General features: G+C 64.2%; 116 protein-coding genes and 3 tRNA genes (1 of these 119 cut by a window edge). 83 read left to right on the top strand and 36 right to left on the bottom strand.

Annotated elements, in window-relative coordinates:
• The 13 genes in view from rplF to rplQ are tightly spaced (at most 54 nt apart) and all read left to right on the top strand, a layout consistent with a single transcriptional unit that may run on beyond the window.
• A protein-coding gene (gene rplF, locus H607_RS0107830) for a 50S ribosomal protein L6 (protein ID WP_028874983.1) crosses the window boundary here: on the top strand, positions 1 to 156 show its end. It extends 378 nt beyond the left edge of the window; the window shows 156 of its 534 coding nt (coding positions 379–534); its start codon lies off the left edge, out of view; the stop codon is at positions 154 to 156.
• Between the two features lie 12 nt (positions 157 to 168).
• Positions 169 to 522, top strand: a complete 354-nt coding sequence (gene rplR / locus H607_RS0107825) for a 50S ribosomal protein L18 (RefSeq protein ID WP_028874982.1) — start codon at positions 169 to 171, stop codon at positions 520 to 522.
• Between the two features lie 13 nt (positions 523 to 535).
• Positions 536 to 1,060 (top strand): 30S ribosomal protein S5, encoded by a 525-nt coding sequence (rpsE, locus tag H607_RS0107820; RefSeq protein WP_028874981.1) that lies wholly within the window; start codon positions 536 to 538, stop codon positions 1,058 to 1,060.
• Positions 1,061 to 1,063: 3 nt separating this feature from the next.
• On the top strand, positions 1,064 to 1,246 hold the full coding sequence (gene rpmD / locus H607_RS0107815) for a 50S ribosomal protein L30 (RefSeq protein ID WP_028874980.1): 183 nt from the start codon (positions 1,064 to 1,066) through the stop codon (positions 1,244 to 1,246).
• 3 nt (positions 1,247 to 1,249) lie between these two features.
• Positions 1,250 to 1,687, top strand: a complete 438-nt coding sequence (gene rplO, locus H607_RS0107810) for a 50S ribosomal protein L15 (protein ID WP_028874979.1) — start codon at positions 1,250 to 1,252, stop codon at positions 1,685 to 1,687.
• 16 nt (positions 1,688 to 1,703) lie between these two features.
• Complete coding sequence (gene secY, locus H607_RS0107805; protein ID WP_028874978.1) at positions 1,704 to 3,026, top strand: preprotein translocase subunit SecY; 1,323 nt, start codon at positions 1,704 to 1,706, stop codon at positions 3,024 to 3,026.
• 3 nt (positions 3,027 to 3,029) lie between these two features.
• Complete coding sequence (infA, locus tag H607_RS0107800; protein WP_028874977.1) at positions 3,030 to 3,248, top strand: translation initiation factor IF-1; 219 nt, start codon at positions 3,030 to 3,032, stop codon at positions 3,246 to 3,248.
• Positions 3,249 to 3,267: 19 nt separating this feature from the next.
• Positions 3,268 to 3,381 carry a 50S ribosomal protein L36 gene (gene rpmJ / locus H607_RS0107795; protein ID WP_028874976.1) on the top strand — a complete coding sequence of 38 codons (114 nt, stop codon included), beginning with the start codon at positions 3,268 to 3,270 and terminating at the stop codon, positions 3,379 to 3,381.
• 54 nt (positions 3,382 to 3,435) lie between these two features.
• Positions 3,436 to 3,801, top strand: a complete 366-nt coding sequence (rpsM, locus tag H607_RS0107790) for a 30S ribosomal protein S13 (RefSeq protein WP_028874975.1) — start codon at positions 3,436 to 3,438, stop codon at positions 3,799 to 3,801.
• 12 nt (positions 3,802 to 3,813) lie between these two features.
• Positions 3,814 to 4,203, top strand: a complete 390-nt coding sequence (gene rpsK, locus H607_RS0107785; RefSeq protein WP_028874974.1) for a 30S ribosomal protein S11 — start codon at positions 3,814 to 3,816, stop codon at positions 4,201 to 4,203.
• A gap of 12 nt (positions 4,204 to 4,215) precedes the next feature.
• Positions 4,216 to 4,845: a 30S ribosomal protein S4 gene (gene rpsD, locus H607_RS0107780; protein ID WP_028874973.1), complete on the top strand. Its 630-nt coding sequence runs from the start codon at positions 4,216 to 4,218 to the stop codon at positions 4,843 to 4,845.
• A 38-nt stretch (positions 4,846 to 4,883) separates the two neighbouring features.
• Complete coding sequence (locus H607_RS0107775) at positions 4,884 to 5,861, top strand: DNA-directed RNA polymerase subunit alpha (RefSeq protein WP_028874972.1); 978 nt, start codon at positions 4,884 to 4,886, stop codon at positions 5,859 to 5,861.
• A gap of 24 nt (positions 5,862 to 5,885) precedes the next feature.
• The gene (gene rplQ, locus H607_RS0107770; RefSeq protein ID WP_028874971.1) at positions 5,886 to 6,281 is read left to right on the top strand and encodes a 50S ribosomal protein L17; all 396 of its coding nucleotides are present in this window, start codon (positions 5,886 to 5,888) and stop codon (positions 6,279 to 6,281) included.
• Between the two features lie 66 nt (positions 6,282 to 6,347).
• Here the strand turns inward: rplQ and uvrA are convergent, their stop codons facing one another.
• Both uvrA and H607_RS0107760 read right to left on the bottom strand, forming a co-directional pair.
• Positions 6,348 to 9,155, bottom strand: a complete 2,808-nt coding sequence (uvrA, locus tag H607_RS0107765; RefSeq protein WP_028874970.1) for an excinuclease ABC subunit UvrA — start codon at positions 9,153 to 9,155, stop codon at positions 6,348 to 6,350.
• A gap of 51 nt (positions 9,156 to 9,206) precedes the next feature.
• A tRNA-Lys gene (locus tag H607_RS0107760) sits at positions 9,207 to 9,279 on the bottom strand.
• 157 nt (positions 9,280 to 9,436) lie between these two features.
• Between H607_RS0107760 and H607_RS12205 the strand changes: the two genes are divergently transcribed.
• Together H607_RS12205 and coq7 are read left to right on the top strand one after the other, a co-directional pair.
• Positions 9,437 to 10,006 (top strand): RNA pyrophosphohydrolase, encoded by a 570-nt coding sequence (locus H607_RS12205; RefSeq protein ID WP_051240759.1) that lies wholly within the window; start codon positions 9,437 to 9,439, stop codon positions 10,004 to 10,006.
• Positions 9,996 to 10,637 (top strand): 2-polyprenyl-3-methyl-6-methoxy-1,4-benzoquinone monooxygenase, encoded by a 642-nt coding sequence (gene coq7 / locus H607_RS0107750; protein ID WP_028874969.1) that lies wholly within the window; start codon positions 9,996 to 9,998, stop codon positions 10,635 to 10,637. The genes H607_RS12205 and coq7 overlap by 11 nt, the downstream gene beginning before the upstream one ends.
• A 19-nt stretch (positions 10,638 to 10,656) precedes the next feature.
• Here the strand turns inward: coq7 and H607_RS0107745 are convergent, their stop codons facing one another.
• Positions 10,657 to 11,076 carry an OsmC family protein gene (locus H607_RS0107745; protein WP_028874968.1) on the bottom strand — a complete coding sequence of 140 codons (420 nt, stop codon included), beginning with the start codon at positions 11,074 to 11,076 and terminating at the stop codon, positions 10,657 to 10,659.
• 341 nt (positions 11,077 to 11,417) lie between these two features.
• On the opposite strand from H607_RS0107745, the gene rplM reads away from it, so the two are divergent.
• The 14 genes from rplM (at position 11,418) to H607_RS13130 (ending at position 23,121) form a co-directional block, all read left to right on the top strand.
• Positions 11,418 to 11,846: a 50S ribosomal protein L13 gene (rplM, locus tag H607_RS0107740; protein WP_028874967.1), complete on the top strand. Its 429-nt coding sequence runs from the start codon at positions 11,418 to 11,420 to the stop codon at positions 11,844 to 11,846.
• 10 nt (positions 11,847 to 11,856) lie between these two features.
• Positions 11,857 to 12,249: a 30S ribosomal protein S9 gene (gene rpsI / locus H607_RS0107735; protein WP_028874966.1), complete on the top strand. Its 393-nt coding sequence runs from the start codon at positions 11,857 to 11,859 to the stop codon at positions 12,247 to 12,249.
• 127 nt (positions 12,250 to 12,376) lie between these two features.
• Positions 12,377 to 13,411 (top strand): N-acetyl-gamma-glutamyl-phosphate reductase, encoded by a 1,035-nt coding sequence (gene argC, locus H607_RS0107730; RefSeq protein ID WP_028874965.1) that lies wholly within the window; start codon positions 12,377 to 12,379, stop codon positions 13,409 to 13,411.
• 78 nt (positions 13,412 to 13,489) lie between these two features.
• Positions 13,490 to 13,840, top strand: a complete 351-nt coding sequence (gene erpA / locus H607_RS0107725; RefSeq protein ID WP_028874964.1) for an iron-sulfur cluster insertion protein ErpA — start codon at positions 13,490 to 13,492, stop codon at positions 13,838 to 13,840.
• A 42-nt stretch (positions 13,841 to 13,882) separates the two neighbouring features.
• Positions 13,883 to 14,650, top strand: coding sequence for a 3-hydroxyacyl-CoA dehydrogenase (locus H607_RS0107720; RefSeq protein ID WP_028874963.1), 768 nt, complete (start codon positions 13,883 to 13,885; stop codon positions 14,648 to 14,650).
• A 40-nt stretch (positions 14,651 to 14,690) separates the two neighbouring features.
• Positions 14,691 to 17,153 (top strand): heavy metal translocating P-type ATPase, encoded by a 2,463-nt coding sequence (locus H607_RS0107715; protein ID WP_028874962.1) that lies wholly within the window; start codon positions 14,691 to 14,693, stop codon positions 17,151 to 17,153.
• Positions 17,154 to 17,157: 4 nt separating this feature from the next.
• Positions 17,158 to 17,370, top strand: coding sequence for a cbb3-type cytochrome oxidase assembly protein CcoS (gene ccoS, locus H607_RS0107710; protein ID WP_028874961.1), 213 nt, complete (start codon positions 17,158 to 17,160; stop codon positions 17,368 to 17,370).
• Between the two features lie 284 nt (positions 17,371 to 17,654).
• Entirely contained in the window at positions 17,655 to 19,097 is a 1,443-nt protein-coding gene (gene ccoN / locus H607_RS0107705) for a cytochrome-c oxidase, cbb3-type subunit I (RefSeq protein ID WP_028874960.1), read from the top strand.
• Between the two features lie 13 nt (positions 19,098 to 19,110).
• On the top strand, positions 19,111 to 19,752 hold the full coding sequence (gene ccoO / locus H607_RS0107700; RefSeq protein ID WP_028874959.1) for a cytochrome-c oxidase, cbb3-type subunit II: 642 nt from the start codon (positions 19,111 to 19,113) through the stop codon (positions 19,750 to 19,752).
• Positions 19,753 to 19,768: 16 nt separating this feature from the next.
• Positions 19,769 to 19,948, top strand: a complete 180-nt coding sequence (locus H607_RS0107695; RefSeq protein WP_028874958.1) for a CcoQ/FixQ family Cbb3-type cytochrome c oxidase assembly chaperone — start codon at positions 19,769 to 19,771, stop codon at positions 19,946 to 19,948.
• Position 19,949: 1 nt separating this feature from the next.
• Positions 19,950 to 20,849 carry a cytochrome-c oxidase, cbb3-type subunit III gene (gene ccoP / locus H607_RS0107690; RefSeq protein ID WP_028874957.1) on the top strand — a complete coding sequence of 300 codons (900 nt, stop codon included), beginning with the start codon at positions 19,950 to 19,952 and terminating at the stop codon, positions 20,847 to 20,849.
• Between the two features lie 111 nt (positions 20,850 to 20,960).
• On the top strand, positions 20,961 to 22,394 hold the full coding sequence (gene ccoG / locus H607_RS0107685; protein WP_028874956.1) for a cytochrome c oxidase accessory protein CcoG: 1,434 nt from the start codon (positions 20,961 to 20,963) through the stop codon (positions 22,392 to 22,394).
• 16 nt (positions 22,395 to 22,410) lie between these two features.
• On the top strand, positions 22,411 to 22,929 hold the full coding sequence (locus H607_RS0107680) for a FixH family protein (RefSeq protein ID WP_028874955.1): 519 nt from the start codon (positions 22,411 to 22,413) through the stop codon (positions 22,927 to 22,929).
• A 15-nt stretch (positions 22,930 to 22,944) separates the two neighbouring features.
• A complete protein-coding gene (locus H607_RS13130) occupies positions 22,945 to 23,121 on the top strand; it encodes a DUF3149 domain-containing protein (protein ID WP_083961985.1) in 177 nt (58 codons plus the stop codon).
• 57 nt (positions 23,122 to 23,178) lie between these two features.
• Here H607_RS13130 and H607_RS12200 read toward each other — a convergent pair whose 3' ends face one another.
• On the bottom strand, positions 23,179 to 23,622 hold the full coding sequence (locus tag H607_RS12200) for a universal stress protein (protein ID WP_037990020.1): 444 nt from the start codon (positions 23,620 to 23,622) through the stop codon (positions 23,179 to 23,181).
• 186 nt (positions 23,623 to 23,808) lie between these two features.
• Here H607_RS12200 and H607_RS0107665 point away from each other — a divergent pair, with 186 nt between their 5' ends.
• Positions 23,809 to 25,233, top strand: coding sequence for an MBL fold metallo-hydrolase RNA specificity domain-containing protein (locus H607_RS0107665; protein WP_245563177.1), 1,425 nt, complete (start codon positions 23,809 to 23,811; stop codon positions 25,231 to 25,233).
• Positions 25,226 to 26,992 (top strand): PHA/PHB synthase family protein, encoded by a 1,767-nt coding sequence (locus H607_RS0107660; RefSeq protein ID WP_211218511.1) that lies wholly within the window; start codon positions 25,226 to 25,228, stop codon positions 26,990 to 26,992. Before H607_RS0107665 ends, H607_RS0107660 begins: the two co-directional genes overlap by 8 nt.
• 18 nt (positions 26,993 to 27,010) lie before the next feature.
• Here the strand turns inward: H607_RS0107660 and fnr are convergent, their stop codons facing one another.
• Positions 27,011 to 27,748: a fumarate/nitrate reduction transcriptional regulator Fnr gene (fnr, locus tag H607_RS0107655; protein WP_028874952.1), complete on the bottom strand. Its 738-nt coding sequence runs from the start codon at positions 27,746 to 27,748 to the stop codon at positions 27,011 to 27,013.
• A 115-nt stretch (positions 27,749 to 27,863) separates the two neighbouring features.
• On the opposite strand from fnr, the gene hemN reads away from it, so the two are divergent.
• The 5 genes from hemN to H607_RS0107630 all read left to right on the top strand — a co-directional run bounded on the left by hemN (position 27,864) and on the right by H607_RS0107630 (position 32,583).
• Complete coding sequence (gene hemN / locus H607_RS0107650) at positions 27,864 to 29,267, top strand: oxygen-independent coproporphyrinogen III oxidase (protein ID WP_211218510.1); 1,404 nt, start codon at positions 27,864 to 27,866, stop codon at positions 29,265 to 29,267.
• 9 nt (positions 29,268 to 29,276) lie between these two features.
• Positions 29,277 to 29,978 (top strand): sulfite exporter TauE/SafE family protein, encoded by a 702-nt coding sequence (locus tag H607_RS0107645; protein ID WP_028874950.1) that lies wholly within the window; start codon positions 29,277 to 29,279, stop codon positions 29,976 to 29,978.
• Between the two features lie 84 nt (positions 29,979 to 30,062).
• Positions 30,063 to 30,596: an inorganic diphosphatase gene (gene ppa, locus H607_RS0107640; protein WP_028874949.1), complete on the top strand. Its 534-nt coding sequence runs from the start codon at positions 30,063 to 30,065 to the stop codon at positions 30,594 to 30,596.
• Between the two features lie 14 nt (positions 30,597 to 30,610).
• Positions 30,611 to 32,248, top strand: a complete 1,638-nt coding sequence (locus H607_RS0107635) for an NAD+ synthase (protein WP_028874948.1) — start codon at positions 30,611 to 30,613, stop codon at positions 32,246 to 32,248.
• On the top strand, positions 32,245 to 32,583 hold the full coding sequence (locus H607_RS0107630) for a P-II family nitrogen regulator (protein ID WP_028874947.1): 339 nt from the start codon (positions 32,245 to 32,247) through the stop codon (positions 32,581 to 32,583). Before H607_RS0107635 ends, H607_RS0107630 begins: the two co-directional genes overlap by 4 nt.
• 6 nt (positions 32,584 to 32,589) lie before the next feature.
• Here H607_RS0107630 and H607_RS0107625 read toward each other — a convergent pair whose 3' ends face one another.
• Positions 32,590 to 33,204 carry a Smr/MutS family protein gene (locus tag H607_RS0107625; protein ID WP_051240758.1) on the bottom strand — a complete coding sequence of 205 codons (615 nt, stop codon included), beginning with the start codon at positions 33,202 to 33,204 and terminating at the stop codon, positions 32,590 to 32,592.
• 5 nt (positions 33,205 to 33,209) lie between these two features.
• On the bottom strand, positions 33,210 to 34,163 hold the full coding sequence (gene trxB / locus H607_RS0107620) for a thioredoxin-disulfide reductase (RefSeq protein ID WP_028874945.1): 954 nt from the start codon (positions 34,161 to 34,163) through the stop codon (positions 33,210 to 33,212).
• A gap of 155 nt (positions 34,164 to 34,318) precedes the next feature.
• Here trxB and H607_RS13700 point away from each other — a divergent pair, with 155 nt between their 5' ends.
• From H607_RS13700 to H607_RS0107605, 3 genes are read left to right on the top strand one after another with little or no spacing between them, the layout of a single operon-like run.
• Complete coding sequence (locus H607_RS13700) at positions 34,319 to 36,772, top strand: DNA translocase FtsK (protein ID WP_028874944.1); 2,454 nt, start codon at positions 34,319 to 34,321, stop codon at positions 36,770 to 36,772.
• A complete protein-coding gene (lolA, locus tag H607_RS12195; RefSeq protein WP_051240757.1) occupies positions 36,769 to 37,425 on the top strand; it encodes an outer membrane lipoprotein periplasmic chaperone LolA in 657 nt (218 codons plus the stop codon). Before H607_RS13700 ends, lolA begins: the two co-directional genes overlap by 4 nt.
• Entirely contained in the window at positions 37,422 to 38,723 is a 1,302-nt protein-coding gene (locus tag H607_RS0107605) for a replication-associated recombination protein A (RefSeq protein ID WP_028874943.1), read from the top strand. The genes lolA and H607_RS0107605 overlap by 4 nt, the downstream gene beginning before the upstream one ends.
• On the opposite strand, the gene H607_RS0107600 is transcribed toward H607_RS0107605, so the two are convergent.
• Positions 38,718 to 38,999: a hypothetical protein gene (locus H607_RS0107600; RefSeq protein ID WP_028874942.1), complete on the bottom strand. Its 282-nt coding sequence runs from the start codon at positions 38,997 to 38,999 to the stop codon at positions 38,718 to 38,720. The two genes, H607_RS0107605 and H607_RS0107600, sit on opposite strands and share 6 nt — an antisense overlap.
• 267 nt (positions 39,000 to 39,266) lie before the next feature.
• Between H607_RS0107600 and H607_RS0107595 the strand changes: the two genes are divergently transcribed.
• The 9 genes from H607_RS0107595 to H607_RS12190 all read left to right on the top strand — a co-directional run bounded on the left by H607_RS0107595 (position 39,267) and on the right by H607_RS12190 (position 47,962).
• Positions 39,267 to 40,421 carry a polyamine ABC transporter substrate-binding protein gene (locus H607_RS0107595; protein ID WP_051240756.1) on the top strand — a complete coding sequence of 385 codons (1,155 nt, stop codon included), beginning with the start codon at positions 39,267 to 39,269 and terminating at the stop codon, positions 40,419 to 40,421.
• 94 nt (positions 40,422 to 40,515) lie between these two features.
• Positions 40,516 to 41,637 carry an ABC transporter ATP-binding protein gene (locus H607_RS0107590; RefSeq protein WP_051240755.1) on the top strand — a complete coding sequence of 374 codons (1,122 nt, stop codon included), beginning with the start codon at positions 40,516 to 40,518 and terminating at the stop codon, positions 41,635 to 41,637.
• Positions 41,638 to 41,660: 23 nt separating this feature from the next.
• A complete protein-coding gene (locus H607_RS0107585; protein ID WP_088178702.1) occupies positions 41,661 to 42,563 on the top strand; it encodes an ABC transporter permease in 903 nt (300 codons plus the stop codon).
• The gene (locus H607_RS0107580; RefSeq protein ID WP_028874938.1) at positions 42,560 to 43,426 is read left to right on the top strand and encodes an ABC transporter permease; all 867 of its coding nucleotides are present in this window, start codon (positions 42,560 to 42,562) and stop codon (positions 43,424 to 43,426) included. Before H607_RS0107585 ends, H607_RS0107580 begins: the two co-directional genes overlap by 4 nt.
• Positions 43,427 to 43,501: 75 nt before the next feature.
• On the top strand, positions 43,502 to 44,788 hold the full coding sequence (serS, locus tag H607_RS0107575) for a serine--tRNA ligase (protein ID WP_028874937.1): 1,287 nt from the start codon (positions 43,502 to 43,504) through the stop codon (positions 44,786 to 44,788).
• 22 nt (positions 44,789 to 44,810) lie between these two features.
• The gene (locus H607_RS0107570) at positions 44,811 to 45,935 is read left to right on the top strand and encodes an NAD(P) transhydrogenase subunit alpha (RefSeq protein WP_028874936.1); all 1,125 of its coding nucleotides are present in this window, start codon (positions 44,811 to 44,813) and stop codon (positions 45,933 to 45,935) included.
• A gap of 13 nt (positions 45,936 to 45,948) precedes the next feature.
• On the top strand, positions 45,949 to 46,254 hold the full coding sequence (locus H607_RS0107565) for an NAD(P) transhydrogenase subunit alpha part 2 (protein WP_028874935.1): 306 nt from the start codon (positions 45,949 to 45,951) through the stop codon (positions 46,252 to 46,254).
• Positions 46,251 to 47,627 carry an NAD(P)(+) transhydrogenase (Re/Si-specific) subunit beta gene (locus H607_RS0107560; RefSeq protein ID WP_028874934.1) on the top strand — a complete coding sequence of 459 codons (1,377 nt, stop codon included), beginning with the start codon at positions 46,251 to 46,253 and terminating at the stop codon, positions 47,625 to 47,627. The genes H607_RS0107565 and H607_RS0107560 overlap by 4 nt, the downstream gene beginning before the upstream one ends.
• An 11-nt stretch (positions 47,628 to 47,638) precedes the next feature.
• A complete protein-coding gene (locus tag H607_RS12190) occupies positions 47,639 to 47,962 on the top strand; it encodes a hypothetical protein (RefSeq protein ID WP_037990016.1) in 324 nt (107 codons plus the stop codon).
• A gap of 24 nt (positions 47,963 to 47,986) precedes the next feature.
• Here H607_RS12190 and H607_RS13330 read toward each other — a convergent pair whose 3' ends face one another.
• Complete coding sequence (locus H607_RS13330; protein ID WP_028874933.1) at positions 47,987 to 49,468, bottom strand: EAL domain-containing protein; 1,482 nt, start codon at positions 49,466 to 49,468, stop codon at positions 47,987 to 47,989.
• A gap of 204 nt (positions 49,469 to 49,672) precedes the next feature.
• On the opposite strand from H607_RS13330, the gene H607_RS0107545 reads away from it, so the two are divergent.
• Complete coding sequence (locus H607_RS0107545) at positions 49,673 to 50,110, top strand: MaoC family dehydratase (protein ID WP_028874932.1); 438 nt, start codon at positions 49,673 to 49,675, stop codon at positions 50,108 to 50,110.
• 57 nt (positions 50,111 to 50,167) lie between these two features.
• On the opposite strand, the gene folE2 is transcribed toward H607_RS0107545, so the two are convergent.
• The 11 genes from folE2 to tsaE form a co-directional block, all read right to left on the bottom strand.
• Positions 50,168 to 50,974 carry a GTP cyclohydrolase FolE2 gene (gene folE2, locus H607_RS0107540; RefSeq protein WP_028874931.1) on the bottom strand — a complete coding sequence of 269 codons (807 nt, stop codon included), beginning with the start codon at positions 50,972 to 50,974 and terminating at the stop codon, positions 50,168 to 50,170.
• Positions 50,975 to 51,036: 62 nt separating this feature from the next.
• Positions 51,037 to 52,905, bottom strand: a complete 1,869-nt coding sequence (gene dxs, locus H607_RS0107535; protein ID WP_028874930.1) for a 1-deoxy-D-xylulose-5-phosphate synthase — start codon at positions 52,903 to 52,905, stop codon at positions 51,037 to 51,039.
• 6 nt (positions 52,906 to 52,911) lie between these two features.
• Positions 52,912 to 53,814 (bottom strand): polyprenyl synthetase family protein, encoded by a 903-nt coding sequence (locus H607_RS0107530; protein WP_028874929.1) that lies wholly within the window; start codon positions 53,812 to 53,814, stop codon positions 52,912 to 52,914.
• Entirely contained in the window at positions 53,811 to 54,050 is a 240-nt protein-coding gene (xseB, locus tag H607_RS0107525; RefSeq protein ID WP_028874928.1) for an exodeoxyribonuclease VII small subunit, read from the bottom strand. Before xseB ends, H607_RS0107530 begins: the two co-directional genes overlap by 4 nt.
• Entirely contained in the window at positions 54,047 to 54,985 is a 939-nt protein-coding gene (gene ispH / locus H607_RS0107520; RefSeq protein WP_028874927.1) for a 4-hydroxy-3-methylbut-2-enyl diphosphate reductase, read from the bottom strand. The genes xseB and ispH overlap by 4 nt, the downstream gene beginning before the upstream one ends.
• Before the next feature lie 3 nt (positions 54,986 to 54,988).
• A complete protein-coding gene (locus tag H607_RS0107515; protein ID WP_028874926.1) occupies positions 54,989 to 55,417 on the bottom strand; it encodes an FKBP-type peptidyl-prolyl cis-trans isomerase in 429 nt (142 codons plus the stop codon).
• Between the two features lie 5 nt (positions 55,418 to 55,422).
• Complete coding sequence (lspA, locus tag H607_RS0107510) at positions 55,423 to 55,920, bottom strand: signal peptidase II (protein WP_028874925.1); 498 nt, start codon at positions 55,918 to 55,920, stop codon at positions 55,423 to 55,425.
• The gene (gene ileS, locus H607_RS0107505) at positions 55,917 to 58,730 is read right to left on the bottom strand and encodes an isoleucine--tRNA ligase (RefSeq protein WP_028874924.1); all 2,814 of its coding nucleotides are present in this window, start codon (positions 58,728 to 58,730) and stop codon (positions 55,917 to 55,919) included. The genes lspA and ileS overlap by 4 nt, the downstream gene beginning before the upstream one ends.
• Complete coding sequence (locus tag H607_RS0107500) at positions 58,727 to 59,680, bottom strand: bifunctional riboflavin kinase/FAD synthetase (protein ID WP_028874923.1); 954 nt, start codon at positions 59,678 to 59,680, stop codon at positions 58,727 to 58,729. Before H607_RS0107500 ends, ileS begins: the two co-directional genes overlap by 4 nt.
• A gap of 59 nt (positions 59,681 to 59,739) precedes the next feature.
• Positions 59,740 to 61,101, bottom strand: a complete 1,362-nt coding sequence (locus H607_RS12180; protein WP_037990012.1) for an N-acetylmuramoyl-L-alanine amidase — start codon at positions 61,099 to 61,101, stop codon at positions 59,740 to 59,742.
• Positions 61,071 to 61,550: a tRNA (adenosine(37)-N6)-threonylcarbamoyltransferase complex ATPase subunit type 1 TsaE gene (tsaE, locus tag H607_RS0107490; RefSeq protein ID WP_037990009.1), complete on the bottom strand. Its 480-nt coding sequence runs from the start codon at positions 61,548 to 61,550 to the stop codon at positions 61,071 to 61,073. Before tsaE ends, H607_RS12180 begins: the two co-directional genes overlap by 31 nt.
• Here tsaE and queG point away from each other — a divergent pair.
• Both queG and murI read left to right on the top strand, forming a co-directional pair.
• Positions 61,539 to 62,666 carry a tRNA epoxyqueuosine(34) reductase QueG gene (gene queG, locus H607_RS12175; protein WP_088178701.1) on the top strand — a complete coding sequence of 376 codons (1,128 nt, stop codon included), beginning with the start codon at positions 61,539 to 61,541 and terminating at the stop codon, positions 62,664 to 62,666. The genes tsaE and queG overlap by 12 nt on opposite strands.
• Positions 62,663 to 63,481: a glutamate racemase gene (gene murI, locus H607_RS0107480; RefSeq protein ID WP_028874921.1), complete on the top strand. Its 819-nt coding sequence runs from the start codon at positions 62,663 to 62,665 to the stop codon at positions 63,479 to 63,481. The genes queG and murI overlap by 4 nt, the downstream gene beginning before the upstream one ends.
• Before the next feature lie 3 nt (positions 63,482 to 63,484).
• Here the strand turns inward: murI and H607_RS0107475 are convergent, their stop codons facing one another.
• The 4 genes from H607_RS0107475 to H607_RS0107460 are packed head-to-tail and all read right to left on the bottom strand — an operon-like array spanning position 63,485 to position 66,831.
• Positions 63,485 to 64,360, bottom strand: a complete 876-nt coding sequence (locus tag H607_RS0107475) for a sulfurtransferase (protein ID WP_037990006.1) — start codon at positions 64,358 to 64,360, stop codon at positions 63,485 to 63,487.
• On the bottom strand, positions 64,341 to 64,709 hold the full coding sequence (locus H607_RS0107470; protein WP_028874919.1) for a SpoIIAA family protein: 369 nt from the start codon (positions 64,707 to 64,709) through the stop codon (positions 64,341 to 64,343). The genes H607_RS0107475 and H607_RS0107470 overlap by 20 nt, the downstream gene beginning before the upstream one ends.
• 38 nt (positions 64,710 to 64,747) lie before the next feature.
• The gene (locus tag H607_RS12170; RefSeq protein WP_037990003.1) at positions 64,748 to 66,106 is read right to left on the bottom strand and encodes a sensor histidine kinase; all 1,359 of its coding nucleotides are present in this window, start codon (positions 66,104 to 66,106) and stop codon (positions 64,748 to 64,750) included.
• Positions 66,103 to 66,831: a response regulator gene (locus H607_RS0107460; RefSeq protein ID WP_028874918.1), complete on the bottom strand. Its 729-nt coding sequence runs from the start codon at positions 66,829 to 66,831 to the stop codon at positions 66,103 to 66,105. The genes H607_RS12170 and H607_RS0107460 overlap by 4 nt, the downstream gene beginning before the upstream one ends.
• Before the next feature lie 178 nt (positions 66,832 to 67,009).
• On the opposite strand from H607_RS0107460, the gene H607_RS0107455 reads away from it, so the two are divergent.
• From H607_RS0107455 to H607_RS12155, 24 genes are all read left to right on the top strand, one after another.
• The gene (locus H607_RS0107455) at positions 67,010 to 67,552 is read left to right on the top strand and encodes a Spy/CpxP family protein refolding chaperone (protein ID WP_083961982.1); all 543 of its coding nucleotides are present in this window, start codon (positions 67,010 to 67,012) and stop codon (positions 67,550 to 67,552) included.
• Between the two features lie 162 nt (positions 67,553 to 67,714).
• On the top strand, positions 67,715 to 69,634 hold the full coding sequence (ftsH, locus tag H607_RS12165) for an ATP-dependent zinc metalloprotease FtsH (protein ID WP_083961981.1): 1,920 nt from the start codon (positions 67,715 to 67,717) through the stop codon (positions 69,632 to 69,634).
• Positions 69,634 to 70,494: a dihydropteroate synthase gene (gene folP / locus H607_RS12160; protein ID WP_051240753.1), complete on the top strand. Its 861-nt coding sequence runs from the start codon at positions 69,634 to 69,636 to the stop codon at positions 70,492 to 70,494. Before ftsH ends, folP begins: the two co-directional genes overlap by 1 nt.
• 43 nt (positions 70,495 to 70,537) lie before the next feature.
• Positions 70,538 to 71,923 (top strand): phosphoglucosamine mutase, encoded by a 1,386-nt coding sequence (gene glmM, locus H607_RS0107440; protein WP_028874916.1) that lies wholly within the window; start codon positions 70,538 to 70,540, stop codon positions 71,921 to 71,923.
• Positions 71,920 to 72,681, top strand: a complete 762-nt coding sequence (tpiA, locus tag H607_RS0107435) for a triose-phosphate isomerase (RefSeq protein WP_028874915.1) — start codon at positions 71,920 to 71,922, stop codon at positions 72,679 to 72,681. Before glmM ends, tpiA begins: the two co-directional genes overlap by 4 nt.
• Positions 72,682 to 72,692: 11 nt before the next feature.
• Positions 72,693 to 73,046, top strand: coding sequence for a preprotein translocase subunit SecG (gene secG, locus H607_RS0107430; RefSeq protein WP_028874914.1), 354 nt, complete (start codon positions 72,693 to 72,695; stop codon positions 73,044 to 73,046).
• Between the two features lie 52 nt (positions 73,047 to 73,098).
• Positions 73,099 to 73,183 (top strand) — tRNA-Leu (locus H607_RS0107425).
• A 161-nt stretch (positions 73,184 to 73,344) separates the two neighbouring features.
• On the top strand, positions 73,345 to 73,719 hold the full coding sequence (locus H607_RS0107420) for an NADH-quinone oxidoreductase subunit A (protein ID WP_028874913.1): 375 nt from the start codon (positions 73,345 to 73,347) through the stop codon (positions 73,717 to 73,719).
• Between the two features lie 4 nt (positions 73,720 to 73,723).
• The gene (locus H607_RS0107415; protein ID WP_028874912.1) at positions 73,724 to 74,200 is read left to right on the top strand and encodes a NuoB/complex I 20 kDa subunit family protein; all 477 of its coding nucleotides are present in this window, start codon (positions 73,724 to 73,726) and stop codon (positions 74,198 to 74,200) included.
• 15 nt (positions 74,201 to 74,215) lie between these two features.
• Positions 74,216 to 74,818 carry an NADH-quinone oxidoreductase subunit C gene (locus H607_RS0107410; RefSeq protein WP_028874911.1) on the top strand — a complete coding sequence of 201 codons (603 nt, stop codon included), beginning with the start codon at positions 74,216 to 74,218 and terminating at the stop codon, positions 74,816 to 74,818.
• Positions 74,811 to 76,064: an NADH-quinone oxidoreductase subunit D gene (locus H607_RS0107405; protein WP_028874910.1), complete on the top strand. Its 1,254-nt coding sequence runs from the start codon at positions 74,811 to 74,813 to the stop codon at positions 76,062 to 76,064. The genes H607_RS0107410 and H607_RS0107405 overlap by 8 nt, the downstream gene beginning before the upstream one ends.
• Positions 76,065 to 76,084: 20 nt before the next feature.
• The gene (gene nuoE, locus H607_RS0107400) at positions 76,085 to 76,564 is read left to right on the top strand and encodes an NADH-quinone oxidoreductase subunit NuoE (protein WP_028874909.1); all 480 of its coding nucleotides are present in this window, start codon (positions 76,085 to 76,087) and stop codon (positions 76,562 to 76,564) included.
• Positions 76,561 to 77,880: an NADH-quinone oxidoreductase subunit NuoF gene (gene nuoF, locus H607_RS0107395; RefSeq protein ID WP_028874908.1), complete on the top strand. Its 1,320-nt coding sequence runs from the start codon at positions 76,561 to 76,563 to the stop codon at positions 77,878 to 77,880. The genes nuoE and nuoF overlap by 4 nt, the downstream gene beginning before the upstream one ends.
• Positions 77,874 to 80,186, top strand: a complete 2,313-nt coding sequence (gene nuoG / locus H607_RS0107390; protein WP_028874907.1) for an NADH-quinone oxidoreductase subunit NuoG — start codon at positions 77,874 to 77,876, stop codon at positions 80,184 to 80,186. The genes nuoF and nuoG overlap by 7 nt, the downstream gene beginning before the upstream one ends.
• On the top strand, positions 80,186 to 81,235 hold the full coding sequence (gene nuoH, locus H607_RS0107385; RefSeq protein ID WP_028874906.1) for an NADH-quinone oxidoreductase subunit NuoH: 1,050 nt from the start codon (positions 80,186 to 80,188) through the stop codon (positions 81,233 to 81,235). Before nuoG ends, nuoH begins: the two co-directional genes overlap by 1 nt.
• Before the next feature lie 13 nt (positions 81,236 to 81,248).
• On the top strand, positions 81,249 to 81,734 hold the full coding sequence (gene nuoI / locus H607_RS0107380; protein ID WP_028874905.1) for an NADH-quinone oxidoreductase subunit NuoI: 486 nt from the start codon (positions 81,249 to 81,251) through the stop codon (positions 81,732 to 81,734).
• 19 nt (positions 81,735 to 81,753) lie between these two features.
• Entirely contained in the window at positions 81,754 to 82,350 is a 597-nt protein-coding gene (locus H607_RS0107375) for an NADH-quinone oxidoreductase subunit J (RefSeq protein WP_028874904.1), read from the top strand.
• A gap of 13 nt (positions 82,351 to 82,363) precedes the next feature.
• Positions 82,364 to 82,669 carry an NADH-quinone oxidoreductase subunit NuoK gene (gene nuoK / locus H607_RS0107370; protein WP_028874903.1) on the top strand — a complete coding sequence of 102 codons (306 nt, stop codon included), beginning with the start codon at positions 82,364 to 82,366 and terminating at the stop codon, positions 82,667 to 82,669.
• 13 nt (positions 82,670 to 82,682) lie between these two features.
• Complete coding sequence (nuoL, locus tag H607_RS0107365; protein ID WP_028874902.1) at positions 82,683 to 84,683, top strand: NADH-quinone oxidoreductase subunit L; 2,001 nt, start codon at positions 82,683 to 82,685, stop codon at positions 84,681 to 84,683.
• A 61-nt stretch (positions 84,684 to 84,744) separates the two neighbouring features.
• On the top strand, positions 84,745 to 86,232 hold the full coding sequence (locus tag H607_RS0107360; RefSeq protein ID WP_028874901.1) for an NADH-quinone oxidoreductase subunit M: 1,488 nt from the start codon (positions 84,745 to 84,747) through the stop codon (positions 86,230 to 86,232).
• Positions 86,233 to 86,264: 32 nt separating this feature from the next.
• Positions 86,265 to 87,737 (top strand): NADH-quinone oxidoreductase subunit NuoN, encoded by a 1,473-nt coding sequence (gene nuoN, locus H607_RS0107355; RefSeq protein WP_028874900.1) that lies wholly within the window; start codon positions 86,265 to 86,267, stop codon positions 87,735 to 87,737.
• Between the two features lie 15 nt (positions 87,738 to 87,752).
• A complete protein-coding gene (locus H607_RS0107350) occupies positions 87,753 to 88,322 on the top strand; it encodes an NUDIX domain-containing protein (protein ID WP_028874899.1) in 570 nt (189 codons plus the stop codon).
• On the top strand, positions 88,319 to 89,566 hold the full coding sequence (locus H607_RS0107345; protein ID WP_028874898.1) for a 6-phosphofructokinase: 1,248 nt from the start codon (positions 88,319 to 88,321) through the stop codon (positions 89,564 to 89,566). The genes H607_RS0107350 and H607_RS0107345 overlap by 4 nt, the downstream gene beginning before the upstream one ends.
• Before the next feature lie 53 nt (positions 89,567 to 89,619).
• Positions 89,620 to 90,117 (top strand): hypothetical protein, encoded by a 498-nt coding sequence (locus H607_RS12155; protein WP_051240752.1) that lies wholly within the window; start codon positions 89,620 to 89,622, stop codon positions 90,115 to 90,117.
• 14 nt (positions 90,118 to 90,131) lie between these two features.
• Here the strand turns inward: H607_RS12155 and murJ are convergent, their stop codons facing one another.
• Positions 90,132 to 91,682: a murein biosynthesis integral membrane protein MurJ gene (murJ, locus tag H607_RS0107335; protein ID WP_028874897.1), complete on the bottom strand. Its 1,551-nt coding sequence runs from the start codon at positions 91,680 to 91,682 to the stop codon at positions 90,132 to 90,134.
• A gap of 72 nt (positions 91,683 to 91,754) precedes the next feature.
• On the opposite strand from murJ, the gene rpsT reads away from it, so the two are divergent.
• Positions 91,755 to 92,018 carry a 30S ribosomal protein S20 gene (rpsT, locus tag H607_RS0107330; RefSeq protein WP_028874896.1) on the top strand — a complete coding sequence of 88 codons (264 nt, stop codon included), beginning with the start codon at positions 91,755 to 91,757 and terminating at the stop codon, positions 92,016 to 92,018.
• Between the two features lie 53 nt (positions 92,019 to 92,071).
• Here rpsT and H607_RS12150 read toward each other — a convergent pair whose 3' ends face one another.
• A complete protein-coding gene (locus H607_RS12150) occupies positions 92,072 to 92,413 on the bottom strand; it encodes a DUF3579 domain-containing protein (RefSeq protein WP_051240751.1) in 342 nt (113 codons plus the stop codon).
• Positions 92,414 to 92,592: 179 nt separating this feature from the next.
• Between H607_RS12150 and H607_RS0107320 the strand changes: the two genes are divergently transcribed.
• Positions 92,593 to 94,182: a peptidylprolyl isomerase gene (locus H607_RS0107320; RefSeq protein ID WP_028874895.1), complete on the top strand. Its 1,590-nt coding sequence runs from the start codon at positions 92,593 to 92,595 to the stop codon at positions 94,180 to 94,182.
• A 37-nt stretch (positions 94,183 to 94,219) separates the two neighbouring features.
• Here the strand turns inward: H607_RS0107320 and H607_RS0107315 are convergent, their stop codons facing one another.
• Together H607_RS0107315 and smpB are read right to left on the bottom strand one after the other, a co-directional pair.
• Positions 94,220 to 95,011, bottom strand: a complete 792-nt coding sequence (locus H607_RS0107315; RefSeq protein WP_028874894.1) for an enoyl-ACP reductase FabI — start codon at positions 95,009 to 95,011, stop codon at positions 94,220 to 94,222.
• Positions 95,012 to 95,077: 66 nt separating this feature from the next.
• Positions 95,078 to 95,524, bottom strand: coding sequence for an SsrA-binding protein SmpB (gene smpB, locus H607_RS0107310; RefSeq protein WP_028874893.1), 447 nt, complete (start codon positions 95,522 to 95,524; stop codon positions 95,078 to 95,080).
• Positions 95,525 to 95,593: 69 nt separating this feature from the next.
• Between smpB and H607_RS0107305 the strand changes: the two genes are divergently transcribed.
• Genes H607_RS0107305 through guaA form a run of 4 tightly spaced genes read left to right on the top strand, consistent with a single transcriptional unit; the run spans position 95,594 to position 99,429 of the window.
• Positions 95,594 to 96,037, top strand: a complete 444-nt coding sequence (locus H607_RS0107305) for a type II toxin-antitoxin system RatA family toxin (protein WP_028874892.1) — start codon at positions 95,594 to 95,596, stop codon at positions 96,035 to 96,037.
• A complete protein-coding gene (locus H607_RS12145) occupies positions 96,030 to 96,347 on the top strand; it encodes an RnfH family protein (RefSeq protein WP_051240750.1) in 318 nt (105 codons plus the stop codon). The genes H607_RS0107305 and H607_RS12145 overlap by 8 nt, the downstream gene beginning before the upstream one ends.
• A 45-nt stretch (positions 96,348 to 96,392) precedes the next feature.
• Positions 96,393 to 97,853: an IMP dehydrogenase gene (guaB, locus tag H607_RS0107295; RefSeq protein WP_028874891.1), complete on the top strand. Its 1,461-nt coding sequence runs from the start codon at positions 96,393 to 96,395 to the stop codon at positions 97,851 to 97,853.
• A gap of 7 nt (positions 97,854 to 97,860) precedes the next feature.
• Entirely contained in the window at positions 97,861 to 99,429 is a 1,569-nt protein-coding gene (gene guaA / locus H607_RS0107290; protein WP_028874890.1) for a glutamine-hydrolyzing GMP synthase, read from the top strand.
• Positions 99,430 to 99,583: 154 nt separating this feature from the next.
• Here guaA and H607_RS0107285 read toward each other — a convergent pair whose 3' ends face one another.
• From H607_RS0107285 to rlmM, 7 genes are all read right to left on the bottom strand, one after another.
• On the bottom strand, positions 99,584 to 100,336 hold the full coding sequence (locus tag H607_RS0107285) for an ABC transporter permease (protein WP_028874889.1): 753 nt from the start codon (positions 100,334 to 100,336) through the stop codon (positions 99,584 to 99,586).
• Positions 100,333 to 101,568: an ABC transporter substrate-binding protein gene (locus H607_RS0107280; RefSeq protein ID WP_028874888.1), complete on the bottom strand. Its 1,236-nt coding sequence runs from the start codon at positions 101,566 to 101,568 to the stop codon at positions 100,333 to 100,335. The genes H607_RS0107285 and H607_RS0107280 overlap by 4 nt, the downstream gene beginning before the upstream one ends.
• Complete coding sequence (locus tag H607_RS12140) at positions 101,558 to 102,385, bottom strand: ABC transporter ATP-binding protein (protein WP_051240749.1); 828 nt, start codon at positions 102,383 to 102,385, stop codon at positions 101,558 to 101,560. Before H607_RS12140 ends, H607_RS0107280 begins: the two co-directional genes overlap by 11 nt.
• A 13-nt stretch (positions 102,386 to 102,398) precedes the next feature.
• Positions 102,399 to 103,466 carry an acyl-CoA dehydrogenase family protein gene (locus tag H607_RS0107270; RefSeq protein WP_028874887.1) on the bottom strand — a complete coding sequence of 356 codons (1,068 nt, stop codon included), beginning with the start codon at positions 103,464 to 103,466 and terminating at the stop codon, positions 102,399 to 102,401.
• Positions 103,463 to 104,023 carry a carboxymuconolactone decarboxylase family protein gene (locus tag H607_RS0107265; protein WP_028874886.1) on the bottom strand — a complete coding sequence of 187 codons (561 nt, stop codon included), beginning with the start codon at positions 104,021 to 104,023 and terminating at the stop codon, positions 103,463 to 103,465. The genes H607_RS0107270 and H607_RS0107265 overlap by 4 nt, the downstream gene beginning before the upstream one ends.
• Before the next feature lie 144 nt (positions 104,024 to 104,167).
• On the bottom strand, positions 104,168 to 105,508 hold the full coding sequence (locus H607_RS0107260; protein ID WP_028874885.1) for a DEAD/DEAH box helicase: 1,341 nt from the start codon (positions 105,506 to 105,508) through the stop codon (positions 104,168 to 104,170).
• An 81-nt stretch (positions 105,509 to 105,589) separates the two neighbouring features.
• Positions 105,590 to 106,654 carry a 23S rRNA (cytidine(2498)-2'-O)-methyltransferase RlmM gene (rlmM, locus tag H607_RS0107255; protein WP_028874884.1) on the bottom strand — a complete coding sequence of 355 codons (1,065 nt, stop codon included), beginning with the start codon at positions 106,652 to 106,654 and terminating at the stop codon, positions 105,590 to 105,592.
• 80 nt (positions 106,655 to 106,734) lie between these two features.
• Between rlmM and H607_RS0107250 the strand changes: the two genes are divergently transcribed.
• On the top strand, positions 106,735 to 107,772 hold the full coding sequence (locus tag H607_RS0107250) for an aldo/keto reductase (RefSeq protein WP_028874883.1): 1,038 nt from the start codon (positions 106,735 to 106,737) through the stop codon (positions 107,770 to 107,772).
• Positions 107,773 to 107,821: 49 nt separating this feature from the next.
• On the opposite strand, the gene H607_RS13230 is transcribed toward H607_RS0107250, so the two are convergent.
• Positions 107,822 to 108,199, bottom strand: a complete 378-nt coding sequence (locus tag H607_RS13230) for a hypothetical protein (protein WP_072247987.1) — start codon at positions 108,197 to 108,199, stop codon at positions 107,822 to 107,824.
• 126 nt (positions 108,200 to 108,325) lie between these two features.
• Between H607_RS13230 and H607_RS0107240 the strand changes: the two genes are divergently transcribed.
• Positions 108,326 to 108,418 (top strand) — tRNA-Ser (locus H607_RS0107240).
• Positions 108,419 to 108,559 lie beyond the last annotated feature (141 nt).

Genomic DNA, 108,559 nt, shown 5'->3' with positions numbered 1-108,559 from the left:
CAGCCCACCGAGATCATTCTCAAGGGGGCCGACAAGCAGCAGATCGGTCAGCAGGCCGCCAAGATCCGCGGTTACCGTCCGCCGGAGCCTTACAAGGGCAAGGGTGTACGCTATGCGGATGAAATCGTGGTCTTGAAAGAGACCAAGAAGAAATAAGGGCATTCGATCATGAACAAGAAACTTGCACGTCTGCGTCGCGCCCGCAAAACCCGGGCGAAGATCGCGCAGCTGAAAGTGCCGAGCCTGACGGTCTACCGTTCGAACTCGCACATCTACGCGCAGATCATTTCCCCTTGCCGTTCCCGCGTGCTCGCTGCGGCGTCTACGCTGGACAAAGAGCTGCGCGACAAAGTGAGCAATGGCGGCAACAAAGCCGCTGCGGCGCTCGTTGGCCGTGCCATTGCCGAGAAGGCCAAGGCGATCGGCATCGAGACGGTCGCGTTCGATCGCTCGGGATATCTCTATCATGGTCGCGTGCAAGCCTTGGCTGAGGCCGCGCGCGAAGCCGGGCTCAAATTCTGATACGGGAAAAGCGATGGCCAGGAATCAGCAAGACAAGCGGCGGCCTGCAGAGGAGCGGCAGGACGAGCTCAACGAGAAGATGGTGTCGATCAACCGCGTCAGCAAGACCGTCAAGGGCGGCCGCATTTTGAGTTTTGCGGCGCTGACGGTCGTCGGTGACGGCGATGGTGGCATCGGCATGGGCAAAGGCAAGGCGCGCGAGGTGCCGGTGGCGGTGCAAAAGGCAATGCAGTCAGCCCGGCGCGGCATGGTCAAGGTGCCCTTGAAGAATGGCACCATCCAGCACACCGTGATCGCCAAGCATGGTGCCTCCACAGTGATGATGAAATCCGCCCCTCCGGGGACCGGCATCATCGCCGGCGGCGCGATGCGCGCGGTGTTCGAGGTGATGGGAGTAAAGGACGTCATCTGCAAGATCATCGGCTCGCCCAATCCGTACAACGTGGTGCGTGCCACGATCAAGGGGTTGATGGCCACTCGCCGTCCTTCCGAGCTTGCCGCCAAGCGCGGAAAGTCCATCGAAGAGATCACGGAGTGAGTCATGGCGAACGACAAAGTCAAAGTGACGCTGGTCAGATCCCTGATCGGCACGCGTAAGGATCATCGCGCTACCGTGCGTGGGCTCGGCCTGCGTCGGCTCAACCATACGGTCGAGCTTACTGACACGCCCCAAGTGCGCGGAATGATCGCCAAGGTCTCTTATCTCCTGAAGGTCGAGGGCTGACATATGCAACTCAACACCATCCAACCGGCCGAGGGGGCCAAGAAGGCGAAGAAACGCGTCGGACGAGGCATTGGCTCTGGACTCGGCAAAACCTGTGGCCGCGGTCATAAAGGGCAGAAATCGCGCTCGGGGGGTTTTCACAAGGTCGGCTTCGAAGGCGGCCAGATGCCGCTGCAGCGCCGCCTGCCCAAGCGCGGTTTCGTCTCGCTCACGGCGGGGGACGTCGCCGAAGTCCGCCTCTCCGACCTCGAACACATCCCGGTCGACGACATCGACCTGCTCGTGCTCAAGCAGGCGGGCGTGGTGCCTCGCAGTGCCAAAGCGGCCAAGGTGATCCTGTCCGGAACGATCACGCGTAAACTCACGCTGCGCGGTATCGCCGCCACCAAGGGTGCAAGAAACGCGATCGAGGCGGCCGGCGGCACCCTCGTCGAAGCCTGAAAGCGGGTAGGCCGTCGTGACCAAAACGACCCAACACGCCACGGTCGGAAAATTCGCCGATCTGAAACGTCGCCTCTGGTTTCTCTTGGGGGCGATCGTGGTCTATCGGATCGGCGCACACATTCCCGTGCCGGGTATCGATCCTGCCAAGCTCGCCCAACTCTTCCAGACTCAGGGCGGAGGCATTCTCGGCGTCTTCAACCTCTTCTCGGGTGGGGCGCTGTCGCGCTTCACGATTTTCGCGCTCGGGATCATGCCCTATATCTCGGCCTCGATCATCGTGCAGCTCATGTCCTATGCCTTTCCGGCGCTCGAGGCCCTGAAGAAAGAAGGTGAGGCAGGGCGACGCAAGATCACCCAATATACCCGCTACGGCACGGTGGTGCTGGCGCTGATGCAGGGCTTGGGGATCGCTGTTGCGCTCGAATCCCAGCCGGGGCTGGTGCTCGAACCGGGTCTGATGTTCCGCTTCGTCACGGTGGTGACGCTGGTCACGGGGACCATGTTCCTTATGTGGCTGGGCGAGCAGATCACCGAGCGTGGCATCGGCAACGGTATCTCGCTCATCATCTTCGCTGGGATCGCCGCCGGTCTGCCGCGGGCGTTGGGCGGACTCTTCGAGCTCGTGGCCAGCGGCGCGATGCACCCGCTCTCGGCGCTCTTCGTCTGTGCCTTGGTGGTGCTGGTGACGGCTTTCGTCGTCTTCGTCGAAAGAGGACAGCGGAAAATCTTGGTCAATTATGCGAAGCGGCAGGTGGGTAACAAGATCTATGGCGGTCAGAGTTCACATCTGCCCCTGAAGCTCAACATGGCCGGGGTCATTCCGCCGATCTTCGCCTCGTCGATCATTCTCTTCCCGGCCACGCTCGCACAGTGGTTCGGGGCGGGCGATCGCTTCGTTTGGCTCAAGGATCTCGCGGCGGCGCTCTCACCGGGGCAGCCGGTCTATATCCTGCTTTACGCTTTGGCCATCGTCTTTTTCTGTTTCTTCTACACCGCCCTCGTCTTCAATGCCAAAGAGACGGCGGAGAACCTGAAGAAGAGCGGCGCGTTCGTGCCGGGTATCCGGCCGGGTGAGCAGACGGCGAAGTACCTCGATCGCGTGTTGATGCGACTCACGCTCGCGGGGGCGATCTACATCACCCTCGTGTGCCTGATCCCCGAATTCCTCATCCTCAAATGGAACGTTCCGTTCTATTTCGGGGGGACGTCGCTTCTCATCATCGTGGTCGTGACGATGGATTTCATGACGCAAGTGCAGTCGTACGTGATGTCGCACCAGTATGAAGGTTTGCTCAAAAAGGCGAACTTCAAGACCGGCGCGCTGCGGAGGAAGTGAGAGATGGCCAAGGAAGACGTCATCGAAATGCAGGGTGAAGTGATCGAGACGTTGCCGAACGCCACGTTCCGCGTGCGTCTGGAGAATGGTCACGTGATCCTCGGCTATATTTCGGGCAAGATGCGCATGCACTATATCCGCATCCTCCCCGGAGACAAGGTCACGGTGCAACTCACGCCGTACGACCTCACGCGCGGTCGCATCGTATTCCGTTCCAAGTGAAGAATCCAAGGAGAACTCCATGAAAGTCCAAGCCTCCGTGAAGCGGATCTGCCGCAACTGCCGCATCGTTCGGCGTAAGGGCGTGGTGCGGGTCATTTGCAAGGAAGCACGCCACAAGCAACGTCAAGGTTGAAGCCGGGGCGCGAATCTTTTATACTTGAGAATTTCGTTTTTGGGGTGATTGCAGATGGCCCGTATCGCTGGGGTGAATATCCCGAATCACAAGCACACCGAGATCGCCCTCACGGCGATCTACGGTATCGGTCGTTCCCGTGCCCGCAAGATTTGCGAGGCGGCGAACGTACAGCCGACGGCCAAGGTCAAGGATTTGACCGAAGCCGAGCTCGAGCGCTTGCGCGAAGAAGTTGCGAAGTACAAGGTCGAGGGTGACCTGCGCCGTGAGATCACGATGAACATCAAGCGGCTGATGGATCTCGGCTGCTATCGCGGCATGCGCCATCGTCGCGGTCTGCCCGTGCGCGGGCAGCGTACCCGCACCAACGCGCGTACCCGCAAGGGGCCGCGCAAGACCATCGCTGGCAAGAAGAAATGATGAGGTCGTTCCATGGCTAAGACTACGACGAAGGTGCGCCGCAAGGTCAAAAAGAATGTCGCGGAAGGTATCGCCCATATTCACGCGAGCTTCAACAATACGATCATCACGATCACCGATCGCCAAGGGAATGCGCTGTCCTGGGCATCGTCCGGTTCGGCGGGTTTCAAAGGTTCGCGCAAGAGCACGCCGTTTGCTGCCCAGGTGGCGGCCGACGCCGCCGGCAAGGCAGCCCAGGAGTGCGGCATCAAGAGCCTGGAAGTGCGCGTGCAGGGGCCCGGTCCGGGGCGCGAATCGTCGGTGCGGGCGCTTGCCGCGCTCGGGATCCGTATCGCCAGCATCCAGGATGTGACGCCGATCCCGCACAACGGCTGCCGCCCGCCCAAGAAACGTCGGATCTAACAGGAGTCGAACGTGGCACGTAATCTCGATCCCAAGTGCCGGCAGTGCCGGCGGGAAGGCGAAAAGCTCTTCCTCAAAGGGGAAAAATGCTTCACGGACAAGTGCGCGATCGAGCGTCGCAGCTATGCCCCCGGTCAGCACGGTCAAACCTCTGGGCAGCGCCTGTCCGAATACGGTCAGCAGCTCCGTGAGAAACAAAAGATCCGCCGTCTCTATGGCGTGCTGGAAACCCAATTCCGTCGCGTCTATGCCGAGGCGGCCCGCCGCCGTGGCCAGACCGGTGAGAACCTGCTGCAGCTGCTCGAAGGACGGCTCGACAACGTGGCCTACCGTATGGGCTTCGGGGCTTCGCGCGCCGAGGCGCGCCAAGTCGTGCGCCACAATGGCGTGATGGTCAACGGTCGCCGGGTGAACATTCCCTCCTACCTGGTGCGTCCGGGCGACGTGGTCGAACTCACCGAGAAGGCTCGTGCTCAGCTCCGCGTCAAGGCGGCGCTGGAGGCGGCCGCGCAGCGGGGTTTCCCCGAGTGGCTCGAAGTCGACGTGCAGGCGGGCAAAGGGGTGTTCAAGGCCTATCCGCAGCGCGCCGAGCTCTCGCCCACGCTCAACGAAAACCTCGTGGTCGAACTCTACTCGCGATAAGCTCCCCTCGCAGGGCGAGAAACTGAGGATACGCATCGATGTCTTTGGATAGCCTGCTGAAACCGCGCAGCATCGACGTGGAAAATCTGTCGCCGGTGTTGGCGCGCGTCACGATGGAACCGTTCGAGCGCGGGTTCGGCCATACGCTGGGCAACGCGCTGCGGCGCGTGCTGCTGGCGGCCCTTCCGGGGTGCGCGCCCACCGAGGTGCGCATCACCGGCCTGCTGCACGAGTATTCGACGATCGAAGGAGTGCGGGAAGACGCCGTCGATCTGCTGCTCAATCTCAAAGGCGTCGTGTTCCGCTTGCATGAGCGCGACGACGCGACCGTTCGTCTCGAGGCCGTGGGCCCCAAGGTGGTTCGCGCCGCTGACATCCAACTCGGCCATGGGGTCGAGGTGATCAATGGAGACCACGTGATCGCCCACGTCGAAGAGGGCGGTCGCCTGGAGATGGAGATCCGTGTCCAGCGCGGCCGGGGTTATGTCCCGGCCTCCGCACGCAAGACGGAGGGCGATCGTGCCATCGGTCACATCCTGATGGATGCCTCCTTCAGCCCGGTGCGCCGCGTCGCCTATACCGTCGAGAGTGCCCGGGTCGAGCAGCGTACCGACCTCGACCGTCTGGTGCTCGAGCTGGAAACGAATGGCTCGATCGATCCGGAAGAGGCGATCCGCTATGCCGCACGGGTGTTAGTCGATCAGCTCTCCGTGTTTGCCGATCTCGAAGGGCGTCAGCCCGTTGCCCGTACCGAAAGCGGTGCGGCGATCGATCCGCTGTTGCTGCGCCCGGTCGACGATCTCGAGCTCACGGTGCGCTCGGCCAATTGCCTCAAGGCCGAGAACATCTACTACATCGGTGACCTGATCCAGCGCACCGAACAGGAACTCCTGAAAACCCCCAATCTCGGTCGCAAGTCGCTCAACGAGATCAAGGAAGTGCTCGCGGCGCATGGCCTGACGCTGGGGATGAAATTGGAAAACTGGCCTCCGCCCGGTTTGGAAAAACTCGGCTGACGGACAACGCACGAGGAAAGAAAAATGCGTCACGGAAACGGATATCGCAAACTCAACCGCACGACGAGCCACCGCCAGGCGTTGATGCGCAATCTCGCCAACGCCCTGCTGCGCGAGGAAGTCATCAAGACCACTCTGCCCAAAGCCAAGGAGCTGCGCCGCTTCGTCGAGCCGCTCATCACGCTGGCGAAGAAACCGACGCTCGCCAACCATCGCTTGGCCTTTGCCCGCCTGCGCGATCGGGAAATCGTGCTCAAGCTCTTCAACGAGATCGGCCCGCGCGTGCAGAATCGCCCCGGCGGGTATACCCGCGTGCTGAAATTCGGCTACCGCGACGGTGACAACGCCCCGATGGCGATCATCGAACTGGTCGACCGGGCGCCTGCCGAAACGCCAGCCGCCGCCCAAAGCGCGAGCTGATCGCCCTTCCCTGGCGGGGAGGAATGCCGGGCGCCGCATCCTTTCGAGGGTGCGGCGTTCGTTTTTCTACGCTGAACCGATCCGCCGCTCGGCGAGGTAGCGTCCGGTCACGGAGTCGGGATGCCGGGCGATCGCCTCGGGCGTGCCGCAGGCAACGATCCGGCCGCCTTCTTCCCCCGCTCCGGGGCCCAGATCGATCACCCAATCCGCATGGGCGATCACGTCGAGCTGATGTTCGATCACCACCACGGTGTTACCCCGATCGCGCAGGGCGAAGAGGGCGGTGAGGAGTTTCTCGACATCGACCCAGTGTAGCCCGGTGGTCGGCTCGTCGAGCACATACAGGGTGTGCCCCGTGTCGCGACGCATCAGCTCCGCGGCGAGTTTCAGCCGTTGGGCTTCGCCGCCGGAAAGGGTCGTGGCCGATTGGTCGAGCGGCAGATAGCCCAGTCCCAGTGCGTGCAGGGTCTCCAGTTTGCGCCGTAGCGCCGGGTGCGAGCCGAAGGGATGCAGAGCCTCTTCCACCGTGAGCGAAAGCGCCTCGGCAATGTTCAGTCCCCGATAACGGATCTCCAGCGTTTCGCGGTTGTAGCGTTTTCCACCGCAGGATTCGCAGGGCAGATAGACGTCGGGGAGGAACTGCAAGTCGACGCGCCGATAGCCTTCACCTTCGCACACTTCGCAGCGTCCCCCTTTGAGGTTGAAGGAAAAGCGGGCAGCCCGGTAGCCGCGGGCGCGCGCTTCGGGCGTGGCGGCGAAAAGCTCGCGCATCCCGTCCATGATGCCCGTGTAGGTGGCGGGATTCGAGCGCGGCGTGCGTCCGATGGGCGTCTGGTCGACCAGGACGAGCTTGTCGATCGTCTCCAACCCCGCAGCGCTGCGGCAAGGAGCGCGGCTGGGGCGTCCCGCGAGGTGATCGTGCACGACGGGGACCAGCGTTTCTTCGACGAGGGAGGACTTCCCCGAACCGGAGACCCCAGTGACGACGACGAGGCGCCCAAGAGGGATCTCGACGTCGATCCCCTGCAGATTATGGGCGTGGCAGCCTTCCAGCCGCAGCGCCGGCCCGTCTTCGCTGGGAGGCCGAGGCCGATGCGGCACGTGCAAGGGCCGCTGCAGATAAGGCGCGGTTCGGGAACGCGGAGAGGCGAGTAGCGCCGACAACGGCCCCGAGACGAGGATCTCACCCCCCTCGCGTCCGGCGCCCGGGCCGACTTCCACCACGTGGTCGGCGCGGCGAATCGTCGCTTCGTCGTGTTCGACCACGACCACGGTGTTACCCAGATCGCGCAATTCCTCCAGGGTGCGCAGCAAGTCGTCCTGATTGCGCGGATGCAGTCCGATGGAAGGTTCATCGAGCACGTAGAGTACCCCTGTGAGTCCCGAGCCCACCTGGCTGGCGAGCCGGATGCGCTGCGCTTCCCCGCCGGAGAGCGTGTGCGAGGCGCGATCGAGCGTCAGGTAGGAGAGCCCGACGTGCAGGAGGAAGCGCAGGCGTGACCGGATCGCCTCCAGCGTCAGCTCGGCCACCGGATGCGCCCCGCAGGTGGAGGCGATGCTTTCGATCGCGACCGAGCAGGCCGACAAGGGCAGCGCCGTGAGCTGCGGCAGGCTCATGCCCGCCACGCGCACCGCACGGGCAAAAGGCTGCAAACGGCTGCCGCCGCAGGCGGGGCAGGGTAGTTCCTGCCACGGCAACTCCGGTCCTTTCCCTTTGCGACCCCCTTCCTCGTCGGGGCGATGGTGCCGTTCCAGATACGAAATCCATCCTTCGAAAGGGTGGGACTGCAAAACCGTCCGTCCCCGATCGAGGGGATAGCGGAAAGGGATCGCTTCGCCATTCGAACCGTACAGCAGGAACCGACGGACCTCTTCCGGTAGCTCTTCCCAAGGCGTATCCAGGGAAAAACCACGATGCGCCGCCAGATCCTCCAAGAGCCGCGCCGCGAAAGGGTTGGCGGGGTCGAGGCCAGGCAGAGCCCCCTCGCGCAAGCTGCGCCTGCCGGATGCCAGGCGCTCGGCGTCCAGCGTCCATTGCCGTCCTGTCCCTTCGCACACCGGACAGGCGCCGGCCGGATGATTGAAGGAGAAGAGCTGGGGTTCGAGCGCAGGGGCGGTGAAACCGCAGCGAGGGCAGGAAGGCGTGGCGCTGAAGACTGTCTCTTCGTCCGCGTCGAGGTCGCGCACGAGGCAGCGCCCGTGCCCCATCTTGAGCGCCAGTTCGAGCGAATCGGCCAGCCGGGCTCTTGCCTCGTCGCGCACGCGCAGCCGATCGATGACCAGTCGCACCGGCTCGGCAGGGAGTTCCTTCAGGCCATCGAGTTCGACGAATTCGCCCTCGACTTCGAGCCGCGTGAACCCCTGCGCCCGCAATGCGGCGAGCGCGGCGGCGGCTTCTCCCTCTATCGCGAGCGGCGAGAGTAGGGCGATACGCCGCTGCGGCAAGGTACGCAGCAATGCTTCGGCGAAATCGCTCACCGAGCGGTGCGTCAGCGCCACCTCGGGATGTTCCGGGCAGTGGGGAGTACCCAGGCGAGCAAAGAGCAGCCGCAGGTAATCGTGGATTTCGGTGAGCGTTCCCACCGTCGAGCGGGGGCTGGGCGTGAGCGTCTTCTGCTCGATGGCGATCGCGGGCGAGAGCCCTTCGATCGCATCGACGTCGGGCCGTGGCAACTGGTCGAGGAACTTGCGCGCCTGGGTGGAGAGCGATTCGACGTAGCGTCGCTGTCCCTCGGCATAGAGCGTGTCGAAAGCAAGCGAAGATTTTCCGGAGCCCGACACACCCGTGATGACGATCAGCCGATGTTTGGGAAGATCGAGATCGACGTTCTTGAGATTGTGGGTGCGCGCGCCGCGAATACGGATGAAAGCCATGGAGAGGCGGCTAGGCGATGCGAATGCATCGGGAAATTCGTGCGCTGGAGATGGGTCGTGCAGGATTCGAACCTGCGACCAACGGATTAAAAGTCCGCTGCTCTACCGGCTGAGCTAACGACCCGTCGAAGAAGGCGAAATTATAGGTAATCCCGCGGAGAACTGTCAAGCAGTTTTTACGTCTCGTCGTTTTGAGTGAGGAATCAAGGAGATGAGCCATCGCTTTTCTTTGGCGCCTCATTATGGAACAATAGCAGCAACGAAGAATCGAGGAAACGACCATGCTCGACCGGGAAGGATACCGCCCGAATGTCGGCATCGTGCTCGTCAACGCGCGCAACGAGGTGTTCTGGGGCAAACGCATACGCGAACATTCCTGGCAGTTTCCGCAAGGAGGCATCAAGAAAGGGGAAACGCCGGAAGAGGCGATGTACCGCGAGCTGCATGAGGAGGTCGGTCTGCTGCCGCAGCACGTCCGCATCCTCGGGCGCACGCGCGATTGGCTGCGCTATGATGTGCCGCGGCGCTGGGTGAAGCGCCAGTGGCGTAACGTCTATCGCGGGCAGAAGCAGATCTGGTTCCTTCTGCGCCTCGTGGGGCGGGACTCCGACGTCTGTCTGCGTGCGACGTCACATCCCGAGTTCGATGCCTGGCGTTGGGCGCACTACTGGGTGCCGCTCGATGCGGTGATCGCCTTCAAGCGCCGCGTCTACCAGCTTGCTCTCATCGAACTTTCGCGCTATCTCGACGTGCCGCCGCCGCACACCCAGCCGCAGTATCGTGAACTGATCGAAGAGATCCCCCCCGATTTTCCCGTGGTTTCGGCACTGGAGGAACGACATGGACGCTGAGCGACTCGATGCGCTCGACCGGGCGATCGTCGAATTCGATCGCGCCCTGCGCACGGTTTTTGCCCCAGCAAGAGGCGCCCGGCCGATGCCCGGTGCCGATTTGCCTGGCGGTCCACTCGACGAGGCGCAGCGTCGGCACGTGGAAGGGCTGTTGCGGGTGGATCACACCGGCGAGATCTGTGCCCAGGCACTCTACCAGGGGCAGGCGCTCACCAGTCGCGACCCCTCGATTCGCGAGGCGCTGCGCCGCGCTTCCGGCGAGGAGGTCGACCACCTTGCCTGGACCGAGGCGCGTCTGCGCGAGCTCGGCGGACGGACCAGCCTGCTCGATCCCTTTTGGTATCTGGGTTCTCTGGCGATCGGTGTGGCGGCAGGGGCGGCGGGGGACGATTGGAATCTCGGTTTTCTCGCCGAGACCGAGCGCCAGGTCGAACGCCATCTCGAAGGGCATCTGCAGGCGCTGCCGACAGAGGATCGGCGCAGCCGCGCCATTCTCGAACAGATGAAGGAGGATGAGGCGGGGCATGCCCAACTCGCCGAGTCGCTCGGTGCACGTCCACTGCCGGCGCCGATCCGCGGTGCCATGCGCTTGGCCTCCAGGGTGATGACGATGCTCGCCTACCGCATTTGAATCGCCGCCTGCGGCGGGGTCACTCTTCCTCGACGATTTCCCAGGTGTGCTCGAGTTCGGCGGTCTTGCCGAGCATGATCGAGGCCGAGCAGTATTTTTCCGCCGAGAGCTTCACCGCCCGCTCGACGCGGTTCGCATCCAGTCCTCGGCCGCGCACGACGTAATGGAAACGGATGCGGGTGAATACCTTGGGGTCGCTCGGGGCGCGTTCGGCTTCGAGCCGTACTTCACAGCCTTTCACGACCTGACGCCCTTTTTCCAGGATCATCACGATGTCGAAGGCGGTACAACCGCCGGCGCCGGCGAGCAGCAGCTCCATGGGGCGTGGCGCGAGATTGCGGCCGCCTGCCTCCGGGGCTCCATCCATCGCCACCAAATGTCCCGACCCTGTTTCTGCCAGAAAAGTGCGGCCCTCGATCCAGCGAACCGTGCATTCCATGTCGATCTTCCCTCGTGGTTTGCGCAATGCAGAATTGTAGGGGATTTGCGGATAAGCTGGGTTGATTTTGTGATCGAAAAGTTTATTGTGCAGTGCGCCATTTTTTTCTTGCTTTTTTCGTCGGAGGTCACTAGTATACGCACCAACGGATCACGACTTGTGTGGTTCGACCGGTGTCTCCTCCACCCTCCTCCTTTGGTGTGGATTGAACGCCGCCTCCATGAGGCGGCGTTTTTTTTTGCTTGCTGCTCGCTTGCAATTGACAAGGACGCCGTCCTTGCGCTAACATCACCTGCTTTCCAGAAGGGCCAGACTCAGGCCTGAGATGATCGAGGATACGCATGAAAACGTTTTCCGCCAAGCCGCACGAAGTCAAGCGTGACTGGTTCGTCGTCGATGCGTCGGGCAAGGTGCTGGGTCGGCTCGCGGCCGAGATCGCCCGCCGCCTGCGTGGCAAGCACAAGGCGATCTATACCCCCCACGTCGATACCGGCGATTACATCGTCGTCGTCAACGTCGACAAGATCCGTGTCACGGGCAACAAGGCTACCGACAAAAAATATTACCGCCACTCCGGTTATCCCGGCGGTATCTATGAGACGACGTTCGAGAAGTTGCTGCAGCGTCATCCCGAGCGCGTGCTCGAGAAGGCGGTCAAGGGCATGCTGCCCAAGGGGCCGCTTGGCTATGCGATGCTGAAAAAGCTCAAGTGCTACGCCGGCGCCGAGCATCCGCACGCCGCGCAGCAGCCCAAAGTGCTGGAAATCTGAGGAGTCAGCGATGGCGGTTTCGTACAATTACGGCACGGGGCGGCGCAAGGAAGCCGTCGCTCGCGTGTTCATCAAGCCGGGTTCGGGCAACATCGTCGTGAATGGCAAGCCGCTCGACGAGTTCTTCTCGCGCGAGACGGGGCGCATGATCGTGCGTCAGCCGCTGAGCCTGCTCGAAGTCGAAAATCGGTTCGACATCATGGTCAACGTCGATGGCGGCGGTGAATCCGGTCAGGCCGGCGCGGTGCGCCACGGCATCACCCGGGCGCTCATCGACTACAACCCCGAGTGGAAGGCGCAGCTGCGGGCGGCCGGCTTCGTGACCCGCGACGCGCGCGAAGTGGAGCGTAAGAAAGTCGGTCTGCACAAGGCTCGTCGCGCCAAGCAGTTCTCCAAGCGCTGATCTTCGCCGTTGCGGCAACATCCAGAAAGCCACCTTTGCGGTGGCTTTCGTCGTTTTCAGGCCAGGCTCTCGATTTTTGACCGTACCCGGGCGATAATCGTGCCTTGGGATCTTTGGAGGTCGAACGATGATCAAGGTGGGAGTCGTTGGCGGCACGGGCTATACGGGCGTGGAATTGCTGCGTCTGCTCAGCCGCCATCCCGAGGTGTCGCTCGAGGCGATCACTTCGCGTACCGAGGCCGGCATGCCAGTGGCCGAGATGTTTCCCAGCCTGCGGGGGTATGTGAACTTGCGTTTCTCGACTCCGGACGAGGCAAGACTCGATCGTTGCGACCTCGTCTTCTTTGCCACCCCGAATGGCGTGGCCATGAAAGAGGCGCGGCGGCTGCTGGACGCAGGGGTGCGCCTCATCGACCTCTCGGCCGATTTTCGCCTGACTGACGTCGACCAATGGGAGCGCTGGTATGGCATGGCGCATGCCGCGCCTGAGCTCCTCGAAGAAGCCGTCTACGGTTTGCCGGAAGTCGAGCGCGAGGCCATCGCCCGGGCGCGTCTGGTGGCCAACCCCGGTTGTTATCCCACGGCGGTGCAACTCGGCTTTCTGCCGCTGCTCGAGGCGAATGCCGTGGCACGTGACTGGCTGGTGGCCGATTGCAAGTCCGGCGTCTCCGGCGCCGGGCGCAAGGCCGAAGTCCATACGCTCTTTGCCGAAGCGGCGGACAACTTCAAGGCCTATGGGGTGGCCGGGCATCGCCATCTGCCCGAGATCCGCCAGGGGCTGCAGCGCATCGCCCGCGGCCTGCCGGTGGAATTGACCTTCGTGCCGCACCTCACGCCCATGATCCGCGGCATCCATGCCACTCTCTATGCGCGGCTCACGGACCCGTCACTCGACCTGCAGTCGCTTTTCGCCGAGCGTTATGCCGGAGAGCCCTTCGTGGACGTGCTGCCGACCGGTTCGCATCCGGAGACGCGGTCGGTGCGCGCGAGCAACGTGTGCCGCATCGCCGTCCATCGGCCGCAAGGAGGCGAGATCGTCGTCGTCCTTTCCGTGATCGACAACCTCGTGAAAGGCGCGGCGGGGCAGGCGGTGCAGAACATGAACCTGATGTTCGGTTTCCCGGAGACGGTGGGACTGGACCTCGTGCCGGTAAGCCCTTGAACTCACGGGAACGGCAAGCGCCGTTTCCGGTCCATAATCGCGTCGCCTCTGCGACGATCCTGACGAGGAGCCCATATCATGACGACCGAAACCCAGACCGACGACGTGCTCATCTTTACCGACAGCGCCGCCGCCAAAGTGCGTGAGCTGATCGAAGAAGAAGGTAATCCGGAACTCAAACTGCGCGTGTTCGTGACCGGCGGTGGCTGCTCCGGTTTTCAGTACGGTTTCACTTTCGACGAGGAAGTGGCCGAAGACGATGCCGTGATCGAGAAGGGCGGGGTGACGCTGCTCATCGACCCCATGAGTTACCAATATCTCGTCGGCGCCGAGATCGACTACGTGGAAGGGATCGAAGGAGCACAATTCGTGATCCGCAATCCCAATGCGACCACGACCTGCGGCTGCGGGCAGTCTTTCTCCGTGTGATGCGAGCGACCGAAATCGACGAACGATAAAAAGGAGGGAACGATGCAGATCGAAGGAGGAGTGTTTCTCATCACCGGCGGCGCCTCCGGGCTGGGGGCAGCTACGGCTCGCATGGTCGTGGCTGGTGGTGGTAGGGCCGTGCTTGCAGATCAAGACGAGGCGAAGGGTACGGCGCTGGCTGCCGAGTTGGGCAGCAACGCGCATTTCGTGCGCACCGACGTCACCGACGAAGCGAGCGCCAAGGCGGCCGTCGCGGCGGCAGATGAGCGCTTCGGCCGGCTCGACGTGCTGGTCAATTGCGCCGGCGTCGCTCCGGCCGAGAAGATCGTCGGCAAGGAGGGGCCTCATCGGCTGGAATCCTTCGCCCGAACGATCCAGATCAACCTCATCGGCACCTTCAACCTGATGCGCTTGGCCGCTGCCCGCATGAGTGCCAACGAACCCAACGCCGAGGGCGAGCGCGGTGTCATCGTCAATACGGCCTCCGTGGCCGCTTTCGACGGTCAGATCGGCCAGGCGGCCTATGCCGCTTCCAAGGGGGGAGTGGTGTCGCTCACCTTGCCTGCGGCACGTGAACTGGCCCGGTGGGGGATCAGAGTAATGACCATCGCTCCAGGGATCATGGAAACGCCCATGCTGTTGGGGATGCCGGCCGACGTGCAGGCGTCCCTGGGCAAGATGGTACCCTTTCCGCCGCGCATGGGACGTCCGGCCGAATATGCCGCTTTGGTGCGGCACATCGTCGAGAACGTCTATCTCAACGGTGAGGTGATCCGACTCGACGGTGCCATTCGCATGGGGGCAAAGTGAGTCGCGACGGTAGGGGTGCCCGACATGTACGAAGGCTGTAATGAACGAGACCCTTCTCGAGCGGGCGGAGATCGCCGCGGACGCTGATCCAAACTGTTACCACTGCGGTCTGCCGATTCCGCCGCAGACGCATTTTTCCGTGGTGATCGACGGGCGGGCGCGGCGCATGTGCTGCGCCGGCTGCGCTGCCGTGGCCCAGGCCATCGTCGACAATGGCCTGGGCGATTACTATCGCCACCGCGATGCCCTGCCCGAACCCGTGCGCGAGGCTCTGCCCGATGTGGTGCGTGAGCTTGAATCCTTCGATCTGCCCGAGCTCACCGAACAAGTCTCGCGGGCGGTGGGCGAGCACGAACGCGAGGTGACGCTCATCCTCGAAGGCATCACTTGTGCCGCCTGTGTCTGGCTCAATGAGCAGCATCTGCGCCGTCAGCCCGGCGTCACCCACGTCGAGATCAACTACGCCACCCGCCGCGCGCTGGTGCGCTGGGATTCCGGGCGCACCAGCCTGTCGCGTATCCTCAAGGCGATCGCCGAAATCGGTTACCGCGCTTATCCCTTCGACCCGAAGACGGCCGAGGAAGTCGCTCAGCGCGAGCGGCGATCCATGCTGTGGCGTGTGTTCGTGGCCGGCTTTGCCTCGATGCAGGTGATGATGTATGCCATCCCCACGTACCTGGCGGGGGATGGGGACATGCCGGCGGACATCGAGCGTTTGCTGCATTGGGCGAGCCTCGTGCTGACGCTGCCGGCGGTGTTCTATTCCTGCGGACCGTTCTTCGCCAACGCCTGGCGCGATGTGAAAGTGGGACGCATCGGCATGGACGTGCCGGTGGCCTTGGGCATCGGCGTGGCCTTCCTCGCCAGCCTTTGGGCCACCCTCCGCGGGCGGGGCGAGGTCTATTTCGATTCGGTGTCGATGTTCGCCTTCTTCCTGCTGGGGGGGCGTTTCCTCGAGATGCTTGCGCGTCAGCGGGCCGTGCGCGGTCTGGAAGAGGTTGCCCGGGTCATTCCCGCCGTGGCCGAACGCCTGGAGGAGAGTGGCTGGGAACGGGTGCCGGTGGCGCGGCTCGCACCGGGCGACCGGATCCGGGTGCGTCCCGGACAGACCATCCCGGTCGATGGGCGCGTGTGTTTGGGACACAGCGAGGTGAGCGAGGCCATTCTCACTGGGGAGAGCCGTCCCATTCCCAAGAGCGAAGGAGATCGGGTGCTCGGCGGCAGTCTCAATGGGGGTGGGGTGCTGGAGATCACCGTGGAGCGCGTCGGCGAGGAGACGCGGCTCGCCACCATCCGCCGGGCGATGGAGCGGGCCCAGAGCGAAAAACCGGCGCTTGCCTCGCTTGCCGATCGCTATGCCAGCCGTTTCATCATCGCGGTGTTGGGCTTGGCCGTCCTCACCATCGGGTTGTGGGCAGCGATCGACCCGTCGCGCATCGTTCCCATCGTCGTCTCGGTGCTCGTCGTCGCCTGTCCTTGTGCGCTGTCGCTGGCCACTCCCGTGGCCTTGACGGCGGCCACCGACGCCTTGATGCGTTCGGGGGTGCTGGTGACGCGTACCCACGCGCTCGAGACGCTGGCACGGCTCACCGATATCGCTTTCGACAAAACCGGCACGTTGACTCAGGGGCGACTCGCGGTGGTGACGGTTCTGCCGGCTTCCGGCCATGAGAAACAGGAAGCGTTGGCGCTGGCGGCGGCGCTGGAATCCGCGAGCGAACATCCCATCGCGCGCGCCTTCGCCGGGACGACGCCGGCGGATGTGCCATTGGCAGGGTTCGAGGCTGTGACCGGCCAGGGTTTGAGTGCCCGGCTCGCCGGCAAGCGGACCTGCATCGGCCGTTCCGAATGGGTGGCGTCAACGCTGGGGCTTTCCCTCGAGGCGCTGCCACGCGTGCCGGACGATCGCGCCCTCACGCGCGTGGCGCTAGGGGACGAAAGCGGCTGGATCGCCGTCTTTGGCCTGTCCGATGTCCTGCGCGAGGAAGCCCCGGCGCTGTTGCGTGAGCTCCACGGACTCGGTCTGCGCACCCATCTCCTCTCGGGCGATGCGCCGGAGATCGCGGAAGCAGTGGCACGCACGCTCGCCATCGACGAGGTCCGGGCCGGCCTCACGCCCGAGGGCAAGATCGAGGCTCTGCGTGAGGTGATGGCGCGGCCGGGGCGGGTGGTCGCCATGGTCGGCGACGGCGTCAATGATGCCCCCGTGCTCGCCGGGGCGCATGTCTCATTGGCCATGGGCGGAGGGGCGGATCTTGCCCGGCTCAATGCCGATGTCGTGCTACTTGGGGACGATCTCACCGGGATTGCCCGGGCGTTGCGCCATGCTCGGCGCACGCTCACCGTCGTGGCGCAGAACCACCGCTGGGCTTTTGCCTACAACCTGTTCGCCATCCCTTTTGCCATGGCCGGTTGGGTGACACCGTGGATGGCGGGGCTCGGCATGGCGGCCAGTTCCCTGGGTGTGGTACTCAATGCGCTGCGCCTGCAGCGCGTGAGGTGAAGCGATGGAAAGCCTCTACATCCTTATCCCCTTGTCCGTGGTGCTGGTGTTCGTCATCGGGCTCGTCTTCTGGTGGTCGGTCAAGAGCGGTCAGTTCGACGATCTGCAGGGGCCGGCTTACCGTATCCTCTTCGACGATCGCGACGAAGCGGCCACTGACGATACGCCACCTTCGACGGGCAAACCGTCGGGCAAAGAAAAAAGTGATGTTGTTTGACTTGTGTCAAAAACCTCTATGAAGACAAGGAATAGAATCTTCCTCGGTTTGGGTGCGATACCAAGCCGTTTTGGGTTCCTTGTCTCTCTGTTGGGGTTGGGGCACGCTGGGGCGTGCCCTTTTTTTTGCTCCCTCCTCAAGCCTTTCTCTGCCTTCCCTCGAGCGATCGACTAAAATGTTGACTGAAGTCAACACGACTTTACACATGCGGCGTATCCTACCGCCTGTCGCAGTCGGCGGACGCGCCGGGGTGATTTCGGTAAGTTCTCATTGGAGAGGTGACCATGCAAACGGAAACGACTTATAACTACAAGGTCGTACGCCAGTTCGCCATCATGGCGGTGGTGTGGGGCATCGTAGGCATGCTGGTCGGGGTCTTGATCGCCGCCCAGCTGGTCTGGCCGCAGCTGAATTTTCCCCAGCTCGGCGAGTGGTTCCACTTCGGGCGGCTGCGTCCGCTGCACACGAACGCGGTGATCTTCGCCTTCGGTGGTTCGGCGTTGTTTGCCACGTCTTACTACGTGGTACAACGTACCTGTCACACGCGGCTCTTCGCGCCGGGGCTGGCAGCCTTCACTTTCTGGGGCTGGCAGCTCGTGATCGTGCTCGCTGCCTTGTCGTTGCCGTTGGGCTTTACGACGGCCAAGGAATATGCCGAACTCGAATGGCCGATCGACATCCTCATTACCTTGGTGTGGGTGTCGTACGCCGTGGTGTTCTTCGGCACCATCGCCAAGCGCCAGGTGAGCCACATCTACGTCGCCAACTGGTTCTACGGCGCCTTCATCATCGCCGTGGCGCTGCTGCATGTGGTCAATAGCGCCGAAGTTCCCGTGCTCGCCGCCGGCATCCTCACGCCGAAGTCCTACTCGGCCTATGCCGGAGCACAGGATGCCATGGTGCAGTGGTGGTATGGCCACAACGCGGTGGGATTCTTCCTTACCGCCGGGTTCCTGGGGATGATGTACTACTTCGTTCCCAAGCAAGCCGGTCGGCCGGTGTATTCCTATCGGCTCTCCGTGGTGCACTTCTGGGCCCTCATCTTTACCTACATGTGGGCCGGCCCGCACCATCTGCACTACACGGCGCTGCCCGACTGGACCCAATCGCTCGGCATGATCTTCTCGCTGATCCTGCTCGCGCCGTCCTGGGGGGGAATGATCAACGGCATCATGACGCTCTCCGGTGCCTGGCACAAACTGCGTGACGACCCGATCCTGAAATTCCTCATCGTGTCGCTCTCCTTCTACGGCATGTCGACCTTCGAAGGGCCGATGATGTCGGTGAAGACGGTCAATGCCCTGTCGCACTACACCGACTGGACGGTGGGGCACGTGCATTCCGGGGCACTCGGCTGGGTGGCCATGGTGACGATCGGCTCGCTCTACTACCTGATCCCGCGGCTCTACGGCAAGACCGAGATGTATTCGCGTGATCTGGTCACGGCGCACTTCTGGATCGCGACCATCGGTATCGTGCTCTACATCGCTTCCATGTGGATCTCGGGCGTGATGCAAGGTCTGATGTGGCGTGCCACCAACCCCGATGGTACGCTCACCTATGCCTTCGTCGAGGCGGTGAAAGCTTCCTATCCGTTCTGGACGATCCGGGTGCTCGGCGGGCTGCTCTTCCTGACCGGCATGCTGGTGATGGCCTACAACGTGTTCAAGACCGTCGCGGGTTCCAAGCCCGTCGATGCGCCGGTGCTGGCTCCGGCCCATGCGTGAGGGAGAATGAGTCATGGCGAATTCCAAACACGAAATCATCGAGCGTAGCGTCACTTTGCTCATCATCGCCACCCTGATCACGGTCAGTATCGGTGGTCTGGTCGAGATCGTGCCACTGTTCTTCCAGAACTCGACGACGAAACCGATCGACCGTCAGGGTAACCCGCTCGACGTCAAACCCTACGACGCCCTGCGCCTCACGGGCCGTGACATCTACATCCGCGAGGGGTGCTACAACTGCCATTCGCAGATGGTCCGTCCCTTCCGGGCCGAAACGGAGCGCTATGGTCACTACTCGGTAGCCGGCGAGTACATCTACGACCGTCCCTTCCAGTGGGGCTCCAAGCGCACGGGTCCCGACCTGCACCGTGTCGGGGGGCGTTATTCGGACAACTGGCACTTCGCGCATCTGCGCAATCCGCGCGACGTGGTGCCGGAGTCCAACATGCCGGCTTTTCCGTGGTTGGATCGGCCCATCAGCCAGCGCGACATCAACTCCATCCAGGACAAGATGAAAGTGCTGCGCACGCTGGGGCATCCCTATACCGATGAAGAGATCGCGCAGGCGCCGTCGATGCTGCAAGGCAAGACGGAGATGGAGGCCTTGGTGGCCTACCTGCAAGGCCTCGGTCGCGCCTTGTCGAACTTCCAGTAAGCGAAAGGAGGGCGTGATGGACATCGTGGACCAAGTGCGCATTGCGGTGACCGTGGCCGGATTCCTCTGTTTCATCGGAATCTGCGCCTGGGCCTATAGCCGCTCCGCCAAGCCAGGGTTCGAAGAGGCCTCGCGCCTGCCGTTCCTCGAGGACGACGACCCGGTGCTCGCCAACGATCACAAGGAAGGGAACTAAAATGGCAGACTTCGTCAATGGGTTCTGGAACGCGTACGTGATGGTGCTCGTGGCGCTGAGTATCGCGTTCTGCGTCTTCATCATCGCCTTCAACATGCGGGCGAGCGGCAAGGTCGGAGAGCTGCAGCCGCACAAGTGGGACGAGACACTGCAGGAATGGAACAACCCCTTGCCGCGCTGGTGGATGTACCTCTACTGGCTGACGATTTTCTTCGGCATCGCTTATCTCATCATCTACCCCGGTTTCGGGTCGTTCCCCGGTATCGCCCACTGGACTTCGGTGGGGCAGTGGGAACAGGAGATGAAAAAGGCCGATGAGCAGTATGGTCCGAAGTTCGCCAAGTATCGCAACATGGACGTCAAGGCGGTGGCAGCCGATCCCGAGGCGATGGCCATGGGCAAACGACTCTTTCAGACCTACTGCATGCAATGTCACGGGGCGGATGCGCGCGGTGCGAAGGGCTTCCCCAACCTCACCGACAATGACTGGCTCGGCGGGGATGGTTCGCCCGAATACATCAAGGCGACCATCACCAATGGCCGGATGGGCGTGATGACTCCGTTCAAGGACGTGCTCAATCCGGAGCAGATCAAGGACGTGGCCAACTATGTGCGCTCGCTCTCGGGTCTGTCGCACGACGCCCAGCGTGCCGAGCGTGGCGCACAGGTCTTTGCCGAGAACTGCGCGGTTTGCCACGGACCAGATGCCAAGGGTAACCCCCTCATCGGGGCGCCCAACCTCACCGACGACATCTGGCTGTGGGGTTCGTCCGAGGCCCAGATCATCTCCAACGTGACCAACGGTATCCAGAACCGCATGCCAGCGTTCGGCGAATTTCTGGGCGAGGACAAGGTCCATATCCTGACCGCCTACGTGTGGGGACTGAGCCACAAGCAGTAAAGTTTGCAGTCAGTACGACGGGCGGCGAGGCGTAGCTGCGTCTCGCTGCCGCTTTCCACCCGGAAGTGTTCTATAAAGAGGGTGGTTTCCTGACAACGAGATGTTTCCCCCATGAATGAACCGCTGAAAACCGTTGAGACGCGTTCTGCAAAGACGGCTTCCGAGGAAGCGCCTTCCACGCTTTATGCCAAACGCAAGAAGCTCTATGTCCGTTCCACCTCCGGCCCGTTCCAGCGGCTGCGGTGGTTCTTCGTCTTCCTCACGCAGGCGATTTTCTACGGTTTTCCGTGGCTCACCTGGAACGACCGCCAGGCCGTGCTCTTTCACCTGGTCGAGCGCAAGTTCTACCTCTTCGGATGGGTGTTCTGGCCGCAGGACGTCTTCTACCTCTCGCTCATTCTGATCCTTTCGGCCTACGCACTCTTTTTCTTTAGTGCCGTGGCGGGGCGGGTGTGGTGCGGCTATACTTGTCCGCAAACCGTCTATACCGAGATCTTCATGTGGTTCGAAGAGAAGATCGAGGGCGATCACATCAAGCGGCGTAAACTCGACGCCTCGCCTTGGACGATGGAGAAAATCCTCAAGCGCGGCACCAAATATGCGGTATGGATCCTTTTCTCCCTGATCACGGGTTTTACTCTGGTGAGCTATTTCACGCCGCAAAGGGAATTGTGGCATGAGCTGCTTTCCTGGAGCTTCGGCCCGTGGGAGACTTTCTGGATTTTCTTCTACGCCGGGTTTACCTTTCTGCTTGCCGGGGTGCTGCGTGAGCAGGTTTGCAAGTACATGTGTCCTTACGCCCGCTTCCAGGGCGTGATGTTCGACCCGGACACCCTCATCATCACGTACGATGCCGAGCGCGGCGAGCCGCGCGGGCCGCGCAAGAAAGGGGTCGATCCCCGTTCGCTGGGTCTGGGGGATTGCATCGACTGCGGCATCTGCGTGCAGGTCTGCCCCACGGGGATCGACATCCGTAATGGGTTGCAGTACGAATGTATCGCCTGTGCCGCCTGTATCGATGCCTGCAACCAGGTGATGGACAAGATGGGCTACCCTCGCGGACTCATCCGTTACACCACCGAAAACGCGATGGCGAATCATTGGGACCGCGCCCAGACCATCCGCCGTGCGCTGCGTCCGCGAGTGCTCATCTACGGCGTCATCCTCATCGTGGTGGCTTCGGTGCTCTTCTGGAAAATCGCCACGCGTCCCGACGTGCGCGTCGACGTGATGCGTGACCGGGCCTCGCTCGCGCGCGAGATCCGCGGCGGCTGGATCGAGAACGTCTATACGCTCAACATCATGAACATGGTCGAGCGTCCCCGGCGCTTCACCCTGACGGTAGGCGGTTTGCCCAACCTCAAACTCGAAGGTCCTGCGGAGTTCGACGTTCCTCCGGCCACGACCTTGCCGCTGACGGTGCAGGTGCAGGCGCCGGCAGGGACGGCGCCTGCCGGAACGCACAAAATCTATTTCGAGGTCAAGGTGGTGGGCGAGCCTGAAAACGTGACTCGAGAGCTGGCAACCTTCATCATTCCGGAGTAAGGCAATGGAAGCTCGGATGGATGCGCGCAATACATCTCGGTCGTTACCTTGGTATCGGCAGAAATGGCCGTGGCTGTTGATGTTGCCGCCGGCAGCTGCCGTGGTGGGTGGTTTCATCACCTTGTGGCTGGCGATCAAGACCTGGGATGGTTTGGTGGTCGACGATTATTACAAGGAAGGCTTGGCGATTCGCAAGACGATGGATCGTTCGCTCAAGGCGGGGGAACTCGGTCTCGTCGCGTACGTGAGTCTCGATGCCGAACGTCTGCGCCTGCATTTCGATGAGACGAGTGCCAAGACGAAACCTCCTTTCCTCATCGTAACCTTGAGCCACCCCACCCGGGCCGGTATGGACCAGGTGGTACATCTGGTGCGCGACGAGGGGCGCTACGTCGCACCGATTGCGCCGCTCATGCCTGGGCGGTGGTTGGTCCAGATAGAAGATGAGTCCCGCGAATGGCGTTTGAACGGGGCCGTGCATGTTCCCACAGAGAGCGAGGTGAAGATCGTACCGTTCGTACCTACGGAAGACTGAAAGGAGGGACGTGCCATGTCGGACGCACTGCGTGAATTGTTTTCTTCGGGGATCGGCTTGCTGAGCCTGTTCACCATCGCCTTCATCATCGTGATGGCTTTTTACATCTATCGCTACGTCAAGCAGCAGATCCAGCAGGAAGAGAAAACCGGCGCTACCTCTGCGGGGCAAGAGCAACACCGCTTGTCCTAGATGAGAAAAGGGCCGCCTTGAGGGCGGCCTTTTTCTCCCTCTAGAGGGGTGCAGGGGTCAGCGATAGACCAGTACCGGCAGCTTGCTGTGGGTGAGTACCTTTTGTGTCTCGCTGCCGAGCAGCAGGCTGGCGATGCCGCGGCGGCCGTGCGAGGCCATGAAGATGAGATCGCAGCCGTGGCGCTGGGCGCAATCGATGATCGCCTCCCACGGCGTGTCGCTCACCACGGTGTCGGTGTCGCACGGCACGTTTTCCTTTTCCGCCATCGCTTTGGCTTCGGCGAGGATCCGGTCGGCTTCTTCTTTGGCAGCGCGGCGGAATTGATCCGGCGTGGTCGGATCGATCAGGGCGCCTTCTCCATAGACGGGGAGCGGGAAATCCGGTTGGGCATAGAAAAAGGTGATTTTCGCGCCGATGCTTTTGGCAAAGGCGACGGCGCGCTCACAGGCACTGCGCGATAGATCCGAGCCGTCCGTCGGCACCAGAATGTGCTTGAACATCGTGCTCCCTCCTCGAGTAGGTTAACATCGGCTCATTATAACCACGCTCGGCCGAGGTGCAAGATGACGAAGAAAGGGCGGCGACCGGAGCAGGGTCGCGGAGACCATGGAGGACACGAGGCCGGAAGGGGACGTCGTCGCGAACCTCCCCATTTTTTGCGTCGCGCTCTCCCTTCCTTGCCCGAGGTGCGTTTCCTCGGAGGCGTGCAGGAAGTCACAGGGTCGTGTTACCACGTGGCGCTACCTAGTGGCGAATTTCTCGTCGAGTGCGGTATGTTCCAGGGGGGGCGCGAAGCGACGCGCAAGAATTTGGAAGCATTTGCGTTCGATCCGTGGGCGCTGCAGGCGGTGATCGTCACCCATGGGCATCTGGATCATTCCGGTTTGTTGCCGCGCCTGGTGGCTTTAGGCGCAAGGGCGCCGATCCATGTGACGGAAGCGACTGCCGACTTGTTGCGGGTGATGTTGCTCGACAGTGCCCACATCCAGGAAAAGGAATGGGAGTGGCTCTCGAAACAGTCGCACCGTACTCGCCGCCGTCTGATGGTCACCGATGCGCCGCTCTACACGGTGGCGCAGGCACAGGAGAGTTTGCGCTGGCTGCAGCGGCACGACTACGGCCGTTGGTTCCCGGTATTGCCGGGCGTGCGCGCGAGGTTTCATGAAGCAGGTCACATCCTGGGTTCGGCCATCGTCGAGCTGGAGCTCGAGCGCGGCGACGGGGCGCTGCGCCGCTGGGTCTTCAGCGGAGATCTGGGCATGCCCGGACGGCCCTTGGTACGCGACCCGGCGCTGATTCCGCAGGCCGATGTCGTCTGGGTCGAATCGACTTACGGCGATCGCGAGCATCGTCCGTGGGACGAGTCGGTCTCCGAGCTGGAGACGGTGCTGCGCGAGACTTTGCCGCGGGGCAACGTCGTAATCCCGGCCTTCGCCGTCGGCCGTACCCAGGAGATGATCCTCGTGCTCGCCGACTTGGTGCGCCGTGGTCGTTTGGGTTCGCTCAACGTGGTGGTCGACTCTCCCATGGCGGCCGAGGCGAGCGAGATTTCGGCGCGGCATCTCGAGTTGTGGAATGAGCCCAGCCGTGAACTCTTTTCTTGGATGCAGCGGCACCGTGACCGTTTTCGCCTGCGTTTCACGGCCAGCGTGGAGGAATCGATGGCGCTCAACAACGTGCGCTCGGGGCTGGTGATCGTTTCGGCCAGTGGCATGTGTGAGGCAGGTCGCATCAAATATCACCTAAAATACAATTTGCCCCGCCCTGAATGCGCCATCGTCATCGCCGGCTTCCAGGCGGCGGGCACCTTGGGGCGGCGTCTCGTCGATGGGGCGCAACAGGTGACGATCTTCGGGGAACGAATCGCGGTGCGCGCTAGTCTGCATACGATAGGGAGCATGTCGGCGCATGCCGACCGGCGCGGTCTGCTTGCTTGGTTGCGCGGTTTCCGGCATCCGCCGCAGCAGTGTTTCGTCACGCATGGTGAATCGGGGCAATCGCAAGCCTTCGCCCATACGATCCGCAGCGAGCTTGGGTGGTCCGAGGTCGAGATCCCGGTTCGCGGTCAGACGTGGCAGGATTTCTGGCAACGAGGAGGTCGTCATGGCTAGAAGTAGGGCACGCAATCCGCGGCAGGAGCCGCACGAGGAAGTGGAACGACGCATCGAGGAGATGCCTGAACAGGTGGCCGAGATCGTGCACCGGGCGATGGAGGGCAGTTTCGATCCTTTGGGTAACGTCGCCCCCATCCTGCATGCTCAGGTGCTGTGGGCCTTGCACCCGGTAGCACTGTGGTCGAAAGAGATCGAGCTGGGCAAGCGCAACGTGGCCTTGATGCGCTATGTCGCGCAGCGGCTCTCGGGGCAGGAGGCCGAGCCGCCCTTCGTGCCCGAACCTTACGACATTCGTTGGGACCATCCCGTATGGACTGAATCGGCCTGGTGGTCGGCGTTGCAGCAGGGCTATCTCGGCTGGGGGCAGTCTCTAGTCGAGATGATGCGCCAGACACCGGCGCTTGATGAGCGCGAGCGGCGCCGTGCCGTCTTCTGGACGGGAGAGCTCGTCAATGCCCTTGCGCCGACCAATTTTTTTTGGACCAACCCCAAGGCGCGTGAGTTGGCGGTCAAGACCTCTGGGTTGAGCCTCTTAGAGGGGCTCAAGAATTTCTTCGCCGACATGGCGGCAGGTTCCGTGCGCATGACACGTCCGGACGATTTCCACGTCGGCGTGAACCTCGCCACGACTCCAGGCGACGTAGTACACCGCAATTGGCTCGTGGAGGTCATCCGTTATGCGCCCACGAGGCCACAGGTGCATCGCCGTCCGGTGGTGATCGTGCCGCCGTGGATCAACAAGTTCTACGTGCTCGACCTCACGCCCGACAAGAGCTTGGTGAAGTATCTGTGCGACCAGGGGTTCGAAGTCTTCATCATTAGTTGGAAAAACCCCACACGCGAGATGGCCAACACGACCTTCGACGATTACCTCATGCAGGGAGTGGATGTGCTCGTCGAGACGGCGCGTTCGATCACCGGTGCCGACAAGGTCAATGCCGTGGGTTACTGCATCGGTGGTACGGCCTTGGCGAGCTACCTCGCGGTGATGAACCGCAAGGTGGGGGCAGAGGCTTGTCCCGTGGCGGATGCAACCTTCTTTACGACTCTCGTCGATTTCTCCGCCCCGGGCGACATCGAGGTCTTCATCGATCCGGCCACGGTCGATTTTCTCTGCCGCAAGATGCAGATCGACGGCTACTTGCGTGGCGAGGACATGGCCGAGGCGTTCCGTTTGTTGCGCTCCAACAGCCTCATCTGGCGCTACATCGTGCACGGTTGGCTCTATGGCGAGGAGCCGGCGCCCTTCGACGTGCTCTACTGGAACATGGATCCGACGCGTATGCCGGCGAAGATGCACTGCTGGTATCTGCGCGAATTTTATCTCAACAACCGCCTCATACAGCCCGACGCACTGACCCTGGCGGGCGTTCCCGTGGATCTGCGTCAGATCGTGCAGCCGGTCTATGCCGTAGGCACCGAAGACGATCACATCGCGCCGTGGCAGCAGACCTTCAAGCTGATGCGACATGTTCGTGGCCCGCGGCGCTATGTGCTGTCGAGCTCGGGGCACATCCTGGGTATCATCAACCCACCGAAGAATCCACCCAAACGCAAATATTGGGCGAGCGATCTCTCCGATCCGGTACCGAGGGCCGATTCCTGGCTCAAGTCGGCACCCGAGCATCCCAACAGCTGGTGGGAGGATTGGGTCGCCTGGCTCAGGCCGCAGGCGGGCGAGATGGTGGCACCGAAGGACCCGGCGAGCGTGCCTTCGCTCGGCAAGGCGCCGGGAAGCTACGTGCTCGAACGCTGACGGCGCGCCGGTTCGTGTTTAGTGAGACAGGGGCGCCTGGATGAGACCGCGCAGGCGCTCCCGGTCGCACAGGCGGATGTTTTTGTGCTGCACCTCGATGAGCCCTTCTTCCTGGAAGTGCGACAGGGTGCGGGAGACCGTCTCGAGTTTGAGCCCGAGGTAAGAGCCGATTTCTTCGCGCGTCATCCGTAGCCGGAATTCCGTGCCCGAGAAACCGCGGGCGGCGAAGCGCTGCGCCAGGTTGAGCAGGAAGGCAGCGAGCCGCTCTTCGGCACGCATGGTGCCGAGCAGCATCATGACGCTTTGTTCGCGCACGATCTCGCGCGAGAGTACTTTGTGAAACTGCGCTTGAAGTCCGTGGATCTCGCGTGCGAGTGCTTCGAGTCGGGCGTATTCGATCACGCAGACTTCGCTGTCTTCGAGTGCGATGGCGCTGACGACGTGCTGCCCCGTGCTGATGCCGTCCAGCCCCAGCAGCTCGCCGGTCATCTGGAATCCGGTGACCTGCTCCCGGCCATCCTCGAGCACGATGGTGGTCTTGAACGAACCGGCGCGGATGGCATAGAGCGCCTGAAACGGCATACGCGTCTCGTAGAGGGCCTGATGGCGCCGCAGCTTGCGGCGCGTGCCAACGAGCTCTTCGATGCGGGCGACGTCTTCTTCGCTCAACCCGACCGGCAGGCACAGTTCCATCAGGTTGCACTGGGAGCAAGCCACGCGCAACTGGCGCAGAGTGGGCGGAAGTTGGAGGTCCATTGTGCTTCTCTGGGGGAAAAGGAAACGTTTTCGTTGATGACGGTCAACCTGTCGTCGGCCGTTTCGTGCCATATTATGAGAATCTAACGCAGGAAAACCAGGTGGGCGTCCGTCCATGAATGCCACGATGCAAGAAATCCATCGCCTCGTCGTCGATCCGGAGCTGATCCGCCGATTCGACATCAGCGGGCCGCGCTATACTTCCTATCCAACGGCGGATCGCTTCGTCGAAGCCTTCGGGCCGGCCCAGTACGCGCGCTGGCTCGGCAGCCGCGAAGTGGGGGGTTTGAACCGGCCGCTGTCATTATACGTGCACATTCCCTTCTGCAATACGATTTGTTACTATTGCGCTTGCAACAAGATCATCACCAAGGATCATTCCCGCAGCGCCCGCTATCTCGATTTCCTCGAGCGCGAGATCGGACTCGTCGATCGCCATCTGGCCGGCGGCCGTGAAGTCACCCAGCTGCATCTGGGAGGTGGTACGCCCACTTTCCTTGCCGAAGACGAGATGCGCCGATTGATGGCGGCGATCCGGTCGCGTTTCCAGCTCGCCGAGCACGGTGAATTTTCCATCGAAGTCGACCCGCGCAAAGTCGATGCGGCGCAGGTAGCTCTGCTCGCCGAGCTCGGGTTCAATCGCATGAGCATCGGGGTACAGGACTTCGACCCGCTGGTCCAGGCGGCGGTCAATCGTATCCAGAGTTTCGACGAAACGGCGGCGGTGCTGGAGGCGGCGCGCGAAAACGGCTTCAAGTCGGTGAGCATGGATCTCATCTATGGCTTGCCGCACCAGACGGTGGAGCGCTTTGCCGCCACGCTCGAACGGGTGATCGAACTCTCGCCCGATCGCCTCTCGCTCTACAGCTATGCCCACCTGCCGCGGCTCTTCAAGCCGCAGCGGCGCATCGAGGAGTCGGCGCTGCCCACGGCGGCCGACAAGCTCGGCATCATGAAGTACGCCATCGAGCGTCTGGTCGATGCCGGTTACGTCTATATCGGGATGGATCACTTCGCCAAGCCCGACGACGAGCTGACGATCGCCCAGCAGCAGGGGCGGTTGCACCGCAATTTCCAAGGATATTCGACCCAGGCCGAGTGCGACATGATCGCTTTCGGCATTTCCTCCATCAGCAAACTGGGGGCGATCTACGCGCAGAATCACAAGACGGAGGAAGATTACTACGACGCCCTCGAGCGGGGTGAGCTGCCGGTGCTGCGCGGGGTGGAACTGACTGCCGACGACGTGCTGCGTCGCTCCATCATTCAGGCGTTGATGTGCCATTTCGAGCTGTCGATCGAGTCGATCGAGATCGCGCATCTCATCGAGTTTCGCCGCTACTTCGCCCCGGAATTGCACGACTTGGAGCGCATGGCCGAGGCGGGGCTGGTGGAGATCGGGGATCGCTGGATCACGGTGCTGCCGCCGGGGCGGCTGCTGGTGCGGGCGATCGCCATGGTGTTCGACCGTTATCTGCGCCACGATCGCGAGCGGGCGCGCTATTCGCGCGTGATCTGAGGCGGCGGCGTGGCTTGGAACGGTTTTCTCGCGGTCTTCCTCATCGGGCTCCTGGGCGGGGTGCACTGCCTCGGCATGTGCGGCGGTATCGTCGGCGCCTTGTCGCTGCAGACGGCGCAGGGGGCGAAGTGGCCGCTGCATCTGGCCTACAACTTCGGCCGCATCACCACCTACACGCTGCTCGGCGCGGTGCTGGGCTGGCTGGGGGCCATCGGCGGAATGCTGGAAGGGGTGCTGCCGGTACAGCTTACGCTCTACGTGCTCGCCAATCTCATGTTGGTGGCCATGGGGCTCTATTTTCTCGGCCAGACGCGCTGGCTCGCTCCCTTCGAGCGCGCCGGGCATCGGCTGTGGCGGTGGGTGCAGCCGGCCACACGCCGTTTCCTGCCGGTGCGTTCGGTGGCGCAGGCGTTTCCGCTCGGTCTGTTGTGGGGATTCCTGCCCTGTGGACTCGTCTATAGCGTGCTCGCGACGGCGCTGCTTGCGGGTGACGGGGTGCGCGGTGCCGGGGTGATGCTCGCGTTCGGTTTGGGCACGTTGCCGAATCTGCTCGCCGCGGGGCTGCTGTTGCGGCGCTTTCGCGACCTGGCAGGACGCCCCTGGGTGCGCAGCGCTGCGGGCCTGCTGGTGGTCGCTTTCGGGCTGCTCGGTCTGTGGCGCGCGCCGCAGCTCGGTGGAATGATCTGGCAGGGCGTGGTCTGTCACCCCTGAAGCCGCGAAGGGGCGTTATATAATCCTCCTCCAGTCGAGCCGGTCGCGCCGGCCAGGGTTTTTTTGTACGAGGGAGGAGTTTCCATGGCTTTCGAACGCGTTTCCGCCGGCAAGGACGTGCCCAACGACATCAACGTCATCATCGAGATCCCGGCACAGTCCGATCCGATCAAATTCGAGGTGGACAAGGATAGCGGCGCCATTTTCGTCGACCGTTTCATGGGCACGACGATGCGCTATCCGCTCAATTATGGCTACGTGCCGCACACGGTGGCCGGGGATGGCGATCCGGTCGACGTGCTCGTGGTCACACCGTTTCCGCTGCAGCCGGGGGTGGTGATCCGCTGCCGTCCGGTGGGTTTGCTGAAGATGGAAGACGAATCGGGCGTCGATGCCAAGGTGGTGGCGGTGCCGGTGTCCAAGCTCACGCCGCTCTACGACAAGGTGCACTCGCTCGAGGATCTGCCGGAGCTCCTGCTGAAACAGACCGTGCATTTCTTCGAGCACTACAAGGATCTGGAGCCGGGCAAGTGGGTCAAGGTGCTCGGCTGGGCGGGCGTGGAGGAGGCCAAGCAGGAGATCCTCGCCGGCGTGAAGAACGCCTCGTCGGCCAAGTAGGCAGTGCGTAGAGGATGAGCGCACTGCGCCTGGGCTTGGCCCAGATCGATCCGGTGGTGGGCGATTTTGCCTACAATGAATCCCTCATTGCCGGAGCATTCACGCGGCTCGCCGCCCAGGGCGCGGAGCTCGTCCTCACCCCCGAGCTCGCCCTGAGCGGTTATCCGCCCGAAGATCTGCTGTTGCGCCCCGACTTTTATCGCGCAGCGCGGCGCCATCTGGAATCTTTGGCGGTGCATACGGCTGCTGGGCCGGCGCTGCTCGTCGGCGTGCCCTGGGTCGACGAGGGCGGGCGATTCAATGCGGCGGCGCTGCTGCGCGGCGGCCGTATCGAGGGGATCTATCGCAAGCGCCGCTTGCCGAACTACGCCGTCTTCGACGAGAAACGTTACTTCTGCGCTGGCAATGAGCCCTTCGTCTTCACCCACCAAGGCGTGCGGGTGGGGGTGGTGATCTGCGAGGATGCCTGGTCGGCAGGGCCGGTAGAAGAGACGGTGGCGCAGGGCGCAGAGCTCGTCGTGGCGCTCAACGCTTCGCCCTACCACCAGCAGAAGTGGCGTGAGCGGCAAGCCGTGATCGCCGAGCGGGTCCGGGCTTCCGGCCGGGCGCTGCTCTACGCCAATCTGGTGGGGGGGCAGGATGAGCTCGTCTTCGACGGCGCTTCCTTCGCGATCGACGCGCAAGGCGCCTTGGCTTGGCAGGGACCGTTCTTCGCCGAGAACGAGGCGGTGATCGAGTGGCGTGAGGGGTATTGGCGGCCGCATGCGCCTTCCTTCGAGCCCTTGCCGCCGGAAGAGGAGCTTTATCGGGCGCTGGTGTCGGGGGTGCGCGATTACCTCGGCAAGAACGGTTTCCCCGGCGCGATCATCGGGCTCTCCGGTGGTATCGATTCGGCGCTCACGCTGTGCCTCGCGGTCGACGCCTTGGGGCCGGAGCGCGTGCGCGCCGTGATGCTGCCTTCGCCCTATACGGCGGCGATGAGCCTGGAAGACGCCGCGACGCTCGCTGCCCGGCTCGGAGTGCGCTACGACGTCATTCCCATCGAGCCAGCGATGAACACGTTCGCAGCGATGCTGGAGCCTTTCTTCGCCGGCTTGCCGCCGGATACCACCGAAGAGAACCTGCAGTCGCGCATCCGCGGGGTGCTTCTGATGGCGCTTTCCAACAAGACCGGGGCGTTGGTGCTCACCACCGGCAACAAGAGCGAGATGGCCACCGGCTACGCCACGCTCTACGGCGACATGGCAGGCGGCTTTGCCGTGCTCAAGGACGTGTATAAGACTCAGGTGTATCGGCTCGCGCGTTGGTGCAACCGCCATGGTGAGGTGATCCCCGAGCGTATCATTACGCGCCCTCCTTCGGCCGAGCTCAAGCCCGATCAATGCGACCAGGATTCCTTGCCGCCTTATGAAGTGCTCGATCAGATCATCGAGCGCTACATGGAGTGGGAATGCTCGCCCCGTGAGATCATCGCTGCTGGGTTCGACGCTGCGGCGGTGCGGCGCACCGTGACGCTGTTGAAACGTAGCGAATACAAACGGCGCCAGGCGCCGATCGGCGTACGGGTGAGCCGCCGTGCTTTCGGGCGCGACTGGCGCTATCCCATCACGGCGCGCTATGCCGACGAATACGACGAGGAGAGCGGATCATGAAGAAGATCGAAGCGATCATCAAGCCGTTCAAGCTCGACGAGGTGCGCGAGGCGCTCTCCGAGATCGGAGTGAGTGGTCTGACCGTCACCGAGGTCAAGGGATTCGGCCGCCAGAAAGGGCATACGGAACTCTACCGCGGTGCCGAATACGTGGTCGATTTCCTGCCGAAGATCAAAGTGGAGGTGGTCGTCACCGACGACCGCGTCGCCCAGGTGGTCGACGTCATCATGGAGACGGCGCGCACCGGCAAGATCGGCGACGGCAAGATCTTCGTGCTGCCGGTCGAACAGGTGATCCGCATTCGCACCGGTGAGACCGACGGCAACGCCATTTGAGGCGGGTCATTCCCGCGGGGCGCGCAGCAGCACGATGAGCGCGCCGCTGCCGCCGCGCGCCGGCGGAGCTTCGCAGAAAGCGAGGATCTCGTCGCGCTGCGCGAGCCAGCGCCGCGACAGGTGGCGCAGCACGGAAAAGCCGCCCGGCGAGCGCAGCCCCTTGCCGTGGATGACGCGGATGCAGCGCAGCCCTTGGCGCCGGGCGCGGGCGAGGTAGGCCGAGAGCGCCTCGCGTGCTTCGAGCCGCGTGAGGCCATGCAGGTCGACTTCGCCTTGCAGGGCCCAGCGGCTGCGCCGCAGGTCGATGAGCACTCGCCGCGGCACGCCGGGGCGCAGGAAGTGGGTGCTCTCGTCGGCTTCCAGCCAATCTTCGAGTTCCAGCGGGGCGAGCAGCTCCTCGGCGAGGATGGTGCGCTCGTCGGCGAGCTTTTGCCGCGGCACCGGCGCCGGGCGCGGGCGCTCGGGCTCCACCCGCGGGGGGAACGTAAGCGGGCGAACGCCCTCGCGCCAATCCGCTTCTTCGGGGATCGACTTCGAGGGCGCGGCGCCGACCCGGGGCGAGCCCTGTTTTTTGAGCTCGACCAAAGGTGCCGCCCAGGCCGGAGGACGCGGGCGGGCCATCGGACTTAGCTTCCCAGACCGTCGAGGTAGCGCTCGGCATCGAGCGCCGCCATGCAGCCCGTGCCGGCGCTGGTCACGGCCTGGCGATAGACTTGATCTTGCACGTCGCCGGCGGCGAAAACTCCTTCGATCGAGGTGGCCGTGGCGTTGCCATGGCGACCGCCACGCGTGACGATGTAGCCATTTTCCATGTCGAGCTGGCCGACGAAGAGCTCCGTGTTGGGCTTGTGTCCGATGGCGATGAATACGCCCTTGACGGGAATCTCTCGCGTGCTGCCGTCGACCACGTGCTTGACACGGATGCCGGTCACGCCGGAGTCGTCGCCCAGGATTTCATCCACCACGCTGTCGAGTACCAATTCGATCTTGCCGGCGGCGACTTTCTCCATGAGTTTGTCGACCATGATCTTCTCGGCACGGAACTGCTGACGGCGATGCACGACGGTGACCTTGCGCGCGATGTTGGCGAGATAGAGCGCTTCTTCGACGGCGGTGTTGCCGCCACCGATCACGGCGACGTCCTCATTCTTGTAGAAGAACCCGTCGCAGGTGGCGCAGGCCGACACGCCCCGGCCCATGAACTTTTCCTCGGACGGCAAGCCGAGGTACTTGGCGGTGGCGCCGGTGGCGATGATGAGTGCGTCGCACGTGTAGCTGCCGGCATCGCCTTCGAGACGGAATGGGCGTTGCGTGAGGTCGGCCGTGTGGATGTGGTCGAACACGATGTCGGTACCGAAGCGGCGGGCGTGTTTCTCGAAACGTTCCATGAGTTCCGGCCCTTGAACGCCCTCGGGCTCGGCTGGCCAGTTGTCCACCTCGGTAGTGGTCATGAGCTGGCCGCCTTGCGCGAGCCCGGTGATGAGAACGGGCTCGAGGTTGGCGCGTGCGGCGTAGATGGCGGCGGTGTAGCCGGCGGGGCCGGAACCGAGGATGAGAAGGCGGCAGTGACGGGTACTCATGCGAAGGCTCCGAAAAAATGAACGAGCAGGGTACAGGGATGCGGCGCTCGTGGCTGATTATAGAATGCTTACGCTTGCACTTGTCCGTGACCATCGAGGGGGGATGAGGGCTGGCGTATAATTTTCCTTCCTTTTCCTGCGGTACGGCCTCGCTGATGAACTGGACCGCCTCGTTGCGTTCTTCCCGTCGCCTGCGGGAACTCGTCTGGGTGCTGCTCGCCGCACTCGGCGTCTATTTCGCCTTGATCCTCATCGGGTATTCGCCTGCCGATCCGGGATGGTCCCGCGATGCGGCGGTGGAGTCCATCGCCAACCCCGGAGGGCGGGTCGGGGCCTGGCTGGCGGACCTCTTCTTGTCGCTGTTCGGTATCTCCGCCTGGTGGATGCTCGCTTTTGCGGTACGAGGGTTGTGGTCCGCCTGGCGCTTGTGGCACGGGCTCGAGGGGCCCAAACGGGGCTGGAGGGCGTCTTTTGCAGTGGCATCCGCTGGCTTGTTCCTCTTGTTGCTGTCCAGTAGCGCGCTGGAAGCCTTGCGCTTTCATACCCACACTTTCTCTTTGCCTCAGGGTTCGGGCCCGGGAGGAGTGATCGGGATGACGCTCGCCGAGACGATTGCCCGCGAATTCGGTTTTACCGGCGGCACCTTGCTTTTGCTCGCGCTGTGGATGGCCGGCATCAGCTTGGCCTTCGGGATGTCCTGGCTCGATGCCTGTGAGCGCGTTGGTGGAGGGGTGGAAGGGCTCATCACTCGATTGCAGCGGCATTGGGAACGGCAACGGGCCGCGGCGCCCGGCGGAGGGGGCGGATTCGTTTCAGCGCCGGTCAACGAGGAGGGAATGGGTCAGTCCTGGCGTCGGCAATGGGGGCGGTTCCTTTCGTGGACCAGCGCATGGCGCGAGCGCTGGGCTGCGCGGCGTACTTCCTCGGTGCGAAGCAGCGTACCGCCGCGGGTCGAACCGAGCTTGGGGGTAGGAACAGACCGATCGGCGGAGGGGCTGGGCGTTTCCGTGCCGAAAATGCCCGTTCGCACCGCGGAGCGCCGATCCGAAGTGGAGCGGAAGGCTTCGACGAGCAAGCGTGCCGAGCGTGCGCGGAGCCGCCCTGCCGAGGTGTCTGAGTCTGGGGTGGCGCTTGCGCCACAGCCTCCGCTCGATTTACTCGATGCGCCGACACCGGCGGCGGTGTCGGTGAGCGCCGAGACGATGGCGGCCACGGCCCAGCTCATCGAGAGCAAGCTCGCCGAGTTCGGCGTACGCGTGCAGGTGGTCGGAACGATTCCCGGTCCGGTGGTGACGCGCTACGAAATCGAGCCGGCCACGGGGGTGAAGGGGGCGCAGATCGTCAATCTGGCCAAGGATCTGGCGCGGGCGCTGTCGCTCGTGTCGATCCGCGTGGTCGAGATCGTCCCGGGGAAATCGTGCATGGCGCTCGAAGTACCCAACCCGAAACGCCAGATCGTGCGTCTGAGCGAAGTGCTCGATTCGCGCGCCTATCGCGAGATGGCCTCGCCCCTGACGCTGTGTCTGGGCAAGGACATCGCGGGACAGCCGGTGGTGGCGGATCTGGCCAAGATGCCGCACCTGCTGGTGGCTGGGACCACCGGCTCGGGCAAGTCGGTCGGCATCAACGCGATGATCCTGTCGCTCATCTACAAATCGACGCCGGAACGGGTGCGCCTCATCATGGTCGACCCGAAGATGCTGGAACTGTCGATCTACGAAGGGATCCCGCACCTGCTCGCGCCGGTGGTCACCGACATGCGGCTCGCGGCCCAGGCGCTCGACTGGTGCGTGGGCGAGATGGAGCGGCGCTACAAGCTGATGGCCGCGCTGGGGGTGCGCAACATCGCTGGCTACAACGCCTTGCTCGAGCGGGCGCGGCATGACGGCGAATACCTCGGCAATCCCTTCTCGCTCACGCCGGACGCGCCCGAACCGCTGGAAAGCATGCCCTATATCGTCGTCGTGGTCGACGAGCTCGCCGATCTGATGATGGTGGTGGGCAAGCGCATCGAGGAGCTCATCGCCCGGCTCGCGCAGAAGGCTCGAGCGGCCGGCATCCACCTCATCCTCGCGACGCAGCGCCCTTCGGTGGATGTGATCACCGGCCTCATCAAGGCCAACGTGCCCACGCGCATCGCTTTTCAGGTTTCTTCCAAAGTGGATTCGCGCACCATCCTCGACCAGATGGGGGCCGAGACTTTGCTCGGTATGGGGGATATGCTCTATCTTGCACCCGGAACTGGTCTGCCGCGCCGGGTGCATGGGGCTTTCGTCGCCGACGACGAGGTGCATCGGGTGGTCGAATACCTCAAGCGGCTCGGACCGCCCCAGTACATCGAGGCGGTGCTTGCTGAACCCGAGGAGGGGGAAGAGAACCTCGAAGGTTCGGATGGAGGGGAAGAGGACGATCCCTTGTACGATCAGGCAGTAGAGGTGGTGCTGCGCACGCGCCGGCCTTCGATCTCGCTGGTGCAGCGGCATCTGCGCATCGGGTACAACCGGGCGGCGCGGCTCATCGAGGCGATGGAACGCGCAGGGCTGGTGTCGCCGCCGGAGCACAACGGCAACCGCCAGGTGCTGGTGCCGGCGCGGGGAGAAGAGGTGTGAAAAAAGTTTTCGCAGGATGGGCGCTCGCGCTGTGGGCGATATGCCATATCGAAATGACCGCCGCGCAACCGAATGTGGCCGGGGAGGCGGTGCGGCGGCTCGAATCCTTCGTGACGCAGACGAGTGCGGCCCAGGGACGTTTCCGTCAGGAGGTGCTCGACCCGCAGGGGAGGGTGGTGCAACGCGCCGAAGGGCGTTTCGTCTATGAGCGGCCGAGCCGTTTCCGCTGGGAGGTAACGGCACCGGCACGCCAGCTGGTGGTGAGCGACGGCAAGACCGTGCAGGTGTGGGACGCAGATCTGGAGCAAGTGGTGGTGACGCCGCTCGCGCAGGCGCTCTCCGGCTCACCGGTGGCAATCCTGGCGGACGCCCAGGCCGTGCACCGCGAGTTCGCCCCGGAAGGGGGGCAAGTGGAAGGGGATCACTGGGCGGTGCGCCTGCGGGCGCGCTCGGGGGAGGCCGGCATCGTGCGCGTCGTGGTCGAAGGCATGGGAGAGCGGCTGCTGCGCATGCGCCTCGAGGATCATTTCGGCCAGACGAGTGAGATCACGTTCACCGAATTCCAGCGGGCCTGGTCGGTGCCGCCGGCCGAGTTCGCTTTCACTGCGCCGCCCGGCACCAAGGTGCTGGAAAACCATCCGGGGCGGCGATGAGCGGGGAGGCGCGCGCGCCGCTCGCCGAGCGCATGCGTCCGCAGCACCTCGACGAGGTGGTGGGGCAGGAGCATCTGCTCGGTCCGGGCAAGCCGCTGCGGGTTGCCTGGGAGCAGGGGCGGCTTTTTTCCATGATCCTGTGGGGACCGCCCGGGGTGGGGAAGACGACGCTCGCGCGCTTGCTCGCGCAGGCGGTGGGCGCACGCTTCATTGCCCTGTCGGCCGTCATGGCGGGGGTGAAAGAGATCCGCGCGGCGATCGACGAAGCCCGTGCCGAGCGCGAGCGCGGCGGCACGACAGTGCTCTTCGTCGATGAAGTGCACCGCTTCAACAAGGCGCAGCAGGACGCATTCCTGCATCAGGTCGAAGAAGGCTTGGTGACCTTCATCGGGGCCACCACCGAGAACCCTTCCTTCGAGGTCAATTCGGCGCTGCTGTCGCGCACCACCGTGTTGCGGCTCGAACCCCTGGATGCAACGGCACTCACGACGCTGCTCGCGCGTGCCGAGGCGCGTTTTCCCGAGGAGGCGGTGCCTTTGGACGAGGCGGCGCGCGCCATGCTAGTCGAACTCGCCGATGGGGATGCGCGGCGGCTGTTGAACGACGTGGAGTGGCTGTGGCAGGCGGCCCGGGCCCGGGGGCAGGCGGTGATCGACGTGCCGTTCGCGCGTTCGGTGATGGGCGAGCGGCTGCGGCGCTTCGACAAGGGGGGCGACGCCTTCTACGACCAGATTTCGGCCCTGCACAAGGCGGTGCGCGGCTCCGACCCCGACGCCGCGCTCTACTGGTTCGTGCGCATGCTCGACGGCGGTGCCGATCCGCTCTATCTGGGGCGGCGCATCGTGCGCATGGCGAGCGAAGACGTGGGCCTTGCCGATCCGCGCTCGCTCACGCTCGCGCTCGATGCCTGCGCTGCTTACGAACGGTTGGGGTCGCCCGAAGGGGAACTGGCGCTTGCCGAGGCGGTGGTGTACCTGGCCTGCGCGCCGAAATCGAACGCCGTGTACCTTGCCTACAACGCGGCGCGTGCCTTCGTGCGTCAGGACGGCTCGCGCCCGGTACCGCTGCATCTGCGCAACGCCCCGACCCGGCTCATGAAAGAACTCGGTTTCGGCAAAACCTACCGCTATCCCCACGACGAGCCCGAAGGCTACGCCGCCGGCGAGCGCTATTTTCCCGACGGCATGACGCCGCAGCGCTGGTACCGCCCGGTCGATCGGGGGCTGGAGGCGAAGATCCTCGCCAAACTGGAGCACCTGCGCGAACTGGATGCGCAGGCGCAACGGCGCCGCTCATGAACCGGCGTTGGCAGGGGTGTGCAAGGGGTGATCGGCGAGCAGCCGCTTGCAGGCCTGATGGGCGCGTTGGGCTTTGGTGGCGTCACCTTGCGCCAAGGCGCGCTCGGCGATCTCGAGCAGCCAGTTGGTCAGCACGACGATGCCTTCGTCGGATTGGGTGAGGCTGCAGGCGATGAGGCCGGCGGCTTCGGCGGGAAGATCATGGTGCTCGGCCAGCAGCCCGATTTCTTCTTCGGTGAGGCTGCAGTAGTCGAGGCAGTCGCGTAAGGTCAGCATGGCGCTATCCTGCCCAAATTCAGCATTTTCAGCATAGGTTGGCTTCAGGCCGTTGTCCAATCGAATTTTCTTTTTGTTTTCAGTCCGTTCCGTTGGTCTAGGCTATCGAGGAAATTTTTTACGGATCATGTCGTGGATGCCCCGCTGGGGCTTGGGGTTTGCTACACTTCGCGCTTGTCCGCGTCGGCCGCATCGAGTAGGCTGACGAGGCGAGCGCAGGCCGTGGGGGCACGGCTTTTTTCCTTTTTCAGTGAAGGAGGCGACGAGATGGTGCAGACCCTGTGGGGGCGGTTGCCGTTCGTGAAAGCTGCTGCAGTGTCGTGGCGGCGTGCGGCAGCAGCGGCAGCGTTGACGTGTTGCGCAGCAGTGGGCGCGGTGCAGGCGGCTTCGGACGACAAGCAGCTCAACATCTATAATTGGTCGGATTACATCGCCCCGACCACCATCCCCAATTTCGAGAAGGAAACGGGGATCAAGGTGCGCTACGACACCTTCGATTCGAACGAGACGCTGTTCGCCAAGCTCGCCGCGGGGAATTCCGGCTACGATATCGTCGTCCCTTCGGCCAACTGGGGGGCGATCGAGATCAAGGCAGGGTTCTTCAAGCCGATCGACAAGTCGAAAATCCCCAATTACAAGAACCTCGATCCCGAGCTCATGAAACTGCTCGCGACGATGGATCCCGGCAACCAGTACCTCATTCCCTGGATGTGGGGATATACCACGGTGGGGATCAACGTCGACAAGGTGCAAAAGGCGCTCGAAGGCATGCCCATGCCCGAGAACCCCTGGGATCTGCTCTTCAAGCCCGAGTATGCGAGCAAGCTGAAGAGTTGCGGCATTTCACTGCTCGATTCCGGCGGCGACATCATGGAGGCGGCGTTCAATTACCTGAACATCCCCGTGGATAGCCACGATCGCGAGGATTTCCGCCGCGCCTGGGAGATGATCGACAAGATCCGCCCCTACGTGACACAGCTCTCTTCGAGCGGCTACATCAATGATCTGGCCGGCGGCAATCTCTGCCTGTCCTTCGGCTGGTCCGGCGACATCGGCATTGCCGCCAACCGGGCCAAGGAGGCGAAGAACGGGGTGAACATCAAGGTGTTCCCGCCCACGCATGGCGGGGTACTGCTCGTTGACACGGTGGCAATCCCCGCCGATGCGAAGCACGTCGACAATGCCTACAAATTTCTCGACTACCGCCTGCGACCCGATGTGATCGCGGCCGACACCAATACCGTTTTCTATGCCAATCCGGTGCCGGCGTCCTTGCCCTATGTCGATGCTGCGATCAAGAACAACGACTATGTCTTCCTCAAGCCGGAATTGATGCGCAAGCTGCGTCCGCCGAAAGTCTATAGCAATGAAGAAAGACGGTTGGTGACGCAGTACTATACGAAATTCCGCACCAATCGCTGAATGAAGTATTGCGTTGAATGAGTCGCCTGCGCCCTGGTCTCGGCCGGGGCGCAAATCTTTTTCTCTTCGTTTTTCAAGGAGTTTCGGCACCGTCATGAACCAGACCGTTGCTGCTCGCGCGGAGATCGCCGCAGGGGCGCCCGATTTCCTGAAGATCGAGTCGATCCGAAAGGAATATGACGAAGTCGTTGCCGTCAACAATGTCAATCTGGCCATCGAACAGGGAGAGATCTTTGCCCTGCTCGGTTCGTCCGGCTGTGGCAAGACGACGTTGCTGCGGATGTTGGCCGGTTTCGAAGTCCCGACGGCGGGGCGTATCGTCCTCGACGGGCAGGACATCACGGATCTGCCGCCTTACGAGCGACCGATCAACATGATGTTCCAGTCCTATGCCCTTTTTCCCCATCTGACGGTGTATGACAACATCGCGTTTGGTCTCAAACGCGAGGGAATGCCCAAGGCGCAGATCGCCGAGCGCGTCGAGCAGATGCTGGATCTGGTTCAGCTCAAACCCTATGCCAAGCGCAAGCCGCATCAGCTCTCGGGCGGACAGCAGCAGCGCGTGGCGTTGGCGCGCAGCCTGGCCAAGCGTCCCAAGCTGCTGCTGCTCGACGAGCCCATGGGCGCGCTGGATCGCAAACTGCGCGAGCGTACCCAGATCGAACTCGTGCATATCTTGCGCCAGGTGGGCCTGACCTGTGTCATCGTCACCCATGATCAGGAAGAGGCCATGACGATGGCCGATCGCCTCGCGGTGATGCGCGAAGGGCGTTTCTTGCAGATTGGTACCCCTGGCGAGGTCTACGAGAATCCGAAGAACCGCTTCGTGGCCGATTTCATCGGCAGCGTCAATCTCTTCGACGGGGAGCTCGTGGTCGATGAACCGCATTATTGCGAGATTCAGACGCCGGAGTGTCTGTTCCACGTCGGGCACGGTGTGGAGGGCAAGCAGGGGATGAGCCTCACCGTGGCCTTGCGTCCCGAGAAGATCTCGCTCGAACCGGGGTGGCAGGATTATCCCTACAACGCCGTACAAGGAACGGTGACGGCGCGCAGCTACATGGGCAGCTATACCGCCTATGAGATCGAATTGCCCACGGGGCGACGCGTGCGGGTTACCGTGACCAACGTCGATCGCTACGAGGAGCCTCATGAACTCGGGGCGCGCGTGACGGCGCATTGGATGCCGTCGGCGCCGGTGGTCATTGTCGAATGAAACGCTCGCTGCGGGAGAGTGCCATGATGCGTCGTTCCTGGATGCCGTCGGGGCGCTGGTTCGTGATCGGCGTGCCGGAGTTGTTCCTCTTCGTCTTTCTGCTGTTGCCCTTCCTGATCCTGCTCAAGATCAGTTTTTCCCATGCCGACGCTGTAGGCGTGGGGTTCGAGCCCCTGATCTCGTGGCTGGAGGAGGGCACGCTCAGCATCAAGCTGCATTTCGATGCCTACCTGAGCGTGATGCAGGACGACGTCTATCTGCTCACCTATCTCTCGTCGGTGGGATATGCGCTGCTGACGACCGTGCTGTGCCTCATCATCGGCTATCCCTTCGCCTATTTCCTGGCCCAGGGTTTCCCTACGCTGCGACCGGTGATGTTGATGCTCATCATGCTTCCGTTCTGGACGCCCTTCCTCATCCGCATTTATGCCTGGAAGAACATTCTGGACGTCAACGGCCTGCTCAACCAGTTCCTGCTGTGGGCGGGGATCGTGGATGAGCCGCTGCAGCTGATGTTTACCAAGTTTTCCTTCATGGTGGGCATGGTCTATGGCTACATCCCCTTCATGATCTTGCCGCTGTATGCCAACCTCGTCAAACTCGACCGACGCTTGCTGGAGGCGGCCGCAGACCTGGGAGCGCGGCCATGGCAGCGCTTCTGGCTGGTGACCATCCCCTTGTCGCGCGAAGGGATCCTCGCCGGGTCGCTCCTCGTCTTCATTCCGGCGGTGGGGGAATACGTGATTCCCGAGTTGCTCGGCGGCATCTCGATCCTGAACATCGGCCGCATGATGTGGAACGAGTTCTTCATCAATCTCGACTGGCAGCGGGCCGCGGCGGTGACGATGTTGATGGTACTGATCATTCTTTTCCCGATCTGGCTCTTCAACCGTTATCAGATGCGTCTGATGGAGGCCCGGCGATGAGACGTTTCCCCTGGCTGGCAACGTCATGGACGATGCTCGTCTATGGCTTTCTCTACCTGCCGATCGTGGTGCTGGTGATCTATTCCTTCAACGATTCGCGCATGGTCACGGTCTGGGGTGGCTGGACCTTGCGCTGGTATGCCGAGGCGGCAGCCGATCAGGTGGTGATCGACGCCCTGGTGTTGTCGCTGGAGATCGCCGTGGCCACCGCCACCGCTTCCGTGGTGCTGGGCACCTGTGCCGCCTATGCCTTGACGCGCTATCGGCGCTTCCCCGGCAAGGGACTTTTCACCTTGCTCCTCAACGTGCCGCTGGTGCTGCCGACCGTGGTGCTGGCGATGGTGTTGCTGCTCTTCTTCGTCAGCCTGGAGCACGTCTTCGGCTTTCCGCAAAAGGGGTTCACGACGCTTTTCATCGGCCATACCGTGATGTGCGTCTCTTATGCGGCGATCACCATCATGTCGCGGCTGCGGGAAGTGGATCCGGCACTGGAAGAGGCAGCGATGGATCTGGGGGCGCGTCCTTCACAAGTGTTCTTTCTCGTGACCTTGCCGGCCATTTTTCAAGCGGTGGCCTCTGCCTGGTTGCTGACGCTGTCGCTGTCGCTCGACGAAGTGGTGATCTCGGCCTTTCTCTCGGGGCCGGGAACGTCGCCGCTGCCGGTGGTGATCTTCTCGCGGGCCCGTCTCGGACTCAATCCCGAGATCAACGTCATCGGCGCCGTCACCGTGTATCTGGTGCTGGCCGGCTTACTTTTGTCGAGCGTCTGGCTGGCCCGCCGGGCCAAGCAGCGGGCGCGTGAAAACGCGGCCTTGCTGCGCCAGGCCAAGGTAGATGCCTTGGCCACGTCTGCGGCGTCCTGAGGAGGCGGCGTTGCCGGGCGGGCGGGGTTGCTGGTATCGTTGCGTCTTCTTTTTCGTGACGTTCAGGATGGTGTGATGCTCGATGTTCAGTGGTTGCGCACCCGGCTCGACGAGGTGAAAGCGGCGCTCGCGCGGCGCGGCGCGAAGATCGACTGGTCCCGGTTCGAGGCGCTGGAGGCCGAACGCAAAGACCTGCAGACCCGCACGCAGGAGCTGCAGGCGCAGAGAAATGCCCTCTCGAAGGAAGTAGGTCGGCGCAAGGGACGGGGCGAGGACGCCTCCGAGGTGCTTGCCCAGCTTGCCCTGATCACCGCGGAGCTCGACACCTGCGAAGAGCGCCTCTCGGCCTTGCTCACCGAGTTGGAATCCTTCCTCGCCACCCTACCCAACATCCCCCATCCTTCCGTTCCCGACGGAACGAGCGAGGCCGACAACGTGGAAGTGGCGCGTTGGGGTTCGCAGCGGGCATTCGATTTCCCGGTGCGCGACCACGTCGACGTAGGCACGCCCCTGGGGCTGGATTTCGAGGCGGCGGCGAAAATCGCCGGGGCGCGTTTTTCCGTGATGCGCGGGGACGTGGCGCGGCTACATCGGGCGCTGGGGCAGTTCATGCTCGATCTGCACACCCGCGAGCATGGGTACCTCGAAGTCTATGTTCCCTATCTCGTCAATGCGCGCAGCCTCTTCGGGACGGGGCAGCTGCCCAAGTTCGCCGAGGATCTCTTCGCCGTGCCGCGCGATCCAGAAAACTTCTACCTCATTCCGACGGCTGAGGTACCGGTGACCAACCTCGTGCGCGACGAGATCCTCGAGGAGCGCGATTTGCCCCTCAAGTTCGTCGCGCACACGCCGTGCTTTCGCTCGGAGGCCGGCGCCTATGGGCGCGACACGCGGGGCATGATCCGTCAGCATCAATTCGACAAGGTGGAGCTGGTGCGCATCGAGCATCCGGATCGTTCTTGGGAGGCGCTCGAGGAGCTTACCGGACATGCGGAGGCGGTACTGCAGCGCCTGAATCTGCCTTACCGCAAAGTGATCTTGTGCGCCGGGGATCTTGGGTTTTCGTCGGCGAAGACCTATGATTTGGAAGTATGGCTGCCGGGGCAGAATACCTATCGCGAGATTTCTTCGTGCTCGAATTTCGAGGCGTTCCAGGCCCGTCGTTTGCAGGCGCGCTTCCGTCCTACTGGCGGCAAGGGTAAGCCCCAGCCGGTGCATACGCTGAACGGCTCCGGGTTGGCGGTGGGGCGAACGCTGGTGGCGGTGCTGGAGAACTACCAGCAGCGCGACGGTTCGGTGGTGGTGCCCGAGGCGCTGCGGCCGTGGATGGGGGGGCAGAAGGTGATCGAGCCTCATCGGTGATCGGGTAGAGAGGAGGGGGAGGATGGGCGTGATCGTGGGGGTGGCGAGCGCACCGCAGCCGCAGGAGCGGCGGGTGGCGCTGGTGCCGGATCTGGTGAAGAAATACGAGGCGCTGGGGGCCAAGGTCGTGATGGCCAGCGGTGCGGCCAAGCGGGCGCATTGGGCTGACGAAGCCTTTGCCGGCGTGGAAATCCTGTCCGAGCCGGAGGAGGTGTTTCGCCGCGCGCAGCTCGTGCTGTGCGTGCAGCCGCCGCGCGACGAGGAGCTCGCGCTCATGCCCGAAGGCTCGATCCTGGTGGGGGCGCTGCAGCCTTGGGCAAGCCGCGAGAGGGTCGAGCAGCTGCTCGAGCGGCGCATCACCTCTTTCGCCCTGGAGCTCTTGCCGCGCATCTCGCGCGCGCAGAGCATGGACATCCTTTCTTCCCAGGCGACGGTGGCGGGTTACGAGGCGGCGCTGATCGCGGCCGACCACAGCCCGAAGTTCTTCCCCATGCTCACCTATGCCGCCGGCACCATCCGTCCGGCCAAGGTGCTGGTGATCGGCGCCGGCGTGGCGGGGCTGCAGGCGATCGCCACCGCCCGGCGGCTGGGGGCGGCGGTGGAGGCCTACGATGTGCGCCCCGAGACGCGTGAGCAGGTGGAGTCGCTCGGGGCGAAGTTCCTCGACACGGGGGTGCGTGCCGTGGGCGAGGGCGGCTATGCCCGCGAGCTCACCGAAGAGGAGAAAGCACTGCAGGCGGAGAAACTCGGCAAGGCCGTGGGGCAGGCCGATGCGCTCATCACCACCGCTTCCATTCCGGGGCGGCCGGCGCCGCGCATCATCACTGCCGGGATGATCGCGCGCATGCGTCCCGGCGCCGTGGTGGTGGATCTGGCCGCGGAGACGGGAGGCAACGTCGAGGGCACGGTGCCGGGCGAGAAGACCTGGATCGGGGAAGTGCTGGTGATTGGTCCGACTTTCGTGCCGAGCCGCATGCCGGTGCACGCTTCCGAGATGTTCGCCAAGAACGTGTTCAATTTCGTCTCGCTCTTTTTGCGCGAGGGGGCGTCGTCGCTGTCGTGGGACGACGAGGTGCTCGCCGGCACCTGCATGACGCACGCCGGCGAGCTCAAGAGTGAGCGGGTACGTCAATGGCTGGGTTTGTGAGGAGGGGGCGGCGATGGATGGCATGAGCGCGTTGTTCATTTTCATGTTGGCGGCGTTTACGGGCTACGAGGTGATCGCGCGGGTGCCGGTCATCCTGCACACGCCCTTGATGTCCGGTTCCAATTTCATCCACGGCGTGGTGCTGATCGGGGCGATGGTGGCGCTGGGGCAGGTACCGGACGACGACCCGGCCGCGCTTGCGCTCGGTTTCGTCGCCGTGCTGCTGGGGGCGGCCAATGCTGCCGGTGGGTACGTCGTCACCGAGCGGATGTTGGCGATGTTCCGCTCGAACAAGGGTACCGGGGAGGGCGGACGATGAGTACGTTCATCCAGTTCGTCTATTTCCTCGTGGCCATCGTCTTCATACTGGGGTTGAAGGCGATGAGCTCGCCGGCCACGGCGCGCCGTGGCGTGCAGTGGGCGGGTTACGCCATGGTCGCGGCGGTCCTGGTCACCTTCTATGTGCCGGGGCTGCATCACTTCGGTCTCATGATCACGGCGATCGTGATCGGTGCGGCGATCGCGTGGTATCTCGGCAAGACGGTGAAGATGACCGACATGCCGCAGATGGTGGCGATCTACAACGGCATGGGCGGCGGCGCGGCGGCGGCGATCGCGGCGGTGGCCTTCCTTCTGGGCGAGACGGTGCACGCGGCTTCGGTGGGCGTACTCGCCGCGCTCGGGGCGATCATCGGGGCCGTGGCTTTCGCTGGTAGTTGTGTGGCTTTTGCCAAGCTGCAGGGGCTCTTGAAGAAGACGTACCGGGTGCCGCAGCAGAACAACGTCGTGTTCTTCCTCGCGCTCTTCACCGTCGGGATCGGGCTGACGATCGGGTTTTCTTCCCATCCGGGCGGGTTCGAGCTCACGGTTTTCTTCCTGCTTGCCCTGGCGCTGGGGGCACTGCTGACTTTGCCCATCGGCGGGGCGGACATGCCGGTGGTGATTTCGCTGCTCAACGCCTTCACGGGCCTGGCGGTCGGTTTCGAAGGGTACGTGCTCGCCAATCCCTTGCTGATCGTGGCGGGAACGGTGGTCGGGGCTTCGGGAACCTTGCTCACGCTCCTCATGGCCAAGGCGATGAACCGCTCGATCCGCACCGTGATCTTTGCGCCGATCACCGGCGAGGCGCAGGAGGCAGGGGGCGAAGTGACGGGTTCGCTCAAAGAGTATTCGCCCGACGACGCGGCGGCCACCCTGCGCTACGCGCAGAAGGTGATCATCGTGCCGGGTTACGGCATGGCAGTGGCCGGCGCCCAGCACAAGGTGTGGGAGATGGCGCAGCTCCTGGAAGAGGCGGGGGTGGAAGTGAAGTTCGCCATCCATCCCGTGGCCGGGCGCATGCCGGGACACATGAACGTGTTGCTGGCCGAGGCCGGGGTGCCCTACGACAAGATCTTCGATCTGGAGGAGATCAATGCCGAGTTCGCCCAGACCGACGTCGCCCTGGTGATCGGCGCGAACGACGTGGTCAACCCAGCGGCGCGTACCAACAAGGCGAGCCCCATCTACGGCATGCCCATCCTCAACGTGGATCAGGCGCGTGAGGTGCTGGTGATCAAGCGCGGCAAGGGCACGGGGTACTCGGGCATCGAGAACGAGCTCTTCTACCGCGACAACTGCCACATGGTCTATGGCAGCGCGCAGGAGGTGGTCGCCCGCATCATCCAGCGCCTCAAGGAGCTGGAAGCCTGAAGCGGGCGGCGATGCGATATGTCGTGGCCGCGGCGTGTGTGCTCTCCGGTGGCGTGTTTGCGCAGGGCACCACGCCGCCGCAGGCGGTGCCGCCACTTGCCGCTCCGGAAGTACGGCGAGATTTGCCGACTCCGCCGCTGCGCGAAGGGCCGGATCCGGGCTTTGCCGGTGTTTGGGCGACTTCCATCGACTTGCAGACGCTCGCCCTGATGCTGCAGCTGCGCGACTGGTGCCTGAACCGCAGCATTCCGGACGAAGTGCTGGAGCGTCAGCTCGGGCGGCTCGGCGCGCTCACCGGCCGCAAGGAGGATTGCCGGACGGTGTTGTCGCGGTGATTTCTTTCCCGGTTCCGGGTCCGCTCAATCCATCCCTCTGACATGCAAGGGTTCGCCCGAGGTGACGGCCGGGCCGAACCAGGGGCCTTGCTGTAGTCGAACGCCCAGCGCGGCGAGGAAATCGCGTTGTCCTGCCGTGGCCACGCCTTGGGCGCGGACTTCGAGACGCATGGCCTGCGCGAGCGATACCGTTCCCCCGACGAGGGCTTCGAGCCGTTCGTCCCGGCCGAGTCCCGCGACCCACGCAGCAGGCAGCATCACCCCGCTCCAAGGAAGGCGGGCGAGCTGCTCGAGCGGCAAGGCGGCCTCGTCGAGACCGGCGGCGATCCAGCGGATGCCGCGTCGGGAGAGGGCGAGCAGCGTCGCGGCCGCCTCGGTGTCGAGTGCGGCACAGGCAGGCAGATCGAGCGCGAATTCGAGCGCCTCGGGGCGGATGCCGGCGGCGAGCGCCGTCTCCAGCGCTGCGGTCAGGCCGGAATCGCGGAGTGCCTCGGCGGCCAGTGTAAGCGTGAGGCGTCCCGGAATGCGGGCCGCGAGTTCGGGCAGTCTGGCGAAGGCGATGCGGGTGAGCCGGGGCACGGCCTGGGCGCGGCGAGCGAGTTCGGTGAGCCGTTCGGGGGCGAGGCCAGCAACGGCAGGGTGATTCCACACGAGTCGGGCATGGGCACCGGCAAGCCGCCGCTGCTGGAGATCGACGAGCGGCTCCAGCTGCAAGGCGAAGGATTCCACCGGGCTTTCTCTCAGGGCGACGGCGAGCGGATCGGGTGGCGGGGCCGACGGGGCGGGAGAGATGGCAGCCGGGGCGAATCGCGGTAGCCGCTCGAAGACGAGGACGCGCCATCCCAGCTGTGGCCCCTGGAGCACGCGGGCGCGTACCGGGGCTTCGCCCAGTCCCTCGATACGGGCGAGCGGTGCTTCGCCTTCTTCCGGCCAGGAGACGGCGGCGAAGTGCGTGAGCGGTTGCAGCAGCCATTCTTGCCGTGCGGCGGGAAAGAACGCCCGGGCGGCATCGTTGAGCGCGGCGATGCGCCCCGCCTCGTCGAGCACCACCACCGGTTGGGGCACGGCGGCGGCGAGCCGGGGCCAGAAGGCATCGGTGTGTGCGACGTCGCGATATACCTCTCCGATCAGATCGGGCGAGAAAAGGATCGCGTGCAGGCCGGGGCGCAGGCGGGCGGCGGCGATGAAGCGAAAGAGGCGCGAGCGGCCACCGGGTAGCGCGATGCGGATGCTGCCGCGGCTTTGACCCTGGATGAACCAGCGGGCCCGGGCATGGAGGAATTCCTTGTCCGAGGGGAAGAGGGTGGCGAGCGGCTGCCGGATCAGGTCACGGTAGTCGCGCTCGAGCAGTCGACAAGCGGCGGTGTTCGCCTCCAGGATGGTCTCGTCGCTGGTGAGGATGAGCCCTTCGTCGATGAGCTCGAGGAGGGCGAGATACAGGCCCGTTTCCGCGCCCTCGGAAAAGTCGGGCCGGAAGGGTTCGGCAGGCGGGGGCTGGATTCCCATGGTGGCGAAGGCTCGGGCGCAATGGCTGATGCAGACACGATAACACCGCCCTATCGCCTTTGGGGGCGGGATAAGACGGCAGGAAAGGGCTTTTTTCGTTGATTGGGACGTGTGGTGGGGGTCGGGGTTCCTGCAGGATTTTTTTGCACTGCAACATACGCGTGGTACACTGTATTTCCCAATTCAGAGCAAAGGAGAAGAAAAATGGCAAGGGACTTCAATGCGATCATGGGCTATCGCTTCGAAGATCTGCACGTCGGGATGACGGCAGAGACCAGCCGCACCGTCACCGACGCCGACATCCTCATGTTCGCCGGCGTCTCGGGCGATATGAACCCGGTGCACATGGACGACGAGTTCGCCTCGCAGACCATGTTCAAAGGGCGCATCGCCCACGGCTTTCTCACGGTGAGTTTCGTCTCGTCGGTGCTGGGCACGAAGATGCCCGGACCGGGAGCGGTCTATGTGTCGCAGACGGTGCGCTTTCTCGCCCCGGTGCATTCGGGGGATACGGTGGTGTCGCGGGCGACCGTCATTGGTCTGCTGCCGGAAAAGCGCCGCGTCACGCTCGATACGCGTTGCATCGTGCGCGACAAGGTGGTGCTGGAGGGCGAAGCGGTGGTGTTCATCCCGCCGCGCTGAGGCCGCACAGCAGGGCTGAAAAGGCGCCGGGGGCAGGTCGACCGGCGCCTTTTCGCGTCAACGGGGTTTGGTCTTGTCGCGCTCGATCAGTGCATAGGCCGAATGATTGTGGATGGATTCGAAATTTTCCGATTCGGCAACGTAGTGCACGATGCGTGGATCGGCATCGAGCCGGGCGGCGACGTCGCGTACCATGTCTTCGACGAACTTCGGGTTGTCGTAGGCGTGCTCGGTGACGTACTTCTCGTCGGGGCGTTTCAAGAGCCCGTAGAGTTCGCTGGAAGCCTCTTTCTCGGCCAGTTGCACGAGCTCTTCGATCCAGACGTGATCAATCGTGCGCGCGGTGATGGTGACGTGTGAGCGCTGGTTGTGCGCGCCGTAAGCCGAGATCTTCTTCGAGCAGGGGCACAGGCTCGTGACCGGGACCACCACTTTCATGGTGAAGCGGTATTCGCCGCCGGAGAGGATCTCGCCGATGAAGGTGACGTCGTAGTCCATCAGGCTCGGCACCCCGGTGACGGGGGCGCGTTTCTCGATGAAGTAAGGAAAACTCATCTCGATGTGGCCGGTCTCGGCTTCGAGCCGCTCGACCATCTGCCGCAGCATGGGTTCGAAATTTTCGACCGAGATCTCACGCTCGTGGGCATTGAGGATCTCGACGAAGCGCGACATGTGCGTGCCCTTGAAGTTGTGCGGCAGCCCCACGTACATGTTGAAAGTGGCCACCGTGTGCTGCACGCCGCCGCTACGATCGCTCACGCGGATGGGGTGACGGATGCTCTTGATGCCGACCTTGTCGATGGCCATGTGGCGGTGATCGGCGAAGGATTGCACGTCGGGGATGGCTTGGAGGGGTTCGTTCATCGTCGGGTTCTCTCGTCTCGTTCTTGGTGGGCTATCGTATCGTAGCCCGCCATGGGTTCTCGTCAAGCATCGCCGTCATCGAAGCGCTCTATCGCCGCCAGGATACCGTCGACGTCGAGCCCCAGCAGGTGCAGGAGTTGCCCTTGGTCGCCGTGCTCGATGAATCGGTCCGGCAGACCCAGGCGCAGGAGACGGGGTGGGGTGTCCATGGTTTGGCTGATGCGGGCGATCTCACTGCCGGCACCACCGATGACGGCGTTTTCTTCCAGCGTCACGAGCACTTCGTGCGTGGCGGCCACGGCGCGTATCGTGGCCTCGTCGAGCGGTTTGACGAAACGCAGGTTGACCACCGTGGCGTCGAGCCGCTCGCCGACCTCGCGCGCTGGCGCCACCAGCGACCCGAGGGCGAGTAGTGCGATGCGCCGGCCCTGGCGCAGCAGTTCGGCCTTGCCGATCGGCAAAGGCTCCAACCCCGGATCAATGGGGATGCCGGGGCCGTGGCCGCGGGGATAACGCACCGCCGCCGGGCCGTCGTGCAGGAAGGCGGTGGTGAGCATGCGGCGGCATTCGTTCTCGTCGGCCGGTGCCATTACCACGAGATTGGGGATGCAGGCAAGGAAGCTCAGATCGAAAGCCCCATGGTGCGTGGGCCCGTCGGCGCCCACCAGCCCGCCGCGGTCGATGGCGAAGACCACGGGCAGCTTTTGTAGGGCGATGTCGTGGATGAGCTGATCGTAGGCACGCTGCAGGAAGGTGGAGTAGATCGCCACCACCGGTTTGAATCCCTCGCAGGCAAGCCCCGCGGCGAAGGTGAGGGCATGTTGTTCGGCAATGCCGACGTCGAAGTAACGTTCGGGGTATTCCTGAGCGAAGCGCACCAGGCCCGAGCCCTCGCGCATGGCGGGGGTGATGCCGATGAGGCGCGGATCGCGCGCGGCCATGTCGCAGATCCAGTCGCCGAAGATCTGGGTGTAAGTGGGGCGAGTGCCCTTGGTCGGCTCCAGCCCCCGGGCATGATCGAAACGCGACACGCCGTGGTAGAGCACCGGGTCGGCCTCGGCGAGTTTGTAACCGCGCCCTTTTTTCGTGACGACATGCACGAAGCGCAAGCCGCCGAGTTTGCGGATGTTGGCGAGCGTCGGCACCAGCACGTCGAGGTCATGCCCGTCGATGGGGCCGTAATAGTGGAAGCCGAATTCCTCGAAGAGCGTACCAGGAGGGGAGATCATGCCTTTGACGTGCTCTTCGACGCGTCGGGCGAGCGCCTTGATCGGCGGGGCGGCGGAGAGCACCGTCTCGCCCACCCGGCGTGCGGTATTGTAAGGTTCGCCGCTCAGAAGCCGCGCGAATATCTGGGTGAGCGCCCCTACGGGGGGTGAGATCGACATCTCGTTGTCGTTGAGGATCACCGTGAGATCGATCCCGTCGAGGTCGCCGGCATGGTTGAGCGCCTCGAAGGCCATTCCGGCCGACATCGCCCCATCGCCGATCACCGCCACGCATTGGCGTTTCTCGCCGCGGGCCCGGGCGGCGACCGCCATGCCGAGCGCCGCGGAGATGGAGGTGGAAGAGTGCCCCGTGCCGAAGGTGTCGTAAGGACTTTCCTCACGCTTGGGGAAACCGGACAATCCTCCGAGTTGGCGCAGTGTGGCCATGCGGTCGCGCCGACCGGTGAGGATCTTGTGGCCGTAAGTCTGGTGCCCCACGTCCCAGACGATGCGATCGTACGGGGTGTCGTAGACGTAGTGCAGCGCGAGGGTGAGCTCGACGGAGCCGAGGTTGGAAGCCAGGTGCCCACCGGTACGGGCCACCGTTTCGAGGATGAACTGGCGCAACTCGGCGGCGAGCCGCTTGAGTTCGGGCAGCGACAGTCGGCGCAGATCGGCCGGGTCGTCGATGCGGGTGAGCAGGGGAAAACGTTCGGTCGTCATGATGGATCAGCGCCGACGCTCGGCGACGAAACGGGCGAGCTCGCACAGGCGTTCGGCGGCCGGCCCCAGGGAGGAGAATTCGGTGAGGGATTCTTCCAGGGTACGTCGCGCCGCCTCGATCGCCCCTTCCAGGCCGAGGAGCGTGACATAGGTGGCCTTGGCGTGGCGTTCGTCCTTGCCGGCGGTCTTGCCGAGGGTGGCACTGTCGGCGGTGGCGTCCAGGATGTCGTCGGTGATCTGGAAGAGCAGCCCGAGGGCGTTCGCGCCGCGCTCGAGCGTGGCATAGGTTTGTGCATCGGGTTCGTCGCAGTAAGCGCCGGCGAGCACGGCGTAGCGGATGAGCGCCCCCGTCTTGCACCGATGCAGAGTTTGCAGCTCTTCGAGGGGAATCTTGCGGCCAGTGGCAGCGAGATCGAGTGCCTGACCGCCCGCCATGCCGTGCGAGCCGCTGGCGCGGGCGAGGCCGCGCACGAGGCCGAGCTGGCGATCGGGTGACAGACCGGGAAGCGGCGTAGCGAGAAGCTGGAAGGCAAGCGTCTGCAGCGCATCCCCCGTGAGCAGTGCCGTCGCCTCGTCGAACGCCACATGGACGGTGGGACGACCATGGCGCAGTGCGTCGTCGTCCATCGCGGGCAGGTCGTCGTGCACCAGCGAATAGACGTGGATGAGCTCGACCGCCGCGGCGACGGGCAAGAGGGTTTCGATGGGGGCACCGAATCCCTCGCCGGAGGCGAAGACGAGCAGCGGCCGGACGCGTTTTCCGCCGCCGAGTACGGCGTAGCGCATCGCTTCGTGCAGGAGCCGAGGTTCCGTGTCGGCCGGCGGGAGGATTTGCTCGAGGAAGTGCTCGACGAGGGCGCGGCGGCGCTCGCACCACGTCTCGAACGGTTCGCGTTCGGAGAAAGTCATCGTTCGGTGGAGGGGTCGAGGGGGACCAGGGTGCCGTTTTCGATGGCGAGCAGCCGCTGCTCGGCTTCGTCGAGCACCTGACGGCAACGCCGTACCAGGGCGACCCCGTGCTGATAGCGCTGCAGTGCCGTCTCGAGCGGCAAACGGCCGGTCTCGAGCGCCTGGACGATGCGCTCGAGTTCGGTGAGCGCGGCTTCGAAGTCGAGGTTCTCGGGTGCGGCAGCGGATTCGCTCATGTCGCCTCCGTGAGGGTTTTGGGAAGGGTGAAGCGGACGTTTTCTGCCACCCCCGGGAGTTCAGCGATTTCGGCGGCGCCCAGTTCCTGCAGCCGGGCGAGGACGCGCCGTACGAGTTCTTCCGGGGCCGAAGCACCGGCGGTCAAGCCGATGCGCCGCGCATTCCTGATCGTTTCGGCGGTGAGCGCCGTTTCGTCCTCGATGAGGTGCGCCGGAATCCCCAGCGCCGCGGCGACTTCCCGCAGGCGGTTGGAGTTGGAGCTGTTGGGAGAGCCGATCACTAGCACGAGGTCGCATTGGGCGGCAAGCTGCTTGACGGCATCCTGACGGTTTTGCGTGGCGTAGCAGATGTCGTCTTTCTTGGGACCGAGAATGCGAGGATAGCGCGCGGTGAGCCGTTCGATGATGTGCCGGGCGTCATCGACCGAGAGCGTCGTCTGGGTGACGTAGGCACAACGTTCGGGATCGAGCGTGAGTCGGGCGACGTCTTCTTCGGTCTCGACGAGGTGGATGCGATCGGGCACCTGTCCCATCGTACCCTCCACCTCGGGATGCCCGCGGTGGCCGATCATCACGATGTCGTAGCCTTGGCGATGCAAGCGCTGCACCTCGTGGTGTACCTTGGTGACTAGGGGGCAGGTGGCGTCGAGCACGGTGAGGCCACGAGCCCGGGCGCGCTCGTGGATCGCCTGAGCCACGCCGTGGGCACTGAAGACGACCACGGCACCGTCGGGCACTTCGTCGAGCTCTTCGACGAAGATCGCACCGCGCGCGCGCAAGGTTTCGACCACGTGGCGGTTGTGCACGATCTCGTGGCGCACGTAAATCGGGGCCCCGAAACGTTCGATCGCCCGTTCGACGATCTCGATGGCGCGATCGACCCCGGCGCAGAAGCCGCGGGGGTTGGCGAGGAGCACGGTGGGGGTGGTGTTCATGGGTCAGCTGATGCCGATGATGTGCACTTCGAGCCGGACGGTTTTGCCGGCAAGAGGATGGTTGAAGTCCACGACGCCATACTCGTCGGTGAGTTCCCGTACCAGCCCCGTATAGCGCGAGCCGTCGGGAGCGGCGAACTCCATGAGCGTCATGGCCTCGGTGACTTCCGGCGGAAAATCGGCACGCGCCACCCGCTCGACGAGCTCGGGGCGATGCGGGCCGAAGGCTTCTTCGGGCGGCAGCGTGAAGACGCGGTGCTCGCCCACGCTCAGTCCCACCAAACAGCGCTCTAGCGCCGGCAAGACCTCGCCCGTGCCCAGCTGCAAGGTGGCGGGGGTGGCCTCGAAGGTACTCACCACGGCGGTGCCGTCTTCGAGGAGAAACCGGTAGTGCAGGGTGACGAGGCTGTCGGGGCGGACGGTGTCGGTCATGTCGCTCATTCCTGGGAGGCGGGGCGATGGGTATCATGGGGGCGGCGGTACTGCCACAGCAGCAACGCCACGCCGACGGTGATGGCACTGTCGGCGAGGTTGAAGGCGGGCCAAGCCCAACGGCCGGCGTGAAAGAGCAGAAAATCGTAAACGGCGCCGTGCACCAGCCGGTCGACGGCATTGCTCAACGCCCCCCCGACGATCAGGCCGTAGGCGAGGCGCTCCATTCGTTTCGCCTCCGAGTTCGCGGCGAGCCACAGCAGCCATGCGCTCACGGCGAGCGCGAGCAGGAGAAAAAACCCGCGCTGCCAGCCTCCGGCGTGCGCGAGAAAGCTGAAGGCTGCGCCGGTATTGTATACCGAGACGAGCTGCAGGAAAGGCGCGAGCACCAGGCGCTCGCCCTCGGGGATCCAACGCGAGAGAGCGAGCTTGCTGCCCTGGTCGAGCGCCATCACCGCCAGGGCGATGGCGAGCGTCGGCTGCAGGCGGGCGAAGGCGCTCATGCCCAGCGGCGCGTCTCGCCCGCGCCGTGCAGATTGTCGACGCAGCGTGCACACAAGGTGGGGTGCTCGGGGTCGCGACCCACGTCGGCTTCATAGTGCCAGCAGCGCTCGCATTTGGCGTGTGGGCTCGGCTCGACCTCGATGCCCTCGTCTGCAGGCGAGTCGACTTCGACCAGGCGCGCTTGCGAGGTGATGAGGGCGAACTTGAGCTCTTCGCCCAAGGCCGCGAGCGCGGCGTAGCGTTCGCCGTGGGCACGGATCGTGACTTCGGCCTGCAGGGAGGGGCCGACGCGGCCTTGCATGCGCACCGCCTCGATCGCCTTGTTGACCGCCTCGCGCGTCTCGAGCACGAGCGTCCAGCGACGTTCGATCGTTTCGGCGTCAGCGACTTCCGGAATCTCGTGCCAGGTGTGCAGCATCACGCTGTCGTCGTCGCTGCCGGTGAGGTAGGTCCAGATCTCTTCGGCGGTGAAAGCGAGCACTGGCGCCATCAGGCGCACGAAGGCGTGCAAGATGTGGTGGAGTGCCGTCTGCGCCGAGCGCCGCGGCAGGCCATTGGCAGGCGTCGTGTAGAGGCGATCCTTGAGGACGTCGAGGTAGAAGGCGCCCAGTTCCTCGGCGGCGTAGTTCTGCAGCGCCTGCACCACCTTGTGGAATTCGAAACGCTCGTAATCGGCGCAGACCTGCGCCTGCAGGTGCGCCAGCCGCAGCAGGGCGTAGCGGTCGAGCTCCACCATGTCTTCCACTGGAACCGCATCCCGCGCGTACTCGAAGTCGGCCACGTTGGCGAGCATGAAGCGCAGCGTGTTGCGCAGTCGCCGGTAGACCTCGACGACGCGGTCGAGGATCTCCTTGGAGATGGTGAGCTCGCCGGAATAATCCGTGGCGGCGACCCACAGACGCAGGATTTCGGCGCCGAGCGTGTCGGCGACCTGCTGCGGTGCGACGACGTTGCCGCGCGATTTCGACATCTTCAGCCCTTGGCCGTCGACGACGAATCCGTGCGTGAGCAGCCCCCGGTAGGGCGGATGCCCGTCGATGGCACAGCCGGTGAGCAGCGACGAATGGAACCAGCCGCGGTGCTGGTCGGACCCCTCGAGGTACAGGTCGGCCGGATGCCCCAGCTCGGGATGCGAGCCGCGCAGCACGTGCACGTGGGTGGTGCCGGAGTCGAACCACACGTCCAGCGTGTCGAGCACTTTCTCGTAGCGATCCGCTTCCTCGCCGAGCAGTTCGCGGGGATCGAGCCGGAACCAAGCCTCGATCCCCTCGCGCTCGACGCGCCGGGCGACTTCCTCGATGAGCTGCGCCGTAGCGGGGTGCGGTTCGCCCGTGGTCTTGTCGACGAAGAAGGCGATCGGTACGCCCCAGTTGCGTTGGCGCGAGATGCACCAGTCGGGACGATTGGCGATCATGGCATGCAGCCGCGCCTGACCCCAGGCCGGATAGAAACGCGTGGCTTCCACGCCGCGCAAGGCTTTGTCGCGCAGGGTCTCGCCGTCGGGCAGGGTGCGACCGGGGATCGTGTCCATGGCGATGAACCACTGGCCGGTGGCGCGGTAGATCGTCGGGCTCTTGTGGCGCCAGCAGTGGGGGTAGCTGTGGCGGATCGGCGCGTGGGCGAAGAGCGATCCGACCTCCTCGAGCTTGGCGACGATCTTTGGGTTCGCGTCCCAGATCGAAAGCCCGCCGAAGAAGGGGAGCGCAGGATCATAGGTCCCGTCGCCGCGCACGGGCATGAGGATGTCTTCCTGGCGTATGCCCGCCTTGAGACAAGTGACAAAGTCGTCGACCCCGTAGGCCGGCGCCGAATGCACCAGACCCGTGCCGGTGGAGGTATCGACGTAATCCGCCGCGATCACCAGGCTGTCGCGGGAATGGAAAGGGTGGCGGAAACGCAGCCGGTCGAGCGCCGCGCCGTGCGCCGCCCCCAGCACGCGCCCCTCGAGTCCGTAGCGCGCGAGCGCCTGTTCGCGCAGCGCCGCGGCGAGGATGAGCGCGCCGCGGGGTGTGGCCACCAGTTCATAGACGACTTCGGGGTGCACGTTGATCGCCTGGTTGGCGGGGATGGTCCACGGCGTGGTGGTCCAGATCACGGCGTAGATCGGCCCTTGCGGCGGCTCGCTCAGGCCGAAGGCGTGGGCGAGGCGCGTGCGTTCGGCGGGGGCTTCGAGGGGGAAACCGACGTCGATCGCCGGCGAGGTGCGCTCGGCGTATTCGATTTCGGCTTCTGCCAGGGCCGAGCCGCAGTCGAAACACCAGTTGACGGGTTTGAGCCCCTTGTAGAGGTAACCCCGCTCATAGATTTTGCCCAGCGCCCGGATTTCGTTCGCCTCGTTGGCGAAGTTCATCGTGAGGTAAGGGTTGTCCCAGTCGCCCAGCACACCCAGTCGGATGAAATCTTTCATCTGGCGCTGGATCTGCTCGGCGGCGTATTCGCGGCAGCGGCGGCGGGCCTCGTCCGGCGGCAGGTGTTTGCCGTGGAGTTTTTCGATCTGGTGCTCGATCGGCAGACCGTGGCAGTCCCAGCCCGGGACGTAGGGGGCGTCGAACCCGGCCAGCGTCTTCGAGCGTACGATGATGTCCTTGAGGATCTTATTGACCGCGTGTCCGATGTGAATGTCGCCGTTGGCGTAGGGCGGGCCGTCGTGCAGTACGAATTTGGGTCGACCGCGACAGACCTCGCGGATCTTGCGGTAGAGTTTTTTCTGCTGCCATTGGGCGATCCAGCCCGGCTCGCGTTTGGCGAGGTTGGCGCGCATGGGGAAGGGTGTATCGGGAAGGTTGAGCGTGGCACGATAGTCGGTCATGGATGATCCTCGGTCAGGGGGAACGCCGCACCGTGATGTCGATGCCATTGGCGGGCATGGACGACGTCTTCGGCGATCTGGGCTCGAAGGGCGTCCAGGTCGGCGAATTTGCGTTCCTCGCGCAGTTTGTGGAAGAAGGCGATGCACAGGCGACGGCCATAGCATTCGCCGTGCCAGTCGAGCAGGTGGACCTCGAGCCGTGGCAAGAGTCCGCCCACCGTCGGGCGCAGGCCGATGTTGGCCACCGCGGGCAGCGGCGCGGCGGCAAGCCCTGCGACGCTGCAGACATAAACGCCCGGCGGGGCGAGCCGTCGGGGTGACAAGGGAATGTTGGCGGTGGGAAAACCGAGTGCGCGCCCGAGCTTCTCGCCGTGCATCACTCGGCCCTCGATGCTGTACGGGCGGCCGAGCAGACGCGCGGCCTGGGCGAGCTTGCCCTCGGCCACCAGGGTACGGATGAGGCTGCTGGAGACGCGCAGTCCGTCGATGCGCACTTCCGGGACCGGCTCGACGGTGAAACCGAAACGCTCACCGGATTCGAGCAGTTCGGCGAGCCCCCCGCTGCGACGGGCGCCAAAGCGGAAATCGTCGCCGATGACGAGGTGCCGGACGTTCATGCCGCGCACGAGCAGCGTTTCGATGAATTCCGCGGCTCCGAGCCGGGCAAGGCGCAGGTCGAATCGTAGCACGTGCAGGCGATCGAGCGCCGAGTCGGCGAGCGCGAGGAGTTTTTCGCGCAAAGTGCTCAGCCGCGGCGGGGCGGATTGGGGGGCGAAGAATTCACGCGGGTGGGGCTCGAAAGTGAGGGCGGCGGCCTGAATTCCGGCTTCGTCGGCGCGCTCGCGCACCAGACGCAGCAAGACCTGGTGTCCGCGATGGACGCCGTCGAAGTTGCCGATCGTCAGCACGGTAGGCGGATGAGGTCCGCCGATGCCTCGGATGACGCGCATGATGGCCGTGGCCCGGGAAAAACTTCGATTATATCGACTGTGCGGCGAAAAGCGCCGCTTCAGCCTTTACCGTCTCGGGCCGCCATCAAAAGGCGTGGTGTCGGTGAGGTCGCTTCGAGATAGCGCTGCAGCCCCTTGTAGATCGCCTGGGCCAACCGCTCCTGATAGTCGGGATCGGTGAGGCGGCGTTCTTCGAGCGGATTGCTGATGAATGCGGTCTCGATGAGGACGGCGGGCACGTCCGGGTTGCGCAGCACGGCGAAGTTGGCGTATTCGATGTCGCGTTTGTGCAGGGGGTTGATCTCGCCGAGCGAGGAGAGGAGGTAACGACCGAGCTTGGCGGAATCCTGCATGGTCGCCGTGAGGGAGAGATCGAGCAGGGTCTTGGCGACGTGCTCGTTCTTGCTGCCGAGATTGACTCCGCCGATCAGGTCGGCTTCGTTTTCCTTGTTGGCGAGCCAGCGGGCGGTGGTACTCGAGGCGCCGCGATCGCTCAGCACGTAGACCGAACTGCCGCGTGCATCCGAACCGACGACGGCATCGGCGTGGATCGACACGAAAAGATCCGCTTGGGCGGCGCGGGCACGGCGTACCCGCTCACCCAAGGGGACGAAATAATCGTCATTGCGCGTGAGGGCACAGCGCAGGTTGGGCTGGGCATCGAGAATGCGTTTGAGCCGGCGGGCGACTGCCAGCGTCACGTCTTTTTCGCGCGAGCCGAAGCGGCCGATGGCGCCCGGATCTTCGCCGCCGTGGCCGGGATCGATCACGACCACGTAGGGGGCGCTAGCCGATGCCCGAGCCTTGGCCGGAGTGCCCTTGGCCCGGGGCGGGGGAGAGGTTGCAGGGGGGAGATCGGGTGTTTCGCTCAGTTGGGGCGCTGCGGCCACGGGTGGCGAAGGAGCCCGTTTGTTGCCAAGGTCGGCGAGCAGGGCCTGGATGGGATCACGCGGTGTGGTGGGATAGACGTCGATCACCAGGCGGTAGCGGTACTGGGCCACCGGATCGAGCGTGAAGATCTGCGGCTCGGCCTTTTGCTTGAGATCGATGACCACGCGCACGACGTCGGGACGGAACTGCCCCACCCGCACGCCCTGGATGTAGGGGTCTTCCGGCGTGATCTTGCTAGGCAAGCCTTTGAGGACGGCATCGACGCTCATGCCCGGAAGATCGATCACGAGGCGGTCGGGATCGGGAACGAATTGGTATTCGAAATGTAGCGGTTGGTTCGCCTCCAGCGTGATTCGCGTATAGTCTTCGGCCGGCCAGGCGCGTACGGCGACGAAGGCCGCACCCTGCGCCCAGCCCAGACGGGGCGTGAGGGTGAAAGCGGCCAAAAGCGCGCCGGCCTGGCCGAGAAAGCGCCGCCTGCGGGGGGCGACGGCATCAGTCAGCGCGATGAGGCGAGACGGTCGAGGCATTCACTGGCCCTCGGGGTCGAAGCAGTGAGTCGGGCTTCGCGGCTGCCGTCGGGGCGCGGCGTGAGCGCGAGCGTCAGATCCGGCGCCGGCGTGTGCGGGATGGCCTTTTCCGGCCATTCGATCAGGCACACACCCGTGCCGTCGAAGTATTCGTCGAGCCCGGCGCCGAAGAATTCCTCGGGCGTCGCGAAGCGGTAGAAGTCGAAATGATACAAGTTTAGACCGGAAACGGTGTACGGTTCGACGAGCCCGTAGCTTGGGCTCTTGACGGGGCCGGTATGTCCCAAGGCTTTGAGCAAGGCACGCACGAAGGTCGTTTTGCCGGCGCCGAGCGGTCCGACGAGATGGATGACCCAGCCGGGAGCGAGGCAGCCGGTGAGGCGCTGGGCGAGCGACGCCGTGGCGGATTCGTCGGCAAGGGTGAGAAGGAGTTCTCGATGCAAGGACATGAGGAACCTCGGACGGCGGGGCCGATGGACTGGGCGGCGCGCAAGCGCGCGATCGCTGGGGCGGCGGCCCGGCTGGGGTTTTCGGCGATGCAGGTGGCCGAGCCGGACTTGTCGGAGCGCGAGGCGGGCTTGCTCGCCTGGTTGGAGGCCGACTTTCATGGTGAGATGGATTATATGCGCCGGCATGGCCTTTTGCGTGCGCGCCCCGCGGAATTGGTGCCGGGCACGGTGCGGGTGATCTCTTTACGCTTCCCTTATTGGCCTGCGGGTGCGGCCCCGGCGCAGGACGTGCTCGCCGACCCGAGGCTCGGTTATGTGTCGCGCTATGCCCTGGGGCGGGATTACCACAAAGTCGTGCGCGCGCGCCTGGCAAAGCTCCTTGCGTTCATGGAAACGCTGGGGCCGCACCGGGGGCGGGTCTTCGTCGATTCGGCGCCGGTGATGGAAGTGGCCCTTGCCGAGCACGCGGGGCTCGGCTGGCGCGGCAAGCACACGCTCTTGTTGAATCGCGAGGAAGGGTCTTTTTTCTTTCTCGGCGAGATCTTCACCGATTGGCCCTTGCCGGTCGACGAACCGGTTGCGCCGCACTGCGGGCGCTGCACGCGCTGCCTCGATCTCTGCCCGACCCGGGCGATCGTGGCTCCCTATCGTCTGGACGCGCGCCGATGTATTTCTTATTTGACCATCGAGCATCCGGGGCCGATTCCCGAATCCCTGCGCCCGATGATCGGCAATCGCGTCTATGGCTGCGACGATTGCCAACTCGTCTGCCCGTGGAATCGCTTCGCGCGGCGCGTCGAGCTGCCGGAATTCGTGCCACGCCATGGGTTGGATGCGCCGGCGCTCACTTCGCTCTTTGCCTGGAGCGAGACCGAGTTCCTGGAGCGCTTCGCCGGCAGTCCCATCCGGCGCATCGGCTGGGAACGGTGGCTGCGCAACCTGGCCGTGGCCCTGGGCAACGCGCCCACGAGTCCGGACGTGGTGGCGGCGCTCATGGCGCGGCGCGAGCATCCCTCCCTCCTGGTGCGCGAGCACGTCGCCTGGGCGCTCGCACGGCATGGAGCGTCTCGAGGGGTGGTGCTACACTCGCGCTTTTGCGGGGATGGCACGGGATGACGAAGGCGGAGCGCCCCATCGGGGTGTTCGATTCCGGGGTGGGCGGTTTGACGGTGGTGCGCGCCCTCATGGAGCGGCTGCCGTTCGAATCCATCGTTTACTTCGGCGACACGGCGCGCGTGCCCTACGGGATCAAGTCGCCCGACACCATCGCGCGTTACGCGGCCCAGCTCACCCGTTTCCTGCTCGCGCAGGACGTGAAGATGCTGATCGTGGCGTGCAACACCATGGCGGCGGTGGCGCAGGAGGTGGTGCGCGCGCTCGCCGGACCGAACGTGCCGGTGCTCGACGTGATCGAGGCCGGCGCCCGGGCGGCGGTGGCGGCCACGCGCAACGCCACGGTGGGCGTGATCGGCACACCGACCACCATCAACAGCAATGCCTATGCGCTTCGCATTCACGCGCTGCGCGGCGACGTGCGGGTGCATTCACAAGCCTGTGCCCTCTTCGTGCCGTTGGTGGAGGAGGGCTGGCTCGACCATCCGGTGACGCGGCTCACCGCCGAGGAGTACCTCAAGCCGGTGCTCGCCGAAGGGGTGGACACCCTCGTGCTCGGCTGTACTCATTATCCCTTGCTCAAGCCGGTGCTCGCCGAGATCGCCGGGCCGCGGGTGCGTATCGTCGATTCGGCCGTGACCACGGCCGAGCAGGCGGCCCGGGTGCTCGATCGGGAAGAGGGGCTGCGCGCCGGCGCCGGTGCCGCTCCTCGCCATCGTTTCTATGTGACCGACGTCCCTTTGCGCTTCCAGACGATTGCTGAACGATTCCTGGGGCGGTCCTTGCCGGAAGTGGTGCGCGTCGACGTGCCGGAGTAAGGTTCAGGGCTCGGGACCCCTTTTGACAGGGCGACGCGGATCGGCGCTCCATTCGCTCCATGAGCCGGGATAGAGGCGCGAGCCGCTCAGTCTCGCCCATTCCATGACGAGCAGGTTGTGGCAGGCGGTGACGCCGGAGCCGCATTGATGTACCACTTCCGACGGATCGCGGCCGGCAAGGAGCGCTGCGAATTCGGCGCGCAGAACCTCGGGCGGACGGAATCGGCCGTGCTCGTCGAGGTTGAGACGATAGAATCGGTTGATCGCGCCGGGGATATGCCCGGCTCGAGGGTCGAGTGCCTCGTTCTCGCCGCGATAGCGATCAGGACTGCGGGCATCGAGGATGAGGAACCGGCCTGTTCCGAGGTGGGCGAGGAGTTCGTCGGCGGTGACGGTGGGCATGCACGGCTCGGGTGCGGCCGGGTAGGTACATGGCGCAGCTTGCCGCACGCTGCGGTCGAACGGCAGATTGTCGCTGCGCCAGGCGTTCCAGCCCCCGTCGAGCACGGCCACGCGCCGATGCCCGATCCAGCGCAGCATCCACCACGCGCGCGCCGCGAACATTCCTCCGTCGTCATCATAGACGACGACTTGCGTTTCGGGCGTGATACCGCAGTTCCCTACGAAACGGACGAAATCGCCATACGGCGGAAGGGGGTGGCGCCCATTCGTGCCGGTGCGGAGACCGGAGAGATCTTCGTCCAGATGCCAGAAGATCGCTCCAGGAACGTGGGCCTCTGCCCAGGCCCGGCGGCCGATCGCAGGATCGCTGAGGTCGTGTCGACAGTCGATTACCCGCCAGGAAGGGTCGTCCAGGTACTCGGCGAGCGTTCGCGTCGAGACGATGGGAGCGACGGAGTCAGGGGTTGTGATGCGCATTTCGTCCCTCCTTGAGCCAGGCGACGGCTTCTTCTTCCGAATCGAAGACCTTGATCTCCGCTTCGAGGAAGAGGCTCTCGAGCCAGGTGAGCAGGGTGAGCCAGTCGTCTTCGGCGACGATGGCGATGCGGCGAAAGTCGCCCGGATGCTGGCGGGCGAAACGAAATTCTTCCCAGGCGGCATCGATGGTGAACCCCAGCATGCCGCGCAAGTCGAGCAAGACGTCTACCGGGCCACTAAAGCGGTTGCGGTACTCGACCGCATCTTCGAATTGGCGAAAATCCTCGAGCGTGAATTCGCCGAAGACGGCGGCGGAAATGAAGTCGTCGCGAACCTCGATGGTGATCACGGCGGCGGGCTCCCTACGGGCGTAACGGTCGTTGCACACTATAACGGCACAGTGCCGCTGCCGCAAGTCGCATCCGGGTACAAAGGCAGACGCAAGACCACTCGCAACCCATGCGGTTGCACCGATTCCAGGCAAAGACTGCCACGCAGGGCGCGGGCGAGGTTGGCGGCGATCGACAACCCCAGTCCGGTGCCGCCGGTACGGGGGTTGCGCGAGGGCTCCAGCCGCACGAAGGGTTCCAGCACGGTTTCGCGCGCTTCGGGCGGAATGCCCGGTCCATCGTCCTCGACGATGAATTCGCAGAATTTGCCGGCAACGGACCGTAATCCCAGCTTGGCCCGCGTTCCGTAGCGCAGGGCATTGTCGAGCAGGTTGGCGAGGATGCGTCCGAGGGCAGTCGGATCGAGGTGCGCCGTCAGCGCGGAGGTAGGCAAGTCGGCCTCGATCGCGGCGCCCCCCTCGTGGTAGAGATCGAGGAGATCGGTGGTGAAGGCAACGAGGTCCACTTCCTGGTATTCGAGGCGTGGAGTGAGGCTGCGGGCATAGTCGAGGCTGAGCTCGATGAGCCGCTGCATCTCGCTCAGGTCGCGTTCGATGCCGGCGCGGGTCTCGTCTTCGGGCAGCGATTCCAGGCGCAGACGGATGCGCGCGAGCGGCGTGCGCAGATCGTGCGCGATGCCGGCAAGCAGGGCCGTGCGGGCGGTGAGGAGCTGTTCGAGCCGCTCCCGCAGGGCGTTGAGGGTGCGGGCGGTGAGTGCGACCTCATAGGGGCCGTGCTCGGGAAGGGGAGCGGCCGGGGCCTGAGGGGTGGCAAAGGTTTCGAGCGCACGGATGAGACGCTCGAGCGGTGCAGTGACACGACGCAGGGCCCAGAGCGCGATGATCCAAGTGCCGATTCCGGCAAGGGCGAGGGCGGCGACGATGCGCCATGGCAGGCCGGGGGGACGATGCGGGGCGGGTGGCAACATCGCACTCAGAGGGGTTCCGTCCTCGAGTACGACGGTGAGACCTTGTCGTGGCCCGGCTTCGGTGTCGATCTCCCAAAAAGCGATGTCTTCCAGGGAGAGGAAATCGGCGAGCGCTTCATGCCAGGCCGGCGGCAGCGGCAGGAGACGAGCCTGGGGGGGTGGCTCGGCAGGCGCGACGAGCAAGGGGGCGAATTCCCAGCGTTGCACGGCCTGCAGCCGCTCGTTCCAGGGCAGGGCCTCCATCACGGCGACGGCGCGCGCGAGCGCCTGAGCGGCGTCGCGTTGCACTCTCGCTTCGGCCGCGACCCGGCTCTGATGGGCGAGCAACCCCAAGGTGAGGGCAAAGAGCGCCACGACGGCGGCGCTCACGACCCATGCGAGCCGGGTGCTCAGGCGCCGGCCGAAGGAAAGCAGAGGCAGCAGGCTCATTCGATCGCTTCGACCGGGGCGGCAAGCACGTATCCTTGGCCGCGTACCGAGCGAATCGCTCGCGGTGCCTGGGGATCGACCTCGAGTTTGGCGCGCAGGCGGCTGACGGCGATGTCGATGGCGCGGTCGAACACGTCGGCGCCGCGCCCGCGCGTGGCACGCATGAGGTAGTCGCGCGTGAGCACTTCGTTGGGATGCTGGACGAAGAGCGACAAGAGGGCGAACTCGCTGCCGGTGAGCGGCAGTGAGGTGTCGTCGGGCAAGACGATGGTACGTGCCACGGAGTCGAATTCGATCCGACCGATGCGCCAGCGGCGTGGCGCGAGCGAGGGTTGGGCGCCAGGGCCACGCGTGCGCCGCAAGATCGCCTTGATGCGCGCTTCGAGTTCGCGCGGCAGAAAAGGCTTGGTGAGATAGTCGTCGGCACCGACCTCGAGACCGAAGACGCGGTCGAAGTCGTCACTGCGCGCGGTGAGCATCAGCACCGGTACCGCCTGAGTACGCGGATTCGCCCGCAGTCGACGCAGCACACTGGGGCCGTCTTCTGCGGGCAGCATCCAGTCGAGCACGATGAGATCGGGCAGGCGCTGCGCCAGCACCCCATCGAGCGCCGCGGCATCGGCCACCGCATCGACCGAAAATCCCCGCCGTCGCAGATCCTCGGCCAGCAGCCGGCGGAATTCGTGATCATCGTCCACCAGGACGAGGTGATAGGGGGTTTCCATCGGGGCGTCCCGGATCCAGGAAATGTCGCTTCCATTATCGCGCAGTCGCCAAGAAAGAAAAATGCGCGATCGTCGTCGAAAACAAACGTTACACGCTGCAACGCTGTGGAGGGGCGCAGGCTGCCTCCCCATGCTCTAATGACGGTGTCCGAAAGGGACATCATGAGACCAGGAGGAAATGATGATGAATGCACGGATGACGAACAACGGTCGTGCCCGCCATTGGCGGCAGGGTCTCGTTGCCCTGGCCCTGATCGGGGCGGCAGGGGTTGGGTTTGCGCAACAGCCTCCGGCGCCTCCGGGACCCATGGGGCCGGGAGCGGGCTCGGCGGCGCGCCAGCAGATGACGCCGGAGCAATGGCGCGAACGCATGCAGCAGCGCCACGAGGCCGAAGTGAAACGCCTGGAAGGTCTGCTGCACCTGCGCCCCGAGCAGCGTGCCGCTTGGGAAGAATTCGTCGCTGCCTGGGACAAGCACCGCGAGCAATTCTTTTCCTATCGTTGGGACCAGGAGGATCAGCGCACCGTCACGGCGCTGGGACGGCTGCAGCAGCGTGAAGAGATGCTTTCGGCGCACCTCGAGGCGGTGCGTGGCCTGCGCGAGGCGGTGCAGAAGTTCTACATCCAGCTCGACGACGCGCAGCGCGACGTATTCGATCGTGAGTTCATGCGTACGCACCGGGACAAAGGGCCGCGTCACGAGCCGCCCAAGCCCCGCTGATTTCCCCGCATTCGCCCTTGAATGAGCCGATCGCGGCGCGTGATTGCCTGATCACGTCGCCGTGATCGTTTTTTTCGATCGGTTTCCCCCTTGGCGCACGGAACAAACGCCTCTAGAATGGCCTCTGAAGCAGCATAGGCAGTATTTTCAGGAGTCCGCCCCTTGAACAACGTCGTCAAGAATCTCGCGATCTGGATCGTCATCGGCATGGTGCTGATGACGGTCTTCAACCAGTTCAACGAACGCCCCGCCCCGACCAACACCATGGAGTACTCTCAATTCATGGAGGAGGCCAAGTCGGGCCGCATCACCAAGGCCGTCATCGACGGGCGCGTGGTCAAGGCGCTCACCGTCGATGGGCGTCAGGTCACGGTCTATACGCCGGGCGTTCAGGATATCTGGATGGTGTCCGACTTGATGAAAGCCGGGGTGCGCATCTCGGCGAGCAAGCCGGATGAGGGGCCGTCGCTGCTCACCAACATCTTCGTGTCCTGGTTCCCCATGATCCTGCTCATCGGCGTGTGGGTCTTCTTCATGCGCCAGATGCAGGGCGGCGGCAAGGGTGGCGCCTTTTCGTTCGGTAAATCGCGGGCGCGTCTGCTCGACGAGTCGAGCAACACCGTCACCTTTGCCGACGTCGCCGGCTGCGACGAGGCCAAGGAAGAAGTGCAGGAGCTCGTCGATTTCCTGCGCGATCCGTCCAAATTCCAGAAACTCGGCGGACGCATCCCCAAAGGCGTGCTGATGGTGGGCCCTCCGGGTACGGGTAAGACGCTGCTCGCCAAGGCGATCGCCGGCGAGGCCAAGGTGCCCTTCTTCAGCATTTCGGGTTCCGACTTCGTCGAGATGTTCGTCGGCGTGGGCGCGGCGCGCGTGCGCGACATGTTCGAGCAGGCGAAGAAACACGCCCCCTGCATCATCTTCATCGACGAGATCGACGCCGTGGGCCGCCAGCGCGGCGCCGGCTTGGGTGGTGGCAACGACGAGCGCGAGCAGACGCTCAACCAGCTGCTCGTCGAAATGGACGGGTTCGAGGGTGCGAGCGGCATCATCGTGATCGCCGCCACCAACCGTCCCGACGTGCTCGACCCCGCGCTGTTGCGCCCGGGGCGTTTCGACCGGCAGGTGGTGGTCTCGCTGCCCGACGTGCGCGGCCGCGAACAGATCCTCAAGGTGCACATGCGCAAGGTTCCGATCGCACCCGACGTCGACGTCTCCATCCTCGCGCGCGGCACGCCGGGCTTCTCCGGTGCGGATCTCGCCAACCTCGTCAATGAGGCGGCGCTATTCGCCGCGCGCAGCAACAAGCGTCTGGTGGACATGGACGACTTCGAGCGGGCCAAGGACAAGATCATGATGGGGGCCGAGCGGCGCTCGCTCATCATGTCCGAGGAAGAGCGGCGCAACACCGCCTATCACGAAGCCGGGCATGCGGTGGTGGCCAAGCTCCTCGACAAGACCGATCCGGTGCACAAGGTCACCATCATCCCGCGCGGCCGCGCCCTGGGCGTGACCATGCAGCTGCCCGAGGGCGATCGCTACAGCCAGGACAAGGAGCGCTTGCTGCAGATGATTGCCGTGCTCTTCGGCGGGCGTATCTGCGAAGAGATCTTCATGCACCAGATGACCACCGGGGCCTCCAACGACTTCCAGCGCGCCACCGACATCGCACGCAAGATGGTGACGCAGTGGGGCATGTCCGACGTACTCGGACCGATGGTCTATGGCGAAGAGGAGGGCGAGATCTTCCTGGGCCGTTCGGTGACCACGCACCGCAATCTTTCCGAGGCGACCATGCAGAAAGTCGATGCCGAGATCCGGCGCATCATCGACGAGCAGTATGCATTGGCGCGTCGCCTCATCGAAGAGAACCGCGACAAGGTCGAGGCGCTCGCCCAGGCCCTTCTGGAATACGAAACGCTGGATGCCGAGCAGATCGACGACATCATGGCCGGTCGTCCACCCCGTCCGCCCAAGGATCAGGGCAATGGCGGTGCCTCACGCCGGGGCGGCAGTGCTGCCGGCCGGGCGAGCGAGCCCAAGCCCGGCGCTGCACCCGACTCACCCGAGCCGGTGGTGTGATGCGGTGGTTGCAGGCGGGGCGCTTTCGGCTCGATCTCTCCGAGCCGAAAGTGATGGGCATCGTCAATCTCACCGAGGATTCCTTCTCCGGCGACGGGCTCGGCGCGCAGCGTGATCGGGCGCTGCGCCAGGCTGAGGCCTTCATCGCGGCTGGGGTCGATCTGCTCGATTTCGGCGCGGAATCGACGCGCCCCGGGGCCGAACCCGTGCCGGCCGAGCGCGAGCTCGAGCGCTTGCTGCCGGTGCTGGAAGCCCTGAAAGGGGCGCCGGTGCCGCTGTCGGTCGACACGATGAAACCCGAAGTGATGCGCGAGGTGCTGCGCGCGGGGGCCGATCTCATCAACGACGTGGCCGGATTCCGCCTGCCCGGCGCCATCGAGGCGGTGGCCGCCAGCGACTGCGCTTTGTGTGTCATGCACATGAAAGGCGAGCCGCGCACCATGCAGCAGTCTCCCGTCTATACGGACGTGCTCGCCGAAGTCGAGGAATTTCTCGAAGAACGAACCGCGGCGCTGCAGGCGGCGGGCGTGGCGCGCGAGCGCATCCTTTGGGACCCGGGGTTTGGTTTCGGCAAGACGCTGGAGCACAATGCGGCGCTCTTTCGCGCCCTGCCGCGGTTGGCGGCGCGTCAGCCGCTCCTGGTGGGCGTGTCGCGTAAAACCATGATCGGCCAGATCACGGGCCGGCCCGTGGGCGAGCGGCTTGCCGGCAGCCTTGCGGCCGCCGTGCTCGCCTGGGTTCATGGCGCCGCCATCGTGCGGGTGCACGACGTGACGGCCACCATCGATGCCTGCGAGATCGTGCGTGCACTGGGGCCGTTTTCTGGCGACACCATGCCAGCCCAGGCTTTTCGCCCCTGATTTCGTGCGACAATTCGCACCCTGCGCAGCATAGGGTGTAAGAATGGGTCGTTATTTCGGTACCGACGGGATCCGCGCGCGCGTCGGTGAGCCGCTGATGTCGCCGGAATTCGTTCTCAAACTGGGGCATGCTGCCGGACGGGTGCTCGCCCGTCAGGGACAAGGCGGCGCCAAACGCCCGGCGGTGCTCATCGGCAAGGATACGCGTATCTCCGGCTACATGATCGAGTCGGCGCTGGAGGCCGGTTTGTCGGCGGCCGGAGTCGACGTGGTGCTGTGTGGCCCTTTACCCACGCCGGGGGTAGCTTATCTCACCCGCGCCCTGCGGTTGGAGGCCGGGATCGTGGTGAGCGCCTCGCACAATCCCTATCCCGACAACGGGATCAAATTTTTTGGCCCGAATGGCGAGAAATTGCCCGACGCATTGGAGGCCGAAATCGAATCGGCGCTCGAGGCGCCCCTCGTCTGCCGCGAGGCGCACGAGCTGGGGCGGGCCCGACGGCTGGACGACGCCGCGGGCCGTTACATCGAATTTTGCAAGAGCACTTTTCCTTCCTCGATGTCGCTCGAGGGTTTGAGGCTGGTGCTCGATTGCGCCCATGGCGCCGCCTATCAGGTCGCTCCGGCGGTGTTCCACGAATTGGGCGCCGAGGTGGTGGCGCTCGCCAATCAGCCCAATGGATTCAACATCAACGAGGGTGTCGGGGCGACTCATCCCGAATACCTGCAGGCCATGGTCCGCACGCACGAGGCAGACTTGGGCATCGCGCTCGATGGTGACGGCGATCGGGTGATCATGGCCGATGCCTCTGGGCGTCTCTACGATGGCGATGCGCTCCTTTATGTGATCGTGCGTGACCGCGTACTCGGCGGGACTTCCATCGAAGGTGTGGTCGGAACGCTGATGACGAATCTTGGGCTCGAACACGCCCTGCTGCGGCTCGGCGTGCGGCTCGTGCGCGCCAAGGTCGGTGACCGCTACGTTGCCGAGGCGCTGCGTGAGCGGGGATGGGCCTACGGGGGTGAGAGTTCGGGGCATCTGTTGTGCCGTGAGGTCCACACCACGGGCGATGGCATCGTCAGCGCCCTGCAGGTGCTCGCTGCCTTGCGTCGGCGAGGCGAGACCCTGGCGCAAGCCTGTGCCGACCTCGTGCGCTATCCTCAAGTGTTGCGCAACGTTCCCGTGCCGCGCGGCTACGATTGGCAGACTCATCCCGGCGTGCTTGCCGCTTGTCGCGCAGCCGAGGACGAACTGGCCGCGGAAGGGCGCATCCTCTTGCGTCCCTCAGGAACGGAGCCGCTGTTGCGCGTCATGGTGGAAGGGCGCGATGCATCGCTCGTGCAGCATTGGGCCGAGATGCTCGTGGCCGCGGTCGAGGATTCGCTGGCCGCCGGGCGTACGCCGATACGTCATGAGGAGAGGACATGAAGAAAATCGTGCTCGGCAACTGGAAATCGTTGGGGGATACGGCAAGCAATGCCGTTCTGCTCGCCGCGCTTGCCGCTCATCCGCCGGCAAAGGGCGTCGAGGCGGGCATTTGTGTCCCTTTCCCTTTTCTCGCCCAGGCAAGGGCGGTCCTGGACGGTACGGCGATCGGCTGGGGAGCGCAAAACGTCAGCCCCTTCGGTGCCGGGGCCTATACGGGAGAAGTGCACGCCGGCATGCTTGCCGAATTCGGCTGCCGTTATACCCTCGTCGGGCATTCGGAGCGACGCCAGTATTTCGCCGAGACCGACGAGCAGATTGCTGATAAAATCGAGCGTTTGTTGGCTGCGAACATCCGGCCCGTGGTCTGTGTCGGCGAAACGCTCGCCGAACGTGAGGCGGGCGGCTGGTGTGAGATACTCGGCCGGCAAGTGGCGGTGCTCGCTGCCCGGCTCGGTCCGGAGAAGCTTTCCCGTGCCTGGTTCGCCTACGAACCGGTGTGGGCGATCGGCACGGGGCGTGTCGCCGCCGCGGCGGACATCGCCGAGGCGCACGCTTTCTTGCGTGAACGGCTCACGGCGTTGGGCCTGCCGCCTGAAGACATCACGATTCTCTACGGCGGCAGCGTCAAGTCGGACAACGCCGAAGGAGTCTTTGCCGTGTCGGGATGCGATGGCGCGCTCGTCGGGGCGGCCTCGCGTGTCGTCGAAGAATTCATCGCCATCGTCGCGGCGGCCGGCGCCGCGGTGGCTCGAGGATAAGGGAACGAATCATGTCTGGACTCTGGTTTTCCGTCGTGCTGACGATCCATGTCATCATCGCCGTGGCGCTCATCGCGCTGGTGTTGCTGCAACGGGGCAAAGGGGCCGACGCGGGCGCCGCCTTTGGCGGAGGATCCTCGGCAAGCCTCTTCGGGGCAAGTGGCGGGGCGAATTTCCTCAGCCGCACCACCGCGGTGCTTGCCACGCTCTTCTTTTTGACGAGCCTCACGCTCACTTATCTCGCGAGCCACCGTACCGTCGAAGGGCAGGGGAGCATCATGCAGAGCGCCCCCGTGGAAGCAGTGCCGCAACCGTCGGCTCCTTCTGTTCCTGCCCCTTCCCAGGCGCCGGCCGTGCCGCAGTAAAGAGAGGGCTTGCAAAAAGGCGGGCTTCCGCTATAATTCGCGAACTACGCAAGCCGACGTGGTGGAATTGGTAGACACGCCATCTTGAGGGGGTGGTGGCGCAAGCCGTGTGAGTTCGAGTCTCACCGTCGGCACCAGGAAAAAGCAGCTGATTCCGCTGCTTTTTTTTCGCCGAATCTATGATAAATAAATAACGACAACGGCACCGGGTTTCGTTTGCCGAGCTTCTGACGGGTGGTGCGTTTTTGCGCTATCATGAGGCCGTGTTTCTGGCGAACGGGGCAGCCAAGGGGTCATCATGATCGAGAATTATTTCCCGGTTTTCGTGTTTCTCATCGTTGCCTTGCTCTTTAGCATGGTGCCGGTGCTGCTTGGTTGGCTGCTCGGTCCCCGGCGGCCCGATCCGGAAAAACTCTCGCCCTATGAGTGCGGCTTCGAGCCTTTCGAAGACGCACGTATCCGCTTCGATGTCCGCTACTATCTGATCGCGATCCTCTTTATTCTGTTCGATCTCGAAATCGCCTTTCTCTTTCCCTGGGCGGTGGTTTTCAAAGAGATGATCGCCGAAGGATCGCATGCGCTCTACGTGTTCGGCACCGTCATGGTCTTCCTGGCAGTGCTGGTGATCGGTTATATCGTCGAGTGGAAGAACGGGGCGCTCGACTGGGAGTGAAACGATGAGCATCGAAGGGGTCATGCGCGAAGGGTTTCTTACCACTTCGCTCGATACGATCATCAACTGGACCCGTACCGGGTCGCTGTGGCCCATGACCTTCGGTCTGGCCTGCTGCGCCGTCGAAATGATCCACGCCGGTTGCTCGCGCTACGATCTCGATCGTTTCGGCGTCGTCTTCCGCCCCAGTCCGCGCCAGTCCGACGTGATGATCGTCGCCGGCACGCTGTGCAACAAGATGGCGCCGGCGCTGCGCAAGGTCTACGACCAGATGCCCGAGCCGCGCTGGGTGATCTCCATGGGCTCCTGCGCCAACGGCGGCGGCTACTACCACTATTCATACTCGGTGGTGCGCGGCTGTGACCGCATCGTGCCGGTGGACATTTACGTCCCGGGCTGCCCGCCCACGGCCGAGGCGCTGCTCTATGGCATCATTCAGCTGCAGAACAAGATCAAACGCACTTTGACCATCGCGCGCTGAGTCCCGGAGACGAGTATGAGTCGCATCGAACGTTTGGCGCAAACCCTCCAGGAGGTGCTCGGTGACAGAGCACTCGAGGTGCTCGTCGATCGAGGCGAAGTCACGCTGCGCGTGGCTGTCGCCGACTACCTCGCCGTGGCCGGGCTCCTGCGGGATCATCCCGATCTGGCGTTCGAGCAGCTCATCGACCTCTCCGGTCTGGATTATTCCGGCTATGGCAACCGTCCCTGGCCTGGTCGCCGTTTCGCCGTGGCCGTACATCTGCTGTCCTTGCAGCACAACGTGCGTCTGCGCGTCAAGGTCTTTGCCGAAGACGACGAATTTCCCGTGATCCCTTCCCTGATCGAGATCTGGCCCAGCGTCGACTGGTATGAGCGTGAGGCGTTCGACCTCTTCGGCATCCTCTTCGAAGGGCACCCGGACCTGCGGCGCATCCTCACCGACTATGGCTTCGTGGGACATCCGCTACGCAAGGATTTCCCCGTGAGCGGTCATGTCGAAATGCGCTACGATCCCCATTTGCGCCGCGTGATCTACCAACCCGTCACGATCGAGCCGCGCGTCAATGCACCGCGCATCGTGCGTGAAGCCCACTACGGGGACGTCGACCATGGCTGAGATTCGCAACTACACGATCAACTTCGGCCCGCAGCACCCTTCCGCGCACGGCGTGTTGCGGCTCATCCTCGAGCTCGACGGCGAAGTCGTCGAGCGCGCCGATCCCCACATCGGCTTGTTGCACCGTGGCACCGAGAAACTCGCGGAAACGCGCACCTGGGTGCAGTCGGTCCCCTACATGGACCGGCTGGACTACGTCTCGATGATGTGCAACGAGCACGCCTACTGCATGGCCATCGAGCGGCTGCTGGGTATCGAGGTACCGATTCGCGCCCAATACATCCGGGTGATGTTCGACGAGATCACGCGCATCCTCAATCACCTGCTCAACATTGGCACGCACGCGCTCGACATCGGCGCGATGACGATGGTGCTCTACACCTTCCGCGAGCGCGAAGACCTCATGGATGCGTACGAGGCGGTCTCCGGTGCGCGCATGCACGCGGCCTATTATCGGCCGGGCGGCGTCTATCGCGACCTGCCCGATCAGATGCCGAAGTATCAGGTGAGCAAATACAAGGACGAGAAACGCGTGCGCGAGCTCAATCGCAACCGCGAGGGGTCGTTGCTCGATTTTCTCGAAGATTTCACCGAGCGATTCCCCAAATACCTCGACGATTATCACGAACTGCTCACCGACAACCGCATCTGGAAGCAGCGCACGGTGGGCGTCGGCGTGGTTTCGCCCGAGCAGGCGCTCGCCTGGGGCTTCACCGGGCCCATGTTGCGTGGATCCGGTGTGGCCTGGGACCTGCGCAAGAAGCAGCCCTACGAGGTCTACGACCAGCTCGAATTCGACATCCCCGTGGGCACCAATGGCGATTGCTACGACCGCTATCTGGTGCGCATGGAAGAGATGCGTCAGTCGAATCGCATCATCAAGCAATGCATCGACTGGCTGCGCAAGAATCCCGGCCCGGTGATCACCGACAACCACAAGGTCGCTCCGCCTCGGCGTGAAAAAATGAAGTCGGGCATGGAGGAACTCATCCACCACTTCAAGCTGATGACCGAGGGGATCCACGTGCCGCCGGGTGAGGTCTATGCCGCGGTCGAGCATCCCAAAGGCGAATTCGGCGTCTATGCCGTCTCCGACGGCGCCAACAAACCTTACCGCGTCAAGTTGCGCGCGCCGGGTTTCGCACACCTCTCGGCGATGGATCGCATGGCGCGGGGGCATCTCATCGCCGACGTGGTGGCGATCATCGGGACCATGGACATCGTCTTCGGCGAGATCGATCGCTGAGACGGGGAGAACGCACGACCATGTTGAGTCAAGAGTCGCTCGCAAAAATCGATCGCGAAATCGCCAAATACCCCGAAGGCCAGAAGCGCTCGGCGGTGATGGCGGCGCTGCGCATCGCGCAGGAGGAGAAGGGGTGGCTCGCCCCGGAGACGATCGAATTCGTCGCCAACTATCTCGAGATCCCGCCGGTAGCCGCCTATGAAGTGGCCACCTTCTACAACATGTACGATCTCGAGCCGGTGGGCAAGCACAAGATCACCGTGTGCACCAACCTGCCGTGCGCCCTCTCGGGTGGGGTCAGTGCTGCCGAGTATCTCAAAGAGAAGCTCGGCATCGACTTCGGCGAGACCACGCCCGATGGCCTCTTCACGCTCAAGGAAGGGGAGTGCATGGGCGCCTGCGGCGATGCTCCGGTGATGCTCGTCAACAACCACCACATGTGCAGCTGGATGACGAAGGAAAAAATCGACCAGCTCATCGAGCAGCTGAGGGCCAAATGAGCGCGCAAGGACTGATCCTCAAGGGACTCGACGGCGACCGCACCTGGCGGCTCAAAGACTACGAGGCGCGCGGCGGCTATTCGGCCTTGCGCCGGCTCCTCACGGACAAGGTGCCGCCGGAGCAGGTGATCCAGGAAGTCAAGGCTTCCGGTTTGCGCGGTCGTGGCGGCGCCGGATTCCCCACGGGGCTGAAATGGAGTTTCATGCCCCGGCAGTTCCCCGGTGAGAAATATGTCGTCTGTAACTCCGACGAGGGCGAGCCGGGTACCTTCAAGGATCGCGATATCCTGCGCTACAACCCGCACGCCGTCATCGAGGGCATGATCATCGCGGGCTACGCCATGGGATGCCGGCGCGGCTACAACTACATCCACGGTGAAATTTTCGAAGTCTATTTGCGCTTCGAAGAGGCGCTCGAGGAGGCTCGCGCCGCCGGCTACCTCGGCGAGAACATCCTCGGCAGCGATTTCTCCTTCGACCTCTACGCCCATCACGGCTACGGCGCCTACATCTGCGGTGAGGAAACGGCGCTGCTCGAATCGATCGAAGGCAAGAAAGGTCAGCCGCGCTTCAAGCCGCCTTTCCCGGCGAGCTTCGGCCTCTACGGCAAACCCACCACCATCAACAACACCGAGACCTTCGCCTCCGTTCCCTTCATCCTCCAGATGGGCGGCGAAGCCTTCCTCAACCTCGGCAAGCCCAACAACGGCGGCACGAAGATCTTCTCGGTATCCGGCCACGTCAACCGTCCCGGCAACTACGAGGTGCCTCTGGGGACGCCGTTCGCCGAGCTGCTGGAGATGGCCGGCGGCGTGCGCGGCGGTCGCAAGCTCAAGGCGGTGATTCCGGGGGGTTCTTCGGCCCCAGTGCTGCCGGCCGAGATCATGATGCAGTGCACGATGGATTACGATTCCATTTCCAAGGCCGGCTCCATGCTCGGTTCGGGCGCGGTGATCGTGATGGACGAGACCACCTGCATGGTCAAGGCCCTGGAGCGCCTCTCCTACTTCTATTTCGAAGAATCCTGCGGGCAATGCACCCCGTGCCGCGAGGGTACCGGTTGGCTCTATCGCGTCGTGCATCGCATCGAGCACGGACAGGGGCGGCCCGAAGATCTCGCGCTGCTCGAATCGGTCACCGGCAACATCATGGGGCGTACCATCTGCGCCCTGGGCGATGCCGCTTCGATGCCGGTGCAGAGTTTCATCAAGCACTTCCGCAGCGAATTCGAGTATCACATCGAGCACAAGCAGTGTCTGGTGCCGCCCGAAGTGCAGCGGGCGGGAAGTGAAATCTACGTGGGGCCGTCATGCTAGAACTCGAAATCGACGGGAAGCCGGTCCAGGTCGACGACGGCAGTACCGTGATGGATGCGGCGAAGAAGCTGGGGATCTACATCCCGCACTTCTGCTACCACAAGAAACTGTCGATCGCCGCCAACTGCCGCATGTGTCTGGTTCAAGTGGAAAAGGCACCCAAGCCGCTACCGGCCTGCGCCACGCCTGCCACCAACGGCATGAAGGTGTATACACATTCGCCGGCGGCGGTGAAGGCGCAGAAAGGAGTGATGGAGTTCCTCCTCATCAATCACCCTCTCGACTGTCCGATCTGCGACCAGGGGGGTGAATGCCAGCTGCAGGATCTGGCCGTGGGCTATGGTCAGGGCGCCTCGCGCTACGACGAAGAAAAGCGCGTGGTGCACGAAAAAGACCTCGGCCCCTTGGTGCAGACGTTCATGACGCGCTGCATCAACTGTACCCGCTGCGTGCGCTTTCTCGACGAGATCGGCGGCTACCAGGAGATGGGGCAGGCGTTCCGCGGCGAGCGGGCCGAGATCATGCCCTTCCTCGGGCGTACGATCGACTCTGAGCTCTCGGGCAACATCATCGACCTCTGCCCGGTCGGGGCGCTGACGTCCAAACCCTTCCTCTACCGCGCGCGTACCTGGGAACTCACCCGCCGCCGCTCGGTGAGCCCGCACGACGGTTTCGGTTCCAACCTGATCGTGCAGTCGCGCCACGACGTGGTCAAGCGGGTGCTGCCGCTCGATACCGAAGCGATCAACGAATGCTGGCTCTCCGACCGCGACCGTTTCGCCTATCCCGGGCTCGAAGCGGCCGACCGGCTCACGAGCCCGCTCGTCAAACGCGACGGCCAATGGGTCGAAGTCGATTGGGCGACGGCGCTCGAAGTGGCGGTCAATCGCCTCAAGAGCGTCATCGACGAGGAGGGGGCACGGCAGGTGGCCTTCCTTGCGCACCCCATGGCCACCGTCGAGGAGCTCCATCTGCTCAAGCGCCTGGGTGAGGCTTTGGGGGTGGGGTTGATCGATGCGCGTCCCGATCGGCTGGATGCCAGGGCCGATGCCGCCCGCGGCGCTGCCGCCTGGCTCGGCATGGAGTATGCCGACGTCGCAGCACTCGATCGCCTCTTCGTGATCGGCTCCGCCTTGCGCCAGGAACTGCCGCTCCTCGCGCACCGCGTGCGCCAGGCGGCCAAACGCGGGCTCAAGGTGGCCGCGCTCGATTTCGTCGCCGACGACTGGCGCCTGCCGGTCGCGCCGCGGCTCGTGGCCAAACCCAGTGAATTCGTCGCCCGTCTTGCTGCCGTGGTGCGTGCCGCGGCCGAAGCGAAAGGCGTGGCGGTGCCGAGCGTAGCCGGAGAGGCTGCTGCGCCCAATGAAGCGGAACGGGCGATCGCTCAGCAGCTGCTCTCGGGTGAGCGGCGAGCGATCTGGCTCGGGGCGCTCGCCCTGGCGCATCCGGATGCGGCAGCGATCGAATCCCTTGCCACGGAATTGGCCCAGATTTCCGGCGCGACGCTCGGCTGGTTGCCGGCCGGGGCGAATGCCGTCGGGGCGCAGCTCGTGGGGGCGGTCGGTGCCGAGACGGCACTCGCTTCGCTCGCGCAGCCGCGCTCGGCCTACCTGTTGCTGCACTTGGAGCCGGAAGACTTTGCTGACGAGATGGCAGCCCAGGCGGCTTTCGAGCGTGCCCGCACGGTGGTGGCCCTCACGTCCTATGCCGGAGAGGCGTTACGTGCCCGTGCCGACGTGCTGCTGCCGGTGGCGCCCTTCACCGAGACGTCCGGCACTTTCGTCAATCTCGCAGGGATGGCGCAGTCCTTCACCGCCGTGGTGCGCCCCAAAGGGGAGACGCGGCCGGGGTGGAAAGTGCTGCGCGCCATCGGTGCGATGCTCGGATTCGCCGGATTCTCCCAGCAGAGCTCGGAAGAGGTGAAGGCCGAAGCGCTGCCGGAGGGCTGGCAGGCGCGGCTCGCGCGCAGCGGTGCTTCCGGTTTCACTGCCGCGGCGCGGTCCGCCGGCGAAGGGCTGGAGCGCATCCCGCTCGCGCATCCTTACGCGCGTGATCCGATCGTGCGCCGTTCCCCGCCGCTGCAGCAGACGGCGGAATCGCGCCGTCTGCGCATGGCGCGCCTGCATCCGGATACGGCCCGGGTGTTGAAGGTGGCCGAAGGAGATCGGATTGGCTTGGGGGCGGGGTGTGTGGCCGAGGCGGCGCTGGATGCCGGCGTGCCGCCGGGCGCCGTGTTGCTGGCCTTGGACGGGGTGTTCGCCCAGGCGGGACAGCCGTGGGCGGTGCTGAGCGTGGAGCGTGCATGATGGAATCGACTTGGCAAACCCTCGCGGCATGGTTCGGCCCAGCTTGGCCGGCGGTCTGGGTGCTTTTGAAGATCGTCGTGCTCCTCATCCCCCTGATGCTGGCCGTGGCCTACCTGACCTTTGCCGAGCGCAAGATCATCGGCTACATGCAGGTGCGCATCGGGCCGAACCGGGTCGGTCCCAAGGGCTGGCTGCAGCCGATCGCCGATGCCCTGAAGCTCCTCTTCAAGGAAGTGATCTTCCCCTCGCAGGCGAACAAGGGGCTGTACGTGATCGGGCCGATCATGGCGCTCACGCCCGCCCTGCTTGCCTGGGTGGCGATTCCCTATGGCGAGGGGATGTGGATCGCGAACATGAATGCCGGCGTGCTCTTCCTGCTCGCGGTCACCTCGCTCGAAGTCTACGGCATCATCATCGCCGGCTGGGCCTCGAACTCCAAGTACCCTTTCCTCGGGGCGATGCGCGCCTCGGCGCAGATGGTCTCCTACGAGGTGGCGATGGGCTTTGCGCTCATCTGCGTGCTGCTCATCGCCGGTAGCCTTAATTTCCAGGACATCGTCCATTCGCAGGCGCAGGGGCGATTCGCGCAGATGGGTCTGGGATTCCTTTCCTGGAACTGGCTGCCGCTCCTGCCGCTCGCGGTGGTGTACTTCATCTCGGGCGTGGCCGAGACGAACCGCGCTCCGTTCGACGTGGTCGAGGGGGAATCCGAGATCGTTGCTGGGCACATGGTGGAGTATTCGGGGATGGCGTTCGCGCTCTTCTTCCTCGCCGAATACGCCAACATGATCCTGGTTTCTTTCCTTACCTCGATCTTCTTCTTCGGCGGCTGGCTCTCGCCGGTGGGATTCCTGCCCGACGGCCTGCACTGGCTGGTCATCAAGGCAGCGGTCTTCCTCTTCCTCTTCCTGTGGTTCCGCGCCACCTTCCCGCGGTTCCGTTACGACCAGATCATGCGCTTGGGTTGGAAGGTCTTCGTGCCGATCACCCTGATCTGGCTGTTCGTGGTGACGGTGTGGATGTTGTCGCCGCTGTCGATCTGGCGCTGAGGAGAATCATACGATGGGCGCGCACAACCTGATCGGAACCTTGTTCCTGAAAGAGCTCTTCAAGGGGCTCGCCGTGACCGGGCGGCATTTCTTTGCCCGCAAGATCACGGTGCAATATCCAGAAGAGCGTACGCCGCAGAGTCCCCGTTTCCGGGGATTGCACGCGTTGCGTCGCTATCCCAATGGCGAGGAGCGCTGCATCGCCTGCAAACTGTGCGAAGCGATTTGTCCGGCCATGGCCATCACCATCGAGGCCGAGCCGCGCGCCGACGGGTCGCGCCGCACCACGCGCTACGACATCGATCTCACCAAGTGCATCTTCTGCGGTTTCTGCGAGGAGGCTTGCCCAGTGGATGCCATCGTCGAGACGCGGGTGTTCGAGTACCACGGCGAGCAGCGCGGCGACCTCTATTACACCAAGCAGATGCTGCTGGCGGTGGGCGACAAGTACGAAGCACAGATCGCCGCCGACCGGGCAGCCGACGCGAAGTATCGTTGAGACGGGAAAAGGACAGGTCATGGAATTCCAAACCGTCGTGTTCTACCTCTTCGGGGCGATCGCAGTGGCCGCGGCCCTGGGCGTGATCGTGGTGCGCAACCCGGTGCATGCCGCGCTCTTTCTGGTACTCGCCTTTTTCTCCTCGGCAGCGATCTGGCTTTTGCTCGAGGCGGAATTCCTGGCCATCGCCCTCGTGCTCGTCTATGTGGGCGCCGTGATGGTGCTCTTCCTCTTCGTCGTGATGATGCTCGACATCAACGTCGATCGCCTGCGCGAAGGGTTTTGGTCGAATCTTCCGCTGGGCTTGCTGGTCGCGGCGGTGTTGGTGGTCGAGATGGTGCTGGTGCTCACGGGCGACTTTTTCCGTAAATGGCCGGCACCGGCGCCCTTGCCGGCGGATGCGAGCAACACCGCCGACATCGGTCGGGTGCTCTATACCGTCTATGCCTATCCGTTCGAGATCGCGGCCTTGGTGTTGTTGGTGGCGATGGTGGCGGCGGTGAGCCTGACGCTGCGCAAGCGCAAGGACGTGCGCCATCTCGATCCGGCCGAGCAGGTGAAAGTGAAGGCGAGCGAGCGGTTGCGGGTGATCTCCATGCCCGCGGAAAAAGAATGAGCGGAGCGACGTGATGCTGACCTTGTCTCACTTCCTGGTGTTCGGTGCGGTCCTGTTCGCGATCAGCGTGGTCGGGATCTTCCTCAACCGCAAGAATCTGATCGTACTGCTGATGGCCATCGAGCTGATGCTCCTGGCGGTCAACACGAACTTCGTCGCCTTTTCGCACTATCTGGGCGACATCCACGGCCAGATCTTCGTCTTCTTCATCCTGACGGTGGCGGCGGCCGAGTCCGCCATCGGACTGGCGATCTTGGTGGTGCTGTTCCGCAACCGCCGCACCATTCACGTCGATGACCTCGACCAACTGAAGGGCTGATCCGATGAGCGCGATGAACGAAATGAAAACGCTCTATCCCTTGGTGCCGCTCGCGCCGCTGGTGGGTTCCATCGTCGCGGGGCTCTTCGGGCGCTGGGTGGGGCGGCGCGGAGCGCACACCGTCACCATTCTCGGCGTGCTCGTCGCTTTTCTTGCGTCGGTGGCGATCTATTTCGACGTCAAGGCCGGCAACACCTTCAACGGGCCGCTCTATGTCTGGGGTACGAGCGATGGGCTCTCCTTCCAGGTGGGCTTCCTCATCGATTCCCTCACGGTGATGATGATGCTCGTGGTCACTTTCGTGTCGCTGATGGTGCACATCTACACCATCGGCTACATGGCCGACGACCCGGGCTATACGCGCTTTTTCAGCTACATCTCGCTCTTCACCTTCTCGATGCTGATGCTGGTGATGGCCAACAACTTCCTGCAGCTCTTCTTCGGCTGGGAAGCGGTGGGTCTGGTGTCGTACCTGCTGATCGGTTTCTGGTACACGCGCCCCAGCGCCATCTACGCCAACCTCAAGGCTTTCCTGGTCAACCGCGTCGGCGACTTCGGGTTTCTCCTCGGGATCGGGCTGGTGGCGGCCTACGCCGGTTCGCTCGACTATACCGAGGTGTTCGCCAAGGCCGAGCATCTGGCGGGGCTCACCGAGACGGTCACCGGTTGGCCGCTCGTCACCGCCATCTGTATCGCGCTCTTCGTCGGCGCCATGGGCAAATCGGCCCAAGTCCCCTTGCACGTGTGGCTGCCGGATTCGATGGAAGGCCCGACGCCGATCTCGGCGCTCATCCACGCCGCGACCATGGTCACGGCCGGTATCTTCATGGTGGCGCGCATGTCGCCGCTCTTCGAGCTCTCCGACACGGCGCTCTCCTTCGTGCTGATCATCGGCGCCACGACCGCGCTCTTCATGGGTTTCCTCGGCATCGTGCAGAACGACATCAAGCGCGTGGTGGCCTATTCGACCCTGTCGCAGCTCGGCTACATGACGGTGGCGCTGGGCGCGTCGGCCTATTCGGCGGCGGTGTTCCATCTCATGACGCACGCATTCTTCAAGGCGCTCCTCTTCCTCGCCGCCGGTTCGGTCATCATCGGCATGCACCACGACCAGGACATGCGCAACATGGGGGGCTTGCGCAAGTACATGCCCATCACCTGGATCACGGCGCTCATCGGCTCGCTCGCGCTCATCGGTACGCCCTTCTTCTCCGGGTTCTACTCCAAGGACACCATCATCGAGGCGGTGGCCGAGGCGAACGTCTTCGGCGCGGGGTATGCCTATTTCTGCGTGCTCGCCGGCGTCTTCGTCACGGCCTTCTACACCTTCCGCATGTACTTCCTCGTCTTCCACGGCCAGGAGCGTTTCGGGAAGGCGCACCCTGGGCACGAGGCGCATGGTCACGACGAGCATCATGGGCTGGCGCCGGGCGAGAAACCGCACGAGTCGCCCCCGGTAGTGACGGTGCCGCTGGTGCTCTTGGCCATTCCCTCGGTGGTGATCGGCTACTTCACGATCGAGCCCATGCTCTACGGTGGTTGGTTCGGTGATGCGATCCAGGTGCTCGCCGAGAAACATCCGGCCATGGAGAAACTCGCCGAGGAATTCCACGGACCGCTGGCGATGGCGCTGCATGGCTTTACTTCGCTGCCGTTCTGGCTCGCGCTCGCCGGTGTCGTGCTCGCCTGGTTCTGCTACCTGGTGCGTCCGCAGGTGCCGGAATTCTTCGCCCGCACGTTCCGCCCGATCTACGTGTTGCTGGAGAACAAGTACTATTTCGACCGTTTCAACGAGGTGGTCTTTGCCGGCGGGGCGCGGTTGCTTGGCCGCTTCCTGTGGCAGATCGGTGATCGCACCATCATCGACGGGGCGGTGGTCAATGGCTCGGCTGCCATGGTGGGCGAGATCGCCGGCACGGCACGTTCGCTGCAGACGGGGCGGCTCTACCATTACGCCTTCGCGATGATCGCCGGCATGGTGGTGCTGCTCTGGTTCATCTACCGCGGACATTGAGGCGGGAATCGATTCCCGGTTTTTTTACGATACAACGACGACGCGCACACGGAAGAGCGACATGGCGGGAATTCCTTTACTGAGCTTGGCGATCTGGATTCCGATCCTCGGAGGGCTGCTGGTGCTCGCGGTGGGTGGCAACGACCGCAATGCGCCGCTGGCGCGGGTGACGAGCCTCTTCGCGGCGGCGCTCGGCTTTGCGGTGACGCTGCCGCTGTGGTTCGAGTTCGACGCGTCCACCTCGGCGCTGCAGTTCGTCGAAATCCGCGACTGGATCCCGCGCTATGCGGTGCACTACCACCTTGGTGTGGACGGCATCTCGATGCCTTTCGTGCTGCTCAATTCCTTCGTCACGCTCATCGTGGTAGTGGCCGGATGGGAGGTGATTCAGGAGCGCGTGGCGCAGTACATGGCCGCCTTCCTCATCATGTCCGGCATCATCAACGGTATCTTCTCGGCGATGGATGCCGTGCTCTTCTATGTCTTCTTCGAGGCTTCCCTCATTCCGCTGTATCTCATCATCGGCATCTGGGGCGGACCGAACCGGGTCTATGCGGCGATCAAGTTCTTCCTCTACACGCTCGCCGGGTCGCTCCTGATGCTGGTGGCGCTGCTCTATCTCTTCTACGCCTCCAATGGCAGTTTCGAGATCCTCGACTGGCACCGTCTGCCGCTGGGAATGGGGGCGCAGCAGCTGCTCTTCCTCGCGTTCCTCGTGGCTTTTGCCGTCAAGGTGCCGATGTGGCCGGTGCACACCTGGTTGCCGGATGCACACGTCGAGGCGCCCACCGGTGGCTCGGTGGTGCTGGCGGCCATTGCCCTGAAACTGGGCGCTTACGGTTTTCTGCGCTTTTCGCTGCCGATCGCGCCGGATGCTTCCATGGGCTTTCAGGGTCTGATCGTGGGACTCTCCCTGATCGCCGTGGTCTACATCGGTTTCGTCGCCCTGGTGCAGGAGGACATGAAGAAACTCGTGGCCTACTCCTCCATCGCGCACATGGGATTCGTCACGCTGGGCTTTTTCGTGTTCAACCGGCTCGGCATGGAAGGGGCGATCGTGCAGATGATCTCGCACGGGTTCGTCTCGGGGGCGATGTTCCTGTGCATCGGCGTGCTCTACGACCGGATGCACTCGCGGCGCATCGCCGACTACGGCGGGGTGGTAAACGTCATGCCGAAGTTCGCTGCTTTCTTCCTGCTCTTCGCCATGGCCAACTCGGGTCTGCCGGCCACCAGCGGTTTCGTCGGGGAATTCATGGTGGCGCTTGCCGCGGTGAAGACCAACTTCTGGATCGGGTTCTTTGCGGCCACCACGCTCATCCTCGGCGCGGCCTATTCGCTGTGGATGTACAAGCGCGTCGTCTTCGGTCCGGTGGCCAACGACCGCGTGGCGGCGCTCGACGACATCGGGGCGCGCGAATTCTGGATGCTGGCGGTGCTTGCGTTCTTCGTGCTGTTGCTGGGGGTGTATCCGGCGCCGCTCCTGGACGTGATGCACGCCTCCGTCGATGAACTGCTGCGGCACGTGGCCGCCGGCAAACTGCACTGAGTCAAGCCCTCTACGCTGGGACGGGATAGAACATGGAATTCGAACGACCGGACTTCTCCTTGGCGGCTGCCGAGATCTTCGTGGCGGTGATGGCGCTCGTCGTCATGGTGACGGGGACTTTCCTGCGCCGCATCAGCCGGGAGCTCGGCTATGCGCTGGCGCAGATCACCGTCATCGGCGCCGCATTCATCACGGTCTTCTCGGTGAACGAGCCGACGGTGCGTTATACCTTCGGCACGATGTACGTCTCGGACTGGCTCGGCCAGGTGCTCAAGCTCTTCATCTACCTGTCGGTATTCGCCTCGCTCCTCTACGGACGGCTCTACCTCATCGAGCGGCGACTGGAAAAGGCCGAGTATTACGTGCTGATGCTGCTGTCGATGCTGGGGGCGATGATCCTGGTGTCGGCCAACAACCTGCTCGTGCTCTACCTCGGACTGGAGATGATGACGCTCGCGCTCTATGCGCTCGTCGCCTTCGACCGCGACAACGGCCTGCGCTCCGAGGCGGCGATCAAGTACTTCGTGCTGGGGGCGATCTCTTCGGGGCTGCTGCTCTACGGGATGTCCATGATCTATGGCGCCACCGGCTCGCTCGACTTGGGCACGGTGGCCCAGGCGGTCTATCTCGGGGCGGGCGACGAGATGGTGCTCAAGTTCGGTGTCGCTTTCCTCGTGGCGGGCATTGCCTTCAAGTTCGGCGTGGTGCCGTTCCACATGTGGGTGCCCGACGTCTATCATGGCGCCGCCACCCCGGTGACGCTGCTCATCGCCTCGGCGCCCAAGCTCGCCGGCGTTGCGCTCGCCCTGAGGCTGCTCGTCGGCGGATTCTTTGGTCTCGCGGAGACGTGGCAGCCGATGCTGATGCTGCTCGCCGTGGCCTCCATCGTGCTCGGCAACCTGGCGGCCATCGTCCAGAACAACATCAAGCGCATGCTCGCCTATTCGGGCATCTCCCACATGGGATTCGTGCTCTTGGGCCTGCTCGCCGGCGTTACCGACGGCAGCCACCAGCTTGCCTTCAATGCCTATAGCTCGGCGCTCTTTTACGCCGTGTCTTACGCCCTCATGAGCCTGGCGAGCTTCGGCATGGTGCTGTTGCTCGCGCGCACCGGGTTCGAGGCCGAGCACATCGACGATTTCAAAGGGCTCAACCGCCGCAGTCCCTGGTTCGCGGCGATGATGCTCTTCGTCATGTTCTCCATGGCCGGCATTCCTTTCTTCCTCGGGTTCTTTGCCAAGTTCGCCGTGCTCGAGGCGGTGGTCGCTGCCGGCCACACCTGGCTCGCCGTGCTCGCGGTGATCATGTCGGTGATCGGCGCGTATTACTACCTGCGGGTGGTCAAGGTGATGTACTTCGATGAGCCGACGGATCGCACGGTGCTCATCGCCTCCAGCGAAACCCGCGTGTTGCTCTCGGCCAATGCACTGACTTTGGCGGTGGCGGGCCTCATGCCGCAGGGGTTGATGTCGATCTGCGCCTACGCCATCCTCACCTCCTTCTGAGCGGGGGCTCTGTCCGTGTCCGCGCCCGATGATCCCTTGCGCGAAGTGACGCTGACCTCGGACACGGTATGGGAAGGGGTCTTCCTGCGCGTGCTGCGCGATCGCGTGCGCCTGCCCGATGGGCACGAGACGACGCGCGAATACCTGCGCCATCCCGGTGCTGCGGCGATGATCGCGCTCACCGACGCGGGCGAAGTGGTGCTGGAGCGCCAGTTCCGCTATCCCCTGGGATGCAGCATCATCGAGTTGCCGGCCGGAAAACTGGATGCGGGCGAACCGCCGCTCGTTTGTGCCCGCCGGGAGCTGGAGGAAGAAACTGGTTATACGGCCGAGCACTGGGAAGCGATCGGGCACTTTCATCCCTGTGTCGGCTATTCCGACGAGGTGATCCACGTCTTTCTCGCCCGCGGACTGCGCGCCGGTCGCCGTCGGCTCGATCATGGCGAATTCCTCGAGGTGCTGCACTGGCCGCTGTCGCGCCTGTGGCAGGCGATCTTCGCCGGTGAGATCACCGACGGCAAGACGCTGTCGGCTTTGCTGCTCGCGCTGCCGAAGTTGCGTGCGCTCGGGTTGCCCACGCCATGAGCGCGCTCCTCTACGCCCAATCGGGCGGGATGACGGCGGTGATCAACGCGAGCGCCGTGGGCGTGATGCGCGCCTGCGCTGCGGCGGGTGTACCCTTTCTCGCCGCCCGGCACGGCATTCTCGGTGTGCTCGAAGAGGAGCTCGTCGCGCCCGGTACGCTCGATGCTTCCGTGCTCGCGCGCATCTCGCGCACGCCGGGCGGGACCTTCGGTTCCTGCCGCTTCGACTTGCCGCCGCTCGATGAAGCGCCGGCGCTCCACGAGCGGCTCTTTGCCGTGCTCGAGGCGCATGAAGTGCGCTGGTTGCTCTACAACGGCGGCAACGGATCGATGGATACCGTGCGCCAGCTGCACTTGAGCGCGCAACGCCTGGGTTACCCTCTCACCGTGGTCGGTGTGCCCAAGACCATCGACAACGACCTTCTCGGCACCGATTTTTCTCCCGGTTATCCTTCGGCGGCGAAGTATCTCGCTACGAGCTATCTCGAAGCGAGCCTCGACCTGGCTTCCCTTTACGTGCGCAAGCCCCGGCTCTTCGTCATGGAGACGATGGGGCGCAACGTCGGTTGGCTCGCCGCCAGTACCTCGCTTGTGCAGCGGTTTGCGCCCGACGAAGGGCCGCACCTAGTGCTGTTGCCGGAGACGCTTTTTCGTCCTGAAGCGGTTTTCCCTCGTGTGGAGGAGGCGCTCTCCCGCCTCGGTTTTTGCTCCCTCGTCGTCGCCGAAGGGGTCAAGGACGAAACGGGGCGACTGCTGTCGATGCGCGGGGTGGAGGAGGGGCGCTACGTACAACTCGGCGGGGCGGGGACGGCGCTCGCGCAGCGGCTTGCGCAGGAATTCGGCGTGAAATATCACGTCGCCGTGCCGGATTATCTGCAGCGGGCCGCGGCGCATTGGGCAAGTCCCGTCGATTACGAGGTCGCCGACCGCTTGGGCGAATTCGCCGTGGAGACGGCGCTCGCGGGCAGATCGGCGGTGATGGTGGCGGTGGAGCGTATCGGTGAGACGCCGTACCGATACCGCTGCGTGACGGTGCCGATCGATACGCCGGCCAACCGCGAGCGCGGCTTTCCGCCAGAGTGGATCGATGCCTCAGGCTGTGGCGTAGACGAGGCATTCCAGCGCTGGCTTTCCCCCCTCATCGAAGGAACCTTGCCCACCCCCTGTCGTGGCGGCTTGCCGGACGTCCAACTGCCTGCGTGGGAGAGCCTGCCGAAGCGCTGCGCGCCGTGGTCTGCGCCCTGAACGTTCCTGCCGTGCCTATAATGGATTCAGACAAGGCAAAAGGGGAGAGGGGAATGCGTGCCCCGTTACTGCAAGCCGTTTTCTTCGCCGTGGTGCTCGCTCTGAGCGCGTGCGCCACGCCGCTCATCCAAACGCCCCTGTTCGAAACCGAATCCCAGCTCCTTGCGGCGCGTGGCTCGCCCACGCGCGTGTGGCAGAACCCCGACGGCACGCGCACGCTGGAGTATGCTACCCAGCCCTACGGTTGGACCTGCTGGATGTACACGGTCGATCGCGATGGGCGCATCGTCGAGCAGCACGATGCGCTCTCGCCAGAGAATCTGGCCCGCGTCAAGCCGGGCATGACCAAGGCCGAGGTCGACCGCCTGCTCGGGGCGCATCGTCGCGAGCACTTCTACTCCCTCTCCGGCGAGGAGGTGTGGGACTGGAACATCAGGAATGAATGGCGTGGCGTGCTCTTCACCCTCTTCAACGTGCATTTCAAAGGAGAGGTGGTCGAACGTACCAGCGTGAGCTACGTCTATAGCTGGATGGATCCGGATGCGATGTGAGCTTGGCTCCATCTTCAGGCGCCGTGACGGCGGAATTCGGCCAACCTCATTCCCGAAGCGTAGAGGGTGACGAAATAGGCGAGCGCGCAGGCGGCAAGGAGCAGGGTGAGCCGCAAGGTGCGCTCAAGGGTGGGCAGATGCAGCCAATCGCCCGCCATCTGCGCTCCGACCCAGGCTACCGTGCCGAGCGTCAGCGTCGCTGACGCTACCCGTAGCAGAAACCTTCCCCATCCCGCCAGCGGGCGATACGTGCCGCGCCGCCACAGGCCGTGCAGCAGAAGCCCGGCATTGAGCCAGGCCGCGAGGCTGATCGACAGGGCCAAGCCCGCGTGCGCGAGCGGCAGCACGAAGACGAAGAGCGCGTTCATCGCCTGGGTGGCCACGAGCGAGACGAGGGCGATTTTCACGGGCGTGCGCACGTTTTGCTGGGCATAGAAACCGGGGGCGAGGATCTTCACCGCGATCAAGGCCGTGAGCCCGACGCTGTAGGCAATCAGTGCGCGGCAGGTGGCGAGTGCATCCTGTGCGCCGAACGCGCCATGCTGGAAGAGTACGCTGACCAGCGGCTCGGCCAGCAGCGCCATGCCTGCGGCTGCCGGCAAGGTGAGGAGTACCGTGAGGCGTAGCCCCCAGTCGAGCAGCGCCTGGTAGTCTTCGCGGCTCGCGCGGGCGTGTGCCCGCGACAGGCTCGGCAGGAGGATGGTCCCGAGCGCCGCACCCAGCAACCCCGAAGGAAATTCCATCAGCCGGTCGGCGTAGTAGAGCCAGGAGACGCTGCCGCTGGGCAGCAAGGAGGCGAAGACGGTATTGATGAGCAGCGACACCTGGGCCACCGAGACGCCCAATACCGCCGGGGCCATGAGCCGCAGCACGCGGCGCACGCCTTCGTCTCGCGGGGCCCAGTCCCAGCGCGGCCAGGTACCAAGGCGCCGCAAGGCGAACACGTGCAGCACGACCTGAGCGAGCCCACCGACGAGCACGGCCCAGGCGAGTGCCGTGACCGGCGGCGAGAAAGCCGGTACGTCGGCGATTACGAGCAGGGTGAACCCGATGAAGGAGAGGTTGAGCGCCACGGGCGTGGCCGCCGGTAGGGCGAATCGGCCCCAGGTGTTGAGGATGGCCGAGGAGAAAGCGACTAGCGCCATGCACAGGATGTAGGGAAAGGTGATGCGCGTCATCGACACGGCGAGCGCGAAGGTTTCAGGACGGGACAGGAATCCCGGCGCCGAGAGGGCGATGAGTGCGCCCGAGCCGAGCATTCCCAGGAGCGTCACGGCGCTTACGGTGGTGAAGAGCAGGGTGAAGACGCGGTTGATCAGGGTCTGTGTCGCCTGCGCCCCTTCGCGTTCGCGCGTGTGTCCCAGCACCGGCACGAAGGCTTGGGAGAATGCCCCTTCGGCGAAGAGCCGCCGCAACAGGTTCGGCAAGCGAAAGGCGACGAAGAACGCGTCGGTGGCGGGGCCGGCGCCGAAGACGGCGGCGATCAGCAAGTCGCGCACGAAGCCGAGGATGCGGGAAGCGAGCGTGAAACCGCTGACGGTGGCCAGCGCGCGCAACAGATTCATCGTGTCGGTTGCATCGAAATGGCGGAAAGGCTAGAATTATAGTTTCTTCCAAGTATTTCGGGGTTGAAGGACATGGCCAACACGGCTCAAGCTCGCAAGCGCGCTCGTCAGGCGCTCAAGCGCCGCGCGCACAACCGCAGCCTGCGCTCGCGTCTGCGTACTGCCATCAAATCGGTGCGTCAAGCGCTCGCCACGGGCGACAAACAGCAGGCGCTCGCCGCTTTCCAGGCTTCGCAGGGTGTGATCGATTCGATGGCCGGCAAAGGGATCATCCACAAGAATGCCGCTTCCCGTTACAAGAGCCGGCTGATGGCGCGCATCAAGGCGCTCGGCTGAGGGATCGGCAAAGATCCTTCGCCTTGGCGATGCCTTGGCGATGAAAAGGCAGCTCAGGGGCTGCCTTTTTCTTGTCCTTCTTTTTCCTGTCGCCCTTCGTCGTTGGGCGGCGTTTCTTCGTCGAGGAAACGCAGCTGGAGGTCGTTGTCCTTGGCGAAATTGAGCAAGAAGTGGTAGGCGAGGGGTTCGACGTCATAGAGCCGGGCGTCGACCCGCACGGTCTTGGCGCCGTTTTCGTCGGGGCCAGGTTGGACGTAGGGCGAATAGCGCATCTTGTGGTCGGAGCCGAACTGCGACATGATGCCGCACAGGCGCTCGGCCCAGTCGCTGGGGCGAAAGCGCTTGCCTGAGGAAGTGAGCCCGACGATGACGAAATTGCGCACGGTAGGTTTCATGGGAGGCCCGTCGAGGGTCGATCCGGCATCATGCGAAAAGTGGAATTATAGCCCAGCCCGTCGTCCGGCTGATGGCGGTACGCCATGATCCGGACGCTTCGGGGAATTTTGATGCGATAATCCTCCGTTCGTTGCGCGGTCGTATCCTTGCCGCGCCCATCGTGAAGGGAATTCGCCTCATGTTCGAAGTCATCCGTCGTAAGCGGCGCATCGCCCAAGGTATCCTGCTGCTGCTGATCCTGCCCTTTGCCTTCTTCGGGATCGAGCGCTATTTTTCCGGCGGCCCCAACCATCAGGAGGCGGCCAAGGTGGGCGATGCGGTCGTGACCACGGCCGAGCTGCGCCGAGCGGTGGAAGAGCGCACGGCGCAATTGCGGCAACGGTTCGGTGAAAATTTCGACGCGCGCATCGCCCGCGATCCCGCTTTCGTCGAGATGATGCTGCGCGAGCTCATCGAGCGCCGTTTGGTGCAGGCAGAAGCGGCTCGCTTGGGCGTGGTGGTGACGCCGGAAGCCTTGCAGCGGGCAATCGCTTCTTTTCCTGCTTTTCAGCAGGATGGAAAATTCTCCTATCCGCGCTACGAGGCGGTACTGCGCGCGCAGGGGCTCACGCCCAAGGCGTTCGAGGCGATGCTCGCCCAGGATTTGGCGGTGCAGCGCCTGGTGGAACCGATCGCACAGGGGACCATCGTGCCGCGCGAGCAGACGCTGCATCTCGTGGCGCAGCAGCTCGAGGAGCGCGAGGTGAGCGTGGCGGTGCGCGCCGCGGCCGACGAGGCCGACCCCGCCGCTTTGACCGAGGAGGCATTGCGCGCCTACTATGAAAAAAATGCAGCCCATTACGTCGAACCTGCCAAGGTGCGGCTGCAATACCTGCTCGTCGATGAAGAAGAGATCGGCCGGGGACTCACACCGAGCGAGGCGGATCTGCGCGCGCTCTACGAGCAGGCACCGGAGCTCTTCCGCGATCCGGCCACCCAGCAGGTGCGGCCCTTCGAGGAGGTGCGTGAGGCGCTGGCCGATTCCTGGCGCAGCCGCCAAGCCCGTCGCCGCTACGGGGAAGTGCGCGAAGAACTGGGGAACGCCGTGTTCGAGGCGATCGATCGGCTCGAACCCGTGGCCGAGCGTTTTGGCCTGAAAATCCATGAAACTGCACTCATGCCTCTGGAGGAAGTCGAGCTCGCTGGCGTGAAGAGCGACAAACTCATTTCCGCCCTCAAGGAGACGCAAGCGCAGGGAGGGCAGAACCTCGAGCCGATCGAACTCGCTCCAGGCAAGCTCGCCGCGGTGCGCGTGGCCGAATACGTGCCGCCACGGCCTCTTTCCTTCGATGAGGCTCGGGCGCGGGTGACCCAAGATTTGGCGCGGGAACTAGGGCGAGAGCGGCTGCGCGAGCGGGCACCCCAATGGCTCGAGCGGCTGGAAAAGGGCGAGGCGGTGCCCGAGCTCTCGTGGCAACCCAAACGCAGTCTCACGCGGGCGTCCAATGCTCTGCCGCCGGAGCTGGTCGACGAAATCTTCAAGGCGACGCCGCCGTGGCCGCGCCATCTCGCGTGGGAGGCCCCCAATGGAGATCGTTGGTTCGTGCGCATCGAGGGCGTACGTCAGCCGCAGTTGCAGGCGGACGACCCGATGGTGCAGTTTGCCGGCGAGCGCATCCGCTCGGTGATCGGCAACGTGGAGTGGCGCGGCTGGCTGAAGACGCTGGAAGCGCGTCACCCCGTGGTGATCCGGCGCGAGGCGCTGCAGGAGCTCACCGCAGCACCGTGACGACCTGCCGCCGGGACCAGCCCGGCGGGGATGCGCGTCATTCCTGCTCGGGGTTGCCGAGGGCGGTAGTATTGAAACCGCCGTCGACGTAAAGAATTTCGCCGGTGATGCCGCTTGCCAGATCCGAACAGAGGAAAGCGGCGGCGTTGCCCACCTCTTCGATCGTGACGTTGCGCCGCAGCGGGGCGTTGTGCTCGTTGAAGCGCAGGAGTTTGCTGAAGCTACCAATGCCCGAGGCGGCCACCGTCTTGATCGGACCGGCCGAAACGGCATTGACGCGCGTACCTTCGGGGCCGAGGCAGGCGGCCATGTAGCGTACCGCTGCTTCCAGGCTCGCCTTCGCCAGACCCATGATGTTGTAATTGGGCATGGTGCGCACGGCGCCGAGGTAGGTGAGGGTGAGCAAGGAGCCATTCCGACCTTTCATCATCGGCCGGGCAGCCTTGGCGAGCAAGGGAAAGCTTGCTGCGCTCACTTCCTGCGAGATGCGGAAGGCTTCGCGGGTGAATCCGTCGAGGAAATCGCCGTCGAGCGCTTCGGTGGGGGCGTAGGCGATGGAGTGCACTAGGCCATCGAGCCCGTCCCAGTGCTGGCGCAGCGCCGTGAATAGCCCCTCGATCTGTGCGTCGTCGGTGACGTCGAGCGGAAAGGCGAGCTCGGAGTCGAATTCCGCGGCCAGTTTGCGGATGCGTTCCTCGAAGCGTTCGTTCTGGTAGGTAAAGGCGAGTACGGCGCCTTCGCGGTACATCGCCTTGGCGATGCCGTAGGCGATCGAGCGGTTGCTCATCATCCCGGTGATGAGGATTTTCTTGCCGGCGAGAAAGCCCATCGAGTGTGCTCCGTCGTAGTTATCGTGTGGCGGCGATTATACGGCAAGCCCGCGTGGGCTTTCGTATCAGCGCTTCTCGCGCATCAAGCGGGCCTTTTCGCGCAACCAGTCGCGCTCTTTTTCGGCCTCGCGCTTGTCGTGCTGCTTCTTGCCCTTGGCAAGCCCGATCGTGGCCTTGATGCGGCCGCGGGAGAAGTGCAGATCGAGCGGCACGAGCGTGTAGCCGGCGCGTTCCACCTGGCCGATGAGCCGGTCGATCTCGCGCCGGTGCAGCAGCAGCTTGCGCGTGCGCGTGGGGTCGGGATGGACGTGGGTCGAGGCGCTCGCAAGGGGTGTGACGTGCATGCCGAGCAGGAAGAGCTCGCCATCCTTGACGATGACGTAGGCTTCCTTGAGGTTCGCCCGGCCGGCACGGATCGCCTTGACTTCCCAGCCCTGCAGCTCGATGCCGGCCTCGAAGGTCTCCTCGATGAAGTAATCGTGGCGTGCCTTGCGGTTTTCGACGATGCTCATGGACGGCGTTCCGGTGACGTGCTGGGGTAGAATCGTCGATTATAGGTGAGCAGCCGGCGAAAGCACACGATGGCCGAGGTCCACAAGCGCGTCTTGATCGATTCACCAGCGGAGACGATGTTCGAACTCGTCGACCGCTGCGAGGATTATCCCCTATTCCTGCCCTGGTGCGGCGGGGTCGAGCTGCATCGGCGCACGGATACGCTCACCGAGGCGACACTGCACGTGGATTTCCACGGCATCAAAACCCATTTCACCACGGTCAACGACAAGGAATTCCCCCATCGCATGCACATTCGCCTCAAGGAGGGGCCCTTCCGCCGTCTGGAGGGGGAATGGCGTTTCGTGCCGTTGGGGGAACAGGCCTGCCGCGTGGAGTTCGACCTCTCCTACGAATTCTCGTCGCGCGTGCTGGAGAAAGTGCTCGGGCCGGTGTTCAATCGCATCGCGGCCACCTTCATCGACGCCTTCGTGCGTCGGGCCCGTCAGATCAAGGGGGAGGGCAGTGGCTGAACTGCGTATCGAGCTCGTTTGCGCTCCCGCCCCGGGGGTGATCGATCGCGTATCGCTCGTGTTGCCTGAAGGGGCGACGGTGCGCGATGCCGTGCTGCGCTCGGGGATCCTCGAGCGCCATCCGGATTTGTGGCCAAGTTGGGAGTGCGCCTGCAGTCTCTTCGGGCGGCTCGTGCCGCCGGAGACGCCCCTTGCCGAGGGCGACCGGCTGGAACTCACCCGGCCACTCATCGCCGACCCGAAAACGGTACGCCGGCGCCGTGCCCGAACGTCTCGTGACAAAAACCCCGAGGAGCGCAAGGCTCCCTGAATCCGCCTCGCCGGTATAATTCCGTTTTGGTCCAAGGACTGTACCATGCGACTGCTGAAGAAAGCCCTCACCTTCGACGACGTTCTCCTCGTTCCCGCCCATTCCGCCATCCTGCCGCGCGACGCGGATCTCTCCACCCAGCTCACCCGTGGCATCCGCTTGAATCTGCCGCTGGTGTCCGCCGCGATGGACACCGTCACGGAGGCGCGCTTGGCGATCGCGCTCGCCCAGGAAGGTGGCATTGGCATCATCCACAAGAACCTTACGCCCAAGCAGCAGGCGGCGGAAGTCGCCAAAGTCAAGCGCTTCGAATCGGGCATTCTCAAGGATCCGGTGACCATCCCGCCGACGATGACCGTGGGCGAGGTCTTGGCGCTTACCCGTCAGCTCGGCGTTTCGGGGCTGCCGGTGGTCGAGCACGGCAAGGTGGTGGGCATCGTCACCAACCGCGACCTGCGCTTCGAGACGCGCTTCGATGTGCCGGTGGCCACCATCATGACGCCGCGCGAGCGCCTCGTCACCGTGCGCGAGGGGGCGACGCTCGAGGAGGCGAAGGCTCTGATGCAGCGCCACCGCCTCGAGCGGGTGCTGATCCTCGACGAGCACGACGCGCTCAAAGGGCTCATCACGGTCAAAGACATTCAGAAATCGAGCGAACATCCCCTCGCCACCAAGGACGAGCATGGTCGCTTGCGCGTGGGCGCAGCGATCGGCGTGGGCCCCGGCACCGAGGAGCGCGCCGAGTTGCTCGTGGCCGCCGGCGTGGATGTGCTGGTGGTCGATACGGCGCACGGCCACTCGCAAGGGGTGCTCGATCGCGTGCGTTGGGTCAAGCGCACCTATCCCCAAGTTCAGGTGGTGGGTGGCAACATCGCCACCGCCGAGGCGGCGCGGGCGTTGCTCGATGCTGGCGCCGACGGGGTGAAAGTGGGCATCGGCCCCGGTTCGATCTGCACCACGCGCATCGTCGCCGGGGTGGGGGTGCCGCAGATCACCGCCATCGACGACGTGGCCACGGCGCTGGCAGGCACCGGCGTGCCGCTCATCGCCGACGGCGGTATCCGCTATTCCGGCGACATCGCCAAGGCGCTCGCGGCCGGTGCGAGCACCGTGATGCTCGGTAGCCTCTTCGCGGGGACCGAAGAGGCGCCCGGCGAGACCGTGCTCTATCAGGGGCGCTCCTACAAAGCCTACCGCGGCATGGGCTCGCTCGGGGCGATGCAGCAGGGAGCGGCCGACCGCTATTTTCAGGATGCGAGCGCCAACGTGGAAAAACTGGTGCCGGAGGGCATCGAAGGTCGGGTGCCCTACAAGGGGCCGGTGAGTGCGGTGATCCACCAGCTGGTGGGCGGCGTGCGCTCGGCCATGGGCTACCTGGGCTGCCATACTATCGCCGAGCTGCAGGAAAAAGCGCAGTTCGTCGAGATCACCGCGGCCGGCGTGCGCGAATCGCACGTGCACGACGTGCAGATCACCAAAGAAGCCCCCAACTACCACGTCGGATGAGGATCCCATGACCCGACACGACAAGATCCTGATCCTCGATTTCGGCTCGCAGCTCACCCAGCTCATCGCCCGGCGCGTGCGCGAGGCGCAGGTCTACTGCGAGATCCATCCCTTCGACGTGGGCGAGGACTTCATCCGCACTTTCGCACCCAAGGGCATCATCCTTTCCGGCGGGCCGAATTCGGCCTATGCGGCGCTCGATTGGCGCGCGCCCGAGATCGTTTTTGCGCTGGGGGTGCCGGTGTTGGGCATCTGTTATGGCATGCAGACCATGGCCGAGCAGCTGGGTGGCAAAGTAGCGGCGAGCGGCAAGCGCGAATTCGGCTACGCCCAGGTCCGCGTCACCGCCCCGAACCGCCTCTTTGGATCGCTCGCCGATCGCCGCGACGAGGAAGGGCACGCGGTGCTGGAGGTATGGATGAGCCACGGCGACAAGGTGGTCGAGTTGCCGCCGGGCTTCACCGTGATCGGCAGCAACGAGTCCACCCCCATCGCCGCCATGGCCGACGAGGCGCGCGGTTTCTACGGTGTGCAGTTCCACCCTGAAGTCACGCATACGCTCAAGGGCAAGGAGATGCTCGAGCGATTCGTGCACGAGATCTGCGGCTGCGGACGCGACTGGACCATGCCCGATTTCATCGGCGAGGCCATTGCCCGCATCCGGGCGCAGGTCGGTGACGAGGAAGTGATCCTGGGGCTCTCCGGCGGGGTGGATTCGTCGGTCGCCGCGGCGCTCATCCACCGTGCCATCGGCGATCGGCTCACGTGTGTCTTCGTCGACAACGGCCTGCTGCGCCTCAACGAGGCCGAGCAGGTCATGGCGACGTTCGCGCGCAATTTGGGCGTGAAGGTGATCCCTGTCGATGCGAGCGAGCGCTTTCTCTCGGCGCTCGCCGGCGTGGCCGATCCGGAACAGAAGCGGCGCATCATCGGGCGCATCTTCGTCGAAGTCTTCCAGGAAGAGGCGGCGAAGCTGCCGCGTGCGCGCTGGCTCGCCCAGGGTACCATCTATCCCGACGTGATCGAATCGGCCGGGGGCAAGACGAAGAAGGCGGCGAGCATCAAGAGCCACCACAACGTGGGGGGGCTACCCGAGACCCTGAACCTCAAGCTCCTCGAGCCGCTGCGTGAGCTCTTCAAAGACGAGGTGCGGGAGCTGGGCATCGCCCTGGGGTTGCCGCACGACATGGTCTATCGCCATCCTTTCCCTGGACCGGGGCTGGGGGTGCGTATCCTCGGGGAGGTGAAGCGCGAGTACGCCGACACCCTGCGCCAGGCCGATGCGATTTTCATCGACGAGCTGCGCCGCGCCGACTGGTACGACAAGGTGAGTCAAGCGTTTGCCGTGTTCCTGCCGGTGCGTAGCGTCGGCGTGATGGGGGACGCCCGCACCTACGAGCACGTGATCGCCCTGCGCGCGGTGCAGACGCAGGACTTCATGACAGCGCACTGGGCGGAGCTGCCGCACGCATTGCTCGCCCAGGTGTCGCACCGCATCATCAACGAGGTGGCCGGCGTCAACCGGGTGGTCTACGACATTTCCGGCAAGCCGCCGGCGACGATCGAGTGGGAGTGATTTGGGGACTGGTGTCGCCTTATGACTTTTGCCTCTCGGGCGATTCGATCGACTCGCGCATCGTCTCACGACCCAAGAATAATGCACGACGTTGCGGATCAATACAATCGTCCGGGACCTGACAGTTGGGGCAATTTTATTGGCCAAACGTGGATCAGTTCTGGCGGCCATTGACACGTAGGTGCTGAGCGGCGGTGTCGAGCAAGGCCCCTAGCGCTCCAACGGCGAGGATGGCCGCCATCAGTTCGTGATAGGCGAGACGGTCACGGGCGTCGAGAATGAAATAGCCAAGCCCGGCATCGACACCTAGCATCTCAGCGGGCACCAGGACGATCCAGCTTACGCCGATCGCCAAGCGCAAGCCAGTGAGTAGCTGCGGCAAGATGCCGGGCAGGATGATGCGCGTCAGTGTCTCGAAGGGCGTGGCTGCCAGGCTCTTGGCCAGCAGGAGCCAGCCCCGTTCGAGCTGCGCCACCCCTGCTGCGGTATTGAGCAGCACGGGCCAGACGGCGGCAAAGGCAAGCAGAAAGTACACTGGCGCATCGCCCACACCGAGCAGCATCACAGCCACTGGCATCCACGACAGGGGCGAGATCATACGCAGGAACTGGAAGAGGGGACCCGTGGCGCGAGCAAAGGAGCGCGACAGTCCCACGAGCAGACCAAGTGGCACTCCTACGAGCGCAGCAAGCACAAGACCCACGAGTACGCGCTGCACGCTCATCGCGAGGTGATGCCACCATAGCGCTTCCCCGCACAGCCGTGCCAAGGTACGAAGGGCCATGGTCGGAGCGAACTGTGCTGCGATCGGCACGCGTGCGCCGAGCGCCAGGATCGCCGCTTCCCACAGCAACGCTGCAGCCGCGAAGCCTGCCAGTGGCAAGAGTAGGCGCGCCCAGGTCCTCACGGCGCCACCTCCTCATGGCGGCTGAAATCCGGAGATAAACCAAAGAGGGCAGGTCCGCCCAGCTCGGCGATGGCTTCCCGGACGAAACGATCGTCGACGAGGTCCCGTGCCACGAAGCTCGGATCGAGTGCCTGCAAGAAAGCCGTCTCGCCCTCGAGGCGCGTCTCGCGCAGCAGCCGTACCAGTGCCTCAGTGTACGAGGGGAACGGATAGGGTTGAAAATCGATCCGGGTGAGGTGCCAATCGCGGTGCACGATTACGCCGCGCGTTTCGTAAGCGGCCATCGCTTGGGGATCGAAGACGGCTTCCAGCGTCGCGGCCGCATGAGGCGTATAGCGCTCGGGATGTTCGGCCGAGAGCGCGCGTGCCGCTTCGAGCCGATGCATCCGTCCCCAAGCTTGGGCAGCGACGAGAGCTTTGGTGACGCGGCGCGCCCACTCGGGACGTTGGACGAGGTCCTGTTCAGCAAGCAGGGTCACGCAACAGGCATGCGCATTCCACACGTCGCCTGAAAAGCGCACTATCCTGCCGATGCCGTTGCGCTCAGCAAGCGCGTTGAAGGGTTCGGCGACGCAGAAACCGGCAATTGCGCCTGAGGCAAGCGCAGAGACCATCTCGGAAGGGGGCTGCACGAGAAGATTGACCTCCCGGGGCCCGGGCTTTTCCTCGCGTGGTCGGCTCACGGCTTTGAGGCCATGCCGGCGCAGAATCTGCTGCAATAAGACGTTGTGGATAGAATACCAAAATGGGATCGCCACACTTTGGCCCCCGAGCGCTTCGACGGAAGCGATGTCAGGGCGCACAGTGAGCGCCGAGCCGTTGATGTGGTTCCAGGCGACGATCTTGGCCGGAAAGCGTGTGCCGTAGCGTACCCAGAGCGTGGCGGGTGACAGCAAGTGAATGACATTCACCTGCCCTGAGATGAAGGCTTCAACCAGCTGCGCCCAGCTGCGAAACAGTCGCGGTCGCTTAGCCTGCAACCCTTGGGCCGCGAACAATCCTTGAGCGTGTGCAAGCAGTAACGGCGCCGCATCGGTGATGGGCAGATAGCCGATGCGCACTGGCACGTTATCACCGCGCAATGTCTGCGCGAGCGCCTCACCTGAGCGTAGCAAAGGGAGGACCGATGCACCTGCAAGTGCTGTCAAGCGCAAGAAGTCACGGCGCGACATCCCGCACCCGCAGCCTGCGCGGCAGCGATGCGGCGGCAAACAGCGGGGATTAAGCGGCATGGCGCACCTCCGCACGATCCTCATCGTCTGTAGCGCAGGGGGCGTGGGCGCGCAGCGCCGCCAGCAGCTCGCGACGCAGCGCTGTAAGTTCGGCTGAGGCGGCCTCGCGCGGTCGCGGCAGAGCCAGTGGCCATTCGGCCAGTACCGTCGCCGGTCGTGCGCCCAGGAGCAGGATGCGATCGGCAAGAAAGATCGCTTCGTCGAGATCGTGCGTCACGAGCACCACCGCTGTCCCTGTCTGCTGCACTTGTTGGAGCAGGAGCTCTTGCATCTGCGTCCTCGTGATGGGATCGAGCGCCGCAAACGGTTCGTCGGCAAAGAGCAAGAACGGCTCCCGTACTAGGGCTCGCGCAAGCGCCACGCGCTGTGCCTGTCCGCCAGAGAGCTGTGACGGGCGCGCAGTTTCGCGCCCCGCCAGGCCCACAGCAGCCAGGGCACGGCGCACGCGTGCGTGACGCTCGGCGGCGGGAAGGCTTGGCTGGTGACGAAAGTCCAGCCCGAATCTGATGTTGGCTGCTAGGTCGAGCCACGGCAACAGACTCGGCTGCTGAAAGAGAAGGGCGCTACGCGGATGCGGACGCGGCAGCGGCTGCCCCAAAAAATGGACGTGCCCTCGGCTCGGCGTTTCTAAGCCCGCAAGGACGCGCAGCAGGGTCGACTTCCCCGCGCCGCTGGCTCCGAGCAAGACCACGATTTCTCCGGAGCGCACCTGTAGCGAGACGTCGCGAAACACCTCTCGGCCCTCGTAGTGCATCCCCAGCGCTTCGGCACCGAGCAGAACCTGCGCCGTCTGTACCGGTAGGAACGGAGCATTCATCTTGCGGGCCTCCTCAGGCGGCGTGCCGCGCCAGCTCACCTTGCAGCTGCGTGAGGCTGGGCGTGATGACGGGGATGAAGGCTGCTTCAAGCCAGCGACGCGCGAAGTCGCACGGTTGAGCCCGCAGATAGGCTCGACCGCCGCAGGCGGCGAGCTCGAGCGACAGCGCCTGCTGGACCAATTCCGTCAGGCGAATGCGCAGGCGAAAGAGCGAGGCCACATCGCGCTGGAAAAGCCCCTGAGACAGCCCTTTGTGTAACTGAGCCACGGCCGTATCAAGGGCGCGCTGTGCCTCGGCGACTGCGGGAAGCACTACGGCGTGCGCCGCTCCCGCCCGTTCCTGGGCGCTACGCAATGCCGCCCGTGCCAGACCGATGGGCAATCCGAGTTGCAAGCCGAGAAAGGCCGGCCGCACCTGAGAACAGAAGACGTGCGCCTCGTCGTGTAAGAGCCATTCCTGGTTCAAGGTGACACCGTCGATCTCGATTGCCGCTGTGTTGCTGCCGCGCAGCGCTACCAAATCCAGATCGTCGCTGCGACGTACCCCCGGCATGGAGCTCTCGAAGACTACCACCGCCGATCCGCCGTCGAGGGAAGCCGCGGCCGCCACGAGAAAGCCCTCCCGCCTCAGGTTCGTCACCCAGGGTAAGCGGCCGTCTAGGCGCAGCGCCCCTTTCTCACGCCTGGCTGTAAGCTGCAGCGATTCGATCCCAGAGAGATATTTCATCGCATTGGAAAGCCCCGTGGCACCAGCGATGCGCCCCGTGAGCACGGGTTCGAGCCAGCGTGCGCGCAGCGCAGTGTTGGGGGTTGCGAGGAGGTACTCAATGAAGGTGCGCTGCCCCCAGCAAACGAAAGCTGCTGTCAACGAATGCTGGGCAAGCGCGGCGATCGCCTCGATCGCCTCCAAGAGCGTTCCCCCGCTGCCCCCCCATTGCGAAGGAACCCCGATACCGAAAAATCCCCCCTGCGCTAACGCAGGGACGAGTGCCTTGGCGGGCTCGCCGCCTTCGTTAAGCGCGTCGGCATGTTCAGCAACCCAGGAAAGGGTGGAGGAAGAAAAGCGCGTCGTCTCGCTCATGGCTGAAAGACTCCCGGACGGAAAGCTTGCAATTCGCGGTTGATCTCGTTGTGTGCGAGGTTGTTGGCGAAGTTGCACAGCGTCGCCAGACTCACGCCCAACACGACCTCGAGCGCCTGGGCCGGCGTGAATCCGGCAGCGTAGAAGGCCTCGAGCTCGCCATCGCCGACGTTGCCCCGCGTGGCAATGAGGGCGCGCGTGAAATCAACGAGCGCATCGAGCCGCGCCTCGCCCGTGCGGGCTCGATGTTGTAGCGCATGAACGGTTGCAGGCGGCAGACCTGCTTTCTTTACGGCGAGCGCCGTATGACCACTGACACAGAATTCACAGCCATGAAGACCCGCGGCGGCGATCTGCACGGCTTCTCGCTCAGCCAGGGTCAGGCTACTGCGTCCGTTGATCTCGCCCAGTGTCAGGTAGGCTTCAAGCGCCGTGGGCGCGTTGGCGAGCACGGCGACGAGATTGGGCAGAAACCCGTTGTTCGCAAGCACCCGCTCGACGAGCGCTCGGCTTGCTTCGGGAGCACGGTCAGGGGTCTGTAAGGGAAGACGGGACATGGGGTGGCTTCCTTTCTCAGGGGAGGGGAAGCCACAGTGTAGAGTGAAGATGAAATTACTTTAAGAGATGACGGACTATAAATTTATGAATTTTTTGGAATAAAAAGCGCTCGCCCCGTCACCCGCCGTCGAGCGATGAGGTCCTCAGGCTTCTGGGCGCCCTTTTCCGCCCAGCAAGACGGGAAGTACACGCGCCCCTCGTTCGCTTCGGGCAAGAGGGTGGACCGGCGGAGGACAGGAGGCGGACTCTGTAGCTTTGGGTTCATAAGGCCGGGAAAAGTCGAAGTCATCCGGGGCGCGTCCGCTGCGCTCGGCGCTGCGGCGACGGGAGGGTTCGGCGCGGCGCTCGCGGGGCGGTGCTTCCAGCGTTTCGGCGGGAATGGGGCGGCCGAGCATTTTTTCGATCGCCTGCAGCCGCTCCTCTTCGCTCGCATCGACGAGCGAGATCGCCAAGCCTTCGTGCCCGGCGCGCCCGGTGCGTCCGACGCGGTGCACATAGTCTTCAGGGTTGGGGGGCAGGGCGTAGTTGATGACGAAGGGCAGTTCTTCGATGTCCAGCCCCCGGGCGGCGACGTCGGTGGCCACGAGCACCCGCAGCGAGCCGTTCTTGAAGGCTTCGAGCACCTCGAAACGCTGCTGCTGGGATTTGTCGCCGTGGATCGCCTCGGCCTGAATGCCGCGCCGCTGCAGGAGCGAGGCGAGCCGTCCGCAGGCGATCTTGGTGTCGACGAAGACGAGCGCCTGGCCGGGGTGGCGCTGCAGCAGTTCGACGAGCGCTTCGCGTTTGTGTGCGGCCTCGCAGCGCACGACACGGTGCGTGATGGTCTCGCTCACCGTGTTGCGCCGCGCGACTTCGATCGTTTCCGGATCGCGTAGCAGCTGTTGGGCGAGTTTCTTGATTTCGGGCGAGAAGGTGGCCGAGAAGAGCACGGTTTGGCGCTCTCGCGGCAGGCGTTCGATGATGCGGCGGATGTCGGGCATGAACCCCATGTCGAGCATCCGGTCGGCCTCGTCGAAGACGAGGAATTCGACCTGGTTGAGCTGGATGGTCTTCTGTTCGAGGTGATCGAGTAGCCGCCCCGGGGTGGCCACGACGATCTCCACGCCGCGGCGCAGTTCCTCGATCTGGGGTTTGATGTCCACGCCGCCATAGATCGCCGCGGCGCGCAGCGGTAGATGTTTGCCATACTGGCGCACGGATTCATAGACCTGCAACACCAGCTCGCGCGTGGGAGCGAGCACCAGCGCGCGCACGGGATGGCGGGCGGGGCTCGCCGAAGTGTTGGCGTGAGGCGCGAGGCGCTGCAGCAGCGGCAGGGTGAATCCGGCGGTTTTGCCGGTGCCGGTCTGGGCGGCGCCGAGCAGATCCTTGCCGGCGAGGATGCGCGGGATGGCTTGGGCCTGGATCGGCGTGGGTTCGGTGTAACCGAGGTCGTTGACGGCGGCAAGCAGTTCGGGCAGAAGCCCAAGCTCAGAGAAGGTCATCGGAGGTCGTGCGCTCCAGAAACGGAAGAAAATGGCAAAGACAAGAAATTATACGCCGGCATCGGGCGATCGGCGGCGAACTCAAGCCAAGGCTCGGGCAAAGACGGTGACTTCCTCGCGGTCGTGGTAGAGCTGCTTGCAACGCAGCTCGATGCCGCCGGCCTCGCGCGTGAGCCGCTGTAGCCGCTTGCGGGCGTCTTCTAGCGCTTCGAGGCGTTTTTTCATCGGGAGTTTCAGGTTGAAGAGGGCATAGCGGCACAGGCGTTGGGCAAACCAGCGACCGACGAGCTCGGCGATGCGGCTGGGTTGCTCCACCATGTCGCACAGTAGCCAATCGACGCGACCGCGCGGGCGCCAGGTAAAGCCGTCGGCGCGCTGCCAGTCGACGAGCCCCGAGGCGAGGAGCCGCGCATCCAGCCGACCGTTGTCGATCGCGCTTACGCGCAATCCCCGCTGGACCATCTGCCAGGTCCAGCCCCCCGGGGCGGCGCCCAGATCCACGGCTTTCGTGCCAGGGCGCAGCCAGTGGGCACGTTCGTCTTCGTCGAGCAGCACGAGGAGCGCTTCGGCGAGTTTGAGCGCCGATCGGCTGGGGGCTTCCGCCGGCAGGCGCAGCCGCGGAATGCCGTTTTCCCAGGGAGAGAGGATCGCGGCGGGAGCATTACCCAAAAAGGCTTCGCGCGAGGAAGGGAAGAAGAAGACGAGCGCGTCGCGGGCGCGCTCGGCGAACTTGCCGGCCCCGGTGAGCGCCGTTTCGAGGTGCGGCCGCAGGCGGCGGCAGAAACCGGAGAGGGGGCGTCCTTCGTCGCTATCGGGAAAGGCGAGACGCAGGGCGGAGAACCGCGTGCGGGGGTGATGGTGCACGACGTTCTCGAGCAAGGGGCGTACCCGATCGCGCTCCGGCAGCGTCAGGCGATCGAACCAGGGCAGGCACTCGCGGGCGAAGACGAGCTCGCGCCAGGAGGGCAGGGAAATCTCGTCCGGCAGCGGGGCACGGGCATCCAGCAGCACGTAGCCGCTGCGTGCCTGTACCGTCAATTCGGCAGGGATGCCTTGGGCCTCGGCCCAGCGGCGCAGTTCGGCGGCGGCCTCGGGTTCGAAACCTGGGCGGGTGAGGGCGATCAGCCCTTGCGGCGGGGAATGCATGGCGTACACTACGGCAGAAATGGCAATGATACCGCGGCGTGCCGGCAGCGGCGCGCTTTTCGACGAAGGAGAGTACGAGCATGGAGTATCGCACGCTGGGAGAGGGTGCCTTGCAGGTGTCGGCGATCTGCATGGGGACGATGACGTTCGGGGAACAGAACGACGAGGCACAGGCGCACGCGCTGCTCGATCGCGCATGGGAGGCAGGAATCAATTTTTACGACACGGCGGAGATGTACCCCGTGCCGGCGCGCGCCGAAACCTGCGGGGCGACGGAGCGCATTGTCGGTACCTGGCTCAAACGCAAGCCGCGCGATCGGGTGGTCCTCGCCACCAAGGCGGCAGGTCCGGCGCGCAGCCTCGATTGGATCCGCGGTGGTCCCGGCGGGTTCGACGAGCGTAATCTGCGCGAGGCGATCGAAGGCAGCCTGCGGCGCTTGCAGACCGATTACGTCGATCTCTATCAGCTGCACTGGCCGGATCGCAACCAGCCGATGTTCGGACAATGGCAGTTCGACCCGGACAAGGAGCGACCGACGGTGCCGATCCGCTCCCAGCTCGAGGCACTGGCCAAGCTGGTCGAGGAAGGAAAGATCCGCTATGTCGGCGTCTCGAACGAACATCCCTGGGGCGTGATGCAGTTCGTGCGCCTGGCCGAAGAGCATGGCTTGCCGCGCATCGTCTCGATCCAGAACGCCTATCATCTGATGAACCGCACCTTCGAGTATGGTCTGGAGGAAGTCTGCTTCCGCGAACGGGTGGGACTGCTCGCCTATTCGCCGCTCGCCTTTGGCCTCTTGAGCGGCAAATACCTTGCCGATCCTCAGGCCGAGGGGCGCCTGACGCGCTTTGCCAACTTCGGACAGCGCTACGCCAAGCCCAATGTCCAACCGGCGGTCGAGACCTACGCGCAGCTTGCGCGCGAGCTGGGAGTGAGCCCGGCCACGCTCGCGCTGGGCTGGGTCTACCATCGCCGCTGCGTGACGAGCACCATCATCGGGGCCACCCGCCCCGAGCAGCTGGAGGAAAACCTCCGGGCCTGGGATTGGCGCCCGAGCCCGGAGGTGCTCGCGCGCATCGACGAAATCCACCTTCGCTACACGAACCCGGCGCCTTGAACGGGGCCGGAGGATGCTGCCGCGCTGAAGGGGCGTTCCCGCCCGGGGGTCATCGCCCCGGTGCAGCCGGTGCCGGCGTGGCGGGTACGGACGGTCCGGGAACGTTCTCCGCTTTGGGGATGATGGGCTGTGAGCGTTTGAGCGGCTCGGTGGGGGCGAACACCGGTGGTACTTCGCGCAGGTTGTTCTGCAGCATGTAGTCGTTCATTTCGCGCCAGCCCTCGAAGATCGCCGCTTTCGAGGCGTTGGGATTGAGGGCGTAACAGTCTTCGAGCGAACGCCCGGCGTGCCGGCACGCGGCGCCGATCGCCTTGGCCTCGGCCTCTGCCTTCTTGGCGTCGTTCAGGCCGATGGCGTCGTAGAAGGCGTCGCAGCCCGCCAGCGATGCGGCCAGAAGGAGCAGCAAGGGCAGGGATCGGCGGGGCATCGGGTCTTCCTTGCGGGAGCAGGTGAAGGCGTTAACGGCATGGCCGCGGAAAACTTTATGCCGGGGCGGCCTCGCGCGCGAGAGTATGGATTTTTTTTGGCGAGCTGGCTATAATTCTATGCTTCAGGAGAGGTACCGAAGCGGTCATAACGGCGCCGACTCGAAATCGGATGGCCGGGTAAAACCGGCACGCGGGTTCGAATCCCGCCCTCTCCGCCAGGTTTCATTGGCAATGCCGCAAGGCGTGCGGAACCGGTTTACAGTGAATGGTTTTTTTGCTACCATGCGCGCTCTTCTGCTGCGGGGGTATAGCTCAGTTGGTAGAGCGCTTGCATGGCATGCAAGAGGTCAGCGGTTCGA

The sequence above is a fragment of the Tepidiphilus margaritifer DSM 15129 genome (genome assembly GCF_000425565.1).
Classification (GTDB): domain Bacteria; phylum Pseudomonadota; class Gammaproteobacteria; order Burkholderiales; family Rhodocyclaceae; genus Tepidiphilus; species Tepidiphilus margaritifer.
This window is presented reverse-complemented; position numbering and strand designations above follow the sequence as displayed.

Bases quoted from the DNA above. Each gene is read 5' to 3' on its own strand.
- rpmD (WP_028874980.1), top strand. From the start codon at position 1,064: ATGGCGAACGACAAAGTCAAAGTGACGCTGGTCAGATCCCTGATCGGC.
- H607_RS0107360 (WP_028874901.1), top strand. From the start codon at position 84,745: ATGGCGGGAATTCCTTTACTGAGCTTGGCGATCTGGATTCCGATCCTC.
- H607_RS0107720 (WP_028874963.1), top strand. From the start codon at position 13,883: ATGCAGATCGAAGGAGGAGTGTTTCTCATCACCGGCGGCGCCTCCGGG.
- xseB (WP_028874928.1), bottom strand. From the start codon at position 54,050: ATGAGCGAATCCGCTGCCGCACCCGAGAACCTCGACTTCGAAGCCGCG.
- nuoN (WP_028874900.1), top strand. From the start codon at position 86,265: ATGGAATTCGAACGACCGGACTTCTCCTTGGCGGCTGCCGAGATCTTC.
- rplQ (WP_028874971.1), top strand. From the start codon at position 5,886: ATGCGTCACGGAAACGGATATCGCAAACTCAACCGCACGACGAGCCAC.
- H607_RS0107630 (WP_028874947.1), top strand. From the start codon at position 32,245: ATGAAGAAGATCGAAGCGATCATCAAGCCGTTCAAGCTCGACGAGGTG.
- nuoK (WP_028874903.1), top strand. From the start codon at position 82,364: ATGCTGACCTTGTCTCACTTCCTGGTGTTCGGTGCGGTCCTGTTCGCG.
- H607_RS0107260 (WP_028874885.1), bottom strand. From the start codon at position 105,508: ATGACCTTCTCTGAGCTTGGGCTTCTGCCCGAACTGCTTGCCGCCGTC.
- H607_RS0107715 (WP_028874962.1), top strand. From the start codon at position 14,691: ATGAACGAGACCCTTCTCGAGCGGGCGGAGATCGCCGCGGACGCTGAT.
- nuoL (WP_028874902.1), top strand. From the start codon at position 82,683: ATGAACGAAATGAAAACGCTCTATCCCTTGGTGCCGCTCGCGCCGCTG.
- H607_RS12190 (WP_037990016.1), top strand. From the start codon at position 47,639: ATGCGATATGTCGTGGCCGCGGCGTGTGTGCTCTCCGGTGGCGTGTTT.
- H607_RS13700 (WP_028874944.1), top strand. From the start codon at position 34,319: ATGAACTGGACCGCCTCGTTGCGTTCTTCCCGTCGCCTGCGGGAACTC.
- uvrA (WP_028874970.1), bottom strand. From the start codon at position 9,155: ATGGCTTTCATCCGTATTCGCGGCGCGCGCACCCACAATCTCAAGAAC.
- nuoF (WP_028874908.1), top strand. From the start codon at position 76,561: ATGAGCGCGCAAGGACTGATCCTCAAGGGACTCGACGGCGACCGCACC.
- guaB (WP_028874891.1), top strand. From the start codon at position 96,393: ATGCGACTGCTGAAGAAAGCCCTCACCTTCGACGACGTTCTCCTCGTT.
- H607_RS0107580 (WP_028874938.1), top strand. From the start codon at position 42,560: ATGAGACGTTTCCCCTGGCTGGCAACGTCATGGACGATGCTCGTCTAT.
- erpA (WP_028874964.1), top strand. From the start codon at position 13,490: ATGACGACCGAAACCCAGACCGACGACGTGCTCATCTTTACCGACAGC.
- H607_RS0107745 (WP_028874968.1), bottom strand. From the start codon at position 11,076: ATGGAATGCACGGTTCGCTGGATCGAGGGCCGCACTTTTCTGGCAGAA.
- H607_RS0107585 (WP_088178702.1), top strand. From the start codon at position 41,661: ATGATGCGTCGTTCCTGGATGCCGTCGGGGCGCTGGTTCGTGATCGGC.
- H607_RS0107270 (WP_028874887.1), bottom strand. From the start codon at position 103,466: ATGAGCGAGACGACGCGCTTTTCTTCCTCCACCCTTTCCTGGGTTGCT.
- murJ (WP_028874897.1), bottom strand. From the start codon at position 91,682: ATGAATCTGTTGCGCGCGCTGGCCACCGTCAGCGGTTTCACGCTCGCT.
- rpmJ (WP_028874976.1), top strand. From the start codon at position 3,268: ATGAAAGTCCAAGCCTCCGTGAAGCGGATCTGCCGCAACTGCCGCATC.
- H607_RS0107570 (WP_028874936.1), top strand. From the start codon at position 44,811: ATGGGCGTGATCGTGGGGGTGGCGAGCGCACCGCAGCCGCAGGAGCGG.
- H607_RS13130 (WP_083961985.1), top strand. From the start codon at position 22,945: ATGTCGGACGCACTGCGTGAATTGTTTTCTTCGGGGATCGGCTTGCTG.
- H607_RS0107320 (WP_028874895.1), top strand. From the start codon at position 92,593: ATGTTCGAAGTCATCCGTCGTAAGCGGCGCATCGCCCAAGGTATCCTG.
- H607_RS0107345 (WP_028874898.1), top strand. From the start codon at position 88,319: ATGAGCGCGCTCCTCTACGCCCAATCGGGCGGGATGACGGCGGTGATC.
- H607_RS0107405 (WP_028874910.1), top strand. From the start codon at position 74,811: ATGGCTGAGATTCGCAACTACACGATCAACTTCGGCCCGCAGCACCCT.
- H607_RS0107475 (WP_037990006.1), bottom strand. From the start codon at position 64,360: ATGCGCATCACAACCCCTGACTCCGTCGCTCCCATCGTCTCGACGCGA.
- argC (WP_028874965.1), top strand. From the start codon at position 12,377: ATGATCAAGGTGGGAGTCGTTGGCGGCACGGGCTATACGGGCGTGGAA.
- ispH (WP_028874927.1), bottom strand. From the start codon at position 54,985: ATGAACACCACCCCCACCGTGCTCCTCGCCAACCCCCGCGGCTTCTGC.
- ileS (WP_028874924.1), bottom strand. From the start codon at position 58,730: ATGACCGACTATCGTGCCACGCTCAACCTTCCCGATACACCCTTCCCC.
- lspA (WP_028874925.1), bottom strand. From the start codon at position 55,920: ATGAGCGCCTTCGCCCGCCTGCAGCCGACGCTCGCCATCGCCCTGGCG.
- H607_RS12155 (WP_051240752.1), top strand. From the start codon at position 89,620: ATGCGTGCCCCGTTACTGCAAGCCGTTTTCTTCGCCGTGGTGCTCGCT.
- H607_RS0107565 (WP_028874935.1), top strand. From the start codon at position 45,949: ATGGATGGCATGAGCGCGTTGTTCATTTTCATGTTGGCGGCGTTTACG.
- tsaE (WP_037990009.1), bottom strand. From the start codon at position 61,550: ATGTCCTTGCATCGAGAACTCCTTCTCACCCTTGCCGACGAATCCGCC.
- glmM (WP_028874916.1), top strand. From the start codon at position 70,538: ATGGGTCGTTATTTCGGTACCGACGGGATCCGCGCGCGCGTCGGTGAG.
- smpB (WP_028874893.1), bottom strand. From the start codon at position 95,524: ATGAGCATCGTCGAAAACCGCAAGGCACGCCACGATTACTTCATCGAG.
- murI (WP_028874921.1), top strand. From the start codon at position 62,663: ATGACGAAGGCGGAGCGCCCCATCGGGGTGTTCGATTCCGGGGTGGGC.
- H607_RS0107545 (WP_028874932.1), top strand. From the start codon at position 49,673: ATGGCAAGGGACTTCAATGCGATCATGGGCTATCGCTTCGAAGATCTG.
- H607_RS0107560 (WP_028874934.1), top strand. From the start codon at position 46,251: ATGAGTACGTTCATCCAGTTCGTCTATTTCCTCGTGGCCATCGTCTTC.
- H607_RS0107625 (WP_051240758.1), bottom strand. From the start codon at position 33,204: ATGGCCCGCCCGCGTCCTCCGGCCTGGGCGGCACCTTTGGTCGAGCTC.
- fnr (WP_028874952.1), bottom strand. From the start codon at position 27,748: ATGGACCTCCAACTTCCGCCCACTCTGCGCCAGTTGCGCGTGGCTTGC.
- ccoP (WP_028874957.1), top strand. From the start codon at position 19,950: ATGGCAGACTTCGTCAATGGGTTCTGGAACGCGTACGTGATGGTGCTC.
- H607_RS0107530 (WP_028874929.1), bottom strand. From the start codon at position 53,814: ATGACTTTCTCCGAACGCGAACCGTTCGAGACGTGGTGCGAGCGCCGC.
- H607_RS0107600 (WP_028874942.1), bottom strand. From the start codon at position 38,999: ATGCTGACCTTACGCGACTGCCTCGACTACTGCAGCCTCACCGAAGAA.
- H607_RS0107265 (WP_028874886.1), bottom strand. From the start codon at position 104,023: ATGTCCCGTCTTCCCTTACAGACCCCTGACCGTGCTCCCGAAGCAAGC.
- H607_RS0107410 (WP_028874911.1), top strand. From the start codon at position 74,216: ATGAGTCGCATCGAACGTTTGGCGCAAACCCTCCAGGAGGTGCTCGGT.
- H607_RS0107660 (WP_211218511.1), top strand. From the start codon at position 25,226: ATGGCTAGAAGTAGGGCACGCAATCCGCGGCAGGAGCCGCACGAGGAA.
- ccoS (WP_028874961.1), top strand. From the start codon at position 17,158: ATGGAAAGCCTCTACATCCTTATCCCCTTGTCCGTGGTGCTGGTGTTC.
- nuoE (WP_028874909.1), top strand. From the start codon at position 76,085: ATGTTGAGTCAAGAGTCGCTCGCAAAAATCGATCGCGAAATCGCCAAA.
- rplM (WP_028874967.1), top strand. From the start codon at position 11,418: ATGAAAACGTTTTCCGCCAAGCCGCACGAAGTCAAGCGTGACTGGTTC.
- rpsI (WP_028874966.1), top strand. From the start codon at position 11,857: ATGGCGGTTTCGTACAATTACGGCACGGGGCGGCGCAAGGAAGCCGTC.
- H607_RS13230 (WP_072247987.1), bottom strand. From the start codon at position 108,199: ATGCCCCGCCGATCCCTGCCCTTGCTGCTCCTTCTGGCCGCATCGCTG.
- secG (WP_028874914.1), top strand. From the start codon at position 72,693: ATGTCTGGACTCTGGTTTTCCGTCGTGCTGACGATCCATGTCATCATC.
- H607_RS0107775 (WP_028874972.1), top strand. From the start codon at position 4,884: ATGTCTTTGGATAGCCTGCTGAAACCGCGCAGCATCGACGTGGAAAAT.
- H607_RS12150 (WP_051240751.1), bottom strand. From the start codon at position 92,413: ATGAAACCTACCGTGCGCAATTTCGTCATCGTCGGGCTCACTTCCTCA.
- trxB (WP_028874945.1), bottom strand. From the start codon at position 34,163: ATGAGTACCCGTCACTGCCGCCTTCTCATCCTCGGTTCCGGCCCCGCC.
- H607_RS12205 (WP_051240759.1), top strand. From the start codon at position 9,437: ATGCTCGACCGGGAAGGATACCGCCCGAATGTCGGCATCGTGCTCGTC.
- H607_RS0107305 (WP_028874892.1), top strand. From the start codon at position 95,594: ATGGCCGAGGTCCACAAGCGCGTCTTGATCGATTCACCAGCGGAGACG.
- H607_RS0107250 (WP_028874883.1), top strand. From the start codon at position 106,735: ATGGAGTATCGCACGCTGGGAGAGGGTGCCTTGCAGGTGTCGGCGATC.
- rplR (WP_028874982.1), top strand. From the start codon at position 169: ATGAACAAGAAACTTGCACGTCTGCGTCGCGCCCGCAAAACCCGGGCG.
- nuoI (WP_028874905.1), top strand. From the start codon at position 81,249: ATGGGCGCGCACAACCTGATCGGAACCTTGTTCCTGAAAGAGCTCTTC.
- rplO (WP_028874979.1), top strand. From the start codon at position 1,250: ATGCAACTCAACACCATCCAACCGGCCGAGGGGGCCAAGAAGGCGAAG.
- rpsT (WP_028874896.1), top strand. From the start codon at position 91,755: ATGGCCAACACGGCTCAAGCTCGCAAGCGCGCTCGTCAGGCGCTCAAG.
- rpsE (WP_028874981.1), top strand. From the start codon at position 536: ATGGCCAGGAATCAGCAAGACAAGCGGCGGCCTGCAGAGGAGCGGCAG.
- folE2 (WP_028874931.1), bottom strand. From the start codon at position 50,974: ATGAACGAACCCCTCCAAGCCATCCCCGACGTGCAATCCTTCGCCGAT.
- H607_RS0107315 (WP_028874894.1), bottom strand. From the start codon at position 95,011: ATGGGCTTTCTCGCCGGCAAGAAAATCCTCATCACCGGGATGATGAGC.
- H607_RS12170 (WP_037990003.1), bottom strand. From the start codon at position 66,106: ATGAGCCTGCTGCCTCTGCTTTCCTTCGGCCGGCGCCTGAGCACCCGG.
- nuoH (WP_028874906.1), top strand. From the start codon at position 80,186: ATGGAATCGACTTGGCAAACCCTCGCGGCATGGTTCGGCCCAGCTTGG.
- rlmM (WP_028874884.1), bottom strand. From the start codon at position 106,654: ATGCATTCCCCGCCGCAAGGGCTGATCGCCCTCACCCGCCCAGGTTTC.
- H607_RS0107515 (WP_028874926.1), bottom strand. From the start codon at position 55,417: ATGACCGACACCGTCCGCCCCGACAGCCTCGTCACCCTGCACTACCGG.
- H607_RS0107455 (WP_083961982.1), top strand. From the start codon at position 67,010: ATGATGATGAATGCACGGATGACGAACAACGGTCGTGCCCGCCATTGG.
- ccoO (WP_028874959.1), top strand. From the start codon at position 19,111: ATGGCGAATTCCAAACACGAAATCATCGAGCGTAGCGTCACTTTGCTC.
- serS (WP_028874937.1), top strand. From the start codon at position 43,502: ATGCTCGATGTTCAGTGGTTGCGCACCCGGCTCGACGAGGTGAAAGCG.
- H607_RS12200 (WP_037990020.1), bottom strand. From the start codon at position 23,622: ATGTTCAAGCACATTCTGGTGCCGACGGACGGCTCGGATCTATCGCGC.
- H607_RS0107635 (WP_028874948.1), top strand. From the start codon at position 30,611: ATGAGCGCACTGCGCCTGGGCTTGGCCCAGATCGATCCGGTGGTGGGC.
- tpiA (WP_028874915.1), top strand. From the start codon at position 71,920: ATGAAGAAAATCGTGCTCGGCAACTGGAAATCGTTGGGGGATACGGCA.
- ppa (WP_028874949.1), top strand. From the start codon at position 30,063: ATGGCTTTCGAACGCGTTTCCGCCGGCAAGGACGTGCCCAACGACATC.
- H607_RS0107375 (WP_028874904.1), top strand. From the start codon at position 81,754: ATGGAATTCCAAACCGTCGTGTTCTACCTCTTCGGGGCGATCGCAGTG.
- H607_RS0107680 (WP_028874955.1), top strand. From the start codon at position 22,411: ATGGATGCGCGCAATACATCTCGGTCGTTACCTTGGTATCGGCAGAAA.
- guaA (WP_028874890.1), top strand. From the start codon at position 97,861: ATGACCCGACACGACAAGATCCTGATCCTCGATTTCGGCTCGCAGCTC.
- hemN (WP_211218510.1), top strand. From the start codon at position 27,864: ATGAATGCCACGATGCAAGAAATCCATCGCCTCGTCGTCGATCCGGAG.
- H607_RS12140 (WP_051240749.1), bottom strand. From the start codon at position 102,385: ATGAATGCTCCGTTCCTACCGGTACAGACGGCGCAGGTTCTGCTCGGT.
- dxs (WP_028874930.1), bottom strand. From the start codon at position 52,905: ATGACGACCGAACGTTTTCCCCTGCTCACCCGCATCGACGACCCGGCC.
- rpsK (WP_028874974.1), top strand. From the start codon at position 3,814: ATGGCTAAGACTACGACGAAGGTGCGCCGCAAGGTCAAAAAGAATGTC.
- H607_RS0107460 (WP_028874918.1), bottom strand. From the start codon at position 66,831: ATGGAAACCCCCTATCACCTCGTCCTGGTGGACGATGATCACGAATTC.
- H607_RS12180 (WP_037990012.1), bottom strand. From the start codon at position 61,101: ATGCCTCGACCGTCTCGCCTCATCGCGCTGACTGATGCCGTCGCCCCC.
- H607_RS0107590 (WP_051240755.1), top strand. From the start codon at position 40,516: ATGAACCAGACCGTTGCTGCTCGCGCGGAGATCGCCGCAGGGGCGCCC.
- H607_RS0107415 (WP_028874912.1), top strand. From the start codon at position 73,724: ATGAGCATCGAAGGGGTCATGCGCGAAGGGTTTCTTACCACTTCGCTC.
- H607_RS0107595 (WP_051240756.1), top strand. From the start codon at position 39,267: ATGGTGCAGACCCTGTGGGGGCGGTTGCCGTTCGTGAAAGCTGCTGCA.
- H607_RS0107420 (WP_028874913.1), top strand. From the start codon at position 73,345: ATGATCGAGAATTATTTCCCGGTTTTCGTGTTTCTCATCGTTGCCTTG.
- H607_RS0107695 (WP_028874958.1), top strand. From the start codon at position 19,769: ATGGACATCGTGGACCAAGTGCGCATTGCGGTGACCGTGGCCGGATTC.
- H607_RS0107605 (WP_028874943.1), top strand. From the start codon at position 37,422: ATGAGCGGGGAGGCGCGCGCGCCGCTCGCCGAGCGCATGCGTCCGCAG.
- infA (WP_028874977.1), top strand. From the start codon at position 3,030: ATGGCCAAGGAAGACGTCATCGAAATGCAGGGTGAAGTGATCGAGACG.
- coq7 (WP_028874969.1), top strand. From the start codon at position 9,996: ATGGACGCTGAGCGACTCGATGCGCTCGACCGGGCGATCGTCGAATTC.
- ccoN (WP_028874960.1), top strand. From the start codon at position 17,655: ATGCAAACGGAAACGACTTATAACTACAAGGTCGTACGCCAGTTCGCC.
- queG (WP_088178701.1), top strand. From the start codon at position 61,539: ATGCAAGGACATGAGGAACCTCGGACGGCGGGGCCGATGGACTGGGCG.
- H607_RS13330 (WP_028874933.1), bottom strand. From the start codon at position 49,468: ATGGGAATCCAGCCCCCGCCTGCCGAACCCTTCCGGCCCGACTTTTCC.
- rpsM (WP_028874975.1), top strand. From the start codon at position 3,436: ATGGCCCGTATCGCTGGGGTGAATATCCCGAATCACAAGCACACCGAG.
- H607_RS0107280 (WP_028874888.1), bottom strand. From the start codon at position 101,568: ATGCCGCTTAATCCCCGCTGTTTGCCGCCGCATCGCTGCCGCGCAGGC.
- nuoG (WP_028874907.1), top strand. From the start codon at position 77,874: ATGCTAGAACTCGAAATCGACGGGAAGCCGGTCCAGGTCGACGACGGC.
- folP (WP_051240753.1), top strand. From the start codon at position 69,634: ATGCGGTGGTTGCAGGCGGGGCGCTTTCGGCTCGATCTCTCCGAGCCG.
- H607_RS0107500 (WP_028874923.1), bottom strand. From the start codon at position 59,680: ATGCGCGTCATCCGAGGCATCGGCGGACCTCATCCGCCTACCGTGCTG.
- ccoG (WP_028874956.1), top strand. From the start codon at position 20,961: ATGAATGAACCGCTGAAAACCGTTGAGACGCGTTCTGCAAAGACGGCT.